The following is a 115343-nucleotide window of genomic DNA, read 5'->3' as shown; positions in this document are numbered from 1 at the left end:
CTGCTGACAGGATTGTTGATTGAGAGTGGGAAATTTCAGTTAGGTGTAGGACTTTCCCTGGATGATAACGGTCAGCCCAGTATAGAAGGGGATGGTCCAGGTCTAATATTTGGCGCTTGGGGGACTGAAGATAAATATCGTCCCGCTGGACCTGTAAGCATGACTCTGAAAAACTACAAAGAGCATAATATCTCGATGTATGGAGAAGAGGCAACGGCTGCCTCGTACATTTTGACATTTCAGGGGGATTTTAAACTCGGAGATGACGGAGAGGAAGTATTTGTTACAGGAGAGGTTGTCATAGCCGCACCTTAGATTAAACTGTTGAAATGAAAAAGCTAATCGCAAATACATTACTGCTTACGGTTGTCTGGTTTTGTGCGTGTTCCGAAGAACAGAAGCCGGCTCCGCCAGTCGAGGAGGAAGATTTGACCTTGCAGCTTAGTGCCAGTGAAACAACTGTAATGGCATCATCAACGGTTACTTTTAAGGTGATTGCCATGGAAACACAGCAAACGGTCTCAGGAGCTGATATCTATATCGATGGAAATAAGATAAATGGATATCAGCATGTTTTTGATGAAGTGGGTACCCAATCAGTCGTAGCAAAGATACAGGGGTATATGGATAGTGAGCCGGTGACTATCACGGTTCTGGATCAAATGGCCGAGGTGGATGTTTATGTACTTGGGGGTGGATATGACGAAGTTTCAGGTGGCATTAGACCTTTGTATTGGAAAAATGGCGAACCTGCTATTTACAGTCATGAGTCATCTGAAAACATGATTTACAACAAGATGGTGGTGGCAGATAATCAGGTGTATATCGCTGGTGAAAGACAATTTACAAGGGCTATCGCTTCAGCTTTCTATTGGGAAAACGATACCTATGTGGAGTTGTCAGATCCAAATGATTCCGATGATTATGCCATAGCTTACGATATCTGTGTCTCAAAAGGGGATGTGTATGTGGCGGGAATAAAAGCTAAGACAAACAATATGATGGATATTGTGTATTGGGAAAATAGTGGAGAGACGCCTGTTCATGTAGCGAGTGGTACCTTAGGTCAAACAGGAAATAGTGTGGTTACGGTATCCGGCGATGATGTGTACGTAGCAGGTGTATTGAATGCTGCGCCCACTTACTGGAAAAACGGTGAAGCGGTTTCACTGGAAGGAACAGGAACGGTGACCGATATTGCAGTGTCTGACCAAGGCGATGTGTATATTTCAGGTCATGGATCGAATGGAAATGTAACCGTTGCCAAATATTGGAAAAATGGACAAGAGGTTATTTTGGGGACAGGCGAGGGAGATTCGGAAGCTCGTGCTGTTTTTGTGGAAAATGGCGATGTGTACGTGGCAGGGTATGAAAAGGTATTGCATAAGTCGGGTACGGGTACCGTAAATGTGGCAAGGTACTGGAAAAATGGGGAGGCGATAGATTTGACAGATCGATTATACCGAGCAGAAGCAAACGCCATCTATGTACTGGATGGAAAGGTATATGTTGCCGGTATTGATTTTGGGAGTTCCGGAAAACCCGTCGCTGCGATGTATTGGGGAAATGGGAAGGCAATACAGTTGTCGCATGACGACCACCGAGGGCATGCAGCGGATATCTTTGTGGTAAAGAGAACACAGGATTGATGATGGCTTGATAAACAAATTATAGGTACATGAAAACGAAATATTATAGTTTGCTTGGAGCATTGTGTCTCATGATAGTTGTTTCTTCCTGTATAGAGGGTGAACAGGGACCGGAAGGGCCGCAGGGTGAAAAAGGTGAACAGGGCGAGCAGGGTATTCCGGGTGTCGATGGGAATAGTTTGCTTTATGGAAATCAGCCACCGGAACCATCTGACGGAAAGGAAGGTGATTTTTATATCGATACCCATAGTAGTGAACTGTATGGCCCGAAAACCGCTTTCGGTTGGGGTGATCCCACGGGGTTGCAGGGAGAGCCAGGGAAGGATGGTGAGGATGGTTCCAGGATTTATAGTGGTTCCATGTCACCTTCTCTGAACATCGGGGAATTGGGAGATTTTTACTTCCAAACCACAATAGGTGTACTTTATGGTCCCAAGAGAAGTACAGGATGGGGAAGTGGGGTCAGTCTGAAGGGGCCGCAGGGTGAGCCTGGAACTGCGAATGTGATAGCTTCCAATTGGACGGCCTATAATGTCGACGGCTTATCACCTACTAAGGCGGTGGTGTATGCGTACCTGCCCTCAGCGACCAGAAACCTTTTGTTAAGTGTCACTGGTGCGAGCTCTTTACATGATTTTGTGAACAATGAGAATGGGATATTGCTTGTATATCATAGAAATCCAGTGGATGGCCTGTTCTCGTTGCCCAGTTTTCGTCCTATGGGGACATGGGATATAAAATCTAGTCTTTACTGGACTCTTGATGGAACATCGGGTTGGCAAAACCGAATAATAATTGAGGTTGATAACATGTCTGGGGGAGAATATCCCTTTTCCAGCAAAAGTTTGGTATTTGGTACAGATAGGCCAGAGTTCCGGTTTGTTATGGTTCCTCAAGGAGCATTAAATGCTACTGTAAGAAGCAGAATTAACAGCGATCTTTCTGAACTTACCTATAAAGATGTAATAAACCTATTTGGTTTGGGTGATTAATGCTTAATGGTTTTCTGCCTATGTTTGGAAAAAGGGTCAGGCTAAACTGATCCTGGCCCTTCAAAATCCAAATTTAACTGCCAAGATTCCTCAAACCAATCCAACCGAAGATCGTAGAGAAGTGCGAGCGTATCCTTGTCGACAACCTTGAGAAGCAGATCATCGGCATATACGGCCTTACCAGCAGCTTACGGGACATCTCCGAGTATATCAGGGACATGTACGACACAGAGGTCTCCATACAGGTGATCAGCGATATTACCGACCGTGTCGTCCCCAAAGTCAAGGAGTGGCAGAAAAGGCCGTTGGAAGAGGTATATTGCATTGTATGTCTTGATGCCATGCACATTAAGGTACGGGAGGAAGACAAGGTACGCCATAAAGCCCTATACAATGTATTGGGGATCAACCGTGAAGGGAAGAAGGAGGTACTGGGCATGTACCTTTCCGAAAGCGAGGGGGCGAACTGCTGGCTACAAGTACTCAGCGATCTACAGCACCGTGGAGTACAGGATATCCTGATCGCCTGTACCGATAACCTTAAGGGCTTCCCCGAGGCGATCGAGTCTATCTATCCGAAAACAGAGGTTCAGCTCTGTGTGGTCCACCAGATCAGGAACAGTCTGAAATATGTGGCCAGCAAAAACCAAAAGGAGTTTGCCGGTGACCTGAAAAAGATCTATAAGGCCGAGACAAAGGACCAGGCCGAATCGGCATTGCTGGAGTTGGAAGAAAAGTGGGGGAAGAAATACCCTATAGTGATCCGTTCCTGGAACGACAACTGGGAGAGGCTGAGTGCCTCTTTTGCCTATGCACAGCCCATCAGGAAGCTGATCTATACCGCCAATGCGGTGGAAGCCTTTCATCGGCAGGTAAGAAAGGTCGGCAAGACCAAAAGGGCATTTACCAGTGACATGGCACTTCTAAAGCTGGTCTATCTGGCCACCCAGCGGATCGAGAAAAAATGGACGACCCCATTACAGAACTGGAGCTTGACAGTCCCGCAGCTGGCCATTAAATTTGAGGGGAGGCTCCGGTTGGACACCATATATAGAAACCTAATTGCTTAGTGGAAATTTCCCTTCCCTGGGGCTAGCCCCAGGGAAGGGAAAGGACAGAGTTTAGCTAACACTCCCGAGATACGTGAACAGCTTGCAGGTAATTTGAATTGATGGGGGGAATATTATAGCCAATATCCCCCCATAGGTTAAAGGTTACCTTTTTATTCTTATTTTTTTCCTGATAATCCCGTTTTTATGCATGATATGTACATAGTAAAACCCATTCCCCAGATTGCTGACATCAATGGTCGTCCTTGATTCATTTACGGTCTTGCTCATCAGTTCAGTTCCGGAGGGATCGAATAATTTGATGTTTATCTTTTCCTTATCGGAAACAGATTGTTTTATCAGGTCTTGTTCCAGTTCGATATTTATACTTTCTGATGCAGGGTTGGGGTAAACCTTATAATTTAGCGCTGTACCATAGCAATCTTCTGATCTGAAAGCATAATCCTGATAGGAAGTGCCACAATCGTTCTGCATGCTGACTCTAAAAATGACTTCCTGACCGTATTCCCAAAACTCAAAGTTAATGGACATGCTTTCAGCCCCCCCTGATCCCCAATAGGTAATGTTTGGGTCGGAAGTATAGATCATGGATACATTGGAGATCTCAGAACCTAATAATGGAACATCCAAGGTTACCGGGTATAACAGATCGCATACAACATTATTGATCACTGAGATATAAGGGTTGGCAGTTTGATTGGAACCATTGTAGGAATAGGTTGCATTGCCCTCATCAGGAGAACCTGCATGTACGTAAATAGCCTTTTGAATTTCCGTTTCACACGTGCCATTTCTCACAGTATACGTAATGGTTGCCTGACCTGAGCTGTAGGATGCAGCAGGTGTCAAATTGGCCGTTGCCCCTGAGCCGGAAGATGAGGTTACCAAATTGGAAGGACTGACTGACCAACTGATATTGGTGCCTGATGGCATATTACTTAAAGAAAATGAGGTGTTGGAACAGACAATATCTTCTCCGCTTATATTCATAATTCCACCACTAAAGGCACCTCCAACACCTACAGCGTACCATGCGTCGGTGACAGCGCGTACTTCAGGGGAGTTTTCACAATAAATATCTTCAGCAGCATTGATAGCGGCTATTCTGGCATCCGCATATTCGGAAGAACTGGTTAGGTAAATAAGTTCCATTCTGTAGGCTATCAGGGCAGCCTTTTCAATCCCTATTCCATCGACAGTGTAGCTGTCATTATTATCATTGGTACCACTTCCGCCTTGAGACAATAAATAAAACCAGTGGCTCAAGACCGTTGAATTGAAATGAGGCTCTTCCTGAGCATGCCAATAATCTCCCTGGTATGTGTCTGGGTGTTGGCCTTCTGCCGTATTTGTACTTTTGGGGTTTTGCAAGTTTCTTAGACCATTAAATCCTCCGGAGAACACTTCTTCGCCCATTATCCATGTTGCCTTGTTTGAAGTCGCCCAGTCTTCTATGCATGCCGCCCATATGTCACTGAAACCTTCATTTAAAGCACCGGTCTCATGCCAGCCCGGGGTTAGGTTGGCTGTAAATTCATTAATGCCGTGTCCAAATTCGTGGGCACAGATATCCGAAGACGTCAATGGGTTCGGCTGACCTGAATCTCCATCTCCGTATAACATATATCTGGCATTAATACCCCCTTGCCAAAATGCATTGTTGATAGGGTTTCCGTCAAAATTAGGAGTATAATGGACATAACTTAATATCCTGATACCACTGTCATCTATGCTATTCCTTTGGTGTACTGTTTGCCAATAATCTGCGACCATTTCAGCTCCCCAATGAACGTCCAGGGCTTGTTGATCCTGATTGATTCCTGCCCAGTTCCCGCTTGTCCAATTGGTACCTGTATTGGAGAAATCAGCTGCTGTACCGATATTATCGGAATTATTGAGATTTAAGGTAATGATGTCTACACCATCTCTTTCTTCCCTTAAACGAAATCCTCCTGCGAACGAATCGCTGGTGATCGATAAGTTCCCGCTGTACATGGTTTCGGCCATAGAAGGAGTGTTTACTTCCTCGATATTTCTCTCGGTTTCCAACTTTATTTCACAGGTTAAAGAATATGCCCTTACAATATCACCTGATCCTGCATCCACAAAGATCACCTGTTCATCATTAGGGACCATGGATGAGATGAGGAATTTCCATGCTAAAATCATTTCTTCTTCTTTCCCCTCTTTCATTTCATTTTTGGTAATGACCAGCTCGCCTTCAGGGTAATAGCTGGAAGTAGGGTCGCCCGAGTGTTCTCTAAGAAAGGATTGCATGCCCTCATCTTCCCATTTATAGATTTCTGCATCAATAAAACCCAAAGCGTTGGATAGAGCTGCATCTTCGGTTATTTGGGGCTGTACCGAACCGATATCTATAGTTCTAAAGTGTCCATTGAACTTGGTGATTTTACCGTTTTTTCCATGAACCCAATATTCTGAATTCTCGACTTTTATTCCTTTATAGTATTGTTGGAACTTTAAATGACTCATTCCAAATTTGTCATTGATTTCCTTTACCGGTTTAAAATCATCGTGTTCTCCGGCAAGAAGTAAAGCCAGGAGAGCCTTGGCATTTTCCATTTTTTGATTGGAATGGGCTTTGACTCTGGCAAAGGATATATTTCCCGATCTATCATATTGTACATCTGCCGTTTCACGGACTTGGGCATTGGAAAAAGTGGTACTTAAACAAAATAATACCACTACAAGTAACTTGGTAATAGTTCTCATGGTAAAGTAGTTATGGCTAAACAATTGTCTATGGTCTGAACTAAAATGGCTAATTACCAATGGTGCCTAAAACCAGTTCCTAGTCTCTGGAGTAGATTATAGAAGGTTTGATTTATTGCTGAAAATTGGTATTGACCGGTATTATAAAACTTATCGTCTCCGTTTTCTTTATGGTTTGATGGTGTAATAAAATGATAGATATCAATAGCCAATAAAAATTTTCCTTATTGTGGATCATCAGATACTTTTGTCAACCGATAAAAAACTGCATCTGAGGCATTGGTATGGATAATAAGGGTGTCACTATAAATTCCCTCTACCATAAAATCATTGGGATACCCCAGACTATCAAAGTATTTCATGACATAAGCAGAATCAGCATCAGGATACCCCCATTTGTCCTTATACCATATAAGAGTGGTATCCAGCTTTAATTCAGTACCGGAATAACTTCTGATCCTTTCATTATTGGTGAATTCCAAAAATTGGTTTCCATACTCATGATAACATGTTGCACAGATTCCACCTATTCCATAATGAAGCTCCCATTTGCCCTCTAGGGTATCCTGTATGACAGATAAGGGTTGATTGTATAAAGTGATCGTTGATCGGGGCTTTTCTTTTTCTCCGCAATTACTAAATATAACTGTGAGTAGTACGAAAAAAAATAACGTGGGACCGATAGTGGGAGTTTTCATAGTTATCGGTGTTTGTGGCTGTTGGTATATTAAACTAAAGCAGTCTAAAAACCTGATTTTGTTCGATACTAGGTTGCTAATATAGCTTAAACTCAATGCCCTTACATCACTGGTTTCAGTGATTTTTAGATTTAGGTAAAACTACCTGTTTTCGAGTACCGGCCGAACCTCTTTAAAGTAGGGATATGGTATTGGAGGGTAATTGTCGCCATCTCCTGTGGACTGGGCTGTTTATTACGATCTTTTCTGTGAAAAGGATCTTCATGTCCATCCCATGACGGTTTTTTCCAGATAATTTAAAAATGACATCATAAGGTGTTTTTCATTCGAAACGGAACAAAAGGCAGCTAATGTAGTGCGCCCCCTCCCGTACATACCCGGCCAAAAGACTACCGTATAAACACATGCCGGTCTTGTCTTTTTTGTTTGTTCTGGCATTTTTCCTGCCCGCATACCCTTCCTTTATTCAGTTTTCTTTTGGCCTTTCCCGCTGTGGGCTGCACTGGATTCCTGCTTTCTTTTTTTCCGTTTTTTCTTTTGAAAAACAGCGCTTTTCGGAAGCAGACGGATAAAAAGGACGAAATGTAAAACAATTATTCATTCTTAAAAACAGGAATTATGGAAATCACAGGAAGACTGACAGCGGACACAACCGTCCAACAACTGGAAGATGAACGCAAGGTGGTCAATTTCACCGTTGCCATCAATGACCGCTTCAAGACACAAGCGGGCGAAGTTAAGGATGTAGCCACTTTCATTAGGTGTGCATACTGGATAAGCAGCAAGGTAGCCGAATGGCTGAACAAAGGTGCAATCGTACAGCTATACGGGCGCATCGGTGTGGATGCCTATGTCAACGGTAATGGTGAAGCCGTGGGTAATCTCACCTTTCATACCAATAACATCAAACTGGTAGCATCTGCGAACAAAAAGAACGGACAACAGCAGAATGGTAAATCTGAACTTGAAGTAACGGTGGAGGAAACTGAAGACCTACCATTTTAATCCAATTCATCACTTAAACAATAAAAGAACATGTCACACAATATCAATTTCAATGAAGCAACAGGGAAACACAGCTTTTTCTCGGTACAGCAAAAAGCATGGCACGGATTGGGACAGATCGTAACTGACCATCCCACCAGTGCGGAAGCCATTATTCATGCAGGACTGGATTTTGAAGTGGAGAAAAGAAAACTGCTTACCAAAGCCGATAAGTTACTGGCAGGGGATGATGGTTTGTTGGTCGGTTCGGAAGAACTGAACGTACCCGACTATTTCGCCACGGTATGCACTGATAATAATGCAGTATTGGGCGTAGTGGGTAAGGATTATCAGGTAGTGCAGAACTGTGATGCCTTTGCCTTTTTTGACAGTATTGTCGGTGGTGATGGTATCGCCTACGAGACGGCAGGGGCTTTGGGCAAGGGCGAACGCATCTTTATTACCGCCAAACTCCCTGACTATATCCGTGTGGGTAAGGACAGTCGTGTTAAGAATTTCCTTTCCAAAATTTTAATACTATCTGTTCAAAAAATTAAAGGGAACTTTCAAAAAATTAACGGATGATTGGCTTATGAACAGTAATTTAGATTGAAATCTAACTTTTTTTGAAAACTTGGGCATACCCGGATTAACTACCCAAAAGATAGTTTAGGCAAGTTTGGAGCGTAATCAAACAGTTATGCCATGAACGATGTAATCTTAACACAAATTGACAAGGAGGTATTGGTAGATGAAATCGCTGATGCTGTAGTTTCTCGGCTTTTGGACGTTTTACCTGCCCAAGAGCCAGAGGATGAATTGATCCAGATCCCTGAAGTTATGAAGCTTTTGGGTAGGTCGCGCACCACGATCAATAATTGGCGAAAGGAAGGATTTTTAAGGGAGCATGTCTTTAATACCAGGGTTTATTTTAAGAAGTCGGAAGTCATGAATGCAGGTAGGCAAAAGAACGGCTTTAAAAAGTAAAGGCAGGCCTTTTAGAGTCTGCCTAGTCTTTTGTCAGAAACAGTATTCTATGTGCTCGCTATTTAGTACTGTTTTTCCTTCATGTTCAATTGATTAAAGCCGCAATGATGAGACCCCATAAAAAAGTCAAGGAACTTGACGATGGCTCGAATTCTTCCACGGTACGAATGATCAAGTATTTGATGTCCAAGTATGATTTCATCAATAACATTGTGTTGAATGAGGTCTTTGTCAGTGAGAAAGAAACAAACCGTTACCATCCGGTCAATCCTAATACACTATACATTGAAGCGAGGGCAGGAGGTTACAGGACTTCGGTTGGGGAAATATCCTCTTTTCTCAGTTCAGACTATATCCCTTCGACCGATCCCTTTATAGCCTATTTTGAAAAGTACAGGGCATTATGGAACCTGGAAGAGCATGGTGATTATACCGGCCGATTTGCTTCTTATATCCATGCAGAGGATCAGAAGAGGTTTAATGTACAGTTTAAGAAATGGTTGGTACGCTGCGTGGCCTGTAGCATTCGGAATGATTATTACAACAAACAGGCTTTCATCTTTATCCAAGACAAGCAGAACACAGGGAAGACCACGCTGACACGTTTTCTAATTCCTCCCGAATTGGGGGAGTATTATGCTGAAAATATCTCGGTGGACAAGGACAGCCTGATTGCACTCTGCCAGAACTTCGGGATCATCCAGGATGAACTATCCTCCCTTTCCCGTGCAGAGATCAATTCTCAGAAAACTCTGATGAGTAAGTCTTACATAAAAGTTCGTCATCCTTATGACCGCAAAGCAAAGATGGAGCCTAGAAGGGCCTCCATCTGGGGTAGTACCAATAAAGCTGAATTCCTGACAGATGAAACAGGGAAAATGAACCTACTATTTAGTGTTTTGCACTAATTGATGTAAGTTGCATTAAATCAGTTGTTTGTGTATGTTTGGTGTGAATATTTGACAAGCTGTGATAGTCTAAATTTGGCCTTCGGGACCCTGAAAAGGACCCTGACTTTTAGGCTAACTCCTTGGTTAAAATAAAATATACCAAATGGAAGCATCATTAAGATTTACGCTACGCAAGGATCTGATCAACAAAAGAGGGGAAATGCCGATTTCCCTTATAATTGCATTGAATGGCGAGAAAAAAAAAGATATCTACTGGTATATCAATTATTCCTGAATTGTGGTCTGAGTCAAGTAAGAATATTAAGGCTCTAACATTAAAGCAAAGGACTCAATTAGAAAAGACCCATGGGGATTTAGTGCCTCCAAAAGCAATACTTATCAAATACGAGTCTGAACTAAATGAGCTTAAATTTAAGGTTCAAAAAATTGAGGAAGAATTTAGATTCTCTGGGATTCCCTATAGTGCATCAAAAATAGTAGATAGCTATAAGGAGTCCAATGAAGATAAGGTGGAGAAACCTGAGCCGGAGGGTTTGGTTTATGATTTTATTGACCAGTACATCCAGGATAATGAATTGACCAGAGCTAAAGGCAGTTTAGTGGTATATAAGTCTTTGAGAAAGCATTTGAAGAACTTTCAGGCAAAATCCAGAAAGAAAGTTCGTTTTGAGAAGATGGATTATATTTTTATGCAAGCCTTTCAGAATTACTTGGTAGGATGGAAGGAAGTGAATAAGAAAACAGGAAGGGTGACCACTCTTAACAATGTTTCCATTGGTAAACAGCTTAGTACGCTAAAGACCTTTTTAAGTTATGCCAGGAGAAGAGGAATCAAGGTTCATGACGGATATAAGGAATTTACCATTAAAAAAGAACGGCTTGAAGTAATTGCTCTTAACCAAAGGGAGTTTGATTCACTGTACAATTTGGACTTGGGAGAGAATAAAAGACTACAACAAGTTAAGGACATTTTCATTTTTAGCTGTGCCACAGGTTATCGGTATTCTGATTTGAGGCAATTGAGAAGAGAGCATATCAAGGGAGATGAAATACGCCTTACCATCACCAAAACCAAAGAGCCTTCAATCGTTCCTTTGAATAGGTATTCCAGAGAAATCTTAGCTAAGTATGAGGAGCGCTTAGAACCGTTACCTATCATATCCAATCAGAAATTCAATAATTATGTAAAGGAGCTATGTAAGCTTGCCGGCATTGACGAGCCTGTAGAAATCATCAGGTACAGAGGAGCAAAAAGAGATGCGAAAGTATTCCCCAAGCATGAATTGATTAGTGCCCATACTGGCAGAAAAACTTTTGTCACCTTGTCTTTGGCCAAAGGGATTCCGGCCGAGGTTGTGATGAAAATTACCGGGCATTCTGATTATAAGAGTTTTAAACGTTATATTGAAGTGGATGAACAGCGCAAAAGAGATGAAATGACGAAAGCTTGGAGCTAACTAATGTTTTTGATATGCATAATTTTAATAAAGAGATTGAGCTTAAAAGATACATTTTTGGAGAGTTATTTTTACATTATGATGCCTGCCCCGGGGTAGAAAGAATTTGGATTTACAGATTTGGGTTTGATATCTTTCAAAAAGAGGGTGTTTTACGTTCCTGGTATCCTAAACTCTGTATTGCAAGGTTGATTTTTCTACCCCTGATTATTTTTTCATTGCTGATAGCGGCTTTTGGATTGGTGTTTTATGCGTTGACTCAATTGGATATACCAGCATGGTCCTACCTTTTTGTGTTCCTTGGTGTGTTCATATGCCCTGTAGCTTTTTTGATGGTTTTAATGTTTGGAAAGTCAGCAAAGAATTTGGTAGAGACAATCTCGTTTTTCAAGTATATAAAAGCAGGAAATAACCTAAAAAGATTCCTAATACTGGATTTATACGATATGGAAGAATTTGAGGAGTTCTATGGTGATTTTTTGAGTCCCGTTCATAGGACGGATTTCAAGTGGGACAAAGCAAATGAGAATACGCTTAGACAGAAATTAGTATACCTCTATTTATTGACTTATGAGTTCAATAATCTCCATGGGTTTGTCCAATATGTAGCAGACCACAGTAAGAATAAATGGGGTACCGAAAAAGTCTACCGTGTGCTGCAGGAGGTACTGGGTGCCAATAAGGACAATATTAGAAAGGCACAAGGAAAGATCCATCAGCATCTTGATGATTTTGGTGAGGGTGTTTTTAACAAGGATGGAGAGAAAACCAGAGAGTGCCTGGAAATTGCCAAAACCTTCTTCTCATGCACAGATAAAAATTATGCTAATGGTGTAAATATGCCTCTGCTAATTGAGAAGATAGATGGTATTTTGGAAAAATATAGAATCGATCTGTGAGTGAATATCTTAGACAACTGGGTAAGAATGGTTTAGAATTGTGAAAAGACCTAAAATAATGTTCTGAATTTTTATTAAACATTACCTAAACAATTAAATGGAAAAGCAAATAGAAATTTATCAAGGGATTGATGGGCAAACCCAGATCGAAGTTAATTTTCAGAATAATACGGTGTGGTTAAACCAAAAACAAATGGGAGAGTTCTTTGCCAAAGATACAGATACCATTGGGTTACATTTAAAAAATATTTTTAGTGAGGAGGAACTTGATGAGAACTCAACTACCGAGGATTTCTCGGTAGTTCGCCAAGAGGGAAAGCGCAAAGTAAGAAGAACCATAAAATTTTATAATCTTGACGCAATAATCTCAGTAGGATATAGGGTCAATTCCAAAAGAGGTGTTCAATTTCGTTAATGGGCTACCGCCAAATTGAAGGACTATTTAATTAAAGGGTATGCCATTAATGAAAAGAGACTAGCACAAAAGCAACAAGAGGTTCAGACCTTGAAAAATGGGATTCGAATTTTAAGCAGGGCAATTGAAGAAAAAATCGATGATACCAACTTCCAGTGGCTAGGCCAGTTTGCGAAAGGACTGGAGTTATTGGATGATTATGACCACGAGAATCTTGATCAAAGGGGGTAAGTAATGTTCAAGCTATTTATCCGACTATTTCCGAGTATCAAGGTGTCATCGACCTGTGAACAGATAGAACTAAGATATGAGATTAAATTTCTAGAAATCGGTATAGATGCTGACCATGTACACTTTCTGATCCAATCGGTTCCAACGTATAGTATAACCAAGATAGTGAGAACGATAAAGAGTTTAGTGGCTCGAGAGGTGTTTAAAGAATGCCCTGAGGTGAAAAAGAAGCTCTGGGGTGGGGATTTTGGGGGAAAGGATATTTTGTCAATACGATAGGCCAACATGGAACTGAGTAAAAGATCGCTAATTACGTAAAGAATCAAGGGCTGGAAAAAGAATACAAAAAACTGAAGACCAATTATCAACTAAAAATATTCGACTGACCAACAATGCCTCGTGGGCTTGCCCCGAGGATTATTTACTTAATGTCGTATCAGACTAGACTTTTGATTAGTTCTCGTGATTCAATTATGACGGCGATTATCGCTGTTATAGTTATTGGTAGCAAACTGAGTATTTCAAGCTATATTATGGCGATGCTCCGAGGTAAAGTATGTCTCGTTTTGAAATAATGACAGGATTTCAAATAACACTTAAATTCTTTTATGATTTGTGGATTTGATCTATCTAACGCATTTAGATGCTTCGGAAATAAGCATGGTCTAAGGGATAGAACTCTGAAAGTTTGAGGCCATTATCCTAATGTGAATTATATACAACATCCTATTTTGATTATATTCTTTACTTTAGTAGTCAGGCAATCCGAAAAAAAATGTTAAGTTAGTGCGGTAGCATTTTGAAAATATCGATAACATGAAACCAAAATTCTTATCTATAAGTGAAGATATCATTGAGAAAATAAAATCTGGAGAATTACAACCAGGAGATAGGGTGCCCTCTGAGAATGAACTGATAAAACAATATGAAGTAAGCAACACTACTGCCCGCAAAAGTCTTCTGGAAATTGAATCTAGAGGTTGGGCCCAGCGAATAAAAGGAAAGGGGACTTTTGTTTTGAACAGGACCGAAGATCATCATATCCTTCGCACCCTAGGTTCTATTGATTCTACTCGGCGGGGCTTCAATGAAAGTTTGAAGGCAGAAGGATTTAATCCGAAAAACATCGTATTAGAAAAAACAATATTACAGCACGGCGTATCCTCTGAAATAAGTGGAAAGCATTATATCATGGAAGGCCCTATCCTCAAAATACATCAAGTGCGCTACGCCGACGATATTATACTTAAAGATGAAATTAAATACATCTCTCTCAAGCTTTGTCCTAAGATCAATATGATGTCTACCGAGATTTCATATTTCAAGATTTACGAAGACAAATACAATCTTAAGATCTCAGATATTAAACAAAACCTTAGCACAATGATCCTTATGCCGCAAGCCGAGGAAAATAATTTTGAAGTATCGGATCCTTTGCCGGCATTTGTGCTTGACAGTGTAGTTTTGTGTTGTTCTGATACAGTTGTTGAAATCGAAAAATCCTACTATCGTGGAGACAAGTATAAATTTGCCATTGTCGCCAATCCCGAATATTATGGAAATTCAGTTAATACTGAAAGAAAAATATAAAGGTAAAGAATAAATAATTTATTTTTTAATAGATTTTCTTAGTGCGTTAAGTTTGGTTTTTTTCTATACTCGATTTGAGTATTGGACCATATCAGGATAATAAATATCCCATGTTTACAACTTTATAGTTGGCTGTTTCTCTTTCACGAAAAAATATGTTAAAATATTTGCTTTTATTAAACTATACTTCTATTATTGAACAATATACTTAGTGCGTTAAGATTATGAAGGGAAAAATTAGATGGTTTATTCTGGCCTTGGTATTTGTGGCTACAGGTCTTAGTTTCCTCGACAGACAAGTATTGTCAATGACCATTATTAAGATACAGGAAGAACTGAACATTACTGATGTACAATACGGAGTGATCAACACGGGTTTCCTTATTAGTTACGCTTTGATGTTTACCATCGCGGGCCGATTGATTGATAAAATTGGGGCAAAGCTTGGTCTTACACTTTCTGTAGCAATATGGTCAATAGCTAGTGTGCTGCATGGGGTAATGAGTGGCTTTTATCACTTACTCATGTTCAGGTTTTTGCTTGGAGTGGGAGAAGGAGGGTGTTTTCCAGGAGCGGCAAAAACTGTTTATGAATGGTTCGGAAAAAGAGAGCGCGCACTGGCGAATGGGATTGCCATTGGTGGTTCTGCAATCGGCGCAGTAGTGGCTCCGCCACTTACCATTATTATTTCCGGTAACTATGGTTGGCGATGGGCTTTTATTATTCCAGGAGTGTTCGGCGTTCTGTGGGTGTTGGTATGGGGGACAATTTCATGGAGAAAAAAGCGAGCCGACAAACAGCAGCGAGAGGTAAATGTTCCACTCAAACGGGCAGAAGGAATATCATTTCTTGAGATCATCAAAAACAGATCGGCACGAGTCTTTGTTTTAATGCGTCTATTATTGGATCCAGTATTCTATTTTCTCATGTTCTGGGTGCCCAAGTATTTGAGTGAGGAACGTGGACTGTCCTTTGATAGGATCGGGGAGCTTTTCTGGATACCATTCATGGCTCTGGGCATTTCTAATATCATAGGGGGGTGGATATCCGATAAATTGATTGCGAAGAACCTTTCGGTAAATGCTGCCCGTAAATGGGTGATGGGAATTGCTGCCCTGCTCACGCTGATTGCACCTTTTATTACCCGAGTGTCGTCGGTGGAACTGGCTGTTGGGTTCATGGCAATTATGATGCTTGCCCATGGTTTCTGGATCACCAACTATGTCACAGCTATCTCTGATATATTTGGAAAATATGCGACCTCAACGGTAGTGGGACTGTCTGGAACTGCCGGAGCAATAGCTGGAATGCTGGTAAATCCAATAATCGGAATGGTCGTGCAAAAGTATTCCTATGCCCCTCTGTGGTGGGTTGCAGGGATCATGTACCCGCTTGCTTTTATCATTATGGTCATGTTTATTCCTAACTTGAATCCGATAACAGTCCGGCATTCTATTAAAGTAAAAGCATAAGAAGTTTTGTAATATTTAACTTAGTGCGTTAACATTGAATTTTATTATTGAAGCTATGAAACATTTCTACAAACTATTCTTTCTGATGCTGTTCTTCATATGGGCATCAGACGGATTTGCCCAGGAAATTATCCTGAAGGGTACAGTCGCCGACGGTGAAAGCGAAGAAGGCCTTCCTGGCGTAAGTATTTTGTTAAAAGGAACCACTATCGGTACTGTAACGGATGCCATGGGGAACTACAATATAAAAGTACCTGATAGTACCGGGACACTTATATTTTCATTTATAGGGTACCGTACACAGGAAATACCCATCGACGGCCGGGCAGTCATGGATATAGTCATGGAGCTGGATGTTGCCTCTCTTAGTGAGGTAGTAGTGGTAGGCTACGGGACAACAACCAAAAAAGACCTGACAGGCTCCATTGAAACCGTTGAGATTGAAGACGTACAAAAAGCACCTGTCAAGTCTTTTGATGAGGCACTGGCCGGAAGGGTAGCAGGGGTGATGGTTTCAGGTAATGACGGTCAGCCTGGCTCAAATAATAATATAATCATCCGGGGTGTCGGTTCCATCACCGGTTCTACCGCACCACTATATGTAGTTGACGGTTTTCCTATGGAAGATTCCTATGCTAATACGTTGAATATAAATGATATAGAGTCAATGACGGTGCTCAAGGATGCCTCTGCAACAGCAATTTACGGTGCACGTGGAGCCAACGGTGTTATCATTATTACCACCAAGAGAGGAAAGCAGGGAGCTCCGGAGATTTCATACAATATGTACTACGGGATTTCACAAAACCCAAAGCCCATCAAGCTGATGGATGCTTACCAATTCGTAAAGTACCAAAGCGAGTTGAATCCTGAAGTTGCCGACAAAATTTATTTCACGAATGGAAAATCGCTAGAAGACTATCGCAACGTCGAAAGTATCGATCTGCAGGATCAGATTTACCAAAATGCTCCCATCCTTAATCATGACATTTCCATTCGGGGTGGAAACGGCAAAACGAACTATTCTCTTTCCGGAAATATACTCAACCAAGATGGTATAGCTGTCAATTCAGGCTTCAGACGTTACTCAGGAAGGATTACCTTAGATCAGGAGGTCAACAAAAAAATTAACGTTGGAGCAGATATAGTCTACAGCAGCGAGAAGACACACGGAGCTATCATGACCCAGTCTTCTTCCAATTCCCTAACTTACGGAAATTTGAGCCTGATGGCTGCGGTATGGGGATTCCGTCCGGTGGCCGGAGAAAATGAAAATGTAATGGATGAACTATTTGATCCTACCATCCCTTCTACGGATTTCAGGGTAAACCCGATATTATCGGCAAAGAACGAACATCGAATAACGGCAGTTAATAGCTTTAGAGCCAACGGGTTCGTTGAATATGCGATTGTTCCTGAACTTACCCTAAAATTGGCCGGTGGAATTAATAATATTATGGTTAGAAGGGAGGGTTTTTTCAACTCGTTAACAACTGCCGGAAACGATAGAAGAGATCAGAAGCAAAACGGATTCATTTATTTCCGACCGGTAAGCAACTGGAACAATACCAACACCCTTACTTTCAAGAAAACCTACAACAATATTCATAGTCTCAATGCAGTGGTCGGAACGGTGGTACAAAAGCAGGAGGATGGGAATTACGGATTTTCCGCCATTCAAGTCTTAAATGAAGGTACGGCGATAGATGGCCTAGATGAAGCTGCTGAGAATTTTGGGACTTCGGGCAGTTCGAGCTGGGGGCTAGCATCTTTTCTTGGTCGGTTGAATTATAGCTATAAATCGAAATATATGCTTACTTCATCGGTGAGATATGATGGATCATCAAAGTTTGCACCTGGAAACCGCTGGGGATTTTTCCCTTCTGCAGCTCTGGCATGGCGTATGTCGGAGGAGAATTTGCTTAAGGGTATCAGCTTTATCTCAGATGCCAAATTGAGGTTGAGCCATGGTGCTACTGGGAACAACCGGGTATCAGATTTTGCCTATTTGTCCACGCTTTCCATTCCAAGATCGGGTGGATACTCATTTAACAATGGAGAACCGAGTAGGGGAGCTTTGCTTGAAAATTATGGCAATCCAAATCTTAAATGGGAAACTACCGTGCAAACGGACATAGGGTATGACCTAGAAGTATTGGAAGGCAGGGTGGAGGTTACCTTGGATGTTTACCGTAAGATGACCAAAAATGTCCTGCTGAATGCCGATCTGCCTTATTCTACGGGTTTAACGAATATTTATAATTCGGCTTCAGCGTATAAGAATATAGGTAAGATCAGGAACGAGGGGCTGGAGTTTACACTGAATACAATCAATATTCATAAAGATGATTTCGAGTGGAGAACTAATTTCAATATCAGCTTCAACCAAAATGAAGTGATGGAGCTGAACGAAGGGCAGACGTCGCTGCTCGAAAACGTAAGGTTCGATCAGTATTTCAGTAACACACATCCTTACATTGCGCAGGTAGGGCAGCCCATAGGACAAATGTATGGCCTCATCTGGGACGGCGTGTACCAGTATGAAGATTTTGACCAGGTGTTGGGGGAATACATGCTGAAGGATAATATTCCTACCAACGGTCAACCCCGCGCAAATATTCAGCCGGGCGACATCAAATACCGCGACATCAACGGAGATCTTGTAGTAAATGAAATGGATTTCGCGGTGATAGGAAGAGGAAATCCCATTCACACGGGCGGTTTCAACAACAATTTCAATTACAAAGGTTTTGATTTGAATATTTTCTTCCAGTGGTCGTATGGCAATGACATTATCAACGCCAACCGGTTATTTTTTGAAGGAAACGCAAGAAACCTGATCTCACTGAACCAGTATGCAACCTATGAAGACCGTTGGACTCCGGAAAACCCGAGTAATGAGCATTTCAGAACGGCAGGAAAAAAAGATACCTGGTATACTAGCAGGGTTGTAGAAGATGGTTCGTTCTTGAGACTGAAAACGGTTTCTTTGGGATATAACTTCAACGACAGGGTGCTGAACAAGATCAGGTTAAAAAGCCTGAGACTTTATGCATCAGCGCAAAACTTGTATACTTGGACCAACTACTCAGGTTCAAATCCGGATGTTTCCACCAGACATTCAGCGCTAACGCCCGGATTTGACTTCGCCTCTTATCCACTGGCAAGAACACTTACCGTCGGATTATCCACTACTTTCTAATTTTAAAATAGAAAAGTCATGAGCTATAAATCATATATTTTCATTTTCCTCCTAGGGATACTTGGCACGTCGTGCGAAGATTTCCTCAGCACGGAGCCTACCAATTTTATTGCGCCCGAATACTCCACTATAGCGGAGCTCGAAACCGGTCTGGCGGGTGTGTACGATGTACTGGGGAGCCAAGCTACCTATGGCGATGTAATTCCCTACTGGCTAAATGTGAGCACTGATATTGGGTACACTAACACCGGTCAGCTCAATACCACGGCGTACATTTATACCGCTACAGATGCGCAGATCACCAATCTTTGGAAAACCCTTTACCAGGGCATTTACAGGGCAAACCTGGTGCTGGCCAAGGTAGACAATCCTGAGCTGGATGAGGAAGCCAGAAATAGGATCAAAGGCCAAGCTCTGTTCCTTAGGGGGTATTATTATTTTTTGCTGGTAAAAAACTATGGCAGCGTACCTATGCTGCTTACAGACAAGCCAGACATCAGTAATGTAAACATTCCAAGATCACCGGTGGAGGATGTTTACACACAAATACTGCAGGATATGAAGGAGGCAGAGAGTCTGGTGGAGGAGGCGGAGCACTTGAGCGGAGGAGGGAGAATTTCCCGGTCTGCCGTGCAGGGGATCCTGGCCCGCGTGTGTTTAACGATGGCCGGCCATCCGCTGAAGGACGAATCTAGGTATGCCGAAGCACTTGAGTGGGCCCAGAAAGTACAGGAATCGAAAATGCATGAGCTGAACCCAGACTATTCGAATGTTTTCATCAGGTACGCCAGAGATGAGTATGACATCAAGGAAAGCATTTGGGAGGTTGAGTTCTATGGACTGTTGTCTTCGGGTTCCCAGGAGTATACCTACTATATCGGAGCACGGGGAGGTATAAGAAGTGGCGACGAGCAAATCGGATACAGTGGTGGTGCCGTGCTGGCTACCAAATGGCTATTTGATTTGTATGAAATCGATGAAGGAAGTACCGAAACGCCGAAAGAATCTCCTGATTTGCGTAGAGACTGGAACATAGCGCCTTTTACTTATGTAGGCGTGCCCGGTGTACAGACCTACAATCCGGATTTGTGGAGAAGAACCATGGGTAAATGGAGGAGAGAATATGAGACGCTCACACCAAAAGACAGAGTGGTTTCCGCACAGAATTTCCCGATACTCCGGTATTCAGATGTGCTGTTGATGATCGCTGAGGCTGAAAATGAAGTAAACGGTCCTACAGATGTAGCTTATGAGGCCATCAACCAGGTGAGAAGAAGAGCTTACGGCCTGCTGCTTCCGGCTCCTCCCAATCCGGATGTGAATGCGGATCTGCCTCCAGGCCTGAGCAAGGAAGAGTTTTTTCAGGCGATTGTAGACGAGCGCGCAAGGGAGTTTTGTTTCGAAGCTTCCAGAAGGTCCGATTATATCCGTTGGGGTACTTTTGTCGATCGGATGAAGGAATACAAAGACTGGGCTCTGGCCAACGGCGCCGTTCAGGGGCACGTACTGGCCCAAACCAATATTTCCGAACGGAATTATCTACTGCCCATTCCTACAGCAGAAATGGCTTTAAACAAAGCACTTACTCAAAATCCAGGTTATTAAAAGATTATAGTTATGAAGTTTGTATATTTAATAGTACCGTTGATTTCCATCTTATCATCCTGTGAAAGCCTAATAGAAGTGGATACTCCCGACTTTGACGTAATGCTGGAGAAAGGACTTACTTATAATGTTGGCGATACGGTAAAATTCGCATTTACAGGATATGCTGGAAATATTACATTTTACTCCGGTTTGCCGGGATCTGATTACGAATTCCGTGAGAGAAAAGAAATTGATGGTGGTATTCCGCAGATTGAACTCGTAACACAGTACGGTGGTGGCGGTACGCAAATCAATTCCCTGAGACTCATGGTTACCACAGACCTTGAATCCATGGACTCTGCGGGAGTGGTCAATGCCAGCTGGACAGACATTACCGACAAAGCTGATATCGCTCCCAATACCACGATAACGCCCTCCGGTGTTTTGGATCTCAGCGAATATGTGGAGTCCGGAAAGCCCTTGTTTTTCGGGTTTAAGTTCGTGGGAGAAACCAGCACCACGCACGTTCCCGGCAACTGGATCATTCACGATTTTGTGGCAAATACCATTATGGAAGATGGCAGCGCGCTGCCGGTAGTGACGATGCCCACTGCAAGTTGGTCTACGTTTAGCATTCTCAACGATGCCTCTCAATGGATCTTCAGAAACAACAATACCCAGGCCTACATCATTGGTGGTGGATACAACGCGCCGCCGAGCGAAGACTGGATGATCACCAAAGCGCTCAACTTTACTAAAGTTCCGCCGGATACAGGTCTCCCTCTTCAGAACATAGGTACGAATGCGCTGGAAGGATATGAATTTGTATACAATACGCCTGGTACGTACACTGTGACGTTTATCGGATCAAACTATTCAGTAGATGACCATAAAGAGGTGATCAGGCAGTTTACGATCACGGTTGAAGAAGAATAACACACAATATCTCCCGGGTAAAGTTCATCCGGGAGATCTTTTCACTCGCTGAAAGACTCTTTAACAGCAATCAAAGTGTAAAAGAATACAATCACGATTACGGGAATAGGATCAAAGTGTAGAATAAAACTTAGTGCGTTAACCATAAAAACAATAGCTTAAACGAAGAATTATGAATGAACTACTAAAACGGGAACAGGCGGCCATAAATGGCCAGGTGGTAAGAAGGGAGGAAACTGTTCCCAGAATAGGTGTTTTTGGGGTCGGATACTTCAAATACTGGGAACAATTTGACGGTCTTTTGGAGGATCTGCTGGAAAAACAAAACGTTTTTGTTGAAAAATTAAAGAAAAATAAAGTAGATATAGTAGAATTTGGGCTGGTCGATGACGCAAAAAGCGCCTACGACCTGGTGCCAAAGTTAAAAGCCGCCAACCTGGACCTCATCTTCTGCGACATGCTCACCTACGCCACGTCCAGTACATTCGGCGTCATCATCAAGAACCTCGATGTGCCTATCGTATTGGTGGCTTTGCAGCCGGATAAGGCGATGGACTATTCAAAGGCTTCGACTTACATGCAGCTTTACAACGACGACGTTTGCTCGTTACCGGAGTTTACCGGTGTTGCAGTAAGAATGGGTAAAAAAATTCCTGATGTCATCATCGGCACGCTCCACGACGACCCCCAGTCGGAAAAAGAGATCAAAGAATATTGCAACATAGCGAGGGTTTTGCATGGATTGAAAACCGCACGCATCGGTCACATAGGGCACCCCATTGAAGCTATGCTCGACATGCACTCTGATGCCACCATGCTCACGGCACATTTTGGGGTGCACATAGTGCAGTGTGAGGCCCACGAGATTGTCACCAAATACCAGAGAGAGGTAAATGAAAATGAAATAAGAACCGAAGAGCAGCGTATCCTTGCTTTTTTTGATACGCCTGATCCGGTTTCTGACCCGATTTCGGAAAAACTTAAGCCCGAAGATCTGGAGGTTGCGGCAAGCGTATCGGTAGCATTGAAAAAATTTGTGGAAGAAAAGAAACTGGATGGACTTGCCTATTATTACAATGGAGAGGAAAACAGCGACACCCAGCTGGTAATGTCTAACCTCATCGTAGGCAACTCTCTGCTGACGAGCGCAGGCTTTCCCATGTGCGGTGAATCTGACTTGAAATGCTGCCTGGCAATGTTCATTATGGACAGACTCGGCATTGGCGGAAGCTTTGCGGAATTTCACCCGGTAGATTTTAAGGAGAATTTTATTCTCGTAGGGCACGACGGCCCACATAATATTTCCATTGCGGAAGGTAAACCGGTATTGAGAAGCTTGAAGAAATACCATGGCAAGCCGGGCTTTGGTGCCGGAGTGGAGTTTAAGATCAAAGAAGGCCCTATTACCATGCTGAGTATCACTTCCACGTATGAAGGAAAGTTCAAGTTTGTGATAGCTGAAGGAGAATCGGTGGAAGGCCCTATCCCGCCCACCGGAAACACGAACACCCGGGGTTACTTCAAGCCGGATGTAAGGACGTTTCTCACAAAGTGGGTGAAGGAAGGGCCCACCCATCATTTCGCTTTGGGAGTTGGCCACCATGCGCAGACGATCCGGAAGATCGGCGAATATCTAAACATTGAATCGGTTATAGTTGAATAGCATATTGTGAAGACGAAAGCAGGCCTTAAGTTTGAGCCGACCTCACCTTTAAGGGCAGGCTTTGGTCTTTCTGCATTAAAACAATTTAAAATGAACACAGTTCGCATCTTTATTTTCCTTGTTCTTACCATATTTGCCGGCAATTTAGTCGCAGGCCATGGCGATGCGGAAAAACCCTTGCAAAAGCTGTTTTTCCTCGATTTTGAAAAAGGCTTTTCGCCCAATGCAATGGGAGAAAACAACCCCTTGAACAAAAACTTTCCCGAATTGATCTCAGGAGTCGACGGCAGTGCAGCCTTTTTTGAAGGTGGAAAAGTGTTACAATATTCTTCACCCAAAAACCTGAATAAAGAAGAAGGTACGATCAGCTTCTGGCTGAAGCCCGGAGACGAAATGCCGAAACAGGGGCCGCTGACGTTATTTGCGGAAAACGGGCCGAATGATGCAGGCGAAAACAGTTTCCGGATCGAGCTCTTTCCAAACCGTTTTATCCGTTTCAGCCTGAAGGACTCCAGGGATTCCTACATTTATTATCACAAGATTGGCGCCTGGAAAAGAAATGAATGGCATCACCTGGCCATCACCTGGAATGTGAAGAAAGGTGCTTTTATCTACGTAGACGGAAAAGCCGCGTCTACCGGGTGGATGCCCCAATGGGAAGCCAAAGTTTACGACAGTTTCTTTATCGGTGCAGGTAACGCCAACGGAGAAGAGGCATCACATGCTGTCATCGACGAGTTTACCATTTACAATCGCGAACTTACAGAAGAGGAGGCAGGAAAAGAATTTCTTAAATATGGCCATTTCTCTACCCAAATTTCGTTTAAAGACCCATTTATTCCGGCAGGGAAAAAGAATATTCTGATCGCGGAACTCGTCAATCTGTCGGATCGTCCGGTTGCGCTAAAGAACATCGCTTGCGCGCTCACCGACAACGGGGGCAATGAATTGTTTAAGGCTGACCTGGGAGAGCAGTCGCTGGAGAAATTCAGCCACAAAGCCCTGCATATCCCGGTAAAAACAGATAAAACAGGTACTTTTTCCTTCACCCTTACATACCTTGAGAATAACGAAAGAAAACAAGCCGTTACGCCGCTTCATGTCTTTAAAAGTAAAGAAAAGGCGGCAGCGCAGGATTGGAGCTATCAATTAGTTTCTCACGTAAAAGCCGCTGAAAAAGAACCCATAGCAGAAACCGGAGGTACCCTGGTTTGCGAAGCCTCTTTTGGCAAATACCGGGAAGCAGGAGGCCGTTTCAACGACCGGTTTGCGATGGATTTTGACGTGGAGGCAGTGGGCGAGCCGCACCTGGCAGTGGTTACCTATCCGGATGATAAACCGCGAACCATGGAAATTATGCTGCAGCATTTCAATGGCGCCATAGATTTCCAATCGCATACCGGTGTCTTAACCGGTGAGGAATACCCGCTGACGAATACTGCTAAAGAATTTGAGATCGTGTTCTGGCCGCGTTCCAAAAAACAGGCATTTGTTTTCATGACTGCGGAAAAGAATTATCCGGCGGCAGTGAAAGACATCAAGATCTATAAGATCGATAAATTCAACGTCGCGTCTGCAGAGAGTAATTTCCGCGGAAACGTGGCTTCCCGCAGCAGCGGATTGTATTATGAAGACCCCGTGTTGTTCCACAACTTTGGAACGGGCAGAGATCTTCAGGGGTTTGTTACTGCCACCGATCGCCTCGTGCAATACCTGCATTCCCTGGGACAGACGGAGTTTGAATATCCGCTGGCGTGGTATGCAGGGCCGTTATATGGAACGTCGGTCGAACCTTTCCAGCCAGACATCGATGGCGCACAAGGCGGTCAACGTCCTCATCCCGATGGCTACCCCGCATATCTGATAAAGCGCCTGGGCGAGCAAAACATAAAATTTACGGCAGGTTTGCACATCCATACCCTGCCCAGCTTAAATAAATATGCACTGGCAGACTGGGAGAGAATCGACCACGGGGAAGAAACAGTTATCAACATCAACAAAGACGGAAAGCTGTGGTACGGATACTGGCATGGCAACGACCCCAACTTCAATGCTGCAGATCCACGGGTAATGCATGCCGTAGATACCATTGTCATGGAAATAGCGGAGCGCTACGCGAAGGAATCTGCTTTTGATGGAATTTCCCTTGTTATGGCTAAACCAAAGCTTTTCACCTTTGGTTCGCTGGCTTCTGGTTACAACGATTCCAACCTGCAGCGCTTTCAAAAAGCTTCCGGTATTAAAATTCCCGGTTACGTTCCCGGCGATTCCAGCCGGTTCCGGAAAAGCTATGAATGGCTGATGGAAAATGCTGAAGCTAAAAAAGCCTGGATCGACTGGCGGTGCCAAATCTTATATGAACATTATGCTGCCATGGGCAGAAAATTGGCAGTTTATCGCCCGGATTTAAAGCTCAAGCTCAATATATTTGTCCACTTGATGCATAACCAGCGACTGGCAGACTACCTCAATGAACCGCCGGTAGAAGTGATGCGTGAAATGGGCATTGATCCTGCGCTGTATAAAAACGAAAAGAACATTGTCATTAATCATACGCTGGTGCCGGCAGATCTTAGGTGGAAGCGTTCTCATTATCCTCCCGCCATCCCCAACATAGACCGCACGGTAATGACCGCTCCGGAGATGGTGACTTCCATGCAGGGCCTGGAAAACGTCCGCGTTACGATCCACGATCGCTATTGGGAAGATGCGGTAGGGCGGGAAAAACCAATGGAAGGCCTCACCGCAATGGGGGTAAGTGAAATGGTTTGGAGGGCATCAACCTTAAATGCCACCGGCTTTCACAGTCTGGAGCCGTATGTAATTGCGCTCAATCACCTCGATGCTGCAAGTATTGTGAAAGGAGGCTATGTGGTGGGTACTTTCGGCATGGAAAAAGAGCTGTCGCAATTTTCGAAAGCCTTTCAGGCGTTGCCGTCAACGAAATTTGAAGATATTCCCGGTCTTGCCGATCCGGTGCGGGTGAGAAAAAAGGTGGTTGACGGAAAGCTGTATTTCTATGTGCTGAATACTATTCCCGCTCCCGCAGAGATCAGCCTGAAATTAAAAGAACCGGGAGAACTACGGGAACCCGCGACAAATGAGGTTTATGCAAAGTCAAAAACATTAAACCTGAAGTTGAAACCCTACGACCTGCGGGTATTCGTCAGCTCGTCGGCCACCCAGGATATTGCCGGTGGTAAAGTAAAAGTGGAAAAAGAGTGGCTGACCAGTCTTGAAAAGTCACTGACAGATATGGAAAACTGGGCAGAAAAACAGGAGAAGCTCTTCCGGAAGCACAAGCCTTATCTCGAGCTAGCAAGGGAACACTGGAGCAAAAAACATTTCTCGCGCGTGTACTTCCTATTGCAGGAGGGTTGGGGAGAACAAGAGGCTACAGCGGAGAAATAAGCGCATTTTCGAAGAATCATGAATCAATTAAGTTAATTAGAAGAAGGCAAAGACCACAGGACTAATGGCAGGGAAATGACGAGAAATGGTCGTTCTTCTCCAGATGATTTAGTATTTAGTTCCAACCCAAAATAACCTAATGTATGTTTAGAAAATCAGCTTTACTCATCAGTTTGGCACTGCTGACGGTCTTTTACGTTTGCAGGGCCCAAAGCACAAGCGATGTGGTCTTTAAGGACGGCGATAAAGTCAACTTTATCGGTAACAGCATCACCCATGCAGGTGAATTTCACAACTTCATCCTGCTTTATTATGCTACTCGTTTCCCGGAGGCGAATGTTACCTTTTACAACTCCGGCATCTGGGGCGACAATGCCAACAGTTTTCTTCGCCGAATGGATGAAGACATTCTTAACAAACCCGCCCATTATTCGGTGGTAATGGCCGGTATGAACGACGTAAACCGGGCGCTGTATGCAGCCGCTAACCAGGGAGATCCCGAAATTGAAGCCAAAAAGCAACGGGCCCTCAGCGACTATCGCGGCTACATGGAGCTCGTGATCCAGCGTCTCCAGGAGGCAAAAACGGAAGTAATTTTGCAAAAGCCATCCATCTACGACCAAACGGGCGATTTGCCCGCTGAAAACATGTATGGGGTAAACGATGCTTTACAGCAATGTGCCGTGATCATCGACGAGCTGGCCGCGGAATACAACCTGAAGGTGGTAGATTACTGGACCATACTTAATACCCTGAACCAGCAGGTGCAGGCAAGCGATCCAAAAGCTACATTGATCAGCAACGACAGGATACACCCCGGCACCCCCGGAAATTTCGTTATGGCCTACCAGTTTCTGAAAGATACCGGGGTGCCGCGCACTGTGGCCGGCATTAACATCAGCGACGGAAAACTCAAACAGTCCAAGAACTGCAAGATCGACAACTTTCAGGCTTCAGATAGTTTAATTACCTTTTCTTATTTGGCCAACAGTCTTCCATTTCCGGTCGCTCCGGAGGCAGAGCCGGCCCTGGAATTGGTCCCTTTCATGCAGGAGCTCAATGCGGAAACCCTGAGGGTAAAAAAACTGCCCATTGGTGATTATGCATTGACGATCGACGACGTCTTCGTTGCTAACTATTCCAGTGAGGAGCTGGCGGCCGGAGTGAATCTGGCCCTTGAAAAAAATACACCTCAATATAAACAGGCAGAGCAGGTAAGGGTACAAACGGTTCTCTACCGTTCGCTTCAGCGAAAGCTGCGCGACATTAAAAGAGTAGAGATCAACTACCTCCCCGATTCTATAAAAAACGGCACTTTTGAAGACATTAAAAACTATATAGAAACCCTAAAGAACGCGAATGATCCAAAATATACGCACAACAAAAACCTTTTTGACAATTATCTGATCAACAAGCCTGAGGAAAATGATATTGAGCAACAACTGCTCGATGTAAACAACCAGATATATTCCATCAATAAGCCTGTCGCACGGAAATTCCGTCTCAGCGCCGGTGCAATGACCGATCCTGACGCAGATATTACCCATGTCTGGGAATTTGAGGAGCCGGTGGTGAGCAACAAAGTAGAAGGGTGGACCATTGTCAACTATGGCAATCCCGCCACCAGCAATGGAATTCTCAATCTCACAGGCATTCAGACCTACAACCACATCCGCTACGATGTTCCTGCCGGTAATGCCATCGATCCTGTTCAAAGCAAAACGGCCATTATCCGGTTGAAGAACGGGACTGCTAACACTAAAGCGCGGTTCTACTGGTGGGGCAGCGAAGCTACCGCTGCATTTATCGAATTTGATATTTCCGCCAATGATACAGAATTCAAAGAATATAAAGTCGATTTAAGCAGGGATGCGCGATGGGACGGAACCATCAGCATTATTCGTTTTGATGTGCCCAGTCCGTTGCATTCTTCCTCTTTCGGCAAGACCATCGACATCGATTATGTGAAAATGTCGGCAGAAGTGCTGCCGGAGCCCGAGCCCGAGCCGGTACAACCTATGGCGCCCCTGATCCCGTCGCCCTTTGGAGTAAATCTGGCCGGAGCGGAGTTTGGAAAAAACATGCCGGGTGTATATGGATCGGACTATACCTATCCTACAAGCGAAGAGCTCGATTATTTCAAATCCAAAGGTTTGAACCTGATAAGACTACCCTTTAAGTGGGAGCGAATTCAACATCAGCTCAACGGAACGCTTAATGTTGAGGAGTTGAACAGAATTAAAACCTTTGTAACTGCTGCTCGGGCCAGGGGAATGTGGGTATTGCTGGATATGCACAATTATGGCCGTAGGAAAATTGATACCACGGAGTATATCATCGGCGATCCGATTTTACCGGTTTCAGCAGCTGCGGATGTCTGGCGAAAACTTGCTGACGAATTTAAAACGAGTGAAAACATCTGGGGCTATGGCATCATGAATGAACCCCACGACATGTTGCCCAGTACCCCCTGGACTGAAATTGCCCAGGCGATCATTACGGAGATCAGAAGCGTGGATTCCACCACCACAATTGTGGTGGCCGGAGATAGCTGGAGTTCTGCGGAAAGGTGGCCTTCGGCGAGCGATAATCTGAAAAACCTCGAGGATCCTTCCGACAATCTGATCTTTGAAGGGCATGTCTATTTTGATGACGACGCTTCAGGAAAATATGATCAGAGTTATGACGATGAAGGGGCAGATCCAAACATAGGCATTACCCGGACAGCCCCATTCGTCAACTGGGTGAAACAAAACGGTTTCAGAGGGTTTATTGGAGAATATGGTGTGCCTGACGACGATCCACGGTGGTTGGTTACGCTCGACAACATGCTGGCATATCTAAAGGAAAATTGTGTCAACGGCACCTACTGGGCAGCGGGTCCTTGGTGGGGAAGCTACCGGCTGGCAGTAGAGCCTATAGGCGGCTCCGAACGGCCGCAGATGGCGGTACTGGAGCAATACAAAACAGCCAACTCGGAATGTGTGGCAGAGACAGACCCGCAAACGCACATTTGGGAGTTTAACGGAACGGTAGAAAACAACCGGATCGATGGCTGGACGATCGTTAATTACACGAACGCCAATTCCGCAGACGGAATTTTAAACCTGACGGTCTCGCAAACCTACCAGCATATCAAATACGATGTTCCTGCCAGCAACGCAATAGATCCCACCCACAGTAGGTATGCGGTAATTCGGTTAAAGAACGAGACCCCTGAAACCAAAGCCAGGTTTTACTGGTGGGGGCCGGTTGGCGACAATGTAGCCAATTTTATCGAATTCGACATTTCGGCTAATGACGCCGATTATAAAGAATACGTAGTCGATCTGAGCCAAAATACGGCCTGGACCGGCAAGAGCAATATCCGTATCATCCGTTTCGATGTTCCGGCTTTGGCGGGCGCCGCCTCTTTAGGTGAAAATGTACGCATAGACCAGGTGAAATTGCTTTCCTCGCTTCCGCAAATTCAGACTTATACCTGGCATTTTGACGAACCGGTGGTAAACAACAAGGTAGAGGGCTGGAATATTGTGAATTATACGAATGCCAGCACCTCCAACAGTGTACTTTCGCTCACAACTGCGCAAACCTACAACAACATCCGGTTTGATGTGCCGGTTGCGGAACCGATAGATCCTAGTGTTTACAAATATGCCACCATTAAAATGAAAAACGGAACTGGTGATTCGAAAGCCAGATTTTATTGGTGGGGGCCAGTAGGTGACAATGTTGCCCATTTTGTTGAGTTCGACATTTTAGCAAACGATACAGATTATAAGGAATATACCGTGGACCTGAGCCAGGAAGCGTCATGGACGGGAAACAGCCATATTAGGATTATCCGGTTCGATGTGCCCAGCCCGGTGAGTCAGGCTTCTTTTGGTAATGTGGTAGAGATAGATTGTATCACCCTGTCACCGGACAACCCGAAGATCGCTCAGGACAGTGTGCTTTTGAATCCTGTGATTACGGCGATGTTCGATGACAGCACGGAAAGCAAACTGACAGTTTACAAAAATGAAGGAAGAAACATGTCCATGGCCGTAGAGGTTCCGGAAGATACCCAGGGTAGGATTACGGTTACTGATATGTTTGGTAAAAAGCTTGCGGACGAATCTCGCTCTTTTACAAAAGGGCAACAAGCTGTTGAAATAGGGATAGAAGGTAGTCTTCCCGGATTTTATATTGTCACCTTTTATAACAACAAGAGAAAAGAAAAGGTTAGTAAAAAGTTCATGATACGATTACAATAAAGTTATGTTATCAATAAAGAATAGAAAAAAAATCTTAGGATGGGGTTGGATAACTCTTTGCTTTGCGGTATTGTCACATCAGCTCGCCGCGCAACCTACTGTCCGCGGCAGGGTAACCGACGCTATTGAAGGAGAGCCGCTCATTGGGGCCACCATAGTGCAGAAAGGAACCACGAATGGCACGGTCTCAGATGATTCAGGAGAATTCAGCATCTCCGTTCCCGCGAATGCCACTCTGATCTTTTCGTATATCGGATACCTTAGCAAGGAGGTACAGATCGGGAACCAGACTACCGTGGATGTTGCGTTGGAGGAAGATCTTAAGAGCCTGGAAGGAGTGGTGGTGGTTGGGTATGGAACGCAGAAAAAAAGCGATCTTACCGGTGCCGTAGGTACCATTTCCGGAAAGGAGCTTTTATCCATACCTTCTCCAAGTTTCGATCAGATGATGCAGGGAAAAATTGCGGGAACACAGATCACCCAAACAACAGGAGCTCCTGGCGGTAATGTAAACATTGTCATCAGGGGTGTTAGCTCGATTACCGGTGGCAACCAACCGCTGTATGTGATTGACGGTTTTGCCATGGGCGCAGGCGGATCAGGTTCGGATGTCAGCAGTTTCAATGGGAATTCATTTTCCTCCGGGGGGATGGCACAAAACACGGCCAGCAAGATAAATCCCCTGACCAATATAAACCCTGCGGATATCGAATCCATAGAGATACTGAAAGATGCTTCAGCAACAGCCATTTACGGATCCAGGGGGGCAAATGGAGTGGTCATTATTACCACGAAGAGAGGAAAGCAGGGACAATCTAAAATTAACTTCGATGTTAGCAATGGCGTACAAATGATAGCCAATAAGCTGGACATGCTAAATGCCCGCCAATTTGCTGAATTTGTGGCTGATGGAAGGGATAATGCCTGGGTGCTTTCGGGTGGCAACGCTTCAGATCCCAATGAAGTAAGATCTGCCGGTACAAGAGTAAAACCTGAATTCCGAAACCCGGAAGCCATCACCGTAAACACCAACTGGCAGGATGTTATTTTCCGTCCGTCGGTTGTCCAAAGTTACCAGCTTTCGGCTAGTGGAGGTAAGGAAGGGGTTGACTATTATGTTTCCGGTGGATACTTTAATCAGGAGGGAATCATTAAAGGATCGGATTTTAAGAAATTCAACCTGCGATCCAATATTGACGCTTACCTTACCAAAAGGCTCAAGCTGGGGATTTCTATAGCTGGATCGCATTCCTGGGGTAAGTTTGCCAGAGCGGAGGGGCATCTGGGCCAGCGCGGACTAATATCGGCAGCATTGGCCAGCTCCCCAGCGCTTTCGGTTTATGATAAAAACGGAAACTATACTTCAGAGCTGCTGGACCCGTTGGGCGTGCCGGTGGAAAATCCACTGTTGATCATTGATGAGTTTAGTGACACGCGCAGTTCTACCAATGTATTTACCAACAACTATCTGGAATATGAAATTGTCGAAGGCTTAACGCTTAAATCTTCCATAGGGATAAACTACATAGCCGACCATACCAGGCTATGGAAATCTTCTGAAATTGGTGAATGGGGTGCCAAGACCAGTTTGGCCACAGCGGGTGTTCACCAAAGAACAAATCTGAACTGGTTAAACGAAAATGTGCTTAACTACCGTCGATCGATCAATGGAGTTCACGATGTGGATGCCATTGTCGGTTTCACTGCGCAAAAAGACAAAACGGATTGGTTACAGGCAGGCGCCACTGATTTTCCCACCGACCATATCGAATACCTCGCAGGAGGAAACGTAAACGCCGGAACCAACTATGTTTCGGAATGGTCCATGCTTTCTTTGTTGGCCAGGGTAAACTATACTTACAAAGGGAAATACCTGGTTACCGGTACCGTGCGCCGCGACGGAAGCTCGAGGTTTGGCCCCAATAACCGATGGGGTACATTCCCTTCATTTTCGGTGGGGTACCGGATATCTGAAGAGCCTTTTATGCAATCTGTCACCTTTATCGATAATCTGAAAATAAGGGCCAGCTACGGAGTTTCTGGAAATAACCTTATCGGAAATTATGCGCACATCGGGTTGTTGGGCACTACGCGGTATGTTTCAAGCAACCAGGCAGCCCTAGGGATCATTCCCCAAAGCCTGGCAAATGAAAACCTCACCTGGGAAAGATCGCTGCAAACCAACATCGGGCTGGATGTCGCTTTGTTCGACAATCGCCTCACACTTTCTGTTGATGCCTATAAAAATCATAAAAAAGATCTGCTGCTTAACGCCTCTTTGCCAGCGATTTCAGGGTTTTCAGCGTCCACCCAAAACATTGGCGAGCTGGAAAACAAAGGGTTGGAATTCACATTGGATGCCGTTGTCGTCAACACAGGGAATTTCTCTTGGAACTCCAATTTCAATATCGGGGTAAACAAAAATAAAGTGTTGGTACTCAATTCAGATAATGCCAGAATTGAAAATTCTGCCTACCAGTTTACAGAAGTAGGAAGGCCGATTTCCAGCTTTTACATGCTGCATGCTATTGGTGTATTTCAGGATTGGGACGATGTGGATGCCCATCCGAAACAACATCCCGACGTGCAACCGGGAGACCTGAAGTTTGAAGACGTCAACGGTGATGGGGTGATCACCAACGACGACAAAACCTTTGTAGGCGATCCCTGGCCCGACTATACCTTTGGGTTCAATAACCGGTTGGAGTATGACAATTTCGCACTCAGCATAAGTGTGACGGGGTCTCAGGGCAATGACGTGTACTTCCAGGGCGGCGAGATCATCCTCAATGCGGCAGGCGTACAAAATCAATTGGCCGTTACCGATGAGCGTTGGAAATCTTTGGACGACCCCGGCAACGGTTTCACGCCCCGTGCCATCAGGAGTGATTACGCGAAAGGGATAAGCTCCAATTCGCGGTATTTGTTTGACGGATCTTATGTCAGGATCAAGAACATTAATCTTTCCTATACATTTCAGCGGCAAACATTGGAAAAAATTAACCTCTCCGGACTGTCTGTGTACGGAGATATCTCCAATGTCTATACCTTCACAGACTATCCCGGCTATGACCCGGAGGCCAGCTCTACCGGCGACAACATTGCAGCCAGCGGTATAGATTATTTCTCCTATCCCATACCGAGGATATTCACTTTAGGACTGAGGGTGTCATTTTAACCACAAAATATTAAGATCATGAAGAATTACATATTCATACTGCTCCTCTTGCTTGCCTTCACTTCCTGCGCAGATTTCCTGGAGCTGGAGCCGGAAAACCAGATCAATGACAAGAATTATTACCTTACGGAAAATGATTTTGAAACCTCGATGTTGGGAATATACGCCTCTTTCAAAGGCCTGTATACGTCCGAGATGTTTTATATCGGTGAGCTGACGTCAGACAATGCGGAGATTTCCATTTCTTCATCGTCTGCAGCCGAAGTGGAATTTGACGAAATGATCATCACTTCCGAAAACCCGATCATTGAAAATGCGTGGAACAAGGCGCTTTATACAGTTGCCCGGTGCAATGTGATCATCAACCGGCTGAATACGGCTAACATTGATCAGGAAGTAAACGACCGGATAATGGGCGAGGCGAGGTTCATCAGGGCTTTCTGCTATTTCTTCCTCGTGCAGACTTTTGGGAAAGCTCCCGTTGCCGACGTGGAATTTCGTAGTCCGGAAGAAATTTATGCCTCTGATCTTTCGCTGAAATCCAAGGAGGAGGTCTACACGATGATCGAAATCGACTTGAAGGATGCGGAATCGTTGTTGCCGGAAGCCATGAATCCCGACAAAGGATACGTCTCGGTCGGTACGGTGAAAACGCTCCTGGGAAAAGTTTATCTTACCCAAAAGAAGTACGATCTGGCCGCACCAAAGCTTAAGGAAGTGATCGATTCCAAGGATTATTCTCTGGTAGACGATTACAAAAGCCTGTTTTCCGCGGGCAACGAAAATCTTTCTGAATCAATTTTTGAACTGAAATTTATATCCGGAGATAACCTGGGCAATCAATATTCAGTGTTGTTTACACCGGCCACGGTAGGCTTGTTGGCCAACAACCAGCAGGGCTCCGGCAGGATCAATCCGACACTCGATCTGATGAATGCCTATGAAGAAGGAGAGAGAAAAAGAGCATCCGTAGGCGATACGATCGCCCCGGCTTCAGAAGAGAAATTTTACGCTCGTCACGGGTTGAAATTTGTGGACCTGAACTTGGAAAATCCCCGGGATGGTTCTATCAATTTTACGGTTTTGAGGTATGCCGATGTTTTGCTGATGTACGCCGAAGCGCTCAATGAGCAGGGCAAGCCGGAAGATGCCGAAGAATATATAAATGCGGTGAGGGACAGGGTTGATTTATCACCGCACCTTGGGCTTAGCCAGGAAGACATGCGGGAAGCGATAGCACACGAACGAAGGGTGGAGCTGGCTTTTGAGGCCCACCGCTGGTTTGACCTGGTGCGGACAGCGCGCGCGCAGGAAGAGATCGACGACTACTTTAAAAATAAAGGTGTAAATTTCTCAGTAAAAGATCACGAGTTGATAATGCCAATCCCGCAAAGGGAAATTGAGATCAATCCTGAAATGAAACAGAACCCCGGATATTAATCAGTTAATGATATGTTCCTCACCGGGATCAAATCCCGATGAGGAAGATTTTTAGAGAGCAGATAAATTTAAGATTACATATGTTTAAAAGTAAAATTTTAGTGTTGATTTCGCTGCTGCTGGTACTGGAGGGATGCAGCGGCATTTCTAATAAAACACCCGGGCAGGATCCTCGTCCGTTGGTGGAAACATCATTAAAAGGAAAACCGTTCCACAACATTACACTGGAAGCCTCTTTGAAGCCTTTCAAGCAAAACGATGAAGCCTACTTTAAAAAAGTAGCGTCGGAAATGTTTACCCAGTGGCATTCTTTGCTCAGGCACGCCGATACCGTTTCGGTGATGCTCTGGACGGCAGATGGCTCGGAAATACTCGATTATTCGGGAGATCTCAACCAGCCGCTGGAATGGTCCAAATATATCGGAAATCCAAACACAGAACATGAAGTGGGCTCCGGTCCTAAAGAGCTGTCGCTTCACGAGCGGGCCTATTTGTACATGGAGAATCCGCCGGATTTTACCTACAAAGATCTTAAACTTATTGTCAATACACTGAAAGAAACAGGAGAGGCGATTACCGGAAAGCCAGTGAGGATCGGGGCTACTTTCGATCCCGGGCCTGAATTTGCCAAATCGCCTTTCAAGTATGAAAAGCATCCGGAAATACTGGAAGGCAGTGCTATGGGGCACAAATCATTTGTGTTTAGCTATGCTACGCTGAATGCCGATGACGCTGCATACGCTGGGTTTCCGAACGGTATCCCCGGGGGTACGCCTTTTGGCACTTTCTTTGGCCGCCAGAGCCAGCATTTCCTGTCAGACCTGGATTTTGATTATATCTGGTTCAGCAATGGATTCGGGTTTGGCATGGAGCCCTGGGCGTCTACAGGAACTATTTTCACCGGTACTGGTTTCAATGCGGATAAGCTGGAAGATACCCGCAAAAAGATCATCGACTTCTGGAGCCTGTTTCGCAAGGAATGTCCTGGTTTCAGGATTGAAACCCGCGGCACAAACCTCTCCACAGGGGTCGACCTGGCCAAGGACGGCGTTGACCTAAAGGCCATTTATGAAGGTGATTTCAACATACTGCCGCCGCCCAATTCTCCCTGGGCGGCGCTCGACGGCGATTTCGGACTGGAGCTGGTCGGATACCTGTCGCGAATGGCAGAGCTGCCCGATGACCGTTATATTTTCCGGTACTATACACACGATCCCTGGTGGCTCAACAGCCCATGGCTTGATCGCTATGGCCGTGAGCCTCACGATATTTACCTGCCCATGTCGGTGGCCCGCATCAACGGGAAGGGAGAAGTGGCGCTACCCACACATTTGAACTTTTTAACGATAGATGATTCTTATGGGAATATGCCCACCCAGGTTCCGGACGAGGTAATACCGCATATCCTGAAAGCCAGGTACGATGCCCCCACGGCTCCGGGTCCCCTGGTCTGGGTATATCCCTTTGAAGAATACCATCAGTGGGCACGTATGCAGCCAGATCGCCTGTCAGAAATTTACTATGGCGATTGGTTTATCCGCCAGGCCATCAACAATGGGTTGCCACTGAATACAGTGATCTCCACCGGAAATTTTAAGTCTGCTTTACAAAATCAGCCGGATCTATTCGACGAATCGGTGCTGATGACCATTGTTCCCGATGCCGGATCGGAGTATGAAAAACAATTGATGGAATTTGTGAAAAGTGGTGGAAAAGTGATCATCTATGGGCCGTCGGATCGTGCAGGCGAGGAGTTTCTTTCGCTAGTTAATCTCAGGAATGATGACCCGCTGGAGGGAGAGTTTAGCATTACAGGGAATTATGAAAACGATATTTTGAAAAAGAAATATCCGAAAACGATCCGGCACGACGCCTTGTTTTCAGGCGGCGGTTTGAGAAGCCAGGTAAAAGACCGGAAGGATCCTTACACGCGTGTTTTGGTAAAAATGTCGCAGGGAAATCATTCGCGCGATGCGCTCTGGGTGAGGCAGCATCCCGGTTGGAAAGACGGGAAGGTCATTTATTTGCGCGGCACAAATTCCAGCCATTTTGAAGGGGAGCGGTTGCTGGAGCCCGACGATCCCGCAAAATATTTCACCGGGCCTTCTTATTTGCGCTATGCGCTCAAAGAGTGCGGGTTGGAATATGCCGTGGACAAACGCGATCCTGCGGTAAAAAGTCCGGTGCTGAGCATTTCGCGCAGCAACAATGGGTTTTTCTTTGCCGGATACGTGCCGAACACTACGGTGGATCACCGGTTTAAATTTGGTCAGGGAGCGCCAGTGTTGTTGGGCTACGACACGGAATTGGAAGATGGTTTTGCGACCTATTCTTTTCCTACGGCCTGGAATCGCGAGTGCCGTGTATTTGTGGAACAGCAAAACGGCATAGTTTCCTGCAAAGAAATGCATTCCGGCGAACTGGGAATTACCCGGAGGTTGCAGGTTTCGGGACTTGAAAATGCGACTGTAAGGATATATCCCGACGAAGGAATTTCAGAAGATGAGATCAATTTCTACCTGAATAGCGGATATCCCTGGAAAACAGGAAAGATATCTTCTAAAAAAGGAGAAAAAGAGTTTGGTAACAGTTATGTAGCGGAAGGAGTGACCGGCGAGCTGTTGGTATCCTGGTAAATAATTTTAAAATGAGAGTTATAATTTTTGCGTTTTCGATTTTCCTGATGTCCACATGTTCCGTGGCACAGAACCTGAATGTGGCAGATACTGCTACTTATCTTTCAGACCTTAAAAAGGAATTGACCACCCGCTGGCCCAATAACAGGACGATCAACCTGGTCTTTCACGGGCATTCTGTGCCGGCAGGTTATTGGCACAATTCTGAGGTGCACACCCTTGATTCTTACCCTAATATTGTACTTGGTAAAGTAAAACAAATGTATCCGCATGCCGTGGTGAATGTCATCGTGACGGCCATTGGCGGGGAGTATTCCGAAAAAGGGCAGCCGCGGGTCACCACTGATGTGCTGTCTCACAAACCCGATGTGCTGTTTATCGATTACGCGCTGAACGATCTGGGTATTGGTCTGGAAAGGTCCGGAGTGGCCTGGGAAAAGATGATCGGGGAAGCCTTGGAAGCAAACTTAAAGGTGATCCTCGTTACGCCGTCGCCCGACCAGCGGCACGATATCCTGGCGCCGGGCAATCAGCTGGAGCAGCATGCGGAGCAGATCAGAAAACTGGCGGCCAAATATGGCGTAGGCCTGGCAGATCCGTTTGCGGAGTTTCAAAAGAAGGCTCGTGAAGAAGGAGATATTAAAGCCTATATGTCGCATGTAAATCATCCCAATCGCCGTGGGCACGAACTGATCGCCGGTGAAATTGTAAAATGGTTTTGAATGTGCCGGCAACAGCAAAATTGGCTTCAAAATTTGCTGCTTATGTCACCATCAACAAGAAATACCAACATGTAGTTTTCGAAGGATGGACTAACGACATATACTCCGGCCTTGAATTGAATACGTTCAAATGTTAGCATTTTAATTCACAGCCTAGATTTTCCCAGAAGAATCACTTCGAGACTTATTCCTTTTTTATCAAGACAAAAGGAAAGCCTGTCGGGTTTGAGGACAAACGATAAATAGCAACTTACATCTTCTTCTAATAAGGAGATTCTAAATATTAAAAAATGAAATTTTCTAATCATATTAAATACTCAACCCTTTTACTTCTCTCTTCTTTCCTCACTATAAATCTATCCTGTACAACGGATAAACACCCCAGGCTGGGCGAAAGCCCGGTACAGGAAGTTATAGATGCTATGACCATAGAAGAAAAATCGCTGATAGTGACCGGCGCCAAAAGGAGGGAGGTAGTGCCAGTGCCCCTGCCGGGAAGAAAACAGAAAAATATAACAGCAGTGGGCGGTTACACCTATCCGTTTGTTCATTTGGGCATCCCTTCCATTATGTTGTCGGATGGTCCTGCGGGACTTCGAATAGCCCCACACCGCCCGGAAGATCCTGAAACTTACTATTGCACGGCATTTCCCGTGGGGACCTTGGTAGCTTCCAGCTGGGATCCGCAGTTGGTGGAAAAGGTGGGGAACGCTATGGGCCATGAAGCGCTGGAATACGGCGTGGATATTTTGTTGTCGCCGGCCATGAACATTCACCGCGATCCGCTGGGAGGGCGAAGTTTTGAATACTATTCCGAAGACCCGCTGATTTCCGGAAAAATGGGAGCCGCATTGGTACGGGGGATACAGTCGCAGGGAATTGGCACGGCCGTCAAGCATTTTGTAGCGAATAACCAGGAAACAAACAGGAGAACCATAGATGCAGTTGTAAACCAAAGGGCATTGCGGGAGATTTATCTGCGGGGTTTTGAAATAGCCGTGAAAGAAGGTGATCCCTGGACGGTAATGTCGTCCTATAATAAAGTGAATGGCACCTATACGCCGCAAAGCGAAGAATTGCTGGAAATCATTTTGCGAAAAGAATGGGGGTTTGATGGATTTGTACTTACCGATTGGTACGGCGGTGATGATCCGGTGGAGCAAATGAAAGCCGGCAACGACCTGCTGATGCCGGGGTTGCAGGACTGGTCAGATGCCATCGCCGAAGCGCTGGAAAACGGTAGCCTTGAGATGGAGGCGGTGGACAGAAATATCGCCCGTATTCTGGATGTAATCACCCGCACCTCTACTTATAAAGATTATTCCTACTCCAATAAACCAAATTTTAAAGAAAGTATAAAAATTGCCCGTGAAGCTGCAGGAGAATCCATGGTATTGTTAAAAAATGATACTGATATTCTGCCATTAGAACCGGATATTAAAAAGGTAGCGCCTTTCGGAAATTATTCCTACAAACTGACCGTAGGGGGCACGGGCAGCGGAATGGTCAACAACGAGTACAGCATATCCTTAGCTCAGGGACTGGAAAATGCGGGGTACGAGATCGATGCTACCCTTCGCGAACAGTACATCGACTACTTGAAAAAAGGAAAACCGCAGAACCTTGAAGCGGATAGTTTGATTACCGCTATGCCAAAACCCGATAGCATACTGGGTGAATTGCCGCTAGATGCGAGCATGATCCGACAGAAAGCGGAGGAATGCGATATTGCCATGGTTAGCATAATGCGGGTGTTTGGCGAAGGAGGCGACCGGAAGCTGGAAACCTTTTACCTGACGGCAGGGGAAAAGAACCTGCTGAAGAATGTGTCGGAAGCATTTAGGGCAAAAGGGAAGAAAGTAGTGGTAGTCCTGAATATTGGCGGAGTGATTGAGACTGCAAGTTGGAGAGATATGGCGGATGCGATATTGCTGGCCTGGCAACCGGGGCAGGAGGGTGGCAATGCTATGGCGGATATCCTCACCGGAAAAGTAAATCCTTCTGGAAAATTAGCTACAACGTTTCCTCTGGATTACCCCGACGTTCCCACCGCGAAGAATTTTCCCGGCACACCCGCTGAAAATCCGGAGAAAGTGGTGCACGAGGAGGGAATTTACGTGGGCTATCGCTATTACGATTCGTTTGCAGTTAATCCGGCTTATGAATTTGGGTTTGGATTGTCTTACACCGATTTTTCTTATGACAACCTGAAGCTGAGTTCAGAAACTTTTGAAAATGAGATTGAAGTAACGGCAGATGTCAAAAACACAGGCAACAAGGCGGGACGGGAAGTGGTACAGTTGTATCTGGCTGCCCCCGGCAAAGCTATGGACAAGCCGGTGAAAGAATTGAAGAATTTTGCAAAAACGAAATTATTGGCGCCCGGCGAATCGCAAACCATTACATTCGTGCTGGATGCACGCTCACTTGCTTCTTTCGTTTCGGAACGAAGCGCATGGATAGCAGAAGCTGGAAAATATACCGTCCATGTGGGGGCTTCTTCCAGAGATATCAGGAAATCTGCCGGTTTCGATCTTGAAAAAGAACTGACGGTGGAAAAAGTGCACAAAGTGCTTGTTCCGCAGGAAAAAATATCGGAGTTCAAAAGGAAATAAAGAAAATTTGTAAGCAACCATTGATGATCAACAGGTTTATGAAAACGTTATTTTTCACCTTTTCGGCCCTTCTTCTTTCTCTTTGCAGTCTCGCCCAATCGAATCTGACGGTGAGCGACAATGGCCGCTTTCTTGTCTACCAGGATGGGACACCTTTTTTCTATCTTGGCGACACGGCCTGGGAACTTTTCCACCGGCTGAACAGGGGAGAGGCTTACCTGTACCTGAAAGACCGAGCTGGCAAAGGATTTACGGTAATTCAGGCGGTAGTGCTTGCCGAGCATAACGGACTGGAAGAACCAAACGCCTACGGAGAGCTTCCTTTGACTGACAATGATCCCGCAAAGCCCAACGAAGCGTATTTCAAGCACGTGGATTTTGTCATTGAAAAGGCGGCTGAGCTGAATTTGCACATTGCGCTGTTGCCCACCTGGGGAGATAAAGTCTTCAAAAACAAGTGGGGTGTAGGTCCTGAAATTTTTAATCCGGAAAATGCTTATAAATATGGCAGGTTCATCGGCAACCGGTACAAGCACAATCGCAATATCATTTGGGTAATAGGCGGGGATAGAAATCCCAGAGAAGACAGCGACGATGTAGAGATCTGGCGGGCGATGGCCAGAGGGATTGTGGAAACTGTGGGCGGAAATGACAAGGCATTAATGACATTTCACCCGCAGACCGCGTCGTCGACCTGGTTTCATGAAGACGAATGGCTGGACTTTAATATGCTCCAGACCAGCCATTGTGCCGACACAAAAGTATGGGAAAAGATAAGCCACGACTACAACCTGAAGCCAGTAAAACCTACGATGGATGGAGAACCGATGTATGAAGAGATCCCTGTCTGCTTTGATCTGGAAAAAAATGGTTACTCCGATCCGAACGATGTAAGAAGAAAGGCTTATCTCAGCTTATTCGCAGGAGCACACGGTCATACTTATGGGTGCAACAACGTCTGGCAAATGTATGCCCCAGAGCGCAAACGCCACATTTCCGCTACCAGACCCTGGTATGAATCGCTGGATCTGCCTGGTGCCAGTTCTATGACTTTTGTAAGAAAGCTGATGGAGTCGCGCCCGATGCTGGACCGCATACCTGATCCATCTATGATCGTGAGCAGTTCTGATCATTACCGGGAGCGCGTTATGGCTACACGAGGAAACGACTACGCCTTTATCTATTCCTCTTCAGGACATCCCTTTGAAGTTGTCATGGGCAGAATATCGGGAAAAAGAGTAAAGGCCAGTTGGTACAACCCCAGAACCGGCGAAACAACCATCGCCGGAGTTTACAAAAACAAAGGCGTTAGAAAATTCACTCCACCTTCTCAGGGCAACGAGCACGATTGGGTGCTGATCATGGACGATGTAAAAAGGGCTTATTAAAAAAGTCAAATTCGACCCGTACTCACAGGATAAGAACTTAAGGTGGCTATTATTCGTTGGGGCAGAGTTTCTCTACTCGTGACCTTTCATTCGGTCCGTGGTAAGGTGCAGTGAAAACACGGGTCAAGGTTTGAAAATGATCAAATAATAAATTTTGTTTATATTAATTAATGGAAAATAGAGGACTTTATGAAGAACTTTGATATCAAAATCGATGAAGGTTCAAGAGTTCCTAAATATCAACAAGTAGCCAATAGAATTTATTCTCTTATTTACATTGAAGAAATATCCAATGGGGATAAACTTCCTTCAATAAACGAGTTGAGTGAGCGGTTATATCTATCAAGGGACACAATTGAGAAGGCCTATAATTGGCTCCGGAAGAAAGGCGTAGTGATGGCTGAACCTTCAAAAGGTTACTATGTGAATAAAAAGAAAGTCCTACATCAAGTGGGGAAAATACTCTATTTAGTCAATAAAGTAAGTCCTTATAAATTAGAGGTTTTTAAAACAATGCAGGAAGCTCTAAATAAAGATTATGATATTGAATTTCGTCTCTTTTTTAATGATGTCCATATATTTATGGACCAATTAGGAACTTCATTCGAAAACTATGATTATGTAGTGGTTATACCATTATTTCATGTTCCTAAGAAAGAACATTATGGGCTACCTAAACAAATCCTTGAACGTATAGAAAATATCCCAAGGGAAAAGTTGATTGTTTTAGAAAAGAAAATTCCTGATCTAAAAGAAAATTATAGTTGCATCTATCAGGATTTTGAAAAGGATATCAATTTGGCCCTTACTCAAGCGATTAATGAAATCAAGCGATATGGAAAGATCAATCTTATATACCCAAAAAGCTATTTTCATAGCTATCCCATAGAAGTGAAACAAGGCTTTATCACTTTTTGTAAAAAAAATGATTTGGCTTTCGAAGTGTTTGATGTCTCATCTCTGGATAGTTGTTTTAGTGCTGGCCAGGCTTATGTCGTGATTAGTGAAAATGATTTTTTAGAAGTTATGATTCGAGTAAAATCAAAAAAATATGCCTTGGGGCTAGACATAGGTGTAATCAGTTATAATGATACTCCAATTAAAAAATTGTTTAATGTTTCGGTATTGTCAACAGACTTTAAAAAAATGGGAGAGTTAGCAGCAAGATGTGTTTCTGAAAGAAAAATTATTCAATATAAAAATGACTTTTCTTTTATAAAGAGGAGCTCTATATGAAGATTGATTTAGTTTTCCCTTCATTATTTGGTCCAAAAGTTTAATTTATAAAGGCATTTTAGGAAGCCCTACTTTTTGTTGTGGGCATGGCTTCGTTTACAAATGCACTAATAGGTAAAAAAGTTTAGAATTCAATGTTAAGAGTAGATACTTATAGGACAATTTCAAAAGATTAGGGGCATAATTTATTCATTAATCAGATACAAAGTTAGCTTTCGGGCTGCTGTAGCGTGCCAAGAGCGTTCGGCATAAACACTGGGCTGCCCGCTAGGCCTTCATTTATTCCGTTGCCACTTGGCCTTGATTGCCCTCAAGCTGGGATGGTATCCAAATTAATTTCTAACCTTAAAAATGAAATGTTATGGATACCCAAAGCAAAAATATCGTTTCCAACAAAGTAGCCGAAATCGTCCTTAGTTACCGGCCCAAAGTCAAGCTCTCCCAAGTCCCTAAAATCACCTCTTCCAAAGAAGCCTATGATGTCCTTTTGGAAAACTGGGATAAGTCAAAACTGCAGTTCGTAGAACAGTTTAAAGTGATGTTGCTTAATCGTTCCAACAGGGTTCTTGGAGTCGTTGATGTCTCGACGGGCGGAACCTCTGGAACTGTTGCTGATCCAAAAATCATTTTTGCAGCTGCGGTAAAATCGAATAGCTCAGGAATGATTTTGGTCCACAACCATCCTTCTGGAAATAGATTCCCAAGTAATGCCGATAACAATTTGACTGAACGAATGGTCAAACTGGGTAAATTGATGGAATTGCCGGTTCTGGATCATATAATTGTTACCAGTGAATCCTATTATTCCTATGCTGATGAAGGAGGGCTTTAATGGCCCTTTTTTTTCGTGTCATGAATTCTCTTTCCAAAATTTTAATACCATCTGTTCAAAAAACTTAAAGGGAACTTTCAAAAGAGGATCAAGCATGAGATAGGGATCTAGGTAGAAACCTAACTTTTTTGAAAACTTGGGTATACCCGGATTAACTACCCAAAAGATAGTTTTGGCAAGTTTGGAGTGTAATCAAACAGTTATGCCATGAACGATGTAATCTTAACACAAATTGAAAAGGAGGTATTGGTAGATGAAATCGCCGATGCGGTTGCCTCTCGGCTTTCGGACGTTTTACCTGCTCAAGAGCCGGATGATGAATTGATCCAAATCCCTGAAGTTATGAAGCTTTTGGGTAGGTCCCGAACGACGATCAATAATTGGCGAAAGGAAGGGTTTTTAAAGGAGCATGTCTTTAATACCAGGGTTTATTTCAAAAAGTCGGAGGTCATGAATGCGGGCAGGCAAAAGAACGGCTTTAAAAAATAGAAATTCAGGGTACTTCCTACTTCAAAGATTATAGCTATTAGATAGGATGGGCAACTAATAAGAAAATTAATAAAGCCTACCACACCCGCACTGGTAGTATCCGTAGTAATCATGTTTTACATTTTCACCATTTAACAACCTTACCATGAACATCAAACAAGCCAATGACCTTTCCATTATTGGTTTTCTGGAAAAGCTTGGCATCAAACCATCAAAGATTTCAGGGGACAGTTATTTCTATCATTCCCCATACAGGAAAGAAAACACACCTTCCTTTAAGGTCAGTGCCTCCAAGAATCTATGGATTGATTTTGGGGACAATAATTATGGCGGAAAGGTCCTTGATCTGGTCATGAAATTGAAACCGGGCATTTCGGTTTCCGATGCCCTTCATTACATCGAAGATATTACTGGTAACTCTTTTTCTTTTCACCCACAGGAACCCATGGAAAAGGAACAGGATCCAAAATGACCATCCGGTCGGTAAAAGCCATTGGAAGCAATCCGACCTTAACGGACTACCTTCTTCACCGGAAGGTAAGTGTCGAGACCGCATCCAGATTCTGTATGGAAGTGTATTATTCCATAGGGGACAAAAAGTATTTCGGGATCGGAAATAGGAACGAGAACGGCTGGGCCATTCGGAATGCCTATTGGAAAGGAAGCAGTGCCCAGGGTATTAGCTACTATCCAGGAGAAGGCAACAACCTTCATATGTTCGAAGGAATTTTTGACCTGCTCAGTTTCTACGAGCGCAACCAAAAAGAAGTGAAGCCAGATGACTTCTTAGTTCTCAATTCCCTGTCTAATATGGATGCGGCAAAGAAGATTTTGGCAGGATTTCCACGGGTCAACCTTTACCTTGACAACGATATACAAGGCAAGGCCTGGACAAAAAGATTGTTGAAAGACTTCAGCCAATGCACTGACCAATCGGGCAACTATTTGGGGCATAAGGATCTAAACGATTACCATCGAAAGTCAAAAAGCGTTGGCATGCGAAGGTAGGAACGTTTTACAAGTCGGAGCGAAGCAAGCCATGTTTTGGTCAGACCAAAACGGCTTGCTTCGCTCCGCTCAGGCTGAAATTCACTCCGTTCATTTCACTCATGGGAAGACCAAAGAAACCCGCAGACCAGAAGAGAAATATAAAGTTTACTTTCCGGATGACCGAAGAAGAGGTCCGGCTGCTGGGGAGTTTATGCGAGGTGGCAGCGATGCCGGCCGCTGACGTGGTCAGGGCTTGCGTGTTCAAAAACAGGTTGCCCAAGGCGAAGGTCCCCAAACTGGACAAACAGACTTATGTGGAGCTCAAAAGAATTGGTAATAATATCAACCAGATAGCCAAACAACTCAATTCAAAATTTGAGGTGCCAGCGGACAGGATGAAGGCAATTGACGCCATCTCTACAAAACTGGACCAGGTCATCAAACTGCTGCTTCATGATCGCTAAACAGTCCATCGGCAAAAACTTTATGGGAGCACTGGATTATAATCTCAAAAAGATGCTGACCAGTGATGAAAGCAAACGGGCGGAAGTACTGGAAACCAACTTCACCAGTTTGGACAGGGAAATGGTAAAGAAAGAAGTAGAGCTGATGAAGAGTATGAATCCCAGGCTAAAACGGAACACTTATCATGTCAGTCTAAGCTTTGGCAAGGAGGAAAAAATATCAAATGATAAAATGTTGGCCATAGGCAATGAATACCTGAAAGGCATGGGATTCGATGACAATGCCTATTTTATTTTCAGACATCATGATGCCGACCATCCCCATTGCCATTTGTTGGCACTGAGAAACCGATTTGATGGAACCGTGGTCTCGGACAGCAACAATTACAGAAGGAGTGAAAGCCTGGTGCGAAAACTGGAAAAGAAATATGGATTGCAGCAAGTAAAGAGCAGCAAGGAGGCCAAAGTCAAGGCGCCCAATAAGGATGAAATCGAAATGGTAATGAGAACCGGTAAACCCTCAAAGAAAATGGTGCTACAGCAAATAATATCAGAGGCCTTAAAGCGGACCAATACCATTGAGGATTTTATCCATCAAGTAGAGGCTTCAGGAGCCAACCTGTTGTTCAACCAGGCCAGTACCGGCAGGGTATCAGGAGTAGCCTATTGCTATGATGGCTTCAAGGCCAAAGGACAATCCTTGGGTAACCAATTCAAATGGAAGAACATCGCAAATACCTTACACTATGAGCAAACTAGAGATCGCCAAGCAATTGGCCAGGCAAACGCAAGAACAACATCAAAATACCCAAGAGGGCTATCAGGAAATGATGAAAAAACAACTCGAGTTCATGGGGTACATTCCCAAGATGCAGGACAGTCTCCTGCACATCAGCAGAAAGCAGGACAGACTGAACGATCAGATCGAGACCAATTATCAGTGCGGGATCAAAATGAATTCCAAACTCGAGGTGATAAAGATGGAGCTTCAATACCAGCACGAACAGCAACAAAAGATCGAAAAGAAATTTACCTTAGTCATCAAATTGTTGGTGGTACCATTGATATTCTTGATCTGCTGCTTAGGCCTGTTCCTGATACTGGGGAGGTAGGTCAAATTCCTAAGAAGAAAAAAAAGAGACGGAAAAAGGGTAGAAGTATTTAAATTAGTAATTTTAGGTAATGGTTTACATAATTAACGAGGGTAAATTAGATCATTTTTTTACCCTTGTTTTAATAACCAGTGTAAACTCAACCTTCGTTTAAGCTCCCTAATAAGACCATATAACTCCCGCATAAAACCTAACAATCCGCTTGATGTTGGCAAAAGTTCAGACCATGCATTGTAGCCTAGAATTTCTCCAAAACGGAAAAATCCTCCTTCCTCGTGTTTTTCTCAAACCACCTTTTATACCAGAATTCTAGATACATATGCTTATTTTTCCAGAATAGCTCTTGGTCTTCTTCATTCATTTTATCGGTGGTGTTAATGAGTGTTCTGACAGCTTTTAATTCCTTAAACATCTTTTTGATTTCTTTTTTAGAATAAGAGGGTTGACCAAACTGAGCCGTCAGAAAGTATTTCTGAGCAGATTTGGCTTGCTTGTTGGTAGCATCCTTATTTCCATAACATACCATCCACATAAAATCCATTAAGATGTCTTCTGGCTTTACTTTTAGAATGGCACATAGTAACCGGAAGTTACTGGGGATAAATAGGTCCAACTTTCTCCAGCGGGAAGAATACATGTTTCCTATCTCAGTGTATTTTTTGTATTTGTCAACTACAATCACTTTAGATTTTTTCTTTTTCATGGCAGTACATTTTATGTTACGCCATTTAAGGTCGGGTCTGATGATGGGATGAAGTATTCTTGAGGGGGATATTTTAGAATTGGAAAAGTAGAGATTACTTAGGGGCTAAATAAAATCATTTACCTCCAATCAAACGTTCTAACCTAGCCATCATTTCATCTTTTTCCTTCAACATCCTCTCGTATAGCGCAATTTTTTCTTCATGAAGTTGAAGCAATTTGTCAATTGGGTTAACATTAAATGTAGGGGTGTGCCCAGTATTTAAAAATGATCCTTCATTAAAAGTGTTCGAAATAATATTCACCGCTTGCTCCTCATCAAAATTTTGGATGGCCTCAACAGGAATATGAAGGATTTCTGCTACCTCCTTTAGAATATTTTCCTCTATGCTCTCTTTTTGCTCTAGTAGGCTGATTTTCTTTTGGGACCAGTCTTCTCCCAGTTCGTGGGCCAAGGCGTCTTGCTTGATGCCCAGCATTTCCCTAAAGCGTTTGATGTTGCGTCCCTGATGGATATTTCGTGCAGCTGAATTGGTCATAACTCTTGGCTATTAAAAAACTAAAAGACAAGTTAAGGAAATTGGTGGAATTTGGGAAATGGTTTTTATAAATGGTGGTTAGGTGAATCAAGGAATATTTTATTCCTGTAGGAATAGTTTAGAATTGGGAGGGTGGATAAATTGTATTATTGCAGTTCTTAATTTTGAGGATGATACCTTTAAAATAGGTTCGCCTTAGTTTAGAAAGAATAACTTGGGCCTATTATTAATTTGGTAAAACAAACAAATATGCTGGTCCGCCTTGCAGATATTGGGTGTTAAGAAATTAAAGAAGAGGGTAAGCAGAAAGGCAGGCATGCCTGTCTGCCGCCAAAGGTAGATTTGACGAATTGCCGATTAAAAAGTTGGCTGGCAGTTTTACAGGAGGAGTTTGCCTGCATGAGGGAAGGCTTTTATTTTAACCCAATAGATGTATAGCGGCGGGGTTTTTTGGTTACTTTTTTTACCTGCAGAAAAAAAGTAACAAAGAATGCATTGATTATAACAGAGTAATTATGCTATCACAAATAAAGTCAACTAGGATAAAGCGTCATTTAGAACTACTTAATATTTAGATATGAGTGATCCAAGCCAGTTTAAAGAAGCGCTCCTTGATAATCAATCAATAGGACATAATATGATGACCTTTAGAAAACTGAGGAGTCTTAAGGCCATGGAGCTGGCTTTTCATTTAGGAATCAGCGAGGCCGCCTATACCAAATATGAACGTGGAGAAACCAAAATCACGGTGGACCTGATTAAAAAATATGCCGATTATGTGCAGGTTGATCCCATTCATATTTTGACCATAAGGCCAGGGCAACTGATTGAGTATTTTGATGAACTCGAAAAAAGGAAAGTTCTCATGGATGGTAGCCAGTTTGATACCTTAATCGAGATACTCCGAGAACTCAAAGACAGCAATGATACTTTAAAAAGCCTGATAAAGGAGGCTATTGTTTAAACTTAATAAGAACATTATGATCAATATTCAAAATGACGAGCTTATCAGAGAATTGATCCGTCAAGATCTCAAGCATAACCAGCTGGTTAAGGGCTTGGATAATTTGGACTTGGATGCCGGCCATCGACATCATCTGGGTATTATGGATTTGGTCAAGCGGCTGATGGAAGTACCAGAGCATTTGGAGAATGATTTTTTAGATACTTATATGGGCTATATGGATAGATGCCTGGATTATCCTATTTCCAGTTTAGGTGAAGAGTTGAGGGTGTTGGCGGAGGAGGGTTATGAGGGGTTGAACAAGCTGTTTTATTTGAAAAGTCAAAGTGAAAATGACCAGTAAATATAATTCAAATAACTTTTTACCTACCAAATTTTGTGAGAAGTTGAGGTGGATTTAAAAGGCTTCATCTTCGCTGATAGAAATTCCTTTGTAGTACAAAAACTATTTACTGTTTTATTAAGATCCCAGATAAATGATGGGTTTTGTTATTTCTCTTTAAGTTTGATTGAAAGCGGAAGAACCATCAATTAAAAATTCATATAACAAATACAGTTTTCGTTTATTCTGTTGAATCAGTCAATTATTTATTAAGCGTTAAAAAAGCTTGAAATATGAAAAAGGCCAATGTGACACGTTTAATTTTCATGGTATTTTTTATATTTGACTAATTCTGACAAGTCTCAGAAATAATAATAGATTTGTAAAGGATTTTAGAACCTAAATCTGTATCCTATGACCTATTTGGGAAGAAGAATTCGTGAGCTAAGAGAAGCTAAAGGTTTTCTACTTAGACAAGTAGCGGCCTATATTGAAGCGGATACAGCTTTGGTCAGTAAACTGGAGCGAGGGGAGAGAAAGGCTCAAAAGAATCAGCTAAAAAAAATCGCAGCTTTTTTGGAGGTAGATGAAAAAGAACTGGAACTGCTTTGGTTGGCTGATAAGATTATAGATGATATTGACCAAGAGCCACAAGGTTTGAATGCCTTAAATTTTGTACAAGGGGAATTGGCCAAGTAATTATTTTCCTTGTTTGACTTGACCTTTTTGATTGCGTGATTATGATTGACAAGAAAACCCTTTCTGAACGTGATATTTGTACCAAATTCATCACACCTGCCATAGAAAAGGCGGGTTGGGACAAGACCACTCAGTTACTTGAAGAAGTATCATTTACAGATGGTAAAATCTATGTTAGGGGAAGGCTTACCGCAAGGGGAAAAAGAAAAAGAGCAGATTATATCCTATACTACAAACCCAATATCCCTATTGCAATTGTTGAGGCCAAGGACAATAGACATTCAGTAAGGGCAGGACTGCAACAAGCTTTGGACTATGCCGAAATCCTGGATATACCATGTGTTTTTAGTAGCAATGGTGACGGGTTTGTTTTCCATGACCGGACGGCCACTGACGGAAATATTGAGACAGAACTTGATATTGATAGCTTTCCAAGTCCTGAAGAACTTTTAAAAAAGTACAAACAATACAAAGGAATCCATACAAGCGAGGCTCAAGAAGTAGCATTACAGGATTACTATTTTGACGGAAGTGGTAGGTCACCTAGATATTATCAACAAATTGCTGTAAACCGAACGGTAGAGGCGGTTGCAAATGGACAAGGAAGGATTTTACTGGTCATGGCAACCGGAACGGGAAAGACTTACACGGCTTTTCAGATCATCCACCGACTTTGGAAAAGTAGGGCAAAGAAGAGAATTCTGTTTTTAGCAGACAGAACAGCCCTAATAGATCAAACCAGAAGGGGGGATTTCAAACATTTCAAAGACAAGATGACCATCATCAAAAAAAAGGTGGTGAGCAGGGCAGATGGAAAGGAAGAGCTTGTAAGTAATAATAAGAGGGGAATAGATACAGAGGATAAGGCCTATGAAGTGTTCCTGGGCCTTTATCAGGGATTGACAAATGCCAGCGATATAGAAGATGCGTATAAGGATTTTTCACCTGAATTCTTCGATCTCATAGTCATAGATGAGTGCCATAGAGGAAGTGCCAAAGAGGACAGTGCCTGGCGGGAGATACTTCGCTATTTCAATAAAGCGACCCATATTGGTTTGACAGCTACTCCCAAAGAAACCAAAGAGGTATCCAATATTGAATATTTTGGAGATCCGATTTATACCTATTCCCTTAAACAAGGGATTGATGATGGTTTTTTGGCTCCTTATCGGGTGGTTCGGGTCAACCTGAACGTTGATGCTGAAGGCTGGCGGCCGGAGCAAGGGAAAAAGGATAAGGATGGCAAGGAAGTGGAAGACCGTGTATATAACCGGAAGGACTTTGATAAAACACTGGTCATCGATGAGCGAACCCAAACAGTGGCTAGAAAGCTTACTGAGTTTTTGAAAGGTTATGACCGATTTGCCAAGACCATTGTTTTTTGTTCGGACATTGATCATGCTGAGCGGATGCGATTTGCCCTATCCAATCTGAATGCTGATTTAGTGGCCAAGAACCACAAGTATATCATGCAGATTACGGGAGACAATGATGAAGGGAAAAGAGAGCTTGACAACTTTATCAATCCAGAAGAAACATATCCCGTGATAGCCACTACATCCGAATTAATGACCACCGGAGTGGATGCCCAAACTTGTAGGGTTATCGTATTGGATGCGGAAATCAAATCCATGACCAAGTTTAAGCAAATAGTAGGAAGAGGAACCAGGATCAATGAGGAATTTGGCAAAATGTTTTTTACTATTCTGGATTTTCGAAATGTTACTGATCTTTTTGCCGACAAGGACTTTGATGGAGACCCTATAAGAGTAAAACCTGTTTCAGAGGATACCGATTTGACCAATATCGTTGATGAAGAACAAAGCATTGACAGCCTGATCATAGACGAGGAGACAGGGGAAGAGATAGAAATCGGAACAAAGATTCGCTATCCCGAACCGCAGACAAGAACCAGCAAAGTCAATGAGCCCCGTCAGAAAGTGTACGTGAATGGGGTGGATGTATCGGTGTTGATCAGCCGTGAAATGTATTTTGACACCAATGGAAAGCCCATTACCACCAGCCTAAAAGACCATACCAAAGAATTGATCAAAGGTCAGTACGCATCCTTGGATGATTTCCTAGCTCGATGGAACAGTACGGACAAAAAAGAAATCATCATCAAGGAACTGGAAGAACAAGGTGTTTTGGTGGAAGCTTTGCGAGATGCAGTAAACAGGGACCTGCCCGCCAAAAGCCCAGGAAAATGGTATGTCTATGTAATCGAATGTGAAGACGGTAGCCTCTATAAAGGCATGACAACTGATCTTAAAAATAGATGGAGACAACATAAGAATGGGGAGGGAGCTGAATGGACCAAAAACCATAAGCCGATTGAATTAATTCATTATGAGGTATTTAATTCTGAAAGTGAAGCGGTTAAAAGAGAAAGATACTTGAAATCTGGTCGAGGCAGAATTTGGTTGCAAGATCAAAAATTATTAGACAATCTAAACGGCAGACAGGCGGGAGTTGATCTTTTTGATCTTATATGCCATGTTGCTTTTGAGCAGCCCCCACTCACACGTAAGGAACGTGCCAATAATGTTAAAAAGCGGGATTATTTCACTAAATATGGTGACCAAGCCAGGAAAGTCTTAGAGACGCTTTTGGACAAGTATGCAGACGAAGGAGTGACCAATATTGAGAGCATGGATATCCTCAAGGTCAAACCGCTTACGGATTACGGTTCCCCCTTGGAGATTATCAAGCAGTTTGGAAGCAAAGCCAAATATTTAGAAGCCGTAAAAGAATTGGAACAAGAATTATATAATACAGGAGCTTAATGAGTTCGGAAATACTAATTTACCAAACAGAAGACGGGCAGACCAAAATTCAAACCCGATTAGAGAATGAAACCGTTTGGCTGACCCAAGAACAAATCAGTGACCTTTTTCAGCGGGACAGAAGTGTGATCACCAAGCACATAGGGAATGTTTTTAAAGAAGGAGAATTGGACGAAAAAAGCAATGTGCAGATTTTGCACATTAGTGGTTCAGACCGTCCAGTTAAGTTCTATAACCTGGATGTCATCATTTCTGTGGGATACAGGGTGAAATCTCATCGGGGTGTTCAGTTTAGAAAATGGGCCACCTCGAGAATCAAAGAGTACATCGTTAAGGGATTTACCATGAATGACGAGCTCCTAAAAGAGGCCGGAGGTGGTAACTACTTTGATGAACTTCTTGCCAGAATTCGGGACATTAGATCTTCCGAGAAGGTGTTTTGGAGAAAGGTTCTGGATATCTATGCTACCAGTATAGACTACGATCCCAACACCGAAATTTCTACCACTTTTTTCAAAACGGTACAAAATAAAATGCACTGGGCTGCACATGGAAACACAGCGGCAGAAGTAATTTACAAAAGGATAGATGCCGGTAAAAAAAATCTTGGGCTTACTAATTTTAAGGGGGCAAAGCCCACAAAAAAGGAGACCGAGGTAGCCAAGAATTACCTGAACGAGCAGGAATTGGAAATTCTAAACAGGATCGTTACGGCTTACCTCGAAATGGCAGAATTACAGGCGATGAACCGAAAGCCCATGTATATGAAGGACTGGGTATCCAGGCTGGATGATTTTTTGACCATGACTGGGAATGAAATATTGACCCATGCGGGTAAGATCAGCCATCAAAAGGCACTGGGTAAAGCCCATTCGGAGTATGAGAAGTTCAAAGAAAAAACTAAAAATGAGCTTTCTCAAGTCGAGAAAGATTTTATTGAAAATATTGACAAGACTGCCAAGCAGCTAAAAAACAAGAAGAAATAAATGGCCAACTTAAAAGGAATATTAGATAGCATCCGCAAGATCATGTGGCAGGACACCGGACTGAATGGTGATGCACAGCGCATTGAACAGTTGGGGTGGATGCTGTTTCTGAAAATTTTCTCCGATAAGGACAAGGAGCTGGAAGTCATTAAGGACGATTACGAAAGCCCTATTCCTGCTGAGTTTCACTGGGACGAATGGGCTGGGGATGATGAAGGGATTACGGGTGATGAATTACAGGCTTTTGTGGATCAGAAACTCTTTCCTACACTTCGAAACCTAAAGGTGGGAATGAGCGAAGACCTGGCCAACCAAAGGGCACTATTGGTACGTGAGGTGTTTGAGGGCAATAACAATTACATGAAAAGCGGGATCAATCTCCGCAAGGTATTGAACAAGCTCAATGAAATAGACTTCAATATTGCCAAAGACCGCCACGCATTTGGCGAACTCTATGAAACCATTTTGAAGGAACTGCAAAGTGCGGGTAAAAGCGGGGAATTCTACACACCAAGAGCCATTACGGAGTTTATCTGTGAAATGATGAATCCACAATTGGGGGAAAAGATTTTAGACCCTAGCTGTGGAACAGGTGGTTACTTGACAGCAGCTATTGAACATTTGAAAAGCCAGGCCAATAGTGTAGCAGAAAGGGAGAGTATAGCAAAGAACGTGTTTGGATGGGAGTACAAGCCGCTTCCTTATTTGCTGGCCACTACCAACCTGATTTTGCATGATATGGAGGTGCCCAATATCACTTTCCGTGATAGTTTGGATCAGCCACTGAGCAATTATACCGAAAAAAACAGGGTTAACGTGATCCTGGCCAACCCTCCTTTTGGCGGTATCGTGGCCAATAATAACGAAAATAATTTTCCGCAGAATTTTAAGACCAAGGAAAGTGCCGACCTGTTTTTGGTGCTGATGGTGCATTTACTGAAGCAGGGTGGTAGAGCTGGGATTGTATTGCCTGATGGTTCCTTGACAGGGGATGGTGTAAAGCAAAGGGTACGTGAAAAACTGCTTACCGATTGTAATCTGCACACCATCATCCGATTACCCAATTCCGTGTTTAAGCCTTATGCTACTGTGGCAACGAATTTATTGTTCTTTACCAAAGGTGAGCCGACCAAAGAGATATGGTATTATGAGCATCGCTTGCCGGAAGGGCAAAAAAGCTATAGTAAAACAAAACCACTTCAAGTAAAGGAATTTGACCCCATTAAAAAATGGTGGAATGATCGACAGGAAAGCGAGGTGAGTTGGAAGGTGGATATTCAGACTGTTAAGGACAGAAATTATGATTTAGATATTAAGAACCCTACCAAGCAGGAAGAAGAAATCGAACATTCAAGTTCTGAATTAATGACCATGTTGGATGATTCTTTTGATAGAAGCCATGAACTACTAAGTCATATAAGATCTGCGATAAAATGAGTTGGACGAAGAAGACATTAGGAGAGCTTTGTAATATTCAAAAAGGCAAAATTGGAATTCAAAAAGCTGTTCCAGGTAAATATCCTTTAGTGGTAACAGCGGAAGAACGGCTTTCACATAATGAATTCCATTTTGAGGGGAATGCAGTTATCATTCCTCTGGTTTCATCAACAGGACATGGTCACAAAAGCTTAAAGCGGATACATTTTCAATCCGGAAAGTTTGCCGTGGGCAACATTCTCTGTGCAGTAATTCCAAATGATGAAGATATTCTTAGGGCAGATTTTCTATTTCGATATCTAGATCTGAATCGAGAAAATGAATTGGTGAGTAGAATGAAAGGTATGGCCAATGTGACCTTACCATTGAAAGAAATTGCCAAAATTGAAATTCCTGTTCCACCTATTGAGGTTCAAATAGAATTTGTAGAACAATATGGGATTCTAGAGGCTAAAAGCAAAAATCTTAGTGATGAACTCACACACCAACTTGATTTGGTGAAGCAACTCCGTCAAGCCTTTTTGCGGGAAGCCATGCAAGGTAAATTGGTGCCACAAGATCCAAATGAAGAACCTGCTTCGGTGCTTTTGGAGAAGATCAAGATGGAAAAAGAAAGGTTGATTAGGGAGAAGAAACTAAAAAAAGGGAAAGCATCAAGTCAATCGGTTTCAAAAGCTAATGAATGGGAAATACCAAATTCATGGGTGCCAATTAAGGTTGGCGATATTTTTTTTGTAACTAAACTTGCGGGTTTTGAATATACTAAATACATTAATTTCAAGACGATTGGAGAAATTCCTGTGGTCCGTGCTCAAAATGTTCGACCGTTCGAATTAGATAAAACAAACCTACTATTTATCGATAAGGAAACAAGTCTTCTATTAGGGAGGTGTGCTTTGACAAAAGAATCCCTATTGGTGACTTTTATAGGCGCTGGTATTGGTGATGTTGCAAGGTTCAGGGAGAAAGAAAGGTGGCATTTAGCTCCCAATGTTTCTAAATTAGAGCCATTCGAGGAATGTGAAGATTTTTACAATTTAAAATTCTTGAACTATTTTCTTAGCTCACCTTATGGAAGAAATGAAATTTTTAAGCATGTTAAAGCAACAGCGCAGCCCAGTTTGTCAATGGGCACAATTCGAGACATAGATGTTCCCATCCCCCCGCTTTCTGAACAACAACGGATAGTCGCCAAGCTAGATAAGTTGATGGGGTATTGTGATCAGTTGGAGGCCAGTATCATGGAAAGCCAAGTGCAGAATGAATTGCTTTTGCAGCAGGTTTTGAGGGAGGCATTGGAGCCTAAGGAAAAGGAACACCAAATAATATAGTTATGTCTGATAAATTATCCACATATCAGGAAGTCATAGAATCCCTTTACAAAAAGAACAGGGAAAAACATTTGCTACTTGGCAATGGCTTCAGTATGTCATATGACGCTAGCATATTTTCCTACAATAAATTAGCTGAGTTTCTTCAAAACCTTGATAACCCAGTTCTTCAGCAGTTATTTGAAATTATCAAAACAAGCAATTTTGAATTACTTATGGAGCAACTGGAGAATGTTGCTAAAATAGCTAATGTTTTCGGGGCCGATAAAAATGTAGTTGACAAAATAAATGAAGCCTCATCATCCTTAAAACAGAGTTTGATTGAGGCTATTAAAGAACTACATCCAGAACATGTTTTTGCTGTTTCTGAAGAAAAGAGTAAGGCTTGTGCAAATTTTCTAAACTCCTATTTAGAAGGAGATGGAAATGTTTTTACCACCAATTATGATTTGCTTCTCTACTGGGTTTTGATGCGAAATAATTTGGATAAAAAAGGTGATGGTTTTGGAAGGGAGGCAGAAGAATCAGAGGAATGGATTCCTGAAGAGGAAATTCAATGGTCCGAGTTAAGATGGGGTAAGAATAAAGAATCACAATCCATCTACTATGTTCATGGTGCATTGCATCTATTTGATGCGGGAATTAATATTATAAAGGAGGAATATACAAATGAACATGTCCTTTTGGAAAATGTTAAGGCACGAATGAAACAAAAGGAGTATCCCATATTTGTAACTGCTGGAAACGGTACCGAAAAGTTAAGTCATATTAGACACAACAATTATTTATCCTATTGCTATGACGAGCTTTCATCAATTTCGGGTTCACTAATTTGTTTTGGCTTTGGCTTTGGTCCATATGATGAACATATAATTGGTGCGATAAATAAAGCAGCCAAAGGAAGAAAAGATGAAAATGGCACTTTTTATAAACTCTTTAGCATTTATATCGGAGTCTATACTGAAAAAGATTTGAAACATATTCAATCAATTGAAGATAAATTTAAATGTAAAGTGAATTTATTTGATGCAAAAACAGTGAATGTATGGGGGTAATCTAAACAATCAATAAGAGAATAATTCATTACCATTGACTTTAGATGACTGCCAATATGGCGCGTTTTTTTTGATGGCAAAGTTATTGAAATAAAACAAAACGCTTCAGGGTATCTTTATGAAAATTTTAGAAGGCCTGTTGGTGAAAGGTTTAAGTTAAACTGTTGCCTGACAATCCTCAATAAGGATGCCAAGGTGGACAGGATTGCTGACAGATTGTCTACTGAAACTACTCCAATAAACAGGAGTATACAAGGTAGCAAGTTGATTATTAGCAAGATTGACTTCATAGACTTTCGTTTGTTCAATTTTCTCCCTAACCCTTGCAATTTGTAAGGTTTAATACCGCAGATGTGAATCTGGGTTTGATTGTTGTAAGTGGGAACACTGAGTTGCGATCAGGAGTGCGGCATAGAAATATGATCCTGCCAAGGGATGGAGATAGGGTCCTAGTAAGGTGAAACTCCTTTGTGGATTGGGAGACGTGTCATTATACACGGTATCGGTGTTCCGATATGTCCATGGCCCAAGCTCCCATTGAAAATGCTTATGAAAAAGATTTTTACCAAAGAATTGTGGGAAGAGTATGTTGAGAAAGTTGAAGATGGATTTAAACTAAAAACATATCCACAATTTGATCCGTATTTTAATTTCCCAAAAGAAAAAAAACGTCTTTTCCAGCTTTTATCTGATCCATCATTGAAACGGATGGAAAATCATGATTTCATTCCACTTCTAAAAATCCTCCAAAAGACTCCTCGTTACAAATGGCAAGAGGATAAGGAACTAGCAGCTGGAGGGAAATATGATTTAGAGACAAAAATCCGCCCCATTTCTTTTGCCTCACATTTCGATTCTTATATCTATGGATTTTATGCTTATGCTCTGAACAAGACATATCAAGCCTATATACATGCAAATGGATTTCAAGAAGTTGTATTAGCATATAGGAGCGACTTAGATGGCAAGTGTAATATTCAATTTACAAAAGAGGCATTTGATCAGGTCATTAGATCATACTCAGAAAATAGAAAGTGCTCCGTGATTACCCTGGATATCAAGGGTTATTTCGACCATATCGATCATTCCATATTAAAGAAAACTTGGTGTAAAGTTATTGGTGAAAATGTTTTACCGATTGACCAATATAAGGTATATCGATCCTTGACCAAATATAGCTATGTTAACTACTCTAGTTTTTTAAAGCATTTCAACATTAATCTAAAGAAGATAGAAAAGGAACAAAAAAAGAAATACAAAGGTAAAAAGAAAGTCCCCAAAGGCTATCAATCTCTTTTTGATCTGGTTCCTAATGACATTTATGGAGTTACTTTTCATGATAAAATGAAGTTACTTCGAAATCGAAAATTGGTTACAGTTAATAGCGAGATAGATAAAAAAATAAAAAAGCGAATTTTAAAAAGCAAGGGAATTCCACAGGGATCAGCTATGAGTGCTGTTCTTTCAAATATCTACTTAGCAGAATTTGACAAACAAATTTTTGAAAAGGGAAAAAAAGAAGGCTTTGTCTATCGAAGATATTGCGATGATCTCCTTATTATCTGTAAACCAGAACAGGTAAATAGACTGAAAGATTACTTAATGGATCTAATAAATAGCAACTATGGACTTACTATCCAGGACCGGAAAACAGACGTAATCGACTTTAGACCGACTCCAAATAGAAAAATTAGGTCATTCAAGAGAGAGTATGATAAAACTTCAGGAACCTTTAATTCTCTATCCAATGACGAAAAAAACTATAGAAACCTCCAATATTTAGGTTTTGAATTTAATGGAGAAAATGTATACATCCGTCCTGGTAGTTTATCAAGATTCTTTAGAAAAATGAAAGCAAGAATCGGTAAATCGGTTTCGATGGCCTATAGTGAAAATTCGAAATCAAATACAATTTTCAAACAGCAGATTTATAGCAGGTATTCCCACCTTGGTAAGCGGAATTTCCTATGGTATGCAACTAACGCCTCTAAGAAGTATTACAAGAACTCTCAGAATAAAATAAAAGAAGGTTTGGATTCCCCTAGCATAAAAAGACAAATTGCTACACATATGAGAATTCTAAAACAAGAAATCGAAAAAGGAAGTAGTCAGCGAGCTAAATATAAAGATATCGATAATGTTAAGAAATAATGAATTTTGCCGTGTGTTTGAATGAATTTGAGATATTCCTGATAAATCATAAATTCTTGAAATCCTAACTCTTTTTTTAGGTCAATTAGTAAATACAATAGAAAAGTATTTGAACTGATCGGAAATTAAGAACGGCAGATTTCTGTAAATTATAAAAGTTTGAGGGGCGTGATAGTTTGTCAGAGTTATTGCCATGTCAATTACCTGAAATAAGGCATAAAATAATCTTCAAGACCCTGAAAAGGACCCTGGATTAAAAACAAAAACCCTAACTCATTGCTTTTAAGCGAGTTAGGGTTTGTTTATGCAGAGGAGGAGGGATTCGAACCCCCGGTACCTCGCGGTACAACGGTTTTCAAGACCGCCGCATTCGACCACTCTGCCACTCCTCTATATAATGAGCCGAGGTTTTCAAGATAGCAGCAGTATTACTTCCTGCCACCCTGCCTGCCGTCAGGCAGATCCTCTGGGTCTGTAGCGTATTATTTGAAGACGTTTATGTTTGTCTTACGGTTTGCAAAGGTACTACTAAGTTTGATATGTACAATACTTTGCTAAATAAAATTTGTATAAAAATCTTAACTTGCTGATTGTTTGGAGACTAAATTTTGGGCAAATGTTTGCGCTGGGCGGCTTTGTCCAGGCTGACATTGATTTCAAAACAAATCAAGATAATATAAGAGGTGATCAGCAGCCAAAGCATCAAGGCTATCATGGTGCCTATGGAGCCATAAAGCTTATTATAGGACGCAAAATTGATCAGGTAATAGGAGAATAGGAAAAAGCCTAAGGTGATCAGTAATCCCGCCGTAAGGGAGCCTATGGAGAAGAAATGCCATTTGTCATGTACGGCTGGGGCAATCCTAAAGATAAAGGCTGTTGCGGACATAAAGAGGATCAATAGCACCGTAAATCTCAGTGTGGCCACCAGTAAATAAAGGATATTATTGGATACCACGCCATACTCTGTCAATAGGGTCAGCATCTTATTGCCGAATATCATCACCAATACAGCTACACAGATATCCAAAACCAAAAATACAATGATGCCCACCGCGATGGCGCGGGTTTGGAAAAAACTCCTGTTCTCCTTGGTGCGATAGCAGGCATTAAAGGCGCTCATCAGTGAGGCCACGCCATTGGTGGCCAAGTATAAGGCCAAGAAAAAGCCAAAGGAAAGCATGCCTTGTCTAGGCCTGCTAATGATGTCCAGGATGGTGGCTTCTGTTCCTTCGTATAAGGGGCCGGGCATGACCTCTTTGATGAAGATAAGGATGTTTTCCGGGGTAAGCTCAGGAAAGAATATTTCAATAAAAGGCAGTAGATTCAACAGGAATAGCATCAGTGGAAATAATGCCACTGTAAAATTAAAAGCTACGGCATTTGCTCTGTCGTCAATCTCATCCTTATGAAGTTGGTGGATGAATATCTTGCCCACATCATAAAGATTTTGGTCTGGATTTTTAAGGTGGATCCTGCGCAGTTTTTGGGCCTGCTTGTCCAGTTGCTGTAAAAGGCTATGCACTTTCTTTTTGACCATCAGTGCTTATTTTGCTAAAAGTAAGTCTGTAATAAATCTAGTAAATCCTGTGGAGGTCTACACGGTCTATGGCTGTCTTTTTTTAAGAAGGTCAAAATCGTGTGTCCCTGATGGATCAGCTCCTGTTGTTCATTGTGGATTTCATAATCAAAGCGGATCTTCACTCCTGGTACCTTGGCGATATGGGTAGTAATGGTGAGTAGTTCGTCATATTTGCCCGGTTTTAAATATTTGCTGAAGCTTTCCAAAACGGGCATCATGACACCTTCATCCTCCATCCTTTTATAGCTGAAGCCTATACTTCTTAAAGCTTCCACCCTGGCCACTTCAAAGTACATGGCATAGTTGCCATAATAGACATAGCCCATTTGGTCGGTTTCAGCGTATCTTACACGTACTTGTGTTTTGGCGGTAAACATAGCTTATTGGTAGATTTTGGCGGCGTTTAAGGCATTTTGATATTTGCGGGCCTGGTTAAGGTGGTCTCTCAGATTGGTCGAAAACACATGGTAGCCTGAAAAATCTTCTTTGGCGCAGAAATAAAGGTAATTATGGTCCTGATAATTGAGGACAGCGTCTAGGGATGAGATTTCGGGCAAGTTGATAGGGCCTGGAGGTAAGCCAGCATATTTGTAGGTATTATAGGGGCTTTCTATTTCCTTGTGTACATTGAGCACCCTTTTGATGGTGAAGTCTCCAAGGGCAAAAACCAAGGTAGGGTCTGCCTGAAGGGGAATATTTCTTTCCAGTCTATTGATATATACCCCAGCCACCTTTGGGCGTTCATCTCTTTTTGCAGTTTCTGCTTGTACTATGGATGCCAAGGTAGAAACTTCTTCAGGGGTCATGCCGAGTACCCTGGCTTTTTCCTTGCGCTCATCATTCCAGAAATTATTGTATTCCCGGTACATACGATCAAAAAGCTGTTCGGGGCTGGTGTTCCAGTAGACCTCGTAGGTGTTAGGGATGAACATGCTCATGATCGTTTCTTCCTCAAATTCAAACTTCCTGATATATAAGCTGTCTTTTAGTAGACGTAAGAACTGCTCATCCTTCATTTCTAGCTTATTGGTAATCTTTTCAGCAAGATCTTCTTTGGTTCTGATATTATTGAAGGTGAGCTGTACGGGAGTTTGCTTGCCGGATCTCAGTAAGCTTACCAGGTCTTTATTGGACATTTTGGGCTGTATGGTGTAGAGACCGGGTTTGACATTGTCCTGGTATTTCATGATTTTGGAGACAAAACTGAAAGATATCACGTCTGTGATAATCTTATTTTCGGTCAGGATATCTGAAACTTGCTTGAAGTTGGCATTGGAAGGGATTTTAAGGCTGACAGGCTGCTGGGACTCTGTCAGGGTGTTAGGACTGAAAAATACCTGGTAGAAATAGAAAGCGAATGATGAGATCATGACGGAAATCGCCACCATGCCTATCATATAATATTTTTGATTCTTTTTGGTGATCATATGTTTAAATACGGCTCTGATTTTTGCTTGGGCAAAAATAGTTAAATAAAATTAAACCTTGCCTAATCTCCCATTAGGCTTAGAATTCTCATGATTAGGTACTAGCTTTATTGTTGAATAGCTGAAAAGGATGGTTGTTTGCGTGTTAATGATTACTTTTCGGTATTAAAATGAGATTTTTATGGCAGCTGAATTTATTAAAATATACCCCGAAAACCCCAATCCACGTCAGGTCAACCGCGTCGTGGAAGTGCTAAGGCAAGGAGGGATTGTCATTTATCCTACTGATACCATTTATGGGATGGGCTGTGATATTCATAATTCCAAAGCCATCGAACGGATCTGTTTGATCAAGGGCGTTAAGCCACAAAAGCAGAACTTTTCCTTTATTTGCCATGACTTGAGTGGTATTTCTGAATATACCCGGGTGCTGAGTACCCCTGTGTTTAAACTCATGAAAAAGGCTTTGCCAGGTCCCTATACATTTATTCTGGAGGCCAACAATAAAGTGCCCAAACTATTGCATAGCAAGAAGAAGACGGTGGGGATAAGGATCCCTGATAATAATATTCCTCGTATATTGGTGAAAGAACTGGGGCAGCCCATTGTTACGACTTCCATTAGGGATGAGGATGATGTGTTGGAGTACAGTACTGATCCGGAATTGATCTATGAAAAATACCGGGATTTGGTAGATGTGGTGATTGATGGAGGATATGGAAACAATGTAGCCTCTACTGTCGTTGATTGTACAGGAGGGGAGATAGAAGTGCTTCGAGAAGGGCTTGGGGATATTGAGGAAGTGCTTTAATCAGTTTGTAAAGGATGATCGGTCGGAAAGTTGGAAATTCTAATAACGGCCAAAGGTAAAAGCAGTTCGTAATAGGCTTTAAAGCTCAAATGCTTATTTTTGGGCATGGAAAAAAAAGCATTGTTAGTTGATTTGTTTTATCTGCCTCCAATAGAATTTTTTGTGGCAATTGAAGGTTATGATAAGATCATCTTGGAGAAAGAGGGGAACTATCAAAAACAGACATATAGAAACAGGGCACAAGTACACCTGTCCAATAAAGTAGAGACCTTGAGTATACCCGTAGTAGGCGGAAACAAAAAAGTAAAGTACGGTAAGGTCAAAATTGATTATAGGCAGAAATGGCAAAATGTTCATTTGAGGGGAATAAAAAGTGCTTATGGCAAGGCCCCTTATTTCGAATATTACTATCCCTATTTTGAAGATATATTCAATGAACAAATTGACAGTTTGTTCGAGTTGAATCAGAAGTTGCTGACACTTTGTCTGAAATTACTGCAAATAAAGGCAAAAGTAGAAGTTAGCGTGAAATATGAGGAAAGTCCAGAAATGGAAGACCTAAGGGGCAAAATAGTAGCCAAACAGTCTTATGAGGCCAGGGATATTTATTCACCGGAGCCTTACAGTCAATTGTTTGGCCTGGACTTTGCACCTAATTTAAGTGTTATTGATTTGTTGTTTTGTGAAGGACCTGGTTCTTTAGAACTTATCCGACGATCAAAAAAAAACAATTGAACAATCATTAAAAGGATTGTGTTTTTAAAACAAATTCGGTAACATTAGATATAGCAATTATCACAATTCAGAAAGGAAATAAATGGAAGCAAAATTTTCAAATAGAGTCAAGGAGGTGATCTCCCTAAGTCGTGAAGAAGCTTTGCGTCTGGGGCACGATTACATTGGGACCGAACACCTCTTGCTGGGCATGATCCGTGAGGGGGAAGGTGTCGCTGTTTCCATATTAAAGAAATTAGGAGTGCCATTGGATGAGCTTCGCAATTCCGTGGAGCGTGCAGTAAAAGGAACGGCCAATCACAATGTGAAAAATCTGGCCAATATTCCTTTGACAAGGCAATCCGAAAAAGTGCTTAAAATTACTTATTTGGAAGCTAAAATATTTAAAAGCCAGCTTATCGGGACAGAACATTTGTTGCTGTCTATCCTAAGGGATGAAGATAATATAGCTACCCAAATCCTGCATAAATTCGATACTACTTATGATACCGTAAAAGAAATGTTGGAATTCCAAACGGATCAAAGCCCACGCTCAGGAGCCGAGGCGGATGATACAGATGAGGAAAGCAGCAAACTATTCGGTTCATCTGGTGGATCATCAGGAGGTGGGGGAAAAGGTGCTGCAGAGAAATCCAGGACTCCGGTTTTGGATAATTTCGGCAGGGACCTGACCCGCATGGCTGAAGACGACAAGCTTGATCCTATTATTGGTAGGGAAAAGGAAATCGAGCGAGTAGCGCAGATCTTGTCCAGAAGAAAGAAAAACAACCCAATACTTATAGGTGAGCCTGGCGTAGGTAAGACGGCTATCGCTGAAGGCCTTGCTTTGAGAATTGTACAGAAAAAAGTTTCCCGTGTATTGTTCAACAAGCGCGTGGTGACTTTGGATCTGGCATCTTTGGTGGCAGGAACCAAATACAGGGGGCAGTTTGAGGAGAGAATGAAAGCTGTGATGAATGAGCTGGAAAAATCTCCCAATGTGATTTTGTTCATTGATGAGTTGCATACCATCGTAGGTGCTGGTGGTGCCAGTGGTTCTTTGGATGCCTCAAATATGTTTAAACCGGCTTTGGCAAGAGGAGAAATTCAATGCATCGGAGCCACTACACTGGATGAGTACAGACAGTATATTGAAAAAGACGGTGCTTTGGCAAGGAGATTCCAGATGGTAATGGTGGACGCCACCTCTCCAGAGGAAACCATGCAGATCCTTAATAATATCAAGGACAAATACGAAGATCACCATAATGTGAACTATACTCCTGAGGCGATTGAAGCCTGTGTGAAATTGTCTGACCGATATATCTCTGACCGATTCCTTCCAGATAAGGCCATTGATATCTTGGATGAGGCGGGTGCTCGTGTTCACATCAACAATATCCATGTTCCTGATGAAATCCTCAAACTAGAGGAAGAAGTGGAGAACATCAAAGTGGAGAAAAACAGGGTGGTGAAAAGCCAGAAGTATGAAGAGGCTGCCCAGTTGAGAGACCGTGAGAAAAAATTGCTAGAGCAATTGGAAAATGCCAAAGCCAAGTGGGAAGAGGAAAGCAAAACCAAGCGTTATACCGTAGAGGAGGATAATGTGGCAGAGGTAATTGCGATGATGACCGGTATCCCGGCCAAGCGTATCGCCCAAAATGAAGGAAATAAGCTGCTCAATATGGGGGCAGAACTTCAAGGCAAGGTGATCGGTCAGGATGATGCCATTAAGAAGTTGACCAAAGCGATCCAAAGAACCAGGGTAGGCTTGAAAGATCCTAAGAAGCCTATCGGTTCATTTATATTCCTGGGACCAACAGGTGTCGGTAAAACGGAATTGGCCAAAACCTTGGCTACCTATCTGTTCGATAAGGAAGATTCTTTGGTGAGAATCGATATGTCCGAATATATGGAGAAATTCAGTGTTTCCCGTTTGGTGGGAGCACCTCCAGGTTATGTGGGCTATGAAGAAGGTGGTCAGTTGACTGAAAAGGTGAGAAGAAAGCCTTATTCAGTGGTATTGCTTGATGAGATCGAAAAAGCTCATCCTGATGTGTTCAACTTGTTGTTGCAAGTTTTGGATGACGGTATCCTTACAGATGGACTGGGAAGAAGGGTCGATTTCAGAAATACGGTGATCATCATGACATCCAATATTGGTGTTAGGGACTTGAAAGACTTCGGAGCGGGTATTGGATTTGCCTCCAAGGCCAAAGAGGAAAATATGGATGAGGTGATGAAAACCACTATTCAAAGTGCTCTTAAAAAGGCTTTTAGTCCTGAATTCCTGAACAGGTTGGATGATGTAGTGGTATTCAATTCCCTGAACAAGGAGCATATCCACAAGATCATCGATATCAGTTTGGAAAAACTGTTCAGTAGAATCACCGATTTGGGCTATCATATTGAGCTGACCGATAAGGCCAAAGACTTCCTAGCGGATAAAGGCTACGACCAACAGTATGGTGCTCGTCCATTGAACAGGGCCATACAGAAGTACTTGGAGGACTCAATTGCTGAGGAAATCCTAAGAGGAGAGCTTTCTGATGGTGATATTATCAAAGCTGATTACTCTGGAAAAGGAGATGAACTCGATATTACTGTGGAGAAGAAAGAAAAAGCAGATTAACTAAATAATAGACGGATTAAAAAGAGGCCTGGTTTGGGCCTCTTTTTTTTTGAGTGGATTAAAAAATTAACAAGTTTTAAATATCAACTACAGCGGATAAGGTGTTCTTGGCCTTTAATTTGCAAAAGTCATGCATATGAAATTTGTCATGCAATTCCTATTGAAATTATCTTTTCTGGCCTCTTTAATGCCCTATTTGATATCAGAAAAGGTTTTTGAAAAGTTTGAGATCAGGCTCAATCCTATGGTGGAGGATTCTCTTTATACTAGTGGAAAGGAAATGGGCTCGGTAGATCATCGGCTGATTGATGAGGCGAGTGGAATGGCATCATCCAGAAAGCAAGAGAATGTTTTGTATGTGCACAATGATAGTGGTGGCTTGCCGATGGTTTATCAGGTAGACAGTACTGGAAAGATGGTGAGAGAAATAGCGGTCAAGGGAGTAGAAAATAGAGATTGGGAGGATATTGCCATAGGGCCGGGGATGGATAAAGAAAGGTCTTATATTTATATTGGGGAAATTGGTGATAATAAGGGAGTTTACCCCTCTATAAAATTATTTCGGTTCGAAGAGCCCTCAATGGGGAAGGAGAATATAGCGGTAAATCCTGAGGTGATTGAGCTGGGGTATCCAGATGGGCCAAAAGACGCGGAGACTTTGATGGTAGATCCTTGGAATGGGGATGTTTATATTGTGAGCAAGCGGGATTCCAGTAATGTGTTATACCGTTTGAAAGCCGAGGATGTAGAAAAGGACCAAGCAGAACTTGAAAAGGTTCTTGAACTTCCGATCACTATGTCTGTAGCTGGGGACATTTCCCCAGATGGAAAGGAGATCATCATCAAGAATTATTGGGTGATTTACCATTGGGAAAGAGAGGAAGGGGAGTCTTTGGTGGAAGCCCTTTCTCGTAAACCAGTTCAGTTGCCTTATGCTCCAGAACCTCAAGGTGAGGCCTTGACTTTTGGAAAAGATGGAAAACGGTACTTTAGCCTAAGTGAGCAAAGGTTTCGGATAAAACCAATCCTATATCAATATTACAAGAAACCATAAAGTCAATACGGCTCAAAGCATTATTGGACTTTATTAAAAGATAGTAATCTGATGAATTCCCAAGTTACGTCAACGGTTTTGATGGTGAGACCGGCTGCTTTTGGTTTTAATCCAGAGACTGCTAAGGATAACTTGTATCAAGTTAAGGATGACAGGACAGGCTCAGCTATTCAGGAGACGGCACTTGCAGAATTTGATCATATGGTAGCTATGCTTCAGGAGCAAGGGATCAGGGTGCTTGTATTAGAGGATTCCGTTTCACCAGCTAAGCCGGATGCTGTATTTCCTAATAACTGGTTCAGTACCCATGAAGATGGAAGTATAGTTTTTTATCCGATGTTGTCTAGGTTAAGAAGGGCTGAGCGAAGAAAGGATTTGGTAGATAAACTTTTTGAGTTTGGTTTTAGAACCGAGGAGGTAGTTGACTTGATATTTTTTGAAGATGATGGACAGTACTTGGAAAGTACAGGGAGTATGGTGCTGGACAGGGAGAATAAAATAGTTTATGCCTGTGCTTCAGAGCGCACACATTCTGTTCCCCTGCATTATTTCCAGCAATTAAAAGGCTATCAAGTATTGATGTTTCATGCTGTACAGCAATTAAAATACCCTAAGAGGCCGGTTTATCATACCAATGTAATGATGCATGTAGGGACGAAGATGGCCGTTGTTTGTTTGGATAGTATTGAAAGGGAAGCGGAAAAGATGGCTGTGAAAGAGAGCTTGGAAAAGCATGGCAAGAAAATCATTCCCATCACCCTGCACCAAAAGAATGCTTTTGCCGGAAATATGTTGGAGTTAAAAAATATGGAAGGAAAACATTTTACAGTAATGTCTGCCAGTGCCTTCAAAAGTCTTAAGGCAGGACAAAAGCAAATCATTTCAAAATATACGGACCTGATTGTTTCTGATATTCCCACCATTGAGAAATTGGGTGGTGGCAGTGTCCGCTGTATGATGGCGGAGATATTTTTGCCAAGGGTGAAGAAATAAAAAAACAGGCTGTTTCATAAATCCACGTCATTGCGATTGTAGCGATAGCGAAGAGAAGCAATCTCCCTATATGTACAATGTAAGTACTTCGAGATCACTTCGCTTCACTCGTGATGACGTATTTCCGACTTATGAGACAGCCTGTTTCTATGGTCTATGGTTTAAATCCCAGTGTAGTTGAATGGAGTGATTACCTTCAATTCGGCTTTTACCTCATTCGACACATTTAAAGTATCGATAAATTCCTTGATGGAAACTTCAGTGATTTTGCTGTTGGTTCTGGTAAGGTCCTTAAGTGCTTCGTAAGGCTTTGGATAGCCTTCCCGTCTCAATATGGTCTGAATGGCTTCAGCCACCACCGCCCAGTTTTCTTCAAGATCAGCATCAATGGCCGCTTGGTTGAGCTCCAATTTGCCCAAACCTTTTTTCAAAGACTCAAATGCAATCAGCATATGTGCCAATGGTACACCGATCACTCTCAAAACAGTACTATCAGTAAGGTCTCTTTGTAGTCTGCTGACCGGTAGTTTGGCCGCGAGGTGTTCCAATAGTGCATTGGCAATGCCCAAGTTGCCCTCAGCATTTTCAAAATCAATAGGGTTTACCTTATGTGGCATGGCTGAAGAACCTACTTCACCAGCTTTGATTTTTTGTTTGAAATAATTCATGCTCACATATTGCCAAACATCCTTAGAAAGATCCAAAAGGATAGTGTTGATTCTCTTCAATCCATCAAAAAGGGCCGCAATATTGTCATAATGTTCAATTTGAGTGGTTGGGAAGCTTCTTTCCAAGCCAAGGTACTGACTGACAAAGTTATTGGCAAATACATTCCACTCTTGATCAGGGTAAGCCACTTTGTGGGCATTCATATTACCTGTAGCACCACCAAACTTCGCGGAATGAGGCACTTGGTTCAATAATGTCAATTGGCTTTCCAGTCTTGTGAGGAAGACTTGAAATTCCTTGCCCAAGCGAGTAGGGGAGGCTGGTTGCCCATGGGTTTTAGCCAACATAGAGATGTCCTTCCATTCAGCTATTTGGCTTTTTAGCTTAGCCATCACTTCTTCAAGAACAGGTAGCATTACCTCATTTAGTCCCTCCTTAAGCATAAGGGGAGTGGCAGTATTATTAATATCCTGAGAGGTAAGACCAAAGTGGATAAATTCCTTTTGTGCTTCCAGTCCAAGTTGGTCAAATTTTTCTTTCAAGAAATATTCAACGGCCTTAACATCATGATTGGTTGTTTTCTCTATTTCCTTGATCGCAGCAGCATCAGCTTCAGAGAACTCTTCCACAATAGCGCGGAGTTTAGGGAAGATATCCTTAGAAATGCCCTTCAACTGAGGCAAAGGCATCTCACAGAGAGCGATGAAGTATTCCACTTCTACCTTCACCCTGTAAAGGATCAAGGCATATTCAGAAAAATAAGCTCTCAAAGGAGCTGTTTTGCTTCCGTATCTTCCATCCACAGAGGATACTGCGGTCAGCGTATTTAAATTCATGATGATTTCTATTTGATTTGAATGACGCCACAAAAATAATTTATTAAAGTGTAAAAGTCTTTGATTTGGAATTTTTTTACCAAAAGGAGAGGTAATGCATTAAAAAAGGGGATCTCCCTTCTGGAAATCCCCTCCGATTATGCGGTAATAGTCGGTTTTAATAATTTGGATAATTTCTTATCACCTGAAGGCTAAGTCCTTTGTCTGTTTCGGAGGCATTTACATAACCTCTTACCACTACCGTATAGACCCTTTGACTGCGGAGATTAAGATCGTTGGCGGTCAAAAGCACTTCTCCGGTGCTGGCATCGGTTAAAGTGAAATCACTCATCTCTGCATCGATCTCTTCAAAATCGGTGATATCGGTATAGGTGCCGTTTGAAAACAGTGGTGTTTCACTGTCGTTGATCGTAAGATTAACGGCTGGTGCATCAGGAGAAAGGTGTACCAGTCTGATCATGGCATCCCCCTCACTGGGTTCATCCCAATTGTCTTCTGCAATAAGGGTACCCATATCTGAGTCAGCATCTTCTTCAGCATCGATAAAGAAGAAAGAATACGCTTGATTCTCGGCCAGTGTCACAGTAGTGTCCAATAATGAATTGGCGGCATTTCCGCTTTTAAAAGAGAGTGTTCTTTCTCCGGTAAAATAACGACCGTAATTGAAGTAATCCGTGTACTCAAAATTATTGTTGTTATCGAGTCTGCCATCAGCATAAATACTCACATTTCCTGTTTCTGGAGAGCCATGGTAATAGGCTACATAGGCTACAGGGCCATCATAGTAATCTACGTCATCATCATCCAAACAGCTGGTGATCAATAGGGGTGATAGGGCTAGGAAAAAAAGTCCCAGACCTTTTTTCCAATTGTTGAACAGTCTGCTATTCATAATTTGCGTTAACATAATCCTGTTGGTTTAATCTATTTTTTGTTGTTTTTTCTTTGCTTTCCCCCAAAACGTAAGGTCACAAAGAAACGCTACAAGGCCTTGAAATTTTTTTGTGAATTTTTACCAAAGCGACTGCTGTTATTATTTATAGAAAAAGGACTGGTTTTTGAGTTATTATTGTTGGACTCGGGAACATCTTTTTGATTTAAATGTTCTTAAAGGGATTTAAAGCTTGGGAATAAGGGGATTTTAAAAAAATCAGCCTTAATTTTGAGGACGATTATACGAAGTAGATAAACTCAGTAGAAGGAATGTTATTTAGCTTATTTAAAAAGAATAAAGGAGAGCAAAAAAGAGGGAGTCAGTATTTGTCACTGAAGGTGAGGGAAGTCGTGAGGGAAACTTCAGAGGCCATCAGCATATATTTCGAACAGCCAGAACCTTATTTGGACTATAAACCGGGCCAGTTTTTGACCTTGATCTTGGAGGTAAACGGTAAAGAGGAACGCAGGTCCTATAGCTTATGCACATCACCTTATGTGGATCCACATCCGGGAATAACCGTAAAAAAAATTGATGGAGGCCTGGTGTCCAATTATTTGAATGATCATATCAAGCCAGGGAAGACCATAGAGGTCATGAAGCCGATGGGACATTTTACCACGGACTTTCATTCCAAGAATAAGCACCATTATGTGATGATTGCAGGAGGAAGTGGCATCACGCCAATTATGGGCATCAGTAAGTCTGTATTGGTTAATGAGCCCTTATCCAAGGTGACCTTGATTTATTGTAACCGTTCTGAAGAGCAGGTTATTTTTGATCAACAACTAGAGTCCCTTGGTCAAAAATATGAGGGGCGATTTGAGGTGGTCCATACTCTTTCCCAGCCCAAGGAGGATTGGTCTGGATTGAAAGGGAGGTTAAATGAGCAAATGATAGCAGATGTGTTGAAAGAGAAACATTATGCTGATGCAGACAAGGAAATTTATTTCTTATGTGGTCCTGAAGGATTGATGGAAGGAAGTGTGGAGGCATTGCTCAAAATGAATGTGCCCCATGATAATATTCACAGGGAGAGTTTTTATACCTCATCTTCTGAAGAGGCAGAAAAAGCACATGAAGCAGAAAATGCAAATATTGCCCTGACCAGGGAGGTGCGCATTCATTTGGAAGGAGAGGAGCATAGCTTTGAAGTGCCAGCTGGAAAAACAATATTAGAGGCAGGCCTGGATGAAGGGTACGATATGCCTTATAGTTGCCAAAGTGGCTTATGTACTGCCTGCAGGGGTAAGCTGATCAGTGGTGAGGTAAGTATGGATCAGGATGCTGGGTTGAGCAAAAATGAAAAAGAAGCAGGCTATATCCTTTGCTGTGTTTCCCACCCAACAACAGGTGATGTAAAAGTAGAGATAGGTTAATGCTAGAGGTGATGAAGAAAAAGTTTAGGTTACTTGAGCGAAATGTTTTGATACTTATTGCTATCCCGCTGCCCATGTTCGCTTTTGCCTATTTGTATACGAGCAGTAGCAATATGGAACTGGACCTGCCTAAGCTGCCAGAAAATATAAAGGCGGTAGGGCTGGGCTTAGTAGGTGTAATTATCATTGCGCAATTTGTACAGTTTAATCAAGGCTTAAAAAAACTGAGAAACCCTGATATGCCTTTGGAGACTAAACTGGAAAAATATGGTGAGCTCACCATGCTTAGGTTTTGGATGCTATTTGTTTCGGGGCTACTATGTGGAGCGGGCTTACTGCTGTTTGATAGTCCTGGTTATACCATCGGCTATGCACTTACTTTGGGTTTTGTTTCCCTTGGTAAGCCTACCCCGGATAGGATTATCAGATTGCTGAAACTCAAGGGAGAACAAAGGGCAACCGTTGCTGAGTTTGGCAGAAGAGATGATTAAAACAGGATTTCAAGTCTAGAAATTCGGCTACAAAAAAGGCATCAGATATAATTTCCGATGCCTTTTTTGTATTAATATTTTTCTATGGAGATCATTCCTGAACCAATATTCCCCTTAATGGTATAGGCAGCCCCATGGTCAATGAGCAAATGGTCACTTGAAGACTGTTTGCCGACTTTGACCATGCCGCTTCCTGCATTCATGTCATAGTTATAATTGTCGAGCAAGGCATTGGCTTTGACTTTGAACATTCCTGAAGAGCCTGAAAAGGAGGTGTTGGGGCCAAAGCCGACCTTTTTGGCATTCATCATACCGGAAGATAACTTTAGCTCTCCTAAAGTAGATATATCTTCCAGGTCCACACTTCCAGAAGTGATTTTTACATTTAATTCACCCGCAACATGTTTGGCTGTGATCTTACCACTGCTAGAGCTCAAAGAAGTATTTCCTTTAATATATTCCAAGTCCATGATTCCGCTGGTCATTTTACAGTCCACGTCCCCCTCCACATTGTAGGCTTCTATTTTTCCTGAGGAACCTGCAAGTTTTAAATTACCGGAGATGTCTTCAACTTGAATGATTCCTGAACTTGCAGTTAGCATGGTAAGTTCAGAGGCGACACCCTTTATATGCATTTTACCGGAAGAATTGACAGCTTTAAGCACAATGACTTCAGGACCTGTGATATGGATATACCTTTTATTATGGTTGTTATTCCAGTTACCTGTATTTTGGTAAGAGATTTTAAGGGTATTTCCCACTGTGACAAAGATCAGGTTTTTGTCTGCATTCTGATCATCACCCAGATCAGCAGTGACTTCTATTGATGATTGGGAGGGGTTTCCTTCATAGCTTAAGGAAATACTTCCGCCTTGTATTTCCAGCTTTTCGATATGGTCAAAAGATTTTTCAATTTTTGATTGGGCCTGTCCAAAACCAAGGCTAAGCCCAAAAAGGAATAGCAAGAGGCCGATAATACGGAATGGAGTGTTCATGGTTTTCATGTTTATGTTCAAGGAATTATCTGGGAGCTTTTGAGTATTAAAGGATCAACCCGAAACTGAGTGCATTTACTTCAGGACCCTTTCCAGTCTGGAATACAGGGTTGAGGTCATAGTTAAGGTAGAAGTCAACTTCGCCAACTCCAAGGGTCAATCTTCCACCATACCTGAGATCATTACTATACATATTAGACTTCTCATATTTTTTATGGGATTTGCCTTCTGCATCTTTATAGACGAATTTGCCTCTTCCACCAAGTCTATACCCTATATACGGGCCCAGTCCTATTCTGATTTTTCCATTTTCACTATGGTAGCTCGGGATAAGGCTGAGATTGGCATAGGAAGCAGATATTTTGGACTTGGTACCCTCTCCATCTTCAAAGGATTCAAAAAGAATTCCATCATCGGTTTTTATAGGGATAAGGTCTGCATCTTCAAGTTTGAAATTATACCAGCTTACGCCTAAAGCAGGGTTGAAGGTGAAGTTTTTGCCCATGGAATAAATATGCTGATAATTCAAGCCTATGTTCCAGCTTCCCCAAGGTTTTATAGCTGGCAATGAAGGGGCATTTGCCCAAGTGTTGATTCCAAGATCTATATTGAGGCTTTTCTCGTATCTCCTTTTTTTTGCACCCTCTATTTCGACGATAACATGGGAACATTCCTCGGTATTTACAGTCCATGATTTATCTGAGTATTTTTGGTAAATCCAGTGGTTTCCAAAAAGCTGGAATGTTTTTTCTTTCACTACAATCTTTTCATTGCTGTCCTGCGCAAGAGATACCGTAGCGATAAAGACCGAAAGGATAATAGATAAAAATAGTTTTTTCATTATTCAATAATTAGCGGTTCCATAAATTAAAAAACAAGGCCAAAGGTAATAGGGTTAAGGGCTGGTCCCTTGTCGTCTTGGAAGAGCTCGTTAAGGTCATAGGTGGAGAAGAATGTGACCCTGCCTACACCGATTTCCCCTCTGATGCCATACCTGACATTATTGAGATAGATTCCTGTATTTAGTTTGTCCTTATGTCTTCCTGAGCCGTCTAGTTCACGGTAGACATATTTGCTTCTTCCTCCTACCCTGTACCCGAAATATGGTCCAGCGCCAATTTTAAGCCCTTTTTCGCCATTATCATTCATCCTTCCAAAATCCAATTTAAACAAGGTCATGGCAGTAATATAGGAAGCGGAAACTTTGCTCTTAAATCCATCTACATCAGTTCTCTGGATAAATTCCACACCGTTGTCCCCCCTGACAGCTTGGTAGTCACGGTTTTCAAATTTGAAATTATACCATTGTATCCCTAGCCCAAAGTCCCAGTAAAAGCCCTTGGAGAGTCTTTGGCTGGCCATCCAGTTTAATCCCACATTCCAGCTTCCCCAGCCTTTTGCTGCATATGGATTATCTGAAGTAGGAAAGCTGCCATCTTCCAGATAGTTGTTGATACCCAAATCAACATTGAAGTAAGTCCTGAATGGAGGCTCCTCTTTTTTCTTTTTTTCTACCCTGACCTTTGTACTCGGGCCCGATTCATCCACGATGACCTTTATCCTACCTAAAGCAACAGTAGTCTCAGCACCATGCTCTTCTACCCGGACCAGTTCTTTGTCCTCCTTATCACCTTTGCCTATTTCCACCACTGTCAGTTCACCTGTTTCTTCGTCCAGTTCTAAATCCAATTCTCGGATAATCTGGTTCACATCCAAAGCCTTCAGCTTTTCGAAATCCTCCTTGTTATCCACGAGGATGACGATCTTTCCTGAATGTCCATATTCCACGATGATGCTGTCCTTGGCAGCCGGGGAGCCTTCATTGAAAGCAAAAGCTGTCTGCACTAATGCCATTAAAATCATGGCTAAAACATATCTCTTCATATCTTTTGAATTAAGGTATTCGCTTAGTTTTCCTCTTTTTTACTGATCAATGAGGCAAATAAATTGTTTTTTGCATCTTGTAAGTTGGCATAACCTTCGTCTACTTTGCCGAGTAATCCTCCTAGGGTATTGATGGTGTCACCTATTTCTGTGACCAATTTTTCTTTTTTTGGTTTTTCGGAAATTCCACTGGATTTGATTTTTACGGTATAGGTCACTGCTTCTCTTTTAATAGCTTTAGGGCTGTTTTCTACAATTAATTCTTCCGTTTTGGGCGCTTCTTCTCCAAGCCCCTCTACCATATCAAGTTCCTTATTAATGCTGATTTCAGGAGCAGCCTCAAAGCTTCTTTGTTTTGATTCGGCCACTAAAGGACTTTCTTTATGTTTTTCTGTTTCTTGTTCATGCTGTGCAGTAAGGGGAGCCTTTTTTATGACTGATCGAATGTTCTTATCTGGAGTCCTGGTTGATTTACTAACATCATTGTCTTTGTTGGACGTGTTGTTTACTTTTTCTTCTTGCTTGGGGACTTCTGTCGAAGGGAGGTTTTGTTCTGGAATGATTTCTTCTTGAACAACAGGGTTTGTGTCGGTAAGCAGAACCGTATTTTCATTTCTTTGGCTTAGATCACTACGCCAGAGCAGTATAGTAAATACAAATAGAGCAATAAGCATGGCCGCAAAGCTGATCCATATGGGCCTTTTGGATTTCTTTTGGGGGCTTAGCTGAGCATCTAACTTTTCCCAAGCTAGTGTGCTAGGTTTTTCTTGATGTTCTTTCAGCTTATTGCTGAAAAGTGCATCTATAGGGTGTTTTTGCTTATCCATTGATACTCCTTTCTTTTAATTGTAATTGGGCGATTTTTTGCTTGAGCAATGCCCTGGCCCTGCTCAATTGGGATTTGGAGGTGTTTTCGGTGATTCCCAAAAGCGCAGCGATTTCGGCATGCGTATAACCTTCTATTGCATAGAGGTTAAAAACCGTTTTATAGCCTATGGGTAATTCTCCTATCATGTCCATGAGTTCATTGGCTTCCAAGTCCACGAATTCGTACTGGGTATTGTCTGAAACCAAATCATGTTCAAGATGAACTTCCATGGATAATTTTTGATTTTTTCTCAGTGTCAGCAGTGATTGGGTAACGATGATGCGTTTCATCCAACCTTCAAAACTGCCTTTGTGCTCAAACTGTGGAAGCTTGTCAAATATTTTCATAAAGCCTTCAATCATCACATCCTCCGCCATGTCCCTATCTTTGATATAGCGATGACAGATCACTAAAAACTTTCCAGCATACTGATCATATAGTTGCTTCTGGGCATTTCTGTTTCCCTTTAAGCAAGCTTTGATGATGTCAGCTTCTGTTGTAAAAGTTTTTCTTATCAACATGATGTTTGTTTTCCTTCGACAAAGACGGATTTAGAGGTCTCCGGTAATCCGCCATTTTGCTAACACTTGACCAAGGCTATCTCCAATGTGCGGGTTTCAATAAGGTAGATACAATTTACGCAAAAAGGGTTGCACCGCTTTATGAAAAAAATCGCAAAAATTTAAATCTTGGATTTTCAGTCGCTAAAAATGGCTGAGTGAGAACAATAAAAAAATCGCATCAGGAATCATCCTAGATGCGATCCAATTGTTTTTCAGTTAGGGGAAGGTTAATATGTGGCCTTGTAGTTTATTAAAATTTCCATTTGGGACCATTCTCCATCGACCACTTCGACTGGCTGGATAAAGGTGTCCAGGTCAAATACATTGGCAAAGTAACCACCTTCTTCAACTGTAAATACGGAATAGGTGCCCGGAGGAAGTCCAATGACAAAGCTGCCATCTTCGTCGGTTTCAATTTCAGCCACCATTGGGGTTTCAATTTCGGTAAAAAGTAGGTCCCCCATTTTTGCTTTATTGATATGGGTTCGTTCATAGATTCTTATTTTTCGCTTTACCTTTTCTCTAGGAGGTTTTTCCGGAACGGTGTTGCCCTCTGAAATGGAAGGCATCAGGTTACCTTCCACCCAATAGACCTGTCCCATGATGCCCTGGGTATCTACTCTTTGTGCCTTACATCCGAATAAAAATGAAGCAAGGCCAAGGGTTAAAAATGAGTAGGCCATGGTTCTTAAAATTTGCTTGGTTTTCATGTGGTATATGTTATGTGAAATAATGCTAGTTGAATGATTACTAACATAAATTATGCCCTTATGCTAGATTCCCTTAAATATTTCAAAGGATTCAAGATAGTCGGGGACCAAGGTGTTCCAACCATAATTTTCATGGAGGGTGGTGGCAAAGGCTTCTGCAGATTCTTTTTCACCATGAATGACAAATGTCATTTTGGGTTTTTCGGCAATGCAATCCGTCCATTTTAAGAGCTCACTCTCATCAGCATGCGCACTGAGTCCCTCGATATAATAGATAGATGCTCTTACCTCTACATCCAGCCCATACATGTGGGAATACTTGTTGCCATCTAAAAGTTTTCTTCCCCTAGTGCCTTCAGCTTGGTAGCCGACAAAGATAAAACTGTCCTTTTCGTTGGGGAGGCGGTTGTATAAATGGTGAACAATACGTCCCCCCGTAGCCATGCCACTGGCAGAAATGATAATGGCATCACCGCTGAAATGGTTCAAGGACATGGATGATTCCTGACTTTGGTAGTAATGGAGGTTTTTATGGGCAAATGGATTGGAGTTCTCCTCTTGTAAAGAAGGACCTAACCTGTGGTAATGGATATAGTCTTTGTAGAGCTTGGTGACGTCTATGGCCATAGGACTGTCCACATAGATAGGGATCTGGGGTATTTTCCCTTTTTGTTGAAGTTTAAAAAGGTAATAGAGGATCAATTGTGTCCTGCCCACTGCAAAAGAGGGGATGACTGAAACTCCACCTTTTTGATAGGTATCATTAATGGCCGCTGCCAAGGTCAATTCTGGGCTGCCTTCTACATGAAGCCGGTTTCCATAGGTAGATTCAATAAAAAGTATATCGGCTTTGGGAATTCCAATTGGAGGATTTAGGATGGGATCATTATACCTGCCGATATCTCCTGAAAATACAATTGTTTTGCGCTGCGTGTCTCCATGGAGTTTGAGTTTCAAACTGGCAGCACCCAAAATATGGCCGGCATTGTAAGCTGTTAAGCTGACATTGCCCGTTAGGCTTACTTCTTCATCAAATTCTATGGGCTGTAGCTGACCAAAAACATTTTCAGCATCTTCTACAGTATATAAGGGCTCTGGTTTTTCATGTCTTGAATAGCCTTTTTTTCGGGCATATTCCGCTTCTTCTTCCTGGAGTTTTCCAGAGTCCATTAGGAGTATTTTGACCAGGTCCAGGCTGGGTTTGGTTAATATGATCTGGCCTTTGAAGCCTTCTTTGACCAATTTGGGAAGATAGCCGGAATGGTCTATATGAGCATGTGTCAGGAGAACAATGTCTATTGATTTTGGGTCGATGGGGAATTCATCCCAGTTCCTTTTTCGAATTTCCTTGACTCCCTGAAAAAGACCACAGTCCACCAAAATAGTCGTGTCATCAATCTCCAATAAATACCGGGACCCTGTTACGGTTTGTGCCCCGCCTAAAAATTTTACCCTAACATCCATAGTTCTTAAATATTTACTTAAGATAACTAAAAAAACACAAAAAAGAACCAAAATAGAAAAAGCAAGATAGACCCCTACCTTGCTTTTCTGAAATTAAATCAACGCATAAAAGATTATTTATTCATAAAGAATTTCTGTTTGAACCTTTCTTTGGAGGTGCTGTCCGCTGGGGTGTTTTTATGTTCGCTTTCACAGGTCAGGCATAGCATTCCCTCTTCATTGAATACCCAATAATTTTTATCATTGATATCCTTCAGCTTATAACCATTGGCATAAACGGTGTTGCGGATCATGGAAATCAATGATTTTTCTATGATAAATGGCTGGTTATAGGGGATATATAGGGTTTGCCATAAGTTTTGTCCTCTAAACTTGCTCATGGATGAAAATTCCAAAGACCTGTTGAAGTTGATGACTGAGTCCTGTATATCATAATTGTATTGAATGTCCTTGGCATTTTGGTTAGCATCCTGCTTGCTCCTGCCCTGGGACTTGAAGTCTTGGGACAGGTAGGCGAGACTATCCTGTGTGCCTTTTAATTCTATATGAACCAAATCTAGCTCGTTAAGGTCCATTTCATCTTCATTGGCACCTATGACCCAAATGGACGGGGGAAGATCCAATTTTGTTTGGACGGTATGACTTCCTTCACTTTTAAACTGCACAATTGTTTTAGGTATCTGGAAAGCACAAATCATGATACTGAGCAGCCAGATGCCAAAGGTGACCAGCCCAAATCTGGAATCTATCAAGCTTCTCCTTATCAAGACACTGATGCCCAAAAGCGTGATCACGATACCGGGAACCAAGACCACTGTACTTGCTGCTATGGCCAGCCAAACCGGGGCCAGTTCGGAAATCAGTTCTACGGGTACATTGTCAATCAAATGCCTGAAGCTATCATTGGTGAAGAATTCGAAATAGGCCCCCAGAAAAGCCAGTGGTACCAAAGTAATGATCAGGCCGATAAAGAAGATGATCAGCCCAAAGACCACTCGGATCACATCAAGGATGAACTTTCCGAAGGGGCCCAAGGCCTTTCCCAGTTTATCGATGATTTTACCTAGAAAACGAAAGGGAGCTAACCATGCCTTTTGACTTTCTGTGGCAGGACGGATGTCCGGAATCTGACGATTCTGTATGATGGTGCTTTCTATATTGCTCAAGGTGATTTCTCCTCCTTTCATCTTTATTCTTTCGGTAATGGATTTGGCCAGAGGCGTGATTATCCAAAGGATCAGATAAATCACAAAACCGGCACCTCCTGCAAATATCAGCCCCACAAATGCCAGTCTGGCCCAAAGTACCTCTATGTCGAAATAGGCGGCCAGTCCACTGCAAACACCTCCGATAACCCGGTCATCGGGATTTCTGTAGAGTTTTTTGATTTTTTTATCTTCTGGTTCTTCATAAGAAACAGGGAGAATTACCCATAGTACTATATAGGCCAAAACTGCCCACCAACCCAAGGAAATAGAGAAGTCCCATTCCCAAGGAAAGAAATCAAAATTGCTGAAGGAGAATTTTCCACTGAAGAGCAATAGTATGGCCACTAATCTGGTCCAAAGCGGGTCAATGGCCAGGTAATTGGCAAGGCCAGCACAGACGCCTCCCAAGATCTTACTCTTTTCAAGACGGCTCAGCTTTTTATAGCCTGTGGCAGCGCCCTGATCTGGAGGAGTGATGTATTTGTAAAATTCATTGTGGTCCTCCTCTCTTGTGGAATTGTCTCTATTATGCTCCTCCGTTTCAATTTCGTTTTCCTCTACTGCTTTAAAATCAGCGATGGTCCCCATCTTTTCAATGAGCTTGTCCACATTTTCCGCAGTGATAACTTGTTTGTTGTTTTTGAGATTGGAAAGGAATATTTCGGCAATTCGATTTTCTATATCCTTGATGATTTCCTGGTTGTCCTCATAATGCGAGAAGTGCTTGTTGATCGACTCCAAGTATCTTTTCAAGTTGTCATAGCCATCCTCCTCGATATGAAAAAGGATACCGCTGATATTTATGCTGATAGTTTTTTTCATGATCTTAATTTTTGGAAGTGATTAATGTGGTGGATTGAACCAGGTCGTGCCAGGTTTCGTTGAGCTTGCCCAAAAACTCGTTTCCTTCCGGGGTGATTGAGTAATATTTTCTCGGAGGGCCAGACTCTGATTCTACCCATTTGTAGGAAACCAAAGCAGCTGTTTTGAGCCTGTTCAGTAAGGGATAGAGTGTGCCTTCCACCACTATCAGCTTAGCCTCTGTAAGTTCTTCTATCATGTCGGAGGCGTAAACTTCCCCTCTCGATATGATGTGCAATATGCAGAATTCCAAAATTCCTTTGCGCATTTGTACTTGGGTGTTTGATGCTTTCATCTATGTTTGTTTTTATAAAGATGAAACAAGAATGATTGATGATTAACCATTGCTATCTCATGATGTGCATGATCCATTTAACTTCTCTCTACTATACCGAAAAATAATACCAAAGTTAACTAAGCTACCTTGTTATACCTATTTCCTTGTTAAATAAGGATTCTTATTATATATAGATTGTGTGTTAAGTATTTGTTAAATAGGGCTTTAGTGGTTTTTTTGGAGCGTTGAAGCCTTGTGGGGCGATTTTTTTATATACAAAAAATATTTTTTTCACTTTACCTGACCAAGTATAATGTGTATATCTAATGAACATAACTTGTTCGATCGTGAACAGTGTTCATCTGATGATTAAGGGTAGAAATTTGAAAGTTGGATTCGTTTCATATTGAATTATTTTTTACTTTGCATAGGTGGAAAAAAACAGAAAAAAAGGTTTTCAGCATTGTTTTTTGGGGCTGATATTACTTTTGGCTATTGTGGAAGGGAGAGCACAGGGAATCACTCCAAAGTATTCCAATGAATTTATGAATATTGGTGTGGGGGCCAGGGCATTGGGAATGGGAGGGGCACAGGTGTCGGCCGTGAGGGATGTTACAGCTGCTTATTGGAATCCCGCTGCCCTTTTGGGAATACAGCATCAATATGAGTTTTCACTTATGCATGCTGAGTATTTTGCGGGGATTGCGAAATACGATTATGCAGGCTTTTCCACCAATATAGAGGAAGATAATCAAATAGCGATTTCCCTGATCCGCTTTGGGGTGGATGATATACCGGATACCCGTTTTTTGTATGATGCCAATGGCGCCCTTAATTATGATAATATCCAGTTTTTCAATGCTGCTGATTATGCCCTGATGCTTTCTTATGCAAGGGATATCAGTGATGTGTTTAAAGCAGGAATCAATACGAAAATCATACATAGGAATGTAGGGAAGTTTGCCAAGGCATGGGGTTTTGGTTTTGATGTGGGAGGGATGTTCTTTTTGGAGGAATGGAAGCTGGGGATCATGTTGAAAGATATCACCACTACTTTCAATGCCTGGTCCCATAATGCAGAAATGGTACGGGAGGTATATGCAGGGACAAATAATGAAGTACCTACCAATACCATTGAGTTAACATTGCCCCGGGCCATCATCAGCCTGTCCAAGGAACTGGATATACAGGATATGATTACTTTGCAGGCAGCTTTGGACTTGGACATGACCTTTGATGGCCGAAGAAATACCTTGATCCAAACCGACTTGATGAGTATGGATCCCCGCTTAGGCTTGGAAATAGGGTATAGGTCTGTGGCTTATTTACGTGGGGGAATAAGCAATTTTCAGTATACCAGGGATTTTGATGGAAAGAAATCCCTCGCCTATAAGCCGAGTTTTGGACTAGGTGTATTGCTCAGTGAAAAGGCCTCTATTGATTATGCATTGACAGATATCGGAGGTGTATCAGAAACACCCTATTCGCATGTATTTAGTCTAAAGGTAAGCCTTGAGCCTTTGGGTGAAGGTTTCAGGCTTTTTAATGGTTGGGATTAAAAGCATATAAATGAATAAAATTATACTGGTTTTTACGCTTTTACTGGGATGTGCCCGGGTCGCTTTTGGACAAAGTGAATGGATCAACTTTTCCCAAACCTATTATAAAATCAATACAGCCACAAATGGACTTTACCGACTAAGTTATACCACGCTGTCTGCATCAGGTATGAATGTAGAAGCCATAGACCCCAGGAATATTCAGGTTTTTCACCGTGGTTTGGAGGTGGCGATCTATGTGCATGGGCAAGAAGATGGCCGGTTTGATGCAGGTGATTATATTGAATTGATTGGGGAAAGGAATGATGGGCGTTCCGATGTGAAATTATATCCAGAGCCCGATCAGATGGGTAATCCTTATTATAATAACCACAGTGATGCCACTGCATTTTTTCTTACAGTGTCCAATGGCCAATCAGGCAAAAGAGTCAATGAAAGGGTGATAAATTCCCTTGCTCCTGAATTAAGTTCGTACAGGACCGAAATAGTACAAGTTTTTGCAGATCAATATGCATTGGGACAGACCTATTCCTTGGGAGTACATCTCGGGATTTACGACAAAGGCCAAGGTTGGTCAGGAAGAGCAGTGACCCGGAACAATAATATTGACCTTAGTTATAAAGATTTGGGAACTGTAGCCAATCCTTCCCAGCCTAGTTTGGACTTGGGGATTTTGGGTAGGTCTGATGCTCCCCATGAAGTGGAGATCATGGTGGGGCCCAATACCGATCAACTAAGGTTTTTGGAAAAGGTGAGTTTTGAGGCCTTTGAGATTTATCAATTGACTGCCGGTTTGATGGGCAGTGATATTGGGGAAGATGGAAGGTTTGTCGTACGGGCAAGACCGGTAGGAACCTCAGGTTCATCTGATAATATCTCCATAAGTTATGTCAAGTTGACCTATGATAAACAGGTAAGTCAAGTCCCTCAGGATGCGACGCCGATCTGGGTGGGACAGGGAGAAAGTACCCTTTCTTTTTCCCATGAAGGAGAACAAGTCCTGGCTTATGATATAAGTGATTTATATCATCCCATAAAGCTGGAAAAAGAAGAGACCGCTAGCACAGTGAGCATTCCGGCCGGATCTGTTAGTGGGGAAGCAAAACTATTGGTGCTTTCTGAAAAGGAGGTCATAGAGCCCAATGTACTGGAAAAAGTACGGTTCAGGAACCTATTGGCACGAAGTGCCGACTATATTATTCTGAGTCACCCTAGCTTAATGCAGCCTACTTCGATCAATACTGATCCGGTCAAAGCATATGCTGCGTACCGCCATTCCCCTGCGGGTGGAGCTTATGATACCTTGGTGGTCACAGCAGAAGAACTGTATAATCAATTTAATTACGGGGAAAAATCACCTTTGGGTATCAAAGAGTTTATGAGACAATTTTCGGCCAAATATGAACCGAAATTCTTATTGCTGCTTGGGAGGGCTTATGGCATGTACAATGCTGCCAACTCAGGCGGGCAAAGGTACTTTTATAGAGATAGGCCAGAGATTTTCAGTATTCAGGACCTGGTGCCTACTTATGGTTATCCCTATAATGATAATCGGTTTGTCATGGGCTTTGATCCTGAAGATCCGCTGAAGAAAACGATTGGTGTGGGACGGATTCCAGCCAGAACCCCGGAGCAGGTCAATGATTATTTGGCCAAAGTAAAGGAAAAGGATGCCTTGGGTGCAAGTGAAGCATGGCAAAAGGAGATTATACATTTGAGCGGAGGTTTATCCGCTTTCGAGCTTGAAAGGTATTATAATTTTCTTTTGGGCTATAAAAGCATAGCAGAAAGCGTGTTTTTTGGAGGCAATGTGACCACTTTTAGGAAGCGCTCAAATACACCTGTTGAGCTGATCAATATCTCAGAAAAGGTCAATGAAGGAGCGAGTATGGTGACCTTTTTTGGCCATGCAGGTACCTCTACCACAGATATTGATGTAGGCTTTGTTAGTGTGGATGAATTGGGCTATGACAATAAAGGAAAATACCCATTTCTGCTGATGAATGGCTGTGATGCCGGTAATGCTTTTGGAGGAGCCTATACCTTTGGCGAAGATTGGATTTTGACGCCTGATCGTGGGGCTTCCAATTTTTTGGCCCATGCCAGTGTAGGAGTAGATGTCTATTTGAGAAGGTATTCCGAATCCTTCTATCGAAAGGCATTGGCAGATTCCTCCATGAACTATAAAGCTATCGGGACCATAAAGTGTGAGGTAGAGGATTATTTCTACAAGCGATACGGTACCTCCCCCATTAATCAATCACATGCCAATCAAATGGTCATGTTAGGAGATCCTGCAGTAAAGCTTTTTCCAGCGGATAAGGTGGACTATTCTTTGGATGAAAACGAGGTGTTTTTCCGGGATTTTAATGGAGAACCGATTAATTCCCTGACAGATTCCATCGATCTTTCTTTTGTGATCAGGAATATTGGCAGGGTGGATTTAGATACGGTGGATTTTAAGATCAGCAGGACCCTGCCTGATGGGACGGTTATTCCTTATGATGCAGTGGAACTGGCCCCCATTTATTATAGAGACACAGTACATTTTACGGTGCCCAATATTGGCTTGGTGTCTTCAGGTGAAAATGTGTTCAGCCTTACCGTCAATTCCCAAAAAGTGGTTCCTGAAATGACCTTTGCCAACAATACCATAGTGATCAATAAGTTTATTGAATCCAGTGGTACCCAAAATTTGAGTCCTTTGAATTATGCCATACATCAGCAACAGCAGGTAGAAATGATCGCCCAAGTACCTGGGAAGTCCACTGAGGACAGGGTACTGGTGATGCAATTGGATACGGCTCCTGATTTTAATTCGGCATGGCGAAAAGAGTCCCGAGTGACCACTAGAAATATAGCTACCTGGCAGGAAAATTTAGGAGACAAAGTCAGTGGTTCAGATTCTGTTACCTTTTATTGGCGAACCAGGTTTTTGGAAAGCAAGGAAGGTGAAAGTGCTGAATGGACCCGCAGTAGTTTTACTTATATACCTAATGGACCTGAAGGGTGGACCCAGCAGGAATTTGCCCAATTGGGTGAAAATCAAATCAAAAATATGGACTTGGACCAGCAGGCGGGACAGTGGAGATATCAGGGCACCAAGGTGGATATGGATGTGATGACCTTTGGTTCCAGGACAGAGGGCCTGAGCTATGGGCAGGTCCAGATAGAGTTAAATGGGACAGCCTATAATATTGACATGAACCTGAGAAGGTGTACCAATGGCTCCTTTGGCTTGATGGCCTTTGATCAAAGAAGCCTGTCTCCTTATTTGGTTATTCCCTTGACCAATTTTGATGTGTTGGATGGAAAGAGCTGTGGCAAGACGCCGCAGATCATTCAAAATATTAGGAATTCTTGGATAACAGGAGCAGGGCAAACCATGCTCTTGGACTATATAGATGGGCTAAAAGAAGGGGATTATGTGATTATTTTTTCTGTGGGGGCAGTTGATTTTGAAAACTGGCCAGATGAGGCATTTCTGAAAATGAAGGAAATCGGGGCCAATGAAGCAACTTTAAGAAATATGAAAAATGGGGAGCCTTATATTCTATTTGGAAGAAAGGGGATGCGTCCCGGTGAGGCTCAGGAAATTTTGGCCGATAAGGATGCTGCATTGCCTGCTGATGAGCAGGTGATTACTTTCCAGACACAAATGAAGGGCTTTTATGATCAGGGCACTGTGGAAGTAGAGAGAATTGGGCCGGCATCTTCTTGGGATACATTTTATAATCATACGGTACCGGGTAGTTCAATTAATGTGGAGGATTTTGTGTTCGATGTGATAGGTGTAAGCAGGGAGGGAAACGAAGAGGTTTTGTTTGATAATATTAGGGAGGAAGCGCTCAGGCTTCAGGACATCAATGCGGAAGCTTATCCATATTTGCGTTTAAAATATGAGGTAAAGGAATCAGAAACAGAAATCCCACAACAGTTGAGGAGCTGGCAGGTCAATTATACCGGGGTGCCGGAAGGGGTGTTGATTTTGCAATCTAAAGAAGATGAATTCCAGCTACAGGAAGGCGAAGAGGCCACCGTTAAGTTTGAATTTGTCAATATCTCCAACTATGATTTTACAGATTCACTTAAGGTGGAGTATGGGCTTCAAAATAAAACCAATAATACGGTCAAAAAAGAGACATTCAAGATTCCGGCAGTAAAAGCAGGTGAAAGGTATGCCTTTGAGATTACTTTTTCTTCATTGGGAGAGGTCGGAAAAAACTCCATGAATGTTTTTGCCAATCCAAGAGAGTATCTGGAGCAATCGTACAAGAATAATATATTGGACTTGGCAGATTATTTTATTGTAGAAAAGGATGATCAAAATCCCGTTTTGGATGTGAATTTTGATGGGGCCTATATCATGGACGGGGATATAGTGTCGCCAAATGTGATGATTACGGCATTGGTGAAAGATGAAAATAGCGCACTGCTCAAGCAGGATACTACTGGAATGGAAGTGTATTTAAAGCGAAGTTGTGAAGGATGTGATTTTGAAAGGATTTCATTTAGCCATCCAGCCTTAAAGTGGTTTGAAGAATCTGATAATTCTGATTTTAAACTGGAGTATCAGCCAGGACCATTAGAGGATGGGATATATACCTTGAGGGTAAATGCAGTGGATGCTTCCGGTAATAAAGCCGGGGAGAAGCCTTATGAAGTGAGTTTTGAGGTAATCAATGAATCTACCATCACCCATTTTTATCCATATCCCAATCCTTTTAGTACCAGTGTGCGCTTTGTGTTTACGGTAACTGGAATGGCTCCGCCAGATCAAATCAAGATTCAAATATTGACAGTTACAGGCAAGGTGGTTAGGGAAATCTTACAGGAGGAACTCGGTCCGATTAAGATTGGAAATAATATCTCTGAATATGCTTGGGATGGAAAGGATGAGTTTGGCGATCAATTGGCCAATGGTGTCTATATATATCGTGTACTTGTCAGGAAAGATGGGCAGTTTGTGGAGCATAGGGCGACAGCTGCTGATAAGGCCTTCAAGAAGGGATATGGCAAGATGTATTTGTTGAGGTAGTCTTTGAGTATGGCGTCAAGAGTATGGAGCAATCTGATGATTTTTAATGCCTCAACTTAAAAGCTCCATTTTCCCCGTAGAAAGTAAGAGGTGGAATAAGAACGGAATTTATCCCTTGAGGTATCTTCTGCATAAAATGCCTGGACAATAAAGTCTATGTCAAAATCCTGAAAAATATTCCAAGTCGCAAAAGGGGAGAGGAACATGGCTTTGTTTTGTGGAAACAGCATCGTTCCAAATCCAGCATTTATAAGAGGGTGAGCTTGATAACTGGCCTGAATGAATCCGGAATGTTTATAGGGGGAGAGGTTTTTGGCCGTTAATGCTCGGCTATTCAATCTGATCAATCCTTCTGCGCCCAGATCTTTATAGCCTGCTTCATTGAAAAGATACGAAACGTTATAATAAAAATTTCCAATTGAATGATCCAGGGAAATACTGCCCACAAATGCCTTCGGATCTGTTTTACTTTTTACTCTGGGATAAAAGTAGCTCATTTCTCCTTTTAAGCTGGCACTGCCCAAGTTGCCGGCCCAGCCTGCTCCCAAAACCCAGTTTTCTCGGCTGTAGCCTCCCATAAACTGGAAGTCATAATTCCATTTATTGGTCTTGTACATTAAGGCAGAGGAAAAAATATTCATTGCTGTACTGTCCGGATTGATGGTTTTTGAAGGAAGGCTGATAGCCATCTCAAGGCTGGAATTGGTCCCTGTGTAATATTCTGTTCGGAGGGCATCGATCCCAGGCCTTTCTTCATAGTCAAAATCAAAATAGGAATAGGCATTGAAAATATCGTTTGGATTCCAAATGGTATTGATGCCCCAATTGATCCTTTGCCGGCCAAGTTTAACCGTTAGCTTTTCCTTGATCCATTCCATATAAAACCGGTCAATCATCGTGTGGAGTACTACACCATTTTCATTGATAATGGTCCAGTTTAGATCAAAGTAGTAGGTGTCATAATCGATGAAGTCTTCAAAGTTTTCAAGGTATTTGCTGGTTTGACCAATAAATAACCTGGATCTTAAAGCTCCATAAAACCTGATGTTCTCATTTGGATACCATTTAAAATTGAGCCGGTTATGGATGAGATTGTCTACCAATGCGCTGTCTTCAAGGTCATTGAAGGAAACCATTTCTTTGAGATATCCATTGACAAAGAAGGTTTTGGCCTTGTCTTCCTGTGCAAAGCTAGGATCTTGCAGAAAGCCATATATAAGGCAAATCAATATGAGTTTAACGAACTTCATCTTCTATGATCCTGCCATCTTCCAAGGTGACTACTCTTCTGGCCTTGTCAATGACCCTTTGGTCATGGGTGGAGAAAATGAAGGTCATATTTTCTTCACGGTTCATTCGGGCCATCATATCCAATAAATTTCCAGCAGCAGCTGAGTCCAAGTTGGCAGTAGGTTCATCTGCCAGGATAAATTTTGGTCTCGAGGCCAATGCCCTGATTACCGCTACCCGCTGTTGTTGTCCCCCTGATAATTCTGCGGGTCGGACTTGGGCTTTGTCTTCCAAGCCCACCTCTTTTAAAAGTTGCATGGCCCTTTCTTCCATTTCTTGCATTGATTTCTTTTGCAGCAACATGATAAACTCCACGTTTTCTTTGGCTGTGAGCACTGGAATAAGATTGTATTGCTGAAAAACAAAACCAATATGGTGCAGCCTGAAATCTATCAGTGCGGACTCTTTCAACTTTGATATATCTGTGTCTCCTATAATGACCTTCCCTTTACTGGGAGAGTCAAGGCCTCCAATGATATTTAAAAGAGTGGTCTTACCAGAACCAGAAGGACCGACGATTGCCGTAAACTCACCTTCTTCGATCTTCAGGTCAACATCTTTTAATGCCTGAACTGGTATCTTCGACTCATGGTAGGTCTTGGCTAAGTCTTCAGTTGAAATGACAATTTTTTTCCCAATGGTTGTTTCCATAATCTCTTTTGTTTACGTCATATGCAAGGCCTCGCTTGGCTTGAGTTGAATGGCTTTGTGGGCAGGATAAAGGGCTCCGGCCAAAGCAGTGATAATTACTCCAATAGTAACCAATATATAGGTGTCGTTTTCAATGCTAGGGTAGAGGATGCTGTCATAGCCATAGGCTTTTAGTCCTGCTGAATAGGCACTCAAATCAATACCATGAATGCCCAGCCAATTCATGGTAATCAGGCCAATAATAGCTCCCAAAGGGCCGCCCACCAGGGATAGAAATACTGTTTCAATGACGATCATGATATACACCCGCCATTTGTTCATCCCTATGGCCATCAACATGCCCAGTTCTCTATGACGTTCCAATACAGCCATCAACATGGTATTGATAATGCCAAATATGAGCGCTGTCATGATGATCCCAAAAAGCACCCAGAGGAAACTATCCGTCATGGAAAGGAAGAGTTCTAGTTCCGGGGCGATGGTTCTCCAAGATTCTATCTGAAGTGCTGGATGATTTTGTTCAAGTGCTTTCACCAATATGGTTTCATCTTCCGGATGGTTAAGGAAAATGGCGATTTCATGAATGTTATCCTCTATTCCGGCAATTCGGTTCAGGTCTTCCTTCTTTACATAGGCAGTAGCTTGGTTGATATTGGGAGAGGTGGTTTCTATCAAGCCTACTATTCGGAATGCTCCTGCAACCAAATTGTTTTCTTCATCTTGAAAGGTCAGGACTATTTTTGAGTTGATGTTTACCTTCAGATCCTCCGCCAGCTCATTTCCAATTACAACGGGGTTTTTCTGCTTGGATTCAAAATAAGTGCCCTCTGTTAATAAGGAGTCATGGTGGGTGACCCTTTTTTCCAGTTCAGGAATGATGCCGTATATACGCACTCCGCTGGCTTTTCTGGTGGATGAAACCATGCCATTGGTTAAGCTTCTGGGGGAAATCGCGGCTATCCCTGGCTCAGAAGAAAGGGTTTTTTCCAAGGCAGTGCCATTTGGGATGTTGTAGCTTATTTTATAATCTTCTTTGAATTTTGGGTGGTGGATTTGTATATGGGAGATTTCATGCTCAATGGCCCCATTGATATAGGAAACAGTGAAGCCATTCATAAAGCCCAACATAAAAATCAAGGCCCAGATGCCCACGACAATAGCGCCAATGACCACCATGCTCCGGCCTTTGTTTCTCCATACATTTCTCCAAGCGATTTTGATTAGCATATTCATTTACCTTCCTTCTCTCATTGCAGTTACAGGTTCCAGTTTCCAGATGCTATATATCGGGTATCCCCCCAGCACCAAGGCCATAAAAAACACCACCCATGCCTGACTGGTAAATACTACGGGTTCCAGACTGAAAACATAAACCGCTTCGATTCCAAACTTTTCAAATGCTGCCTTGTATTCTTCAGATAAGGAGATGGGATGATGATAAAAATAACTTATGAGTGGGATGCTTAAGGCAAATCCTGCCAATACAGCGATCATAGCCAGCATGATGATTTCTGCAAAGATAATCAATTGCAGTTTGTACCTTCTCATTCCTACGGAAAGTAAAATCCCAAACTCATAAAGACGCTCGGTGGTCATCATCAGAAATGTCCCAAACATACCAAAGCCTATTACCACATAGAGTAGCATGAGCATGATAATGCCAGAAATATTGTCTACCTCTATTCCCTGAACCAATTCTGGCATCATTGTTCTCCAGTTCATGACTTCTAATGCAGTGGTGTCAAGCTCCTCCCGTAAACTGGCCTCAATAGAACTTACATGTTTTGGATGCTCAGTGACTATGGCTAAGGCAGTAAGCAGTTGCTCAGCACCAAAGAAATATTGAGCGGCTGGCAAGGGCATGAAAACTACCTGATTGGTGAGCTGTGGCAAACCAAACTGGACCAGACCACTAACGGTATATTTTCCTGCAGCATTTGCCCCATGGTAACCCTGGCTGATCAATACGATGGTATCGCCAACAGAAAGTTTCAGGTATTCTGCCAGTCCTGTTCCGATCAGCACATGTTCTTCGTTAATCTCAAAGGCGCTACCTTGGACAATCTTATCCTCGACATTGGTGAGTGCGGCTTCTTTTTGAGGGTCAATGCCTATGACCAATGCCCCTTTGGTCTGGGTTCGGTAAGAGGCTAAGGCAAAGGATTCCAGTCTTGGGACCGCTGCTTCTACATCTTCGATTCCTTCGACTTTTTGCTGTAAGTTTGAAGAAGGCTTGAAGGCATTATCAATTACCTGCTCTTCCCAATATCCTTTTTGGTGGATCTGTATATAACCGGTCAAAAAACGCACGCTGTTATCAATCATTCTTTCATAGGAACCCAATTGCATGGAGCGCATAAGGCTGGACAAGATGACAGCAAAAGCAATGCTGACAATGGTGATAATGGTCCGCCGTTTATTTCTCCAGATATTTCTCCAAGCCAATTTAAGAAGCATCAGCGTATACGTTTCATTTTTTGAATAGAGAAAAAACCTTCATCGATGTCGATATCAAAATCAAGATCATTATAGATAATGACTGTCCTTTGGTCGGGGTTTTCCTCAGGGATCATATCCATTTTACTGGGAATTAGTCTTCCATCCATTTCTTTGATGTCTGAAAGAATCATGGTATTGATAAGAAAGCCATCCTCATCAAAGTAGCGGATGAGCAGTTCTATATAGTCCGTTTTGGATACAAATAATTCAATTGATCCCCATACTACTGCGGCATCCTCCTTGGGAATGAGTTCTAGTTTCCAGCAATCATAATTATTGATGATGGTGTCTCCTTTAAGAAAATGGTCATAATCCTCAAGTACTGAAGATTCTTTCACCAGATCATCATTAGTAAAATCTGAGCCCATCCAAGACTGGCTCATCATAGAAGGAGGCAGCTTCACCACCCTATCAATGGTAGGTTGCCAGTTCCAAATTTCTTTATCACGCTTGAGGAAAGCGGTGCCTTGGTCTCTTGCTGGACTGGTGATAAGGATGAGGGAATAGCCGGTTCCTAGGCTCCAGCCTTTCATTGAAATTTCCCTTGACCAATCTGGCCTGATGATTTTCATGGTCATATTGGAGGATGAAGATTTGCCCCTCATTTTCTGATCGACCTTCTTGATGATCTCAGTGGCATCTTGAGCAGCCAGCAAAAGAGGTGTGAAAAGGAAGATGAAGCAAAATAGCGTTTTCATAAAAATGGCGTTAGCACTGGTGCTGTTAGGTCTTGTCCATAATTTAACTATTCCATGAGCATAGTCCAATAGATATGGGGTGGATTTGTTTTATTATCAGTGGTTTATCGGAGGTTTTGGGGCGGTGATATTTCTGATGGTAAGGGTAGGAGCGTCTTTATTAAACCTTGATGATGCTTTGGGAATTATTATAGATAGGCTCATGCATATTTCGGGTTTGACCCTATCAATATCTCATCATTATTAACCACAGGTTTATCTCGGAGGGGGAAATGGCTGTCAATTAGATATGTGTAGTGGGAGGACAGGGCTGTATTTATCTGTAATTATGAAAAAGAATGCATATTCAAGTCAAAATATTCTTGCCCCAAGTATTTCAACCTGCACCACTTCTCTTCCATTCTATATGTAGTCAACGGAGCGAGCAATCTCCTAAACACCTTATATCCCTTTATGTACCCATTATGGATTAGCCTTGGACAAGTAAGGTATCCTTTTCCATATCTCTGGATCAAGCAGGGTTTTTATCCAAATTATCTTCGGATTTAACTCGGAAATATCCGAGCTTAATCCGAAGGTGATCCGAAGGAGATCCCTGTGTGACCCGAAGATAATTTGGTTTTTATATAAACAAAGGTAAAGACAAGCCTAGGAGCTTGTAAGCAGAAATAGGCAATAAGTGCTGAATTGTTACTGGACAGTACTTCTGCATACTCCGGGTTCAACCATCGAATCTTGGTTCATGACCATTCTCAAACCTTAGTATCTTTTGACAGGATTTTAATCAATACCTAAAAGACAGCAAAAATGATGAGTTCATCTCTTTATAGCATAGGGGGATTATTATTAACCTTTTAAAATCTATGAACTGCTTATTTGAGAGGTTGAAAAAATGAAATCTAAGCTCTTAAAGATAAAAAACTGATATTAAAGGTCCTCATGGTTCCAGCCATGAGGACCTTTAATAATATCCCTACCAAATCAAGACTTCCTTGGCATGTTTCCTTTCGTTGGTCCTGAACAGGTTGAATATGGCCATGAACTCGTGGGTATTGCCAGGGAGCAGGTAACTGCCGTTGGTCGGGAACTCATAGACATAGCCTACCTTCACCCGCTTCAAGAGGAAGCCCAGCTGCAAATTGTTCGCATAATCCACCCGGTGCCCTGCCCCTAGCCAGAACCTGTCCATCAACAATGCCTTCAGGTTAAATTCTATATTGTCCGGAAGGTCCTCCTGGTTGCGGTAAAAGAAATTCCCGATTACGGACACCTGATCACTCAGGGCCTCCCGGTAGCCCGCCTGTACAATATAGTTGATCGGCCTGCCTTCCATAAATTCATCTCCGCTGGAAATGCTGCCCCCGTTGACCTGGTGCATGGCATAGGACAGGTAGTACTTTTCGTGCGTCAGCGCCAGGCCTACATTGAAGTCGATGATCTGCATATCGGAAAAGCCGCCGATATACTGGCCCAGCAATTCGTCGTTCTGCTGCTCCACGGTCATGGACGTGCCGTCCAGTTTGACATTGGTATAGCTTACCCCCGCACCCAGGCGCAGGTTGTGCTTTTCTGTCAGCCTGATCCTGCTGGCATAGCCCAGCACCAGGGAGGTTTCCCTGAAGGCCCCGTACTCATCGAACAATAGGTTGAGGCTGGCCGCATTTTTGCCCATCAGGGCAGGATCTTCCTCTCCTTTCATTTCCCCGAAATCCAGCTCCGCACTAAAGAACATGGTCCTTGGCGCTCCTTCAAAACCACTCCATTGGTTCCTGACAAAGCCCCTTAAAGTACTGCCCTCATAACCGGTCAACCCGGGGTTATAGTAACTCTGGAAAAAGTTGAACTGGCTAATGTATTTTCTCGACTGCCCCAGCACCATCAAAGGTGCCGACAGCATGAACATCAATGTATAAACTAAAACCTTTTTCATTTGATTAACTGGCTTTCTATTTCCAAAACAATCTTTAATTACTTGACAAAACCTTTTCATCATTTCAATAAATTAAGGGTGCCTCTTCGTACCTTATCATCTTCCTTGGACTCGATTACCCAGAAATAGCTCCCTACTGCCATTTCCTTGCCCTTATAGGTTCCATCCCACCTTTTTTCAGGATTTTCGGTATAGAAGAGCCTGTTACCACTTTTTTCAAATATCATGATCCTTACACCGGTCTGGTACCTGAGCTCCTCAACACCCCAAGTATCATTGGTACCGTCTTCATTTGGACTGAAGGTATTGTAGATCACGATATCGTTCAGGGATTTTCTCAGCCTGTTGACCTCAAAGACCTTGGAAAGTGTATTGCCATCGGCATCCACCACCATCACCTCGACCGAGAAAGCAGTTCTGCCCGCCAATGCTTCCTGGCTGTCCCAGTACAGGCTGTTGCCAGAAAGGGAGAAATAGCCATTGTCCGCTGCTCCGGAAACAAGTTCCAGAACATGTTGGTTATCCACTGGATCCACCACCGTGATGCTGCCTATCGCTACAGGGCCGTTCTGGGCCTCGAAACTGTTATTGTCAAGGACAAGGTCCACTGGGGCAGGCTTGGCATTTACATTGACAAACATAAACGGTACAGGTAGTCCTTCTCCCAAGATGGTTCCTGGTAGTTGTAAGGTCCCCGTTATACGGTAAGCTCCCCTGTTCCTGGTATCCACTGTGGATACATTCCAATTCACCTCCAGATTAATGAATTCATCTTGTTCGGTTCTCACCAATACTGTTTCAGGCAAAGGTATTTCGACCAAATCGATTCCCCAGTCCACGGTAACCGCAGTAGGTTCGTAAACCTCTTCGATCTTCCTGCCCTGGATGGTAAGCGTGGCCGGCTGGTAGACAATATCATAATTGCCCCCGGCTGACAGGCTGCCCAGCTCAATGGCATAAACTCCGATGTCTTCTCCGGAAACCCTGCTCAGGCTGCCACTAAGGATGCTGCCGTCGTCACCATTGACAAAACCGGAAGCCGTATAGCTCAATACAGGATCTGCGGTGCCATACACCTTGCTCTGGTCATCGGGGGTAACTGTCAAGGCTGCTTGGGTAATCTCAAAGTTTCCATCCACATAGCTGATGGTATAGTTACCGGAAGTATAACCTGAAGCAGTGATCGCATAATTGCCCACATCCTCTCCGGCAGCTCGGCTTACATCCAATGTGCCACCCAAGGCAGTCTCATCATCACCGTTCACAAAACCTGCATAGGAAACGGTCAAGGCAGCATCTGTTTCTCCGTAAACCTTGGATTTATCGTCCGCAGTAACTGTCAGGGCTGCCTGCGTGATCTCAAAGCTGCCATCTACATAGCTGATGGTATAATTGCTTGAAGTATAACCAGAAGCGGTAATTGCATAAGTGCCCACATCCTCTCCGGCTGCTCGGCTCACATCCAGTGTGCCGCCCAAGACAGTTTCATCATCGCTATTCACAAATCCCGAATAACTTACTGTTAAAGTACCATCAGCCTCACCGTAAACCTTGCTCTGGTCATCAGCGCTTACGGTTAAAGTTGTCTTGGTGATCTCCAAGTTACCATCCACATAGCTGATCGTATAGTTACCGGAAGTATAACCAGAGGCGGTAATCGCATAGTTACCTACATCCTCTCCGGTAGTTCGGCTTACATCCAGTGTGCCGCCCAAGGCAGTTGCATCATCACCATTCACAAATCCCGAATAACTTACTGTTAAAGCACCATCAGTTTCTCCGTAAACCTTGCTTTGGTCATCAGCGGTAACTGTCAAGGCTGCTTGGGTAATCTCAAAGTTTCCATCCACATAGCTGATGGTATAGTTACCGGAAGTATAACCTGAAGCAGTGATCGCATAATTGCCCACATCCTCTCCGGCAGCTCGGCTTACATCCAATGTGCCACCCAAGGCAGTCTCATCATCACCGTTCACAAAACCTGCATAGGAAACGGTCAAGGCAGCATCTGTTTCTCCGTAAACCTTGGATTTATCATCAGCAGTGACTGTTAAGGCTGCCTGGTTTATTTCAAAGTTGCCATCCACATAGCTGATCGTATAGTTACCGGAAGTATAACCAGAAGCGGTAATTGCATAAGTGCCCACATCCTCTCCGGCAGCTCGGCTTACATCCAATGTGCCACCCAAGGCAGTCTCATCATCGCCGTTCACAAAACCTGCATAGGAAACGGTCAAGGCAGCATCTGTTTCTCCGTAAACCTTGGATTTATCATCAGCAGTGACTGTTAAGGCTGCCTGGTTTATTTCAAAGTTTCCATCCACATAGCTGATCGTATAGTTACCGGAAGTATAACCAGAAGCGGTAATTGCATAAGTGCCCACATCCTCTCCGGCAGCTCGGCTTACATCCAATGTGCCACCCAAGGCAGTCTCATCATCGCCGTTCACAAAGCCGGAATAGGAAACGGTCAAAGCTGGGTCAGATTCTCCATAAACCTTACTTTGATCGTCCGCAGTAACTGTCAGGGCTGCCTGCGTGATCTCAAAGCTGCCATCTACATAGCTGATGGTATAATTGCTTGAAGTATAGCCGGAAGCCATAATCGCATAAGTACCTACATCCTCTCCGGCTGCTCGGCTTACATCCAAAGTACCGCCCAAGACAGTTGCATCATCGCTATTCACAAATCCCGAATAACTTACTGTTAAAGCACCATCAGCCTCACCGTAAACCTTGCTCTGGTCATCAGCGCTTACGGTTAAAGCTGCCTTGGTGATCTCCAAGTTACCATCCACATAGCTGATCGTATAGTTACCGGAAGTATAACCAGAGGCGGTAATCGCATAGTTACCTACATCCTCTCCGGTAGTTCGGCTTACATCCAGTGTGCCGCCCAAGGCAGTTGCGTCATCACCATTCACAAATCCCGAATAACTTACTGTTAAAGCTGGGTCAGCTGCTCCGTAAACCTTGCTCTGGTCATCAGCGGTAACTGTCAGGGCTGCCTGCGTGATCTCAAAGCTGCCATCTACATAGCTGATGGTATAATTGCTTGAAGTATAACCCGAAGCGGTAATTGCATAAGTGCCCACATCCTCTCCGGCTGCACGGCTTATATTTAAAGTACCGCCCAATGCCGTTTCATCATCGCTATTCACAAATCCCGAATAACTTACTGTTAAAGCACCATCAGTCTCACCATAAACCTTGCTTTGGTCATCAGCGGTAACGGTCAAGGCTGCTTGGGTGATTTCTAAGCTGCCATCTACATAGCTGATGGTATAATTGCTTGAAGTATAACCCGAAGCGGTAATTGCATAAGTGCCCACATCCTCTCCGGCTGCACGGCTCACATCAAGCGTTCCGCCCAAAGCAGATTCATCATCACCGTTCACAAAGCCAGAATAGCTCACAGTTAAACTAGGGTCAGCCTCACCATAAACCTTACTTTGATCTTCAGCAGTTACCGTCAAGGCTGCTTTAGTTATTTCAAACTCAGCTATGCTATATACTATCGTATAATTTGCTCCGGCATCCAGTGTTCCTAGATTGATCGCGTAGATTCCCACATCTTCCCCTACTGTTCTGGCCAATGCTCCGGTGATCACTCCTTCGGTATCTCCGTTTTTCAGGCCTGCCACCTGATAGCCAAGTGTTGGATCTGAATCTCCATAAATCTTACTCTGGCCGGCATAAGCAGTAATACCCAAGGTAGCAGGTATGATCTCAAAGTCAGCACTAATGAAATTGATCGTATAGTTTGGACCGGCATCCAGGGTACCCAGATTGATCGGATGGATGCCCACATCCTCTCCAGCTGCTCTGGTCAATGATCCTGTGAGAATTGTCTCAGTATCTCCTCCTTCGAAGCCATCGGCTACAAAGCTGAATACCGGATCTGGATCATCATAGATTTTGGATTGGCCAGCATCTGCTGTGATATCCAAAGTCGCTGGGCTTACCGTCAAATCTGCAGTCAACACCAGAGTCGTGAAGTTCGATCCACTGATCGTGGCGGTAACCTGCTGGGTGCCAACATCCGTCCTTCCGTTGTTGGTATAATTCACATGGGTTCCCACTGGGAGCGGACCGGTGATGGCCAAAGACTTCTCTGTTCCATCGTATACAAAACTGGCGTCATCAAAGCTGATTCCCGTGATAGTTCCTGGCGTTACCGTCAAATCTGCAGTCAGCACCAGAGTCGTGAAGTTCGATCCACTGATCGTGGCGGTAACCTGCTGGGTACCTACATCCGTCCTTCCGTTGTTGCTATAATTCACATGGGTTCCCACTGGGAGCGGACCAGCTATGGCCAGAGACTTCTCTGTTCCATCGTATACAAAACTGGCGTCATCAAAGGTGATTCCTGTGATAATTCCTGGTGTTACCGTCAAATCTGCAGTCAGCACCAGAGTCGTGAAGTTCGATCCACTGATCGTAGCTGTCACCTGCTGGGTGCCAACATCCGTCCTTCCGTTGTTGCTATAATTCACATGGGTTCCCACTGGGAGCGGACCGGTGATGGCCAAAGACTTCTCTGTTCCATCGTATACAAAACTGGCGTCATCAAAGCTGATTCCCGTGATAGTTCCTGGTGTTACCGTCAAATCTGCAGTCAGCACCAGAGTCGTGAAGTTCGATCCACTGATCGTGGCGGTAACCTGCTGGGTGCCAACATCCGTCCTTCCGTTGTTGCTATAATTCACATGGGTTCCCACTGGGAGCGGACCGGTGATGGCCAGAGACTTCTCTGTTCCATCGTATACAAAACTGGCGTCATCAAAGCTGATTCCCGTGATAGTTCCTGGTGTTACCGTCAAATCTGCAGTCAGCACCAGAGTCGTGAAGTTCGATCCACTGATCGTGGCGGTAACCTGCTGGGTGCCAACATCCGTCCTTCCGTTGTTGCTATAATTCACATGGGTTCCCACTGGGAGCGGACCGGTGATGGCCAGAGACTTCTCTATTCCATCGTAAACAAAACTGGCGTCATCAAAGGTGATTCCGTTGATCGTTCCCTGAGTAATTACAAAATCTTCATCAATAAAATTGATCGTATAATTAGATCCTGCATCCAGCGTCCCCTGATTAATTGGGTATGTTCCAATATCTTCTCCAGTTGCTCTTGCCAATGCTCCGGTGATCACTCCTTCTTTTGTATCCCCATTTTTCAAGCCTGAATACTGATACGTCAATTCTGGATCGACTTGGCCATACACCTTATTCTGACCTGCATCAGCTGTGATATCCAAGGTAGCTGGGGTAATCTCAAAGTTCGCAGTAGCGAAGTTGATCGAATAGTTTGGACCTGCATCTAGTGTCCCCTGATTGATAGCATAAATCCCAACATCTTCGCCTACTGCTCTTCCCAAAGCCCCTGTGATTGTAGAACTTGGATCTCCATTTTTCAGTCCTGAGGCAACAAAGACAAAGGTTGGATCGGCATCCCCATATACTTTAGAATTCCTAATCGCTGTCACATTCAAGGGGGCAGATGTGATTTCAAAGTCCGAACCGGTGAAATTGATGGTATAATTTGGTCCTGCATCCAGCGTACCCAAAGTAATCGCATAAGTCCCTACGTCGCTTCCCGGATCTCTTGAAAGAGCGCCAGTCAAAATACCTACATCATCCCCTGGTTCAAATCCTGAAGCCTGATAAGTTAATACCGGATCGAGATCTCCATAGATCTTGGTCTGACCAGCATCAACGGTCACAGTGAGAACTTTTGGAACCACCACAATAATAACCTCGATATCAACTTCAGATGAATTACCATTTACATCGGTAACAGTGTATTTCACTGTATTGGATCCTTCATCAGTTTTGCTGAAAGAAGTTTTACTTAATACTTGAGACTGAATTCCGCAGGCATCTGTGGATCCCTCATCTATCATTCCAACGGTCAAATCAACTGTTACAAATGCATCCACATTCAGGGTGATTGTTGATTTTGCAAGAATGGCTGGATTTGTTGAATCAATAATATTGACACTTGCGTTCCCAATCCAAGAATTTCCAGCCAGGTCGGTTACAGTAACAGTTACAGAATTAGTTCCGACATCAGAGCAATTGAAAACTGATTTACTTAAGCTTGACTGAATATTTCCTTGTGGCGTGAAATCGTCAAAAATTGCAAAGTACAACAATTCAGATATGGAAAGTGTAGGTGAAATTCCATCTTGGTTCAAAGTAAGGTTAGTGGTACCGGGTTTTAATATGACCGAAGGAGGATTGGCATCAAAAGTGACTGACAAGCCACTAGAGGCAGGACTGTTATTGCCTGCCAAGTCAGCTTGGGTAGCAGTCATGACATGAACACCTTTCGATACATCGCTCCCTGCAGTAAAGGTCCAATTACCGGATCCATTCGCAGTTGTGGTACCCAGTACCCCATCCTTGTCACTGATCACAGTGACTGTACTATTTGCCAATGCTGTCCCTGAAAAGGTCGGCGTTAAATCATTGGTAATGTTATCCGAAGCCGATACTCCGGAATCAGAACCCCGAGTCAAATCCGGAGTACCTGGAGCTGGAGGAGCTGTTTGGTCCAACACCGTAGAATTATTACCTATTGTAGGACCTTTATTTCCACCTGCATCCTGAAGATAAACTTCTACAGTCAAGTGTCCATCAACCAAAGAACTCACATCAACATTGACAACTTGGTTAAGATCAACTACTGCTTTACTACCGGCAACAGTGGCAGTATTGCCATCTCCACTACTGGAAATGGAATAGAATATAGTGGCGCCTACCTCTGCATTAGAGACTGTAAAGAATGTATTTAAGGCCTCAGTAGAATTGATCAAATTATCATCCCAAGCCACTGTATATCCCGAAGGAGGGAAATCATCATTAAGGATCGTAACTATTGCTCCATCTGAAATATCCACTGCTAGACTTGTACTTGCCAAATTGGATTGAGAAACAGTTAAAGTTTCATCCACTTCCTGCACTAAATCAAGGGTTGGCGTCACAGTAAAGGTCTGGATTTCACCTGCGGTACCTGCAAAGGTTAAGGTTTGACCGGTCACGGCAGTGTAGTCATTGTCGGCAACAGTGGCCGTACCATCAGCAGTGCTTACATCTATTGTAAATCCACCTTGGACAGCATTGTCTAATGTGGCCGTTAAGGTTATTGCTCCATCATCTTCATTTCCGCTCACTTCTGCTATAGTAACAGCAGCTTGATCATCATTTGTAATTGTGCCCATGCCGGTACCATCAGTGATCATGACATTGGTACCAGTAGGATTCGAAAGCATCAGTGTTAACGTCTCATCAGATTCTAGAATTTCGTCACCTGCTATGCTTACATCTATGGTTTTACTGGTCTCTCCTTCTGCAAAACTTATTGTTCCACTTGCTGCGGTAAAATCAGATCCTGCTATCGCAGATCCATTGGATGTCGCATAGTCAACAGTCGCTCCTCCTGCCGGAGCGGGATTATCCAGACTTACAGTAAAGGTTAAGGTGCCTGTTCCTGAGTTTCCTTCTGCTATGCTTGCGTCGTCTACAGAGACAGAAACATCAATATCTTCGGTACTTAGTGCAATTCCCCAAACGTCACCCGAGGAAGCATAAGGTATTATTTCCGCTTCACTAGTTCCGTCCAAATTTGCCATTCGGATTCCTGCTGCTCCATAATATACTTTACCTGCTTTCAAATCAAGATCCATTCCAAGCGAAGTTCCAGAATTAGATAGAGTTTCAATGTTGGATCCATCCATATCGGCTCTTCCTAACTCATAATAATCCGTAAAATATAGTTTACCATTTAAAGCATCTACCTGAACTGACCATGGATTGCCTATTTTCGAGACCACAACTTCTTTATTCGTACCATCTAAATTTGATCTGAAAAATTTATCTAAAAAATAACCACTCCAATATATTTTGTTGGTGTAATTGTCAACCCAAACCCCAGTATGACCATTAGCTGATGCAACTACATCTTCCACATTGGAACCGTCCAGGTTGGCTCTTCTTATCCTATTATTATCATATTCCGTCCAGTAAATTTTACTATTGGCAAGATCCAATGCAATTCCGAAAGCTTCAGCTCCGGAAACGATGGTTTCTACATTGGATCCATCCAGATCCGCTTTCAAAATATCACCGCTGAGCTCATTGAAATATAGCTTCTGATTTTCGTGATCAATACGAATTCCATTGTATTGACCTGTTGCAATTGTTTGTATATCCGAACCATCTAGCTTAGCAGATTGTATCTTTTCACGATTAGCCCAATAAATTCTGGTTGCCTTTTTGAAATCATCATTAAAAATCAACCCAGTGCCCATGGCCTCATCAAGGACAACCCCTGTTCCTGTAGGGTTAGAAAGGGTTATGGTAAATGTTTCGCTTCCTTCTACTTCAGTGTCTCTATTTACAGACACATCTATCGTCTTACTGGTTTCTCCCGCTGCAAAATTCAGCGTTCCACTAATAGCTGTATAATCTGATCCAGCTGTGGCTGTTCCATCCGATGTGGCATAATCAACCGTAGCTCCGCCTGCCGGAGCTGGAGCATCTAATGATACGGTAAACCGTAGGGTGGAAGTACCTGCGTCGCCTTCAGCTACCGTAACATCATTGATGGAAATTAAAGTAGGTGTGACCACATCGATATTAACAGTACCAAATGACGCACCTACTAGTCCATCGTTCCCGATTAAGTCAATGGTTCCGGCATTATCCCCTATTACTCCTGGATTGCTGGTAAACATAATAGAGGATGGATCACTCAGGTAGGTGTTTAAGTCTGAAATAGTACCCGAAGTAGTCCAAACTCCAGGAACTGGCTGGCTGACTGTAATACCAACTCCAGGATTAAAAGAAGGTGTTCCTCCCAAAGCAATATATGTGATTCCCAACACATCATCAGGTGCTGCATCTGGATCACCTAAAGTGGATCCTGACAGATCAATACTGCTTGGTACTCCTTCGGTCACAGTAATATCCGTTGGAACCCCCGTCATGAAGGGAGGGATACTGGCCAATTTTTCTGCAATATCTTGGACTGTGGCACCGGTATTATTGAATGAATCCGTCAGGTCCACCGAAAGTGTAATGGTACCATCTGACAATCCACTTAGATCAATATTGGAAATGGTTTGATTAGCTGTAGTAATTGTTCCAGAACCCGAAACGGTACTTCCCCCTGCAGCACTGGTAAATAGATAATTATAGGTCGCGTCTATTTCGGCATTGGTAAAGGTAAAACTGACATCGGATGAATTGGACGGAAGAATCCGGTCCTGATTAATTTCTACGGTATAATCCTTAGGAGCAGCCAAATCCTCATCCTTGATGGTCAAAGTCACCTGATCAGGGCTGCCTTTAATTCCGTTGGTCGGAGCACCCATATCAATAATAATGGTCTCATCTCCTTCTTCTATTCCATCCAAAAGGGATTCCACCCGAATACTGTCCATGGTTTGTCCTGGAGATAGGGTAATCGCGAGATCAGTAGTTTCATAATCGGTTCCTTCAACCGCCGTTCCTGAAAAGCTTAAAGGGATAGTTATCGACGTTCCTGCTACTGCATCAATTTTCCCTCTAACAAAAGCATAACTGCCACTTTCATCAGTAATAGGATTCCAAAAATCCACTACTTCGAGCGAAACTGTTGGTGCGAGATCATCTTCCAAAATTGTAAAAGTTTGTTGTTGAGCACCATTTTCAACCCCATTCGTCACAGAAGCAATATCAATGGTTATAGTCTCATCTCCTTCATACAGGGCATCATGAACCAATCTAATAGCACTCATCCCAAATGTAGTTCCAGGATTGATTATAACTGGGTTTACAAGAACCGAATAATCAACTCCTGACCCAGTTGCCGTACCTCCGAAACCTAGATTCACCGTGACTGGTGCCACAAAAGAATGTGAAAGATTAACCTGGATCATCTTATCTGAGGAGTTTCCTTCAAAGTCTTCTGCCTTAGTCAAATAAAGTGTAACCGTGGGAACAGGGGTAATATTTAATGTCGCTATGTAATTTCCAGTACTATTATCCGTTCCGTCATTCACCTCAAATTGAAATGAAGTATTGGTTGATCCATTTTGAATGTATTGAAGATTTCCTGCATCTAGGTCTGCCTTGCTGATTTGGTCATTGATGCTGACTTCCTCTCCGACGTCATAAACATCATCGTTATCTGCATCAACATATAAGGTTCCCTCATCTGGCAGGGATTCTATTAAGACATGGCTGATAGGATCCCCATCACTGTCTGAATAGCCAAAGCTTGCTGTTGAAAAAGTATAGGTCAAATTCTCATAGGGACCATTGGCAGCTGTAAAGCTGGAAGCAGTTGGTGGTGTGTTCGCTGAAGGTATGGTATAGGATAAATCATCCAAATCGACAACAATATCTACTCCAGAAATTGTGAAGCTGGTGATATTGCTAAAACCTGATTGGGAGGAAAAATTGTAATTTCGATAAAGAGCAAATGGGCCATCATTCGGCGGTAAGATTACATTCCCTCCCGCGCTGGTTGAAAAGTTAACGTTGCCAGTGACCTGAATATCAAATGATAAAGAGTTTAGGCTAAAATTGCCTCCAGAACTAAGACTGATGGTAATGGAACTGATCGTACCCTCTCCACCCGTATCAAATTGAAGAGCATAGTCTGAAAGTCCCCCCTCAGATAGAGAATAAGTACTGTTTGATGTTTTATGGGTATAGGTTGGGTCAGGACCATTAATTTGATACCTGATCCCATCATTGGTAAAATCTTTACTGGTAATAGAATAGCCTGCATCATCATCATAGTTTTCTACAACAGTTTGTCCAAAAGCCACCTGAAATGAAAACAGGAAAATTAATAAAGTGGAAACCCATTTTAAATGGTGATAAGAGTAAAGTTTTTTCATGGAATTTAAATGTAAAATCAATAAGACGTCAGTTTTTTTGGACGCAGTCATAATCTGTGGAAGCCTATATCAGCGCTTTTGGTAGTTTTACAGCAACACCATGGAAACCGCATGAAATAGCTTTTTGAAAGCTGAACCCAGTGTGGAATAACTCCATTTTTTAACAAAAAATTGGAGAACCTATTCGGAATTGAAACCATCAGTTTTTTCTAATTGTTGAATGCTTTCTTCTATCTCTCTTTCCTTTTTCTCAAAAAAACAGTAGACCAAAAATCCAACTACCACCAACAGTAAAATTACCCACCAAAGGATTGATTTGCGTTTTGACATTTGAGAACAAGTTTAACTAAAGCCTTAAACATAGTTCCAAGCTTCCAAAAAATGACATTCTGGGGCGTTACAAAAGCGTTACAAACGAAAAAACAGGCCTTCAGGATTCAGAAACGAACTTTTCAAAAAATTGGGAAGCTGAAAAATCTTTGGGTAAATCCAGCTTTTTTCGGATTCTATACCAGGTCACCCGAAGAGATGCCGGAGAAATCCCCAAGGCATTTGCGATTTGGCCTTTTGGAATTTCCAATTTGGTAAGGAGCAAAAAACGAAGCTCCGCTGGTGAAAGAGCAGGGTATTTATTTTGCATATCTGCAATCAAACCAGGAAAGACTTTGGCGAATTGCTTCTGAAATGAGTCCCAGTCCACCTCTGTCAAAATCGTACTTTCCTTAAGCTCATCCAGTAATTTCTGCTGCACAGCTGTAGGCTGTGATTTTTCCAGCGACTGAATAATTCTAGAATTATCATTGATTTTGTTGAGGTAGGTTTTTAGCTGGCTTCTGGCATTTTCCAATTGCAGATGCGTCTGCTCCAGCTCAACGGTCTTCAACTTTTGTTCTGCTTTGTTTCGTCCATCCTGAATTTGATATACCACCAAAAAGACAACCAATAATAATATCAAGCCTCCAATAATAAAATTTCGGGTCATTTTATTTCTTTCCCCCTCATCTTGTAGTTTGAGAATTTCCCTTTCCCTTTTGCTGGCCATTACTTCTTGATTTGCTCGCATCAGCTTGAGGGCACTGAATTTCTCATTCACTCTTTTTTGGGAAATAAGGGCAGAATCCAGGTAGGTAGTTGCCAGTTGGGGATGATTCATGGCTGCTTCCCATTTGCTCATGACAGGATATAGCTTTGCATATCGATCAGTTTGACCTGTGAGTTGAATATATTCTTTTGCTTTATCGATGTAAGCTCTTGCCAGTGATAGGCCCCCTTGCTGAATGTAGATATCAGCAATCGGAATACATGAACCCGCTGCTAATCCAAAATCTTCAAATTGTTCGGCAATCCGGATGTCGGTTTCTAAGTAGGGAATTGCAGCATCAAATTCCCCTTTGAGGAAATGATTGAAACCCTTATTTCCGGAGGCTATCCCCACCCACTGTTCAGAAGTGGTATCTGCATGCACCAACAGGCGTTCAAAATAATAATCTGAACTATCCAAATTGCCAATTTCACGGTAAGAAAGCCCCAGGTTATTGAATGAATGTCGATAGGCGTAGATATAAAAATCATCCAAGGGCAGCTTCGCCACCCTTCGAAAATAGGAAATTGCCTTTTTATAATCTCCGAAAAAAAAGAAGTCATTTCCAATTTGCTGTAGGAAGATGGCTTTGTCAGGAAATTCCTCAATGCTCATTTTACTGATCAACTCATCCAGCAGAAGGTGCCAATGAATGGATTTTTGAAATTCCATATCCCCCCAATAGACTCCAGCGATGGCATTGGCAGCCCTACTGGCGATGTATTGAAACCCTTTTGCTTTACTTTCCTTTTGAACCTGAATCAAGAGATCCACCGTTCCCAATCCATTAAAGACTTTATAAAAAGCTTCCAACAGATCTGCTTCCATCAACAAGTTGGGGTCTTTTTCTTTTATTGCTAGTTCACGCATCCCTGCTACTGTGTCAGCAAAAGCTTTGAAAGGAAAACCACCATCACTGGCACTATAATATAAATCAGATAATATCTCCTTTTGCTCAACATGTGGTTTATGAAGCAACTTGGAATATTGGGCCTTGACCTGAGAAGAAATCAGTACCAATAAAAGGAATACCAAAACAAAACCCTTCAATCGTGTTGATCGGATGAAAAACGCCAAAATTATTATTTTAAAAAGCCAACTCTTTATGAAAGGTGCAAGAAAATAAAAAAAACCGAATTTCCCTTACTTTTGCAATGGGAGCAAATGATTATTTAATCCAATTTGCCTATTGCGATCAAATTGAACCTCTACCAGCCCTGCAAATTGCCCCCAGACTTAAGGGATTTTTTTGTTAGGAATGATGAGCTTTCATCGCGTTAAAGCTATTGATTTTCGGGATTGCTTTTTCTTTTTCTGCGCAGGGACTCTCCCTGTAATTCGATGCGGTATGCATCATGTACGACTCTGTCTAATTATATCGTCTGTCAGGGTGAATAATTTCAAACTTAAATTTTGTCTACCCTTGTCAGATCAAGCCTAGTTTAAGTCACTGGCCTGCCTAGATAGTCAATTGCGTAAAAGGATGCACACAGATGTATTAAAAATAAATATCCGTGTTCATCTTTATCCATCTGTGGTTAATAAATAGCGTATATCATAGCTAAAATAGACTGCTTTCCCTAGCTTTTCGGCTTGGTCCCTTAATGTAATACGTTGGTTAGAAAAAGCGGAGTAGAAAAGTTGAATATTATGAATTCAAAAAAAAAGCTCTCCAAAAAAAGGAGAGCTTTGTACCCAGGGCCGGAGTAATAACAAATGGATTCGGGTGCTATTTGAATTTCCATAAATTAACTTTAAATGGGATTTTTTGACGCTTTTTTGCTTGATTTAGATAGGAGTGAAGGTAGTATAAAGTTTAAATAAATAGCATAAAATAGTGATTTGGTTTAGCAATGGTTTAGCAAATTTATTAGATTTGATGAATACATATTTCCTCATTCATGGCAAGTATTAAATTTATCATCAGAAGTAAGCTAGATAAGGCAGTTCCGGTTTATGTAGTCGTATCTATCAAAAGAGGGCAAGTCTATTTTTGTAGAACGGGCTTTGTTATTCACCCTAAAAACTGGAGTGAGTTTAAAGGGCTACCTAAGCAAAACGATGAGACAAACAAGCAAATAGCTAAACAGCTAAAGGTTTTGGAATCTTTTCTTACAGATAGGATCAATGAAGCTCAATCTGAAGGAGAGAGTCTTTCAAAGGAATTCTTTGATAATCAAATTGATATTTGTTTTAATAGGAGCAGGGATGAGGATGATCAAGATTTATTTATCAGTCATGTAAATTATATTATTAATAATGCTTCTAGCCGGAAGATAAAAGGAAAAAGTAGAGTGGGCTTATCTGAAAATACAATAAAAAACTACCAAACTTTTAAAAAGATTGTGGAGGAATTTCAGAGATATTCGAAAAAGCCAATCAGGTTTAGGGATATTGATTTAGTGTTTACAGAGCGATTTAAAGGTTGGTTGTTGAATAAGAAGAACTACTCTGTGAATCATGCCGGAAAATCCATTGCATTTTTGAAAAGTATATCCATTGATGCTGAAAAAATTGGAATAAAAGTCAATCCAAAAGTTCATATTATTGAGGCTTTTACTGAATCTAATGAAGATCGAAATATAGTTACGTTAACTGTTGAGGAGCTGGAGAAAATTAAGCAGGTAAAATTGGAAAGAGGAGCTTTGGTAAATGCTAGAAAGTGGCTCCTGATAGGCTGTGAAATAGGTCAACGAGGAGGGGACCTCTTGAACCTTAATGAAGCGATGATTCGGGATGCTGGAGATTGTAGGATATTTGATATTAAGCAACAAAAGACAGGTAAAATCATCTCAGTTCCTATAACTAAGGAGATAAATAGAATTTTACAAGATGGGTTTCCCTATAAGGTTAGTCAAGCGAAATTCAATGAATACATTAAGGATATTGCCAAGGCAGCCGAATTGAATGATTTGATTGATGGAAAAAAGTATAATAAGGAGACAAAGAGGAAGGAGTTTGGAAAATATCCCAAACATATGCTAATTACCTCCCATACCTGTCGCAGGTCATTTGCTACTAACTATTATAAGAAAGTTCCTACAACAATTTTAATGGGGATTACGGGGCATTCTAAGGAGAGTACTTTTTTGGCCTATATCAATAAACCTAAGGATATGGATGAAAATGCTAGGATGTTTTTGAAGTACATGGATTAAAATTTAGACTTAATTATTAATATATTCGATTTTCTTTTTGAAGAAATAAAAAGATATGAGAGATTCGGTTTTCGTAGAAAATAATATCTATACCCAAAGAATTGACAGTTTGAAGATTTTTACAGATCGTGAGTCAATTGATTGGGCGCTCAAGGTTTTAAATAATAAAAAGGAATTACAGGAAATTGCTTCTGTAATATCAAATCTAAAAGAAGAACCGATTTTTGTTTTGGGAGTTACTCCAGATACTATATTTTTAGTTCTTACTCCACTGTTAATCTTTGCCGCAGGTTATGTGTTTTCGTACTTTGGTAAAAAAAGGAATGCAAGAAATGAGGCGATTTCAATTCGAAATATGGTTTCATTGTGGGTAGAATTACATAAATCAATTATTTCGGATCAAATTTCGAATCTAGATAGTTTTATAGCTGGATTAAAATCACTAGATCATATAGATGATTTTCCCTTAATAATTAAAACAATTAATCTCCATAAATTACGAGAAATTCCATTTACAAAGTTGTTGAACGTGTTTGTTATTAATGTAGTAGGAGATGAAAATGAAATAAGAAAGAGTTTTTATAATATGGTTAGTCCTCTGGAGTATTTAAGTGTTGCAAATTCACAGTTAAAAACCCATTATAATAAGTTTACTAATGGGGTTGACAAGCTCAGAAAGGAATATAACTCTCAATTAATGGGTATAGAAGAACATAGAGTTACAATTCTTCGTAAGTATTTGAATCCTGAATCTAAATTAAACGATTTTGCTAATCAAGTTGATGATGTTTCCAAAGTTTTTTTTGAAAGTATTGGGAAAAAAGAAGTAGGGATAGATGTTTGGAATGAGGGTTTATTTTTAAAATTAAAAGAAGTTGCTCAGGTTGAGATTTCAAAGAGTAGAGAAGAAGATGTTCAAATTTTGTTATCTAGAATTGAAAGAATTCAAATTGTAATCCGAGAATGGAAGTCATGGAAAGATGGTTATGGTCAAGTTTTTATTGCTCTTAAAAATCGTATGGATATATCCTATGACACTTTATCATCTGAAACTTTAGCGCTATCGGAAAAGCCTTTAGTTGGATTGATTAAATTTGATTTACATTCTAACTAGAAATTTAGAATAACATGGTGTAATAAATGAAAATAAGAATTCCATTATTTTTTTGTGTTTAAAGGACAGGTGGAAGGCTTAATAGTCTTTAAAAAGGCACCAACTGATTATTAACTCATGTATATCTCTCTGCCACACTCTTATATCACTTTCAATCCCAATAGAAATAATACTACATTCCTCTTCACTCAAATCTTTTGAATCATGCGAAGAATGGTCATAATATTGACCAGATTGATTTTGATTTTCTACCCCTGGATAAACCAAAGCCACTTTCTTGGCTCCATAATACTTCATATACACAAACATCTGCCTGAGGTCCTCAGGTGAGGGATTATAACCGTTTAAGTTTTTCCATTTGGTATCTAGCACAACACAATCTTCCATACCCTTATTAAGAACAATATCAGGCTTCATTTTAGAATGATAGCCATTATTCGGTTTCCAAAAGTTCTTAGTATTCTGTGCCACTATACTGGTAGAACTCCCTTTGTGTTTCCTTAGGCTTACATATACAAACTGCTCCCATAAAACATTCATATCAAACATCAATGCCAATACATTATTTGCCCCCTTTTTTACATCTGGGTGATAATTGAGAAGAATGAGTTTGGCTATTCCTAGTGCATTCCTGTATGGATCAGTTTTCCGGTCGTAAGTAATCTTTTCAAATAATGATTCAGTTACTTTAATATCATACAATTCAGGAAAATCTAATAATAGAGCTCCCAATCGACTATTCAATTGTACATTGGTATTAATATAACTTAACAATCTCAGCGCTTTGTAAAGAACAGCATGAATATTATGCTCTTTGTCATATGTGGTATACTTTACATAAAACCTTTCCTGATGCACCAAGTTTTGATTAATATGCTTCGCAAATTGGATACTACCTTTCAAAGCGGTCCTATTACCCTCTGTTTTTCGGTACTTCTTAACCAGCCCTCTATGAAGGAGATATTCAACCTCTTTGATGAATAGCTCAAAATACAGGTCAAGAATTGAATTAGACCTTAAATGTAAGTCACTTCTACTGGGTGCATGAATATCAAATACACCCACAGCACGAAGCATAGAAACAAGAACACCCCTCCACGTTGATTTAATTTCATCCCCAGTACTTTTTAATTTATCCACTTTTGGCAGAACCTCTATTATGGTTTTGCCAATCTGAATCACTCCAACATACTCATTGAACCTTACCCCATGATGTATAAGAGAATAATAAGGCACTCCATTTTCACCATAGAATTGCTGCAAAGCCTCAAACTGACCAGAGGTTAATTTTTGTTCCCCACGATCAGTGCGAAGCCATTCATGTTCAAAAACGGTGATATTCGATTTCTCCTTTCCCAATTAATTAGTTTTTCTTAACAGTACATTTATGGCCTGAATAAAAGTGTCATCATCCATATCTTGAACATTTCTGAGATAATACACCTTACGCTCTAGCAATGAACCTGAATCATAATCCTCAAAGTGAGCGAAGAACTCATCCTCGATTTGATTGTATTCAATTTCAAAAAAATTGGCACCGATGACCAAACCGATTTTCCCGTAATCACCAAAAAAATATTCCTGGAGTAAGGGAATAATCTTGTTTTGAAAAGCGGCTTTCAATTCTTCCAACCCCTTGACGGATAAGAAATAACTATGACCAACCATATGGTCTTTGTTTAGAAGCTTTTCAATACGTCTGTTTATTGTTTCTAAAAGATCAGAAAGATCTATTCCGTTAATAATACCGTTAACTGCTTTGCCTTCCGATTTAATTATCTTTGGTTTTGGAGGCATTTCGGTAAAGCTAAACCTTCTTCTTAGGGCAGTATCTAATGCTTCCACACTTCGGTCTGCTGTGTTCATC

General features: G+C 42.4%; 80 protein-coding genes, 1 tRNA gene and 3 pseudogenes (2 of these 84 cut by a window edge). 54 read left to right on the top strand and 30 right to left on the bottom strand.

Annotated elements, in window-relative coordinates; genetic code table 11:
* The 4 genes and pseudogenes from KZP23_RS02115 to KZP23_RS02100 form a co-directional block, all read left to right on the top strand.
* A protein-coding gene (locus KZP23_RS02115; RefSeq protein ID WP_226334494.1) for a hypothetical protein crosses the window boundary here: on the top strand, positions 1-315 show its 3' portion. The gene continues 231 nt to the left of window position 1, outside the view; only the last 315 of its 546 coding nucleotides appear in the window; its start codon lies beyond the left edge, outside the window; it ends in the stop codon at positions 313-315.
* Positions 316-329: 14 nt separating this feature from the next.
* Entirely contained in the window at positions 330-1649 is a 1320-nt protein-coding gene (locus tag KZP23_RS02110; protein WP_226334493.1) for a hypothetical protein, read from the top strand.
* Positions 1650-1678: 29 nt separating this feature from the next.
* Positions 1679-2641 carry a collagen-like protein gene (locus KZP23_RS02105; RefSeq protein WP_226334492.1) on the top strand — a complete coding sequence of 321 codons (963 nt, stop codon included), beginning with the start codon at positions 1679-1681 and terminating at the stop codon, positions 2639-2641.
* 101 nt (positions 2642-2742) lie between these two features.
* Positions 2743-3711, top strand: a pseudogene (locus KZP23_RS02100) (IS256 family transposase); the annotation flags it as partial.
* 144 nt (positions 3712-3855) lie between these two features.
* On the opposite strand, the gene KZP23_RS02095 reads toward KZP23_RS02100, so the two are convergent.
* Together KZP23_RS02095 and KZP23_RS02090 are read right to left on the bottom strand one after the other, a co-directional pair.
* Complete coding sequence (locus KZP23_RS02095; protein ID WP_226334491.1) at positions 3856-6444, bottom strand: M4 family metallopeptidase; 2589 nt, start codon at positions 6442-6444, stop codon at positions 3856-3858.
* 224 nt (positions 6445-6668) lie between these two features.
* Positions 6669-7142, bottom strand: coding sequence for a hypothetical protein (locus tag KZP23_RS02090; protein WP_226334490.1), 474 nt, complete (start codon positions 7140-7142; stop codon positions 6669-6671).
* A gap of 618 nt (positions 7143-7760) precedes the next feature.
* On the opposite strand from KZP23_RS02090, the gene KZP23_RS02085 reads away from it, so the two are divergent.
* From KZP23_RS02085 to KZP23_RS01940, 30 genes and pseudogenes are all read left to right on the top strand, one after another.
* Positions 7761-8147, top strand: a complete 387-nt coding sequence (locus KZP23_RS02085; RefSeq protein WP_226334489.1) for a single-stranded DNA-binding protein — start codon at positions 7761-7763, stop codon at positions 8145-8147.
* Between the two features lie 30 nt (positions 8148-8177).
* Positions 8178-8636 (top strand): annotated as a pseudogene (locus KZP23_RS02080) (DUF932 domain-containing protein); the annotation flags it as partial.
* A gap of 195 nt (positions 8637-8831) precedes the next feature.
* On the top strand, positions 8832-9113 hold the full coding sequence (locus KZP23_RS02075; RefSeq protein WP_226334487.1) for a helix-turn-helix transcriptional regulator: 282 nt from the start codon (positions 8832-8834) through the stop codon (positions 9111-9113).
* A gap of 104 nt (positions 9114-9217) precedes the next feature.
* Entirely contained in the window at positions 9218-10021 is an 804-nt protein-coding gene (locus tag KZP23_RS02070) for a virulence-associated E family protein (protein ID WP_226334486.1), read from the top strand.
* A gap of 230 nt (positions 10022-10251) precedes the next feature.
* A complete protein-coding gene (locus KZP23_RS02065) occupies positions 10252-11481 on the top strand; it encodes a site-specific integrase (RefSeq protein WP_226334485.1) in 1230 nt (409 codons plus the stop codon).
* Positions 11482-11495: 14 nt separating this feature from the next.
* A complete protein-coding gene (locus tag KZP23_RS02060) occupies positions 11496-12380 on the top strand; it encodes a hypothetical protein (RefSeq protein WP_226334484.1) in 885 nt (294 codons plus the stop codon).
* Between the two features lie 97 nt (positions 12381-12477).
* A complete protein-coding gene (locus tag KZP23_RS02055) occupies positions 12478-12795 on the top strand; it encodes a virulence RhuM family protein (protein ID WP_226334483.1) in 318 nt (105 codons plus the stop codon).
* Between the two features lie 15 nt (positions 12796-12810).
* On the top strand, positions 12811-13026 hold the full coding sequence (locus tag KZP23_RS02050; protein WP_226334482.1) for a hypothetical protein: 216 nt from the start codon (positions 12811-12813) through the stop codon (positions 13024-13026).
* 54 nt (positions 13027-13080) lie between these two features.
* Positions 13081-13412, top strand: a pseudogene (tnpA, locus tag KZP23_RS02045) (IS200/IS605 family transposase); the annotation flags it as partial.
* 430 nt (positions 13413-13842) lie between these two features.
* A complete protein-coding gene (locus tag KZP23_RS02040; RefSeq protein ID WP_226334481.1) occupies positions 13843-14616 on the top strand; it encodes a GntR family transcriptional regulator in 774 nt (257 codons plus the stop codon).
* A 224-nt stretch (positions 14617-14840) separates the two neighbouring features.
* On the top strand, positions 14841-16088 hold the full coding sequence (locus KZP23_RS02035; protein WP_226334480.1) for an MFS transporter: 1248 nt from the start codon (positions 14841-14843) through the stop codon (positions 16086-16088).
* A 55-nt stretch (positions 16089-16143) separates the two neighbouring features.
* Positions 16144-19290, top strand: a complete 3147-nt coding sequence (locus KZP23_RS02030) for a SusC/RagA family TonB-linked outer membrane protein (protein WP_226334479.1) — start codon at positions 16144-16146, stop codon at positions 19288-19290.
* An 18-nt stretch (positions 19291-19308) separates the two neighbouring features.
* Positions 19309-20895 carry a RagB/SusD family nutrient uptake outer membrane protein gene (locus KZP23_RS02025; protein WP_226334478.1) on the top strand — a complete coding sequence of 529 codons (1587 nt, stop codon included), beginning with the start codon at positions 19309-19311 and terminating at the stop codon, positions 20893-20895.
* A 12-nt stretch (positions 20896-20907) separates the two neighbouring features.
* Entirely contained in the window at positions 20908-21813 is a 906-nt protein-coding gene (locus tag KZP23_RS02020; RefSeq protein WP_226334477.1) for a DUF5017 domain-containing protein, read from the top strand.
* A gap of 172 nt (positions 21814-21985) precedes the next feature.
* On the top strand, positions 21986-23476 hold the full coding sequence (locus KZP23_RS02015) for an L-fucose/L-arabinose isomerase family protein (RefSeq protein WP_226334476.1): 1491 nt from the start codon (positions 21986-21988) through the stop codon (positions 23474-23476).
* Between the two features lie 6 nt (positions 23477-23482).
* Positions 23483-26887, top strand: coding sequence for a LamG domain-containing protein (locus KZP23_RS02010; protein WP_226334475.1), 3405 nt, complete (start codon positions 23483-23485; stop codon positions 26885-26887).
* A 143-nt stretch (positions 26888-27030) separates the two neighbouring features.
* On the top strand, positions 27031-31143 hold the full coding sequence (locus KZP23_RS02005; protein WP_226334474.1) for a cellulase family glycosylhydrolase: 4113 nt from the start codon (positions 27031-27033) through the stop codon (positions 31141-31143).
* A 4-nt stretch (positions 31144-31147) separates the two neighbouring features.
* Positions 31148-34321, top strand: a complete 3174-nt coding sequence (locus tag KZP23_RS02000; RefSeq protein ID WP_226334473.1) for a SusC/RagA family TonB-linked outer membrane protein — start codon at positions 31148-31150, stop codon at positions 34319-34321.
* 18 nt (positions 34322-34339) lie between these two features.
* Entirely contained in the window at positions 34340-35761 is a 1422-nt protein-coding gene (locus KZP23_RS01995; RefSeq protein ID WP_015264256.1) for a RagB/SusD family nutrient uptake outer membrane protein, read from the top strand.
* Between the two features lie 80 nt (positions 35762-35841).
* Complete coding sequence (locus tag KZP23_RS01990) at positions 35842-38397, top strand: hypothetical protein (protein ID WP_226334472.1); 2556 nt, start codon at positions 35842-35844, stop codon at positions 38395-38397.
* Between the two features lie 11 nt (positions 38398-38408).
* On the top strand, positions 38409-39119 hold the full coding sequence (locus tag KZP23_RS01985; RefSeq protein ID WP_226334471.1) for an SGNH/GDSL hydrolase family protein: 711 nt from the start codon (positions 38409-38411) through the stop codon (positions 39117-39119).
* Between the two features lie 290 nt (positions 39120-39409).
* Positions 39410-41734, top strand: coding sequence for a glycoside hydrolase family 3 C-terminal domain-containing protein (locus tag KZP23_RS01980; RefSeq protein WP_226334470.1), 2325 nt, complete (start codon positions 39410-39412; stop codon positions 41732-41734).
* A gap of 38 nt (positions 41735-41772) precedes the next feature.
* Positions 41773-43122, top strand: a complete 1350-nt coding sequence (locus KZP23_RS01975; protein ID WP_226334469.1) for a glycoside hydrolase family 140 protein — start codon at positions 41773-41775, stop codon at positions 43120-43122.
* Positions 43123-43311: 189 nt separating this feature from the next.
* Entirely contained in the window at positions 43312-44358 is a 1047-nt protein-coding gene (locus KZP23_RS01970) for a GntR family transcriptional regulator (RefSeq protein WP_015264251.1), read from the top strand.
* A 361-nt stretch (positions 44359-44719) separates the two neighbouring features.
* A complete protein-coding gene (locus KZP23_RS01965) occupies positions 44720-45190 on the top strand; it encodes a JAB domain-containing protein (protein ID WP_226334468.1) in 471 nt (156 codons plus the stop codon).
* A gap of 207 nt (positions 45191-45397) precedes the next feature.
* Entirely contained in the window at positions 45398-45679 is a 282-nt protein-coding gene (locus KZP23_RS01960; RefSeq protein WP_015264249.1) for a helix-turn-helix transcriptional regulator, read from the top strand.
* Between the two features lie 145 nt (positions 45680-45824).
* Positions 45825-46151, top strand: coding sequence for a CHC2 zinc finger domain-containing protein (locus KZP23_RS01955; RefSeq protein ID WP_226334467.1), 327 nt, complete (start codon positions 45825-45827; stop codon positions 46149-46151).
* Complete coding sequence (locus tag KZP23_RS01950) at positions 46148-46687, top strand: toprim domain-containing protein (protein WP_041738254.1); 540 nt, start codon at positions 46148-46150, stop codon at positions 46685-46687. Before KZP23_RS01955 ends, KZP23_RS01950 begins: the two co-directional genes overlap by 4 nt.
* Before the next feature lie 101 nt (positions 46688-46788).
* Entirely contained in the window at positions 46789-47133 is a 345-nt protein-coding gene (gene mobC / locus KZP23_RS01945) for a plasmid mobilization relaxosome protein MobC (protein WP_015264247.1), read from the top strand.
* Positions 47123-48298, top strand: a complete 1176-nt coding sequence (locus KZP23_RS01940; RefSeq protein WP_015264246.1) for a relaxase/mobilization nuclease domain-containing protein — start codon at positions 47123-47125, stop codon at positions 48296-48298. Before mobC ends, KZP23_RS01940 begins: the two co-directional genes overlap by 11 nt.
* A gap of 185 nt (positions 48299-48483) precedes the next feature.
* On the opposite strand, the gene KZP23_RS01935 is transcribed toward KZP23_RS01940, so the two are convergent.
* Complete coding sequence (locus tag KZP23_RS01935) at positions 48484-48948, bottom strand: hypothetical protein (protein ID WP_015264245.1); 465 nt, start codon at positions 48946-48948, stop codon at positions 48484-48486.
* 115 nt (positions 48949-49063) lie between these two features.
* On the bottom strand, positions 49064-49486 hold the full coding sequence (locus KZP23_RS01930) for a helix-turn-helix transcriptional regulator (RefSeq protein ID WP_015264244.1): 423 nt from the start codon (positions 49484-49486) through the stop codon (positions 49064-49066).
* A gap of 577 nt (positions 49487-50063) precedes the next feature.
* On the opposite strand from KZP23_RS01930, the gene KZP23_RS01925 reads away from it, so the two are divergent.
* The 9 genes from KZP23_RS01925 to KZP23_RS01885 all read left to right on the top strand — a co-directional run bounded on the left by KZP23_RS01925 (position 50064) and on the right by KZP23_RS01885 (position 61217).
* Positions 50064-50450 carry a helix-turn-helix domain-containing protein gene (locus tag KZP23_RS01925; protein WP_015264243.1) on the top strand — a complete coding sequence of 129 codons (387 nt, stop codon included), beginning with the start codon at positions 50064-50066 and terminating at the stop codon, positions 50448-50450.
* Positions 50451-50466: 16 nt separating this feature from the next.
* On the top strand, positions 50467-50793 hold the full coding sequence (locus tag KZP23_RS01920; RefSeq protein ID WP_015264242.1) for a hypothetical protein: 327 nt from the start codon (positions 50467-50469) through the stop codon (positions 50791-50793).
* A gap of 393 nt (positions 50794-51186) precedes the next feature.
* Positions 51187-51471, top strand: a complete 285-nt coding sequence (locus KZP23_RS01915) for a helix-turn-helix domain-containing protein (protein ID WP_015264241.1) — start codon at positions 51187-51189, stop codon at positions 51469-51471.
* A gap of 41 nt (positions 51472-51512) precedes the next feature.
* Positions 51513-54257, top strand: coding sequence for an EcoAI/FtnUII family type I restriction enzme subunit R (gene hsdR, locus KZP23_RS01910; protein WP_226334466.1), 2745 nt, complete (start codon positions 51513-51515; stop codon positions 54255-54257).
* A complete protein-coding gene (rhuM, locus tag KZP23_RS01905) occupies positions 54257-55243 on the top strand; it encodes a virulence RhuM family protein (RefSeq protein WP_015264239.1) in 987 nt (328 codons plus the stop codon). The genes hsdR and rhuM overlap by 1 nt, the downstream gene beginning before the upstream one ends.
* The gene (locus KZP23_RS01900; RefSeq protein WP_015264238.1) at positions 55244-56680 is read left to right on the top strand and encodes a class I SAM-dependent DNA methyltransferase; all 1437 of its coding nucleotides are present in this window, start codon (positions 55244-55246) and stop codon (positions 56678-56680) included.
* The gene (locus KZP23_RS01895; protein ID WP_226334465.1) at positions 56677-58011 is read left to right on the top strand and encodes a restriction endonuclease subunit S; all 1335 of its coding nucleotides are present in this window, start codon (positions 56677-56679) and stop codon (positions 58009-58011) included. Before KZP23_RS01900 ends, KZP23_RS01895 begins: the two co-directional genes overlap by 4 nt.
* A gap of 2 nt (positions 58012-58013) precedes the next feature.
* Positions 58014-59066, top strand: coding sequence for a DUF4917 family protein (locus tag KZP23_RS01890; RefSeq protein ID WP_226334464.1), 1053 nt, complete (start codon positions 58014-58016; stop codon positions 59064-59066).
* A 549-nt stretch (positions 59067-59615) separates the two neighbouring features.
* On the top strand, positions 59616-61217 hold the full coding sequence (locus tag KZP23_RS01885) for a reverse transcriptase domain-containing protein (RefSeq protein WP_226334463.1): 1602 nt from the start codon (positions 59616-59618) through the stop codon (positions 61215-61217).
* A 307-nt stretch (positions 61218-61524) separates the two neighbouring features.
* On the opposite strand, the gene KZP23_RS01880 is transcribed toward KZP23_RS01885, so the two are convergent.
* The 4 genes from KZP23_RS01880 to mltG form a co-directional block, all read right to left on the bottom strand.
* Positions 61525-61609 (bottom strand) — tRNA-Ser (locus KZP23_RS01880).
* A 209-nt stretch (positions 61610-61818) separates the two neighbouring features.
* A complete protein-coding gene (locus tag KZP23_RS01875) occupies positions 61819-62757 on the bottom strand; it encodes a YihY/virulence factor BrkB family protein (protein ID WP_226334462.1) in 939 nt (312 codons plus the stop codon).
* A gap of 14 nt (positions 62758-62771) precedes the next feature.
* Entirely contained in the window at positions 62772-63176 is a 405-nt protein-coding gene (locus tag KZP23_RS01870; protein WP_226334461.1) for an acyl-CoA thioesterase, read from the bottom strand.
* 3 nt (positions 63177-63179) lie between these two features.
* Positions 63180-64226 (bottom strand): endolytic transglycosylase MltG, encoded by a 1047-nt coding sequence (mltG, locus tag KZP23_RS01865; RefSeq protein ID WP_226334460.1) that lies wholly within the window; start codon positions 64224-64226, stop codon positions 63180-63182.
* Positions 64227-64407: 181 nt separating this feature from the next.
* Here mltG and KZP23_RS01860 point away from each other — a divergent pair, with 181 nt between their 5' ends.
* The 5 genes from KZP23_RS01860 (at position 64408) to ctlX (ending at position 70430) form a co-directional block, all read left to right on the top strand.
* Complete coding sequence (locus KZP23_RS01860) at positions 64408-65037, top strand: L-threonylcarbamoyladenylate synthase (protein ID WP_226334459.1); 630 nt, start codon at positions 64408-64410, stop codon at positions 65035-65037.
* Positions 65038-65142: 105 nt separating this feature from the next.
* On the top strand, positions 65143-65772 hold the full coding sequence (locus tag KZP23_RS01855) for a WbqC family protein (protein WP_226334458.1): 630 nt from the start codon (positions 65143-65145) through the stop codon (positions 65770-65772).
* 82 nt (positions 65773-65854) lie between these two features.
* Positions 65855-68383 (top strand): ATP-dependent Clp protease ATP-binding subunit, encoded by a 2529-nt coding sequence (locus KZP23_RS01850; protein WP_226334457.1) that lies wholly within the window; start codon positions 65855-65857, stop codon positions 68381-68383.
* 130 nt (positions 68384-68513) lie between these two features.
* Positions 68514-69437, top strand: a complete 924-nt coding sequence (locus KZP23_RS01845; RefSeq protein WP_226334456.1) for a hypothetical protein — start codon at positions 68514-68516, stop codon at positions 69435-69437.
* Between the two features lie 51 nt (positions 69438-69488).
* Entirely contained in the window at positions 69489-70430 is a 942-nt protein-coding gene (gene ctlX / locus KZP23_RS01840; RefSeq protein WP_226334455.1) for a citrulline utilization hydrolase CtlX, read from the top strand.
* A gap of 161 nt (positions 70431-70591) precedes the next feature.
* Here the strand turns inward: ctlX and purB are convergent, their stop codons facing one another.
* Together purB and KZP23_RS01830 are read right to left on the bottom strand one after the other, a co-directional pair.
* On the bottom strand, positions 70592-71935 hold the full coding sequence (gene purB, locus KZP23_RS01835; RefSeq protein WP_226334454.1) for an adenylosuccinate lyase: 1344 nt from the start codon (positions 71933-71935) through the stop codon (positions 70592-70594).
* Between the two features lie 157 nt (positions 71936-72092).
* Entirely contained in the window at positions 72093-72842 is a 750-nt protein-coding gene (locus KZP23_RS01830; protein WP_226334453.1) for a DUF4397 domain-containing protein, read from the bottom strand.
* Positions 72843-73138: 296 nt separating this feature from the next.
* Here KZP23_RS01830 and KZP23_RS01825 point away from each other — a divergent pair, with 296 nt between their 5' ends.
* Positions 73139-74248, top strand: coding sequence for a ferredoxin--NADP reductase (locus KZP23_RS01825; protein WP_226334452.1), 1110 nt, complete (start codon positions 73139-73141; stop codon positions 74246-74248).
* A gap of 11 nt (positions 74249-74259) precedes the next feature.
* Positions 74260-74739, top strand: a complete 480-nt coding sequence (locus KZP23_RS01820) for a hypothetical protein (protein ID WP_226334451.1) — start codon at positions 74260-74262, stop codon at positions 74737-74739.
* A gap of 71 nt (positions 74740-74810) precedes the next feature.
* Here KZP23_RS01820 and KZP23_RS01815 read toward each other — a convergent pair whose 3' ends face one another.
* The 9 genes from KZP23_RS01815 to KZP23_RS01775 all read right to left on the bottom strand — a co-directional run bounded on the left by KZP23_RS01815 (position 74811) and on the right by KZP23_RS01775 (position 83587).
* A complete protein-coding gene (locus KZP23_RS01815; RefSeq protein WP_226334450.1) occupies positions 74811-75743 on the bottom strand; it encodes a DUF4097 domain-containing protein in 933 nt (310 codons plus the stop codon).
* 37 nt (positions 75744-75780) lie between these two features.
* On the bottom strand, positions 75781-76575 hold the full coding sequence (locus KZP23_RS01810; RefSeq protein WP_226334449.1) for a porin family protein: 795 nt from the start codon (positions 76573-76575) through the stop codon (positions 75781-75783).
* A gap of 26 nt (positions 76576-76601) precedes the next feature.
* Positions 76602-77618 (bottom strand): porin family protein, encoded by a 1017-nt coding sequence (locus tag KZP23_RS01805; RefSeq protein ID WP_226334448.1) that lies wholly within the window; start codon positions 77616-77618, stop codon positions 76602-76604.
* Between the two features lie 23 nt (positions 77619-77641).
* Complete coding sequence (locus KZP23_RS01800; RefSeq protein WP_226334447.1) at positions 77642-78445, bottom strand: hypothetical protein; 804 nt, start codon at positions 78443-78445, stop codon at positions 77642-77644.
* Positions 78438-79007 carry an RNA polymerase sigma factor gene (locus KZP23_RS01795; protein WP_226334446.1) on the bottom strand — a complete coding sequence of 190 codons (570 nt, stop codon included), beginning with the start codon at positions 79005-79007 and terminating at the stop codon, positions 78438-78440. Before KZP23_RS01795 ends, KZP23_RS01800 begins: the two co-directional genes overlap by 8 nt.
* Before the next feature lie 269 nt (positions 79008-79276).
* The gene (locus KZP23_RS01790; protein ID WP_226334445.1) at positions 79277-79759 is read right to left on the bottom strand and encodes a carboxypeptidase-like regulatory domain-containing protein; all 483 of its coding nucleotides are present in this window, start codon (positions 79757-79759) and stop codon (positions 79277-79279) included.
* Between the two features lie 63 nt (positions 79760-79822).
* Positions 79823-81223, bottom strand: coding sequence for an MBL fold metallo-hydrolase RNA specificity domain-containing protein (locus tag KZP23_RS01785; RefSeq protein ID WP_226334444.1), 1401 nt, complete (start codon positions 81221-81223; stop codon positions 79823-79825).
* A gap of 113 nt (positions 81224-81336) precedes the next feature.
* Positions 81337-83253: a PspC domain-containing protein gene (locus tag KZP23_RS01780; RefSeq protein ID WP_226334443.1), complete on the bottom strand. Its 1917-nt coding sequence runs from the start codon at positions 83251-83253 to the stop codon at positions 81337-81339.
* A 4-nt stretch (positions 83254-83257) separates the two neighbouring features.
* Positions 83258-83587 (bottom strand): PadR family transcriptional regulator, encoded by a 330-nt coding sequence (locus KZP23_RS01775; RefSeq protein WP_226334442.1) that lies wholly within the window; start codon positions 83585-83587, stop codon positions 83258-83260.
* 452 nt (positions 83588-84039) lie between these two features.
* Between KZP23_RS01775 and KZP23_RS01770 the strand changes: the two genes are divergently transcribed.
* The gene (locus KZP23_RS01770) at positions 84040-85128 is read left to right on the top strand and encodes a putative type IX sorting system protein PorV2 (protein WP_226336464.1); all 1089 of its coding nucleotides are present in this window, start codon (positions 84040-84042) and stop codon (positions 85126-85128) included.
* A gap of 10 nt (positions 85129-85138) precedes the next feature.
* On the top strand, positions 85139-90166 hold the full coding sequence (gene porU2, locus KZP23_RS01765) for a putative type IX secretion system sortase PorU2 (protein WP_226334441.1): 5028 nt from the start codon (positions 85139-85141) through the stop codon (positions 90164-90166).
* A 56-nt stretch (positions 90167-90222) separates the two neighbouring features.
* On the opposite strand, the gene KZP23_RS01760 is transcribed toward porU2, so the two are convergent.
* The 9 genes from KZP23_RS01760 to KZP23_RS01720 all read right to left on the bottom strand — a co-directional run bounded on the left by KZP23_RS01760 (position 90223) and on the right by KZP23_RS01720 (position 110281).
* The gene (locus tag KZP23_RS01760; protein WP_226334440.1) at positions 90223-91416 is read right to left on the bottom strand and encodes a hypothetical protein; all 1194 of its coding nucleotides are present in this window, start codon (positions 91414-91416) and stop codon (positions 90223-90225) included.
* A complete protein-coding gene (locus tag KZP23_RS01755; protein WP_226334439.1) occupies positions 91403-92107 on the bottom strand; it encodes an ABC transporter ATP-binding protein in 705 nt (234 codons plus the stop codon). The genes KZP23_RS01760 and KZP23_RS01755 overlap by 14 nt, the downstream gene beginning before the upstream one ends.
* Positions 92108-92119: 12 nt before the next feature.
* Positions 92120-93334, bottom strand: coding sequence for an ABC transporter permease (locus KZP23_RS01750; RefSeq protein ID WP_226334438.1), 1215 nt, complete (start codon positions 93332-93334; stop codon positions 92120-92122).
* 6 nt (positions 93335-93340) lie between these two features.
* Positions 93341-94564: an ABC transporter permease gene (locus KZP23_RS01745; protein ID WP_226334437.1), complete on the bottom strand. Its 1224-nt coding sequence runs from the start codon at positions 94562-94564 to the stop codon at positions 93341-93343.
* Positions 94564-95304, bottom strand: a complete 741-nt coding sequence (locus KZP23_RS01740) for an outer membrane lipoprotein-sorting protein (protein WP_226334436.1) — start codon at positions 95302-95304, stop codon at positions 94564-94566. Before KZP23_RS01740 ends, KZP23_RS01745 begins: the two co-directional genes overlap by 1 nt.
* Before the next feature lie 973 nt (positions 95305-96277).
* A complete protein-coding gene (locus KZP23_RS01735) occupies positions 96278-97234 on the bottom strand; it encodes a PorP/SprF family type IX secretion system membrane protein (protein ID WP_226334435.1) in 957 nt (318 codons plus the stop codon).
* Between the two features lie 59 nt (positions 97235-97293).
* Positions 97294-108123, bottom strand: a complete 10830-nt coding sequence (locus tag KZP23_RS01730; protein ID WP_226334434.1) for an MBG domain-containing protein — start codon at positions 108121-108123, stop codon at positions 97294-97296.
* Positions 108124-108303: 180 nt separating this feature from the next.
* Positions 108304-108453 (bottom strand): hypothetical protein, encoded by a 150-nt coding sequence (locus tag KZP23_RS01725; protein ID WP_226334433.1) that lies wholly within the window; start codon positions 108451-108453, stop codon positions 108304-108306.
* Positions 108454-108553: 100 nt separating this feature from the next.
* Complete coding sequence (locus KZP23_RS01720) at positions 108554-110281, bottom strand: tetratricopeptide repeat protein (RefSeq protein ID WP_226334432.1); 1728 nt, start codon at positions 110279-110281, stop codon at positions 108554-108556.
* 824 nt (positions 110282-111105) lie between these two features.
* Between KZP23_RS01720 and KZP23_RS01715 the strand changes: the two genes are divergently transcribed.
* Positions 111106-112362, top strand: coding sequence for a tyrosine-type recombinase/integrase (locus tag KZP23_RS01715; protein ID WP_226334431.1), 1257 nt, complete (start codon positions 111106-111108; stop codon positions 112360-112362).
* 55 nt (positions 112363-112417) lie between these two features.
* A complete protein-coding gene (locus KZP23_RS01710; RefSeq protein WP_226334430.1) occupies positions 112418-113476 on the top strand; it encodes a hypothetical protein in 1059 nt (352 codons plus the stop codon).
* A gap of 78 nt (positions 113477-113554) precedes the next feature.
* On the opposite strand, the gene KZP23_RS01705 is transcribed toward KZP23_RS01710, so the two are convergent.
* Positions 113555-114835 (bottom strand): McrC family protein, encoded by a 1281-nt coding sequence (locus tag KZP23_RS01705; protein ID WP_226334429.1) that lies wholly within the window; start codon positions 114833-114835, stop codon positions 113555-113557.
* A protein-coding gene (locus KZP23_RS01700; RefSeq protein WP_226334428.1) for an McrB family protein crosses the window boundary here: on the bottom strand, positions 114836-115343 show its final stretch. It continues 2333 nt past the right edge of the window; the window shows 508 of its 2841 coding nt (coding positions 2334-2841); its start codon lies beyond the right edge, outside the window; the stop codon is at positions 114836-114838.

This window comes from Echinicola marina (genome assembly GCF_020463795.1).
Lineage (GTDB): Bacteria > Bacteroidota > Bacteroidia > Cytophagales > Cyclobacteriaceae > Echinicola > Echinicola marina.
Note: the sequence above shows the minus strand (reverse complement) of the source record. Positions and strands in the feature narration are given on the sequence as shown.

Excerpts from the sequence above, each read along its gene's own strand:
- KZP23_RS02110 (WP_226334493.1), top strand. The coding sequence starts at position 330 with ATGAAAAAGCTAATCGCAAATACATTACTGCTTACGGTTGTCTGGTTT.
- KZP23_RS02105 (WP_226334492.1), top strand. The coding sequence starts at position 1,679 with ATGAAAACGAAATATTATAGTTTGCTTGGAGCATTGTGTCTCATGATA.
- KZP23_RS02095 (WP_226334491.1), bottom strand. The coding sequence starts at position 6,444 with ATGAGAACTATTACCAAGTTACTTGTAGTGGTATTATTTTGTTTAAGT.
- KZP23_RS02090 (WP_226334490.1), bottom strand. The coding sequence starts at position 7,142 with ATGAAAACTCCCACTATCGGTCCCACGTTATTTTTTTTCGTACTACTC.
- KZP23_RS02085 (WP_226334489.1), top strand. The coding sequence starts at position 7,761 with ATGGAAATCACAGGAAGACTGACAGCGGACACAACCGTCCAACAACTG.
- KZP23_RS02075 (WP_226334487.1), top strand. The coding sequence starts at position 8,832 with ATGAACGATGTAATCTTAACACAAATTGACAAGGAGGTATTGGTAGAT.
- KZP23_RS02070 (WP_226334486.1), top strand. The coding sequence starts at position 9,218 with ATGATGAGACCCCATAAAAAAGTCAAGGAACTTGACGATGGCTCGAAT.
- KZP23_RS02065 (WP_226334485.1), top strand. The coding sequence starts at position 10,252 with ATGGCGAGAAAAAAAAAGATATCTACTGGTATATCAATTATTCCTGAA.
- KZP23_RS02060 (WP_226334484.1), top strand. The coding sequence starts at position 11,496 with ATGCATAATTTTAATAAAGAGATTGAGCTTAAAAGATACATTTTTGGA.
- KZP23_RS02055 (WP_226334483.1), top strand. The coding sequence starts at position 12,478 with ATGGAAAAGCAAATAGAAATTTATCAAGGGATTGATGGGCAAACCCAG.
- KZP23_RS02040 (WP_226334481.1), top strand. The coding sequence starts at position 13,843 with ATGAAACCAAAATTCTTATCTATAAGTGAAGATATCATTGAGAAAATA.
- KZP23_RS02035 (WP_226334480.1), top strand. The coding sequence starts at position 14,841 with ATGAAGGGAAAAATTAGATGGTTTATTCTGGCCTTGGTATTTGTGGCT.
- KZP23_RS02030 (WP_226334479.1), top strand. The coding sequence starts at position 16,144 with ATGAAACATTTCTACAAACTATTCTTTCTGATGCTGTTCTTCATATGG.
- KZP23_RS02025 (WP_226334478.1), top strand. The coding sequence starts at position 19,309 with ATGAGCTATAAATCATATATTTTCATTTTCCTCCTAGGGATACTTGGC.
- KZP23_RS02020 (WP_226334477.1), top strand. The coding sequence starts at position 20,908 with ATGAAGTTTGTATATTTAATAGTACCGTTGATTTCCATCTTATCATCC.
- KZP23_RS02015 (WP_226334476.1), top strand. The coding sequence starts at position 21,986 with ATGAATGAACTACTAAAACGGGAACAGGCGGCCATAAATGGCCAGGTG.
- KZP23_RS02005 (WP_226334474.1), top strand. The coding sequence starts at position 27,031 with ATGTTTAGAAAATCAGCTTTACTCATCAGTTTGGCACTGCTGACGGTC.
- KZP23_RS02000 (WP_226334473.1), top strand. The coding sequence starts at position 31,148 with ATGTTATCAATAAAGAATAGAAAAAAAATCTTAGGATGGGGTTGGATA.
- KZP23_RS01995 (WP_015264256.1), top strand. The coding sequence starts at position 34,340 with ATGAAGAATTACATATTCATACTGCTCCTCTTGCTTGCCTTCACTTCC.
- KZP23_RS01990 (WP_226334472.1), top strand. The coding sequence starts at position 35,842 with ATGTTTAAAAGTAAAATTTTAGTGTTGATTTCGCTGCTGCTGGTACTG.
- KZP23_RS01985 (WP_226334471.1), top strand. The coding sequence starts at position 38,409 with ATGAGAGTTATAATTTTTGCGTTTTCGATTTTCCTGATGTCCACATGT.
- KZP23_RS01980 (WP_226334470.1), top strand. The coding sequence starts at position 39,410 with ATGAAATTTTCTAATCATATTAAATACTCAACCCTTTTACTTCTCTCT.
- KZP23_RS01975 (WP_226334469.1), top strand. The coding sequence starts at position 41,773 with ATGAAAACGTTATTTTTCACCTTTTCGGCCCTTCTTCTTTCTCTTTGC.
- KZP23_RS01970 (WP_015264251.1), top strand. The coding sequence starts at position 43,312 with ATGAAGAACTTTGATATCAAAATCGATGAAGGTTCAAGAGTTCCTAAA.
- KZP23_RS01965 (WP_226334468.1), top strand. The coding sequence starts at position 44,720 with ATGGATACCCAAAGCAAAAATATCGTTTCCAACAAAGTAGCCGAAATC.
- KZP23_RS01960 (WP_015264249.1), top strand. The coding sequence starts at position 45,398 with ATGAACGATGTAATCTTAACACAAATTGAAAAGGAGGTATTGGTAGAT.
- KZP23_RS01955 (WP_226334467.1), top strand. The coding sequence starts at position 45,825 with ATGAACATCAAACAAGCCAATGACCTTTCCATTATTGGTTTTCTGGAA.
- KZP23_RS01950 (WP_041738254.1), top strand. The coding sequence starts at position 46,148 with ATGACCATCCGGTCGGTAAAAGCCATTGGAAGCAATCCGACCTTAACG.
- mobC (WP_015264247.1), top strand. The coding sequence starts at position 46,789 with ATGGGAAGACCAAAGAAACCCGCAGACCAGAAGAGAAATATAAAGTTT.
- KZP23_RS01940 (WP_015264246.1), top strand. The coding sequence starts at position 47,123 with ATGATCGCTAAACAGTCCATCGGCAAAAACTTTATGGGAGCACTGGAT.
- KZP23_RS01935 (WP_015264245.1), bottom strand. The coding sequence starts at position 48,948 with ATGAAAAAGAAAAAATCTAAAGTGATTGTAGTTGACAAATACAAAAAA.
- KZP23_RS01930 (WP_015264244.1), bottom strand. The coding sequence starts at position 49,486 with ATGACCAATTCAGCTGCACGAAATATCCATCAGGGACGCAACATCAAA.
- KZP23_RS01925 (WP_015264243.1), top strand. The coding sequence starts at position 50,064 with ATGAGTGATCCAAGCCAGTTTAAAGAAGCGCTCCTTGATAATCAATCA.
- KZP23_RS01920 (WP_015264242.1), top strand. The coding sequence starts at position 50,467 with ATGATCAATATTCAAAATGACGAGCTTATCAGAGAATTGATCCGTCAA.
- KZP23_RS01915 (WP_015264241.1), top strand. The coding sequence starts at position 51,187 with ATGACCTATTTGGGAAGAAGAATTCGTGAGCTAAGAGAAGCTAAAGGT.
- hsdR (WP_226334466.1), top strand. The coding sequence starts at position 51,513 with ATGATTGACAAGAAAACCCTTTCTGAACGTGATATTTGTACCAAATTC.
- rhuM (WP_015264239.1), top strand. The coding sequence starts at position 54,257 with ATGAGTTCGGAAATACTAATTTACCAAACAGAAGACGGGCAGACCAAA.
- KZP23_RS01900 (WP_015264238.1), top strand. The coding sequence starts at position 55,244 with ATGGCCAACTTAAAAGGAATATTAGATAGCATCCGCAAGATCATGTGG.
- KZP23_RS01895 (WP_226334465.1), top strand. The coding sequence starts at position 56,677 with ATGAGTTGGACGAAGAAGACATTAGGAGAGCTTTGTAATATTCAAAAA.
- KZP23_RS01890 (WP_226334464.1), top strand. The coding sequence starts at position 58,014 with ATGTCTGATAAATTATCCACATATCAGGAAGTCATAGAATCCCTTTAC.
- KZP23_RS01885 (WP_226334463.1), top strand. The coding sequence starts at position 59,616 with ATGAAAAAGATTTTTACCAAAGAATTGTGGGAAGAGTATGTTGAGAAA.
- KZP23_RS01875 (WP_226334462.1), bottom strand. The coding sequence starts at position 62,757 with ATGGTCAAAAAGAAAGTGCATAGCCTTTTACAGCAACTGGACAAGCAG.
- KZP23_RS01870 (WP_226334461.1), bottom strand. The coding sequence starts at position 63,176 with ATGTTTACCGCCAAAACACAAGTACGTGTAAGATACGCTGAAACCGAC.
- mltG (WP_226334460.1), bottom strand. The coding sequence starts at position 64,226 with ATGATCACCAAAAAGAATCAAAAATATTATATGATAGGCATGGTGGCG.
- KZP23_RS01860 (WP_226334459.1), top strand. The coding sequence starts at position 64,408 with ATGGCAGCTGAATTTATTAAAATATACCCCGAAAACCCCAATCCACGT.
- KZP23_RS01855 (WP_226334458.1), top strand. The coding sequence starts at position 65,143 with ATGGAAAAAAAAGCATTGTTAGTTGATTTGTTTTATCTGCCTCCAATA.
- KZP23_RS01850 (WP_226334457.1), top strand. The coding sequence starts at position 65,855 with ATGGAAGCAAAATTTTCAAATAGAGTCAAGGAGGTGATCTCCCTAAGT.
- KZP23_RS01845 (WP_226334456.1), top strand. The coding sequence starts at position 68,514 with ATGCATATGAAATTTGTCATGCAATTCCTATTGAAATTATCTTTTCTG.
- ctlX (WP_226334455.1), top strand. The coding sequence starts at position 69,489 with ATGAATTCCCAAGTTACGTCAACGGTTTTGATGGTGAGACCGGCTGCT.
- purB (WP_226334454.1), bottom strand. The coding sequence starts at position 71,935 with ATGAATTTAAATACGCTGACCGCAGTATCCTCTGTGGATGGAAGATAC.
- KZP23_RS01830 (WP_226334453.1), bottom strand. The coding sequence starts at position 72,842 with ATGTTAACGCAAATTATGAATAGCAGACTGTTCAACAATTGGAAAAAA.
- KZP23_RS01825 (WP_226334452.1), top strand. The coding sequence starts at position 73,139 with ATGTTATTTAGCTTATTTAAAAAGAATAAAGGAGAGCAAAAAAGAGGG.
- KZP23_RS01820 (WP_226334451.1), top strand. The coding sequence starts at position 74,260 with ATGAAGAAAAAGTTTAGGTTACTTGAGCGAAATGTTTTGATACTTATT.
- KZP23_RS01815 (WP_226334450.1), bottom strand. The coding sequence starts at position 75,743 with ATGAAAACCATGAACACTCCATTCCGTATTATCGGCCTCTTGCTATTC.
- KZP23_RS01810 (WP_226334449.1), bottom strand. The coding sequence starts at position 76,575 with ATGAAAAAACTATTTTTATCTATTATCCTTTCGGTCTTTATCGCTACG.
- KZP23_RS01805 (WP_226334448.1), bottom strand. The coding sequence starts at position 77,618 with ATGAAGAGATATGTTTTAGCCATGATTTTAATGGCATTAGTGCAGACA.
- KZP23_RS01800 (WP_226334447.1), bottom strand. The coding sequence starts at position 78,445 with ATGGATAAGCAAAAACACCCTATAGATGCACTTTTCAGCAATAAGCTG.
- KZP23_RS01795 (WP_226334446.1), bottom strand. The coding sequence starts at position 79,007 with ATGTTGATAAGAAAAACTTTTACAACAGAAGCTGACATCATCAAAGCT.
- KZP23_RS01790 (WP_226334445.1), bottom strand. The coding sequence starts at position 79,759 with ATGAAAACCAAGCAAATTTTAAGAACCATGGCCTACTCATTTTTAACC.
- KZP23_RS01785 (WP_226334444.1), bottom strand. The coding sequence starts at position 81,223 with ATGGATGTTAGGGTAAAATTTTTAGGCGGGGCACAAACCGTAACAGGG.
- KZP23_RS01780 (WP_226334443.1), bottom strand. The coding sequence starts at position 83,253 with ATGAAAAAAACTATCAGCATAAATATCAGCGGTATCCTTTTTCATATC.
- KZP23_RS01775 (WP_226334442.1), bottom strand. The coding sequence starts at position 83,587 with ATGAAAGCATCAAACACCCAAGTACAAATGCGCAAAGGAATTTTGGAA.
- porU2 (WP_226334441.1), top strand. The coding sequence starts at position 85,139 with ATGAATAAAATTATACTGGTTTTTACGCTTTTACTGGGATGTGCCCGG.
- KZP23_RS01760 (WP_226334440.1), bottom strand. The coding sequence starts at position 91,416 with ATGAAGTTCGTTAAACTCATATTGATTTGCCTTATATATGGCTTTCTG.
- KZP23_RS01755 (WP_226334439.1), bottom strand. The coding sequence starts at position 92,107 with ATGGAAACAACCATTGGGAAAAAAATTGTCATTTCAACTGAAGACTTA.
- KZP23_RS01750 (WP_226334438.1), bottom strand. The coding sequence starts at position 93,334 with ATGCTAATCAAAATCGCTTGGAGAAATGTATGGAGAAACAAAGGCCGG.
- KZP23_RS01745 (WP_226334437.1), bottom strand. The coding sequence starts at position 94,564 with ATGCTTCTTAAATTGGCTTGGAGAAATATCTGGAGAAATAAACGGCGG.
- KZP23_RS01740 (WP_226334436.1), bottom strand. The coding sequence starts at position 95,304 with ATGAAAACGCTATTTTGCTTCATCTTCCTTTTCACACCTCTTTTGCTG.
- KZP23_RS01735 (WP_226334435.1), bottom strand. The coding sequence starts at position 97,234 with ATGAAAAAGGTTTTAGTTTATACATTGATGTTCATGCTGTCGGCACCT.
- KZP23_RS01730 (WP_226334434.1), bottom strand. The coding sequence starts at position 108,123 with ATGAAAAAACTTTACTCTTATCACCATTTAAAATGGGTTTCCACTTTA.
- KZP23_RS01725 (WP_226334433.1), bottom strand. The coding sequence starts at position 108,453 with ATGTCAAAACGCAAATCAATCCTTTGGTGGGTAATTTTACTGTTGGTG.
- KZP23_RS01715 (WP_226334431.1), top strand. The coding sequence starts at position 111,106 with ATGGCAAGTATTAAATTTATCATCAGAAGTAAGCTAGATAAGGCAGTT.
- KZP23_RS01710 (WP_226334430.1), top strand. The coding sequence starts at position 112,418 with ATGAGAGATTCGGTTTTCGTAGAAAATAATATCTATACCCAAAGAATT.